Origin of the sequence: Marinobacter sp. DS40M6 (genome assembly GCF_028581595.1) — a bacterium.
Classification (GTDB): domain Bacteria; phylum Pseudomonadota; class Gammaproteobacteria; order Pseudomonadales; family Oleiphilaceae; genus Marinobacter; species Marinobacter salarius.
Genome location: NZ_JAFCAE010000003.1, coordinates 435,159 through 547,020, shown reverse-complemented (window position 1 = coordinate 547,020; position 111,862 = coordinate 435,159). Strand labels below are relative to the sequence as shown.

General features: G+C 57.9%; 114 protein-coding genes (1 of these 114 running past the window's edge). 64 read left to right on the top strand and 50 right to left on the bottom strand.

Features of this window, described 5'->3' with window-relative positions; translation table 11 throughout:
* From JJO78_RS10185 to JJO78_RS10120, 14 genes are all read left to right on the top strand, one after another.
* On the top strand, window positions 1-571 hold the 3' portion of the coding sequence (locus tag JJO78_RS10185; RefSeq protein ID WP_075196258.1) for an SH3 domain-containing protein. Its footprint begins 185 nt before the window's first position; the window shows 571 of its 756 coding nt (coding positions 186-756); its start codon lies beyond the left edge, outside the window; it ends in the stop codon at window positions 569-571.
* Window positions 541-1,188, top strand: coding sequence for an outer membrane beta-barrel domain-containing protein (locus JJO78_RS10180; protein ID WP_075196257.1), 648 nt, complete (start codon window positions 541-543; stop codon window positions 1,186-1,188). Before JJO78_RS10185 ends, JJO78_RS10180 begins: the two co-directional genes overlap by 31 nt.
* A 15-nt stretch (window positions 1,189-1,203) precedes the next feature.
* Window positions 1,204-1,701, top strand: coding sequence for a TlpA family protein disulfide reductase (locus JJO78_RS10175; RefSeq protein WP_273623590.1), 498 nt, complete (start codon window positions 1,204-1,206; stop codon window positions 1,699-1,701).
* Between the two features lie 18 nt (window positions 1,702-1,719).
* Window positions 1,720-1,959 (top strand): DUF4266 domain-containing protein, encoded by a 240-nt coding sequence (locus JJO78_RS10170; RefSeq protein ID WP_127401546.1) that lies wholly within the window; start codon window positions 1,720-1,722, stop codon window positions 1,957-1,959.
* Window positions 1,946-3,112: a DUF3570 domain-containing protein gene (locus tag JJO78_RS10165; protein ID WP_443094028.1), complete on the top strand. Its 1,167-nt coding sequence runs from the start codon at window positions 1,946-1,948 to the stop codon at window positions 3,110-3,112. The genes JJO78_RS10170 and JJO78_RS10165 overlap by 14 nt, the downstream gene beginning before the upstream one ends.
* A gap of 20 nt (window positions 3,113-3,132) precedes the next feature.
* On the top strand, window positions 3,133-3,684 hold the full coding sequence (locus JJO78_RS10160; protein ID WP_036205193.1) for a hypothetical protein: 552 nt from the start codon (window positions 3,133-3,135) through the stop codon (window positions 3,682-3,684).
* Window positions 3,685-3,692: 8 nt separating this feature from the next.
* Entirely contained in the window at window positions 3,693-5,720 is a 2,028-nt protein-coding gene (locus JJO78_RS10155; RefSeq protein WP_273623587.1) for a hypothetical protein, read from the top strand.
* A complete protein-coding gene (locus JJO78_RS10150; RefSeq protein ID WP_273623586.1) occupies window positions 5,713-8,592 on the top strand; it encodes a tetratricopeptide repeat protein in 2,880 nt (959 codons plus the stop codon). Before JJO78_RS10155 ends, JJO78_RS10150 begins: the two co-directional genes overlap by 8 nt.
* Window positions 8,579-9,178 carry a tetratricopeptide repeat protein gene (locus JJO78_RS10145; protein ID WP_228301342.1) on the top strand — a complete coding sequence of 200 codons (600 nt, stop codon included), beginning with the start codon at window positions 8,579-8,581 and terminating at the stop codon, window positions 9,176-9,178. Before JJO78_RS10150 ends, JJO78_RS10145 begins: the two co-directional genes overlap by 14 nt.
* On the top strand, window positions 9,175-9,492 hold the full coding sequence (locus JJO78_RS10140) for a hypothetical protein (protein ID WP_228209746.1): 318 nt from the start codon (window positions 9,175-9,177) through the stop codon (window positions 9,490-9,492). Before JJO78_RS10145 ends, JJO78_RS10140 begins: the two co-directional genes overlap by 4 nt.
* Before the next feature lie 135 nt (window positions 9,493-9,627).
* Window positions 9,628-10,341 (top strand): MotA/TolQ/ExbB proton channel family protein, encoded by a 714-nt coding sequence (locus JJO78_RS10135; RefSeq protein ID WP_041334205.1) that lies wholly within the window; start codon window positions 9,628-9,630, stop codon window positions 10,339-10,341.
* A gap of 24 nt (window positions 10,342-10,365) precedes the next feature.
* A complete protein-coding gene (locus JJO78_RS10130; RefSeq protein ID WP_085680171.1) occupies window positions 10,366-10,863 on the top strand; it encodes an ExbD/TolR family protein in 498 nt (165 codons plus the stop codon).
* The gene (locus JJO78_RS10125; RefSeq protein ID WP_041334208.1) at window positions 10,860-11,360 is read left to right on the top strand and encodes an ExbD/TolR family protein; all 501 of its coding nucleotides are present in this window, start codon (window positions 10,860-10,862) and stop codon (window positions 11,358-11,360) included. Before JJO78_RS10130 ends, JJO78_RS10125 begins: the two co-directional genes overlap by 4 nt.
* A 2-nt stretch (window positions 11,361-11,362) precedes the next feature.
* On the top strand, window positions 11,363-12,358 hold the full coding sequence (locus tag JJO78_RS10120; protein WP_273623581.1) for an AgmX/PglI C-terminal domain-containing protein: 996 nt from the start codon (window positions 11,363-11,365) through the stop codon (window positions 12,356-12,358).
* 60 nt (window positions 12,359-12,418) lie between these two features.
* On the opposite strand, the gene JJO78_RS10115 is transcribed toward JJO78_RS10120, so the two are convergent.
* From JJO78_RS10115 to JJO78_RS10105, 3 genes are all read right to left on the bottom strand, one after another.
* Window positions 12,419-12,796, bottom strand: coding sequence for a GFA family protein (locus tag JJO78_RS10115; protein ID WP_273623579.1), 378 nt, complete (start codon window positions 12,794-12,796; stop codon window positions 12,419-12,421).
* Between the two features lie 63 nt (window positions 12,797-12,859).
* Window positions 12,860-13,357 (bottom strand): AAA family ATPase, encoded by a 498-nt coding sequence (locus JJO78_RS10110; RefSeq protein WP_273623578.1) that lies wholly within the window; start codon window positions 13,355-13,357, stop codon window positions 12,860-12,862.
* Window positions 13,358-13,555: 198 nt separating this feature from the next.
* Entirely contained in the window at window positions 13,556-14,926 is a 1,371-nt protein-coding gene (locus JJO78_RS10105; RefSeq protein WP_273623577.1) for a sodium:solute symporter family transporter, read from the bottom strand.
* A gap of 134 nt (window positions 14,927-15,060) precedes the next feature.
* Between JJO78_RS10105 and JJO78_RS10100 the strand changes: the two genes are divergently transcribed.
* A complete protein-coding gene (locus JJO78_RS10100) occupies window positions 15,061-15,381 on the top strand; it encodes a TraR/DksA family transcriptional regulator (RefSeq protein ID WP_041334219.1) in 321 nt (106 codons plus the stop codon).
* Window positions 15,382-15,388: 7 nt separating this feature from the next.
* Here JJO78_RS10100 and malT read toward each other — a convergent pair whose 3' ends face one another.
* Window positions 15,389-18,154, bottom strand: a complete 2,766-nt coding sequence (gene malT, locus JJO78_RS10095; protein WP_085680179.1) for an HTH-type transcriptional regulator MalT — start codon at window positions 18,152-18,154, stop codon at window positions 15,389-15,391.
* A 252-nt stretch (window positions 18,155-18,406) separates the two neighbouring features.
* Here malT and JJO78_RS10090 point away from each other — a divergent pair, with 252 nt between their 5' ends.
* From JJO78_RS10090 to JJO78_RS10075, 4 genes are all read left to right on the top strand, one after another.
* Window positions 18,407-19,207 (top strand): C39 family peptidase, encoded by an 801-nt coding sequence (locus JJO78_RS10090; RefSeq protein WP_273623575.1) that lies wholly within the window; start codon window positions 18,407-18,409, stop codon window positions 19,205-19,207.
* A 59-nt stretch (window positions 19,208-19,266) separates the two neighbouring features.
* Entirely contained in the window at window positions 19,267-20,277 is a 1,011-nt protein-coding gene (locus JJO78_RS10085) for a transporter (protein WP_273623573.1), read from the top strand.
* Window positions 20,278-20,314: 37 nt separating this feature from the next.
* Window positions 20,315-21,940, top strand: a complete 1,626-nt coding sequence (locus JJO78_RS10080; RefSeq protein WP_273623571.1) for an OmpP1/FadL family transporter — start codon at window positions 20,315-20,317, stop codon at window positions 21,938-21,940.
* A gap of 95 nt (window positions 21,941-22,035) precedes the next feature.
* Window positions 22,036-23,028: a MalM family protein gene (locus tag JJO78_RS10075; RefSeq protein ID WP_273623569.1), complete on the top strand. Its 993-nt coding sequence runs from the start codon at window positions 22,036-22,038 to the stop codon at window positions 23,026-23,028.
* Window positions 23,029-23,031: 3 nt separating this feature from the next.
* Here the strand turns inward: JJO78_RS10075 and JJO78_RS10070 are convergent, their stop codons facing one another.
* From JJO78_RS10070 to JJO78_RS10060, 3 genes are read right to left on the bottom strand one after another with little or no spacing between them, the layout of a single operon-like run.
* Window positions 23,032-24,054: a polysaccharide deacetylase family protein gene (locus tag JJO78_RS10070; RefSeq protein WP_273623657.1), complete on the bottom strand. Its 1,023-nt coding sequence runs from the start codon at window positions 24,052-24,054 to the stop codon at window positions 23,032-23,034.
* A 46-nt stretch (window positions 24,055-24,100) separates the two neighbouring features.
* Window positions 24,101-24,763 carry a DNA-J related domain-containing protein gene (locus tag JJO78_RS10065; protein ID WP_273623568.1) on the bottom strand — a complete coding sequence of 221 codons (663 nt, stop codon included), beginning with the start codon at window positions 24,761-24,763 and terminating at the stop codon, window positions 24,101-24,103.
* 27 nt (window positions 24,764-24,790) lie between these two features.
* Complete coding sequence (locus JJO78_RS10060; RefSeq protein ID WP_273623567.1) at window positions 24,791-25,435, bottom strand: TetR/AcrR family transcriptional regulator; 645 nt, start codon at window positions 25,433-25,435, stop codon at window positions 24,791-24,793.
* A 74-nt stretch (window positions 25,436-25,509) separates the two neighbouring features.
* On the opposite strand from JJO78_RS10060, the gene ttcA reads away from it, so the two are divergent.
* Window positions 25,510-26,421, top strand: coding sequence for a tRNA 2-thiocytidine(32) synthetase TtcA (gene ttcA / locus JJO78_RS10055; RefSeq protein ID WP_075196242.1), 912 nt, complete (start codon window positions 25,510-25,512; stop codon window positions 26,419-26,421).
* Between the two features lie 29 nt (window positions 26,422-26,450).
* Here the strand turns inward: ttcA and JJO78_RS10050 are convergent, their stop codons facing one another.
* The 9 genes from JJO78_RS10050 to ccoN all read right to left on the bottom strand — a co-directional run bounded on the left by JJO78_RS10050 (window position 26,451) and on the right by ccoN (window position 35,121).
* Complete coding sequence (locus JJO78_RS10050; RefSeq protein ID WP_273623566.1) at window positions 26,451-27,149, bottom strand: sulfite exporter TauE/SafE family protein; 699 nt, start codon at window positions 27,147-27,149, stop codon at window positions 26,451-26,453.
* Window positions 27,149-27,376 carry a cbb3-type cytochrome oxidase assembly protein CcoS gene (gene ccoS, locus JJO78_RS10045; protein WP_041334231.1) on the bottom strand — a complete coding sequence of 76 codons (228 nt, stop codon included), beginning with the start codon at window positions 27,374-27,376 and terminating at the stop codon, window positions 27,149-27,151. Before ccoS ends, JJO78_RS10050 begins: the two co-directional genes overlap by 1 nt.
* A 42-nt stretch (window positions 27,377-27,418) precedes the next feature.
* Window positions 27,419-29,866 (bottom strand): heavy metal translocating P-type ATPase, encoded by a 2,448-nt coding sequence (locus tag JJO78_RS10040; RefSeq protein WP_273623565.1) that lies wholly within the window; start codon window positions 29,864-29,866, stop codon window positions 27,419-27,421.
* Window positions 29,863-30,378, bottom strand: a complete 516-nt coding sequence (locus JJO78_RS10035) for a FixH family protein (RefSeq protein ID WP_075196238.1) — start codon at window positions 30,376-30,378, stop codon at window positions 29,863-29,865. Before JJO78_RS10035 ends, JJO78_RS10040 begins: the two co-directional genes overlap by 4 nt.
* Window positions 30,379-30,422: 44 nt before the next feature.
* Window positions 30,423-31,856: a cytochrome c oxidase accessory protein CcoG gene (gene ccoG, locus JJO78_RS10030; RefSeq protein WP_075196237.1), complete on the bottom strand. Its 1,434-nt coding sequence runs from the start codon at window positions 31,854-31,856 to the stop codon at window positions 30,423-30,425.
* Window positions 31,857-31,988: 132 nt separating this feature from the next.
* Window positions 31,989-32,879, bottom strand: a complete 891-nt coding sequence (gene ccoP / locus JJO78_RS10025) for a cytochrome-c oxidase, cbb3-type subunit III (RefSeq protein ID WP_041334233.1) — start codon at window positions 32,877-32,879, stop codon at window positions 31,989-31,991.
* Window positions 32,876-33,061 carry a CcoQ/FixQ family Cbb3-type cytochrome c oxidase assembly chaperone gene (locus JJO78_RS10020; protein ID WP_036205261.1) on the bottom strand — a complete coding sequence of 62 codons (186 nt, stop codon included), beginning with the start codon at window positions 33,059-33,061 and terminating at the stop codon, window positions 32,876-32,878. The genes ccoP and JJO78_RS10020 overlap by 4 nt, the downstream gene beginning before the upstream one ends.
* 5 nt (window positions 33,062-33,066) lie before the next feature.
* The gene (ccoO, locus tag JJO78_RS10015) at window positions 33,067-33,675 is read right to left on the bottom strand and encodes a cytochrome-c oxidase, cbb3-type subunit II (protein WP_007153695.1); all 609 of its coding nucleotides are present in this window, start codon (window positions 33,673-33,675) and stop codon (window positions 33,067-33,069) included.
* Window positions 33,676-33,690: 15 nt separating this feature from the next.
* Window positions 33,691-35,121: a cytochrome-c oxidase, cbb3-type subunit I gene (ccoN, locus tag JJO78_RS10010; protein WP_007153696.1), complete on the bottom strand. Its 1,431-nt coding sequence runs from the start codon at window positions 35,119-35,121 to the stop codon at window positions 33,691-33,693.
* A gap of 228 nt (window positions 35,122-35,349) precedes the next feature.
* On the opposite strand from ccoN, the gene JJO78_RS10005 reads away from it, so the two are divergent.
* Window positions 35,350-36,012, top strand: coding sequence for an alpha/beta family hydrolase (locus tag JJO78_RS10005; RefSeq protein ID WP_052479672.1), 663 nt, complete (start codon window positions 35,350-35,352; stop codon window positions 36,010-36,012).
* Between the two features lies 1 nt (window position 36,013).
* Here the strand turns inward: JJO78_RS10005 and JJO78_RS10000 are convergent, their stop codons facing one another.
* Window positions 36,014-37,855, bottom strand: coding sequence for a sensor domain-containing diguanylate cyclase (locus tag JJO78_RS10000; RefSeq protein ID WP_085680193.1), 1,842 nt, complete (start codon window positions 37,853-37,855; stop codon window positions 36,014-36,016).
* Between the two features lie 112 nt (window positions 37,856-37,967).
* On the opposite strand from JJO78_RS10000, the gene rlmM reads away from it, so the two are divergent.
* Window positions 37,968-39,044 (top strand): 23S rRNA (cytidine(2498)-2'-O)-methyltransferase RlmM, encoded by a 1,077-nt coding sequence (gene rlmM, locus JJO78_RS09995; protein ID WP_273623554.1) that lies wholly within the window; start codon window positions 37,968-37,970, stop codon window positions 39,042-39,044.
* Between the two features lie 20 nt (window positions 39,045-39,064).
* Here the strand turns inward: rlmM and JJO78_RS09990 are convergent, their stop codons facing one another.
* Window positions 39,065-39,349 (bottom strand): antibiotic biosynthesis monooxygenase family protein, encoded by a 285-nt coding sequence (locus JJO78_RS09990; RefSeq protein WP_041334237.1) that lies wholly within the window; start codon window positions 39,347-39,349, stop codon window positions 39,065-39,067.
* A gap of 89 nt (window positions 39,350-39,438) precedes the next feature.
* On the opposite strand from JJO78_RS09990, the gene tusA reads away from it, so the two are divergent.
* Complete coding sequence (gene tusA, locus JJO78_RS09985) at window positions 39,439-39,678, top strand: sulfurtransferase TusA (protein WP_041334240.1); 240 nt, start codon at window positions 39,439-39,441, stop codon at window positions 39,676-39,678.
* Between the two features lie 10 nt (window positions 39,679-39,688).
* Here tusA and dsbD read toward each other — a convergent pair whose 3' ends face one another.
* Window positions 39,689-41,602: a protein-disulfide reductase DsbD gene (dsbD, locus tag JJO78_RS09980; protein WP_273623549.1), complete on the bottom strand. Its 1,914-nt coding sequence runs from the start codon at window positions 41,600-41,602 to the stop codon at window positions 39,689-39,691.
* A 150-nt stretch (window positions 41,603-41,752) separates the two neighbouring features.
* Between dsbD and JJO78_RS09975 the strand changes: the two genes are divergently transcribed.
* The 3 genes from JJO78_RS09975 to pdxB are packed head-to-tail and all read left to right on the top strand — an operon-like array spanning window position 41,753 to window position 44,798.
* A complete protein-coding gene (locus JJO78_RS09975) occupies window positions 41,753-42,331 on the top strand; it encodes an elongation factor P hydroxylase (RefSeq protein ID WP_273623547.1) in 579 nt (192 codons plus the stop codon).
* Window positions 42,332-42,337: 6 nt separating this feature from the next.
* Complete coding sequence (locus JJO78_RS09970; protein ID WP_273623545.1) at window positions 42,338-43,624, top strand: DEAD/DEAH box helicase; 1,287 nt, start codon at window positions 42,338-42,340, stop codon at window positions 43,622-43,624.
* A 19-nt stretch (window positions 43,625-43,643) separates the two neighbouring features.
* Complete coding sequence (gene pdxB, locus JJO78_RS09965; protein ID WP_127401514.1) at window positions 43,644-44,798, top strand: 4-phosphoerythronate dehydrogenase PdxB; 1,155 nt, start codon at window positions 43,644-43,646, stop codon at window positions 44,796-44,798.
* Window positions 44,799-44,828: 30 nt separating this feature from the next.
* On the opposite strand, the gene htpX is transcribed toward pdxB, so the two are convergent.
* From htpX to JJO78_RS09950, 3 genes are all read right to left on the bottom strand, one after another.
* Entirely contained in the window at window positions 44,829-45,710 is an 882-nt protein-coding gene (htpX, locus tag JJO78_RS09960; protein ID WP_091641347.1) for a protease HtpX, read from the bottom strand.
* Window positions 45,711-45,807: 97 nt separating this feature from the next.
* Complete coding sequence (locus tag JJO78_RS09955; protein ID WP_041334247.1) at window positions 45,808-46,269, bottom strand: hypothetical protein; 462 nt, start codon at window positions 46,267-46,269, stop codon at window positions 45,808-45,810.
* Between the two features lie 10 nt (window positions 46,270-46,279).
* Window positions 46,280-47,494 carry a pyridoxal phosphate-dependent aminotransferase gene (locus tag JJO78_RS09950; protein ID WP_273623541.1) on the bottom strand — a complete coding sequence of 405 codons (1,215 nt, stop codon included), beginning with the start codon at window positions 47,492-47,494 and terminating at the stop codon, window positions 46,280-46,282.
* Between the two features lie 240 nt (window positions 47,495-47,734).
* On the opposite strand from JJO78_RS09950, the gene JJO78_RS09945 reads away from it, so the two are divergent.
* Both JJO78_RS09945 and JJO78_RS09940 read left to right on the top strand, forming a co-directional pair.
* Window positions 47,735-48,220 carry a glutathione peroxidase gene (locus tag JJO78_RS09945; RefSeq protein ID WP_273623540.1) on the top strand — a complete coding sequence of 162 codons (486 nt, stop codon included), beginning with the start codon at window positions 47,735-47,737 and terminating at the stop codon, window positions 48,218-48,220.
* Window positions 48,221-48,223: 3 nt separating this feature from the next.
* On the top strand, window positions 48,224-48,694 hold the full coding sequence (locus JJO78_RS09940; protein ID WP_036205291.1) for a MarR family winged helix-turn-helix transcriptional regulator: 471 nt from the start codon (window positions 48,224-48,226) through the stop codon (window positions 48,692-48,694).
* Here JJO78_RS09940 and JJO78_RS09935 read toward each other — a convergent pair.
* Together JJO78_RS09935 and JJO78_RS09930 are read right to left on the bottom strand one after the other, a co-directional pair.
* Window positions 48,654-50,924 carry a hybrid sensor histidine kinase/response regulator gene (locus tag JJO78_RS09935; RefSeq protein ID WP_228209954.1) on the bottom strand — a complete coding sequence of 757 codons (2,271 nt, stop codon included), beginning with the start codon at window positions 50,922-50,924 and terminating at the stop codon, window positions 48,654-48,656. The two genes, JJO78_RS09940 and JJO78_RS09935, sit on opposite strands and share 41 nt — an antisense overlap.
* Before the next feature lie 122 nt (window positions 50,925-51,046).
* Complete coding sequence (locus tag JJO78_RS09930; protein WP_041336667.1) at window positions 51,047-51,820, bottom strand: hypothetical protein; 774 nt, start codon at window positions 51,818-51,820, stop codon at window positions 51,047-51,049.
* A 232-nt stretch (window positions 51,821-52,052) separates the two neighbouring features.
* Here JJO78_RS09930 and JJO78_RS09925 point away from each other — a divergent pair, with 232 nt between their 5' ends.
* Window positions 52,053-53,063: a LysR family transcriptional regulator gene (locus JJO78_RS09925; RefSeq protein ID WP_007153713.1), complete on the top strand. Its 1,011-nt coding sequence runs from the start codon at window positions 52,053-52,055 to the stop codon at window positions 53,061-53,063.
* Here the strand turns inward: JJO78_RS09925 and JJO78_RS09920 are convergent.
* The 8 genes from JJO78_RS09920 to JJO78_RS09885 form a co-directional block, all read right to left on the bottom strand.
* Complete coding sequence (locus JJO78_RS09920; protein WP_127401508.1) at window positions 53,052-54,017, bottom strand: GNAT family N-acetyltransferase; 966 nt, start codon at window positions 54,015-54,017, stop codon at window positions 53,052-53,054. The two genes, JJO78_RS09925 and JJO78_RS09920, sit on opposite strands and share 12 nt — an antisense overlap.
* 29 nt (window positions 54,018-54,046) lie before the next feature.
* Window positions 54,047-55,198, bottom strand: a complete 1,152-nt coding sequence (locus tag JJO78_RS09915; RefSeq protein ID WP_075196226.1) for a cupin domain-containing protein — start codon at window positions 55,196-55,198, stop codon at window positions 54,047-54,049.
* Between the two features lie 3 nt (window positions 55,199-55,201).
* Window positions 55,202-56,569, bottom strand: a complete 1,368-nt coding sequence (purB, locus tag JJO78_RS09910; RefSeq protein ID WP_127401506.1) for an adenylosuccinate lyase — start codon at window positions 56,567-56,569, stop codon at window positions 55,202-55,204.
* A gap of 79 nt (window positions 56,570-56,648) precedes the next feature.
* On the bottom strand, window positions 56,649-57,293 hold the full coding sequence (gene hflD, locus JJO78_RS09905; protein WP_036205300.1) for a high frequency lysogenization protein HflD: 645 nt from the start codon (window positions 57,291-57,293) through the stop codon (window positions 56,649-56,651).
* Window positions 57,290-58,450: a tRNA 2-thiouridine(34) synthase MnmA gene (mnmA, locus tag JJO78_RS09900; protein WP_075196225.1), complete on the bottom strand. Its 1,161-nt coding sequence runs from the start codon at window positions 58,448-58,450 to the stop codon at window positions 57,290-57,292. The genes hflD and mnmA overlap by 4 nt, the downstream gene beginning before the upstream one ends.
* 49 nt (window positions 58,451-58,499) lie before the next feature.
* On the bottom strand, window positions 58,500-58,949 hold the full coding sequence (locus JJO78_RS09895) for an NUDIX hydrolase (protein ID WP_041334261.1): 450 nt from the start codon (window positions 58,947-58,949) through the stop codon (window positions 58,500-58,502).
* Window positions 58,946-59,587 carry a pseudouridine synthase gene (locus tag JJO78_RS09890; RefSeq protein WP_041336668.1) on the bottom strand — a complete coding sequence of 214 codons (642 nt, stop codon included), beginning with the start codon at window positions 59,585-59,587 and terminating at the stop codon, window positions 58,946-58,948. The genes JJO78_RS09895 and JJO78_RS09890 overlap by 4 nt, the downstream gene beginning before the upstream one ends.
* A gap of 186 nt (window positions 59,588-59,773) precedes the next feature.
* Window positions 59,774-60,097: a cold shock domain-containing protein gene (locus JJO78_RS09885; RefSeq protein WP_041336669.1), complete on the bottom strand. Its 324-nt coding sequence runs from the start codon at window positions 60,095-60,097 to the stop codon at window positions 59,774-59,776.
* Window positions 60,098-60,413: 316 nt separating this feature from the next.
* Here JJO78_RS09885 and clpS point away from each other — a divergent pair, with 316 nt between their 5' ends.
* The 3 genes from clpS to JJO78_RS09870 all read left to right on the top strand — a co-directional run bounded on the left by clpS (window position 60,414) and on the right by JJO78_RS09870 (window position 64,325).
* Window positions 60,414-60,773 carry an ATP-dependent Clp protease adapter ClpS gene (gene clpS / locus JJO78_RS09880; RefSeq protein ID WP_036205304.1) on the top strand — a complete coding sequence of 120 codons (360 nt, stop codon included), beginning with the start codon at window positions 60,414-60,416 and terminating at the stop codon, window positions 60,771-60,773.
* Window positions 60,774-60,791: 18 nt separating this feature from the next.
* A complete protein-coding gene (gene clpA, locus JJO78_RS09875; RefSeq protein ID WP_036205311.1) occupies window positions 60,792-63,062 on the top strand; it encodes an ATP-dependent Clp protease ATP-binding subunit ClpA in 2,271 nt (756 codons plus the stop codon).
* Window positions 63,063-63,293: 231 nt separating this feature from the next.
* Complete coding sequence (locus tag JJO78_RS09870; protein WP_051946689.1) at window positions 63,294-64,325, top strand: putative solute-binding protein; 1,032 nt, start codon at window positions 63,294-63,296, stop codon at window positions 64,323-64,325.
* 69 nt (window positions 64,326-64,394) lie between these two features.
* Here JJO78_RS09870 and infA read toward each other — a convergent pair whose 3' ends face one another.
* The 9 genes from infA to JJO78_RS09825 all read right to left on the bottom strand — a co-directional run bounded on the left by infA (window position 64,395) and on the right by JJO78_RS09825 (window position 71,454).
* Window positions 64,395-64,613 (bottom strand): translation initiation factor IF-1, encoded by a 219-nt coding sequence (gene infA / locus JJO78_RS09865; protein WP_007153725.1) that lies wholly within the window; start codon window positions 64,611-64,613, stop codon window positions 64,395-64,397.
* A gap of 78 nt (window positions 64,614-64,691) precedes the next feature.
* Window positions 64,692-65,405 carry an arginyltransferase gene (locus JJO78_RS09860; protein ID WP_126812357.1) on the bottom strand — a complete coding sequence of 238 codons (714 nt, stop codon included), beginning with the start codon at window positions 65,403-65,405 and terminating at the stop codon, window positions 64,692-64,694.
* A complete protein-coding gene (gene aat, locus JJO78_RS09855; RefSeq protein WP_036205314.1) occupies window positions 65,406-66,119 on the bottom strand; it encodes a leucyl/phenylalanyl-tRNA--protein transferase in 714 nt (237 codons plus the stop codon).
* A gap of 201 nt (window positions 66,120-66,320) precedes the next feature.
* On the bottom strand, window positions 66,321-67,271 hold the full coding sequence (gene trxB / locus JJO78_RS09850) for a thioredoxin-disulfide reductase (RefSeq protein ID WP_041334269.1): 951 nt from the start codon (window positions 67,269-67,271) through the stop codon (window positions 66,321-66,323).
* 164 nt (window positions 67,272-67,435) lie between these two features.
* Window positions 67,436-68,347 (bottom strand): AAA family ATPase, encoded by a 912-nt coding sequence (locus JJO78_RS09845; RefSeq protein WP_036205316.1) that lies wholly within the window; start codon window positions 68,345-68,347, stop codon window positions 67,436-67,438.
* Window positions 68,348-68,354: 7 nt separating this feature from the next.
* Window positions 68,355-69,278 (bottom strand): carbon-nitrogen hydrolase, encoded by a 924-nt coding sequence (locus JJO78_RS09840; protein WP_075196223.1) that lies wholly within the window; start codon window positions 69,276-69,278, stop codon window positions 68,355-68,357.
* Window positions 69,275-70,309 carry an agmatine deiminase family protein gene (locus JJO78_RS09835; protein WP_127402394.1) on the bottom strand — a complete coding sequence of 345 codons (1,035 nt, stop codon included), beginning with the start codon at window positions 70,307-70,309 and terminating at the stop codon, window positions 69,275-69,277. The genes JJO78_RS09840 and JJO78_RS09835 overlap by 4 nt, the downstream gene beginning before the upstream one ends.
* A gap of 92 nt (window positions 70,310-70,401) precedes the next feature.
* On the bottom strand, window positions 70,402-70,710 hold the full coding sequence (locus JJO78_RS09830; RefSeq protein ID WP_075196221.1) for a hypothetical protein: 309 nt from the start codon (window positions 70,708-70,710) through the stop codon (window positions 70,402-70,404).
* A gap of 156 nt (window positions 70,711-70,866) precedes the next feature.
* Complete coding sequence (locus JJO78_RS09825; protein WP_036205319.1) at window positions 70,867-71,454, bottom strand: PilZ domain-containing protein; 588 nt, start codon at window positions 71,452-71,454, stop codon at window positions 70,867-70,869.
* Between the two features lie 114 nt (window positions 71,455-71,568).
* Here JJO78_RS09825 and JJO78_RS09820 point away from each other — a divergent pair, with 114 nt between their 5' ends.
* Together JJO78_RS09820 and JJO78_RS09815 are read left to right on the top strand one after the other, a co-directional pair.
* Window positions 71,569-72,810, top strand: a complete 1,242-nt coding sequence (locus tag JJO78_RS09820; protein ID WP_036205320.1) for a lipoprotein-releasing ABC transporter permease subunit — start codon at window positions 71,569-71,571, stop codon at window positions 72,808-72,810.
* Window positions 72,803-73,513, top strand: coding sequence for an ABC transporter ATP-binding protein (locus tag JJO78_RS09815; protein WP_036205321.1), 711 nt, complete (start codon window positions 72,803-72,805; stop codon window positions 73,511-73,513). Before JJO78_RS09820 ends, JJO78_RS09815 begins: the two co-directional genes overlap by 8 nt.
* Here JJO78_RS09815 and JJO78_RS09810 read toward each other — a convergent pair.
* Window positions 73,501-74,073 (bottom strand): DUF2062 domain-containing protein, encoded by a 573-nt coding sequence (locus tag JJO78_RS09810; protein ID WP_151982479.1) that lies wholly within the window; start codon window positions 74,071-74,073, stop codon window positions 73,501-73,503. The genes JJO78_RS09815 and JJO78_RS09810 overlap by 13 nt on opposite strands.
* A gap of 95 nt (window positions 74,074-74,168) precedes the next feature.
* Here JJO78_RS09810 and JJO78_RS09805 point away from each other — a divergent pair, with 95 nt between their 5' ends.
* The 9 genes from JJO78_RS09805 to murB all read left to right on the top strand — a co-directional run bounded on the left by JJO78_RS09805 (window position 74,169) and on the right by murB (window position 82,991).
* Window positions 74,169-76,550: a DNA internalization-related competence protein ComEC/Rec2 gene (locus JJO78_RS09805; protein WP_159265617.1), complete on the top strand. Its 2,382-nt coding sequence runs from the start codon at window positions 74,169-74,171 to the stop codon at window positions 76,548-76,550.
* 92 nt (window positions 76,551-76,642) lie between these two features.
* A complete protein-coding gene (locus JJO78_RS09800; RefSeq protein ID WP_007155358.1) occupies window positions 76,643-77,269 on the top strand; it encodes a MotA/TolQ/ExbB proton channel family protein in 627 nt (208 codons plus the stop codon).
* A gap of 5 nt (window positions 77,270-77,274) precedes the next feature.
* Window positions 77,275-77,700, top strand: a complete 426-nt coding sequence (locus JJO78_RS09795) for an ExbD/TolR family protein (protein ID WP_036205324.1) — start codon at window positions 77,275-77,277, stop codon at window positions 77,698-77,700.
* On the top strand, window positions 77,693-79,468 hold the full coding sequence (gene msbA / locus JJO78_RS09790; protein WP_127401503.1) for a lipid A export permease/ATP-binding protein MsbA: 1,776 nt from the start codon (window positions 77,693-77,695) through the stop codon (window positions 79,466-79,468). The genes JJO78_RS09795 and msbA overlap by 8 nt, the downstream gene beginning before the upstream one ends.
* Window positions 79,465-80,475 (top strand): tetraacyldisaccharide 4'-kinase, encoded by a 1,011-nt coding sequence (lpxK, locus tag JJO78_RS09785; RefSeq protein ID WP_151982475.1) that lies wholly within the window; start codon window positions 79,465-79,467, stop codon window positions 80,473-80,475. Before msbA ends, lpxK begins: the two co-directional genes overlap by 4 nt.
* A 10-nt stretch (window positions 80,476-80,485) precedes the next feature.
* Window positions 80,486-80,674: a Trm112 family protein gene (locus tag JJO78_RS09780; protein ID WP_007155362.1), complete on the top strand. Its 189-nt coding sequence runs from the start codon at window positions 80,486-80,488 to the stop codon at window positions 80,672-80,674.
* A 12-nt stretch (window positions 80,675-80,686) separates the two neighbouring features.
* On the top strand, window positions 80,687-81,484 hold the full coding sequence (gene kdsB, locus JJO78_RS09775) for a 3-deoxy-manno-octulosonate cytidylyltransferase (RefSeq protein ID WP_041334280.1): 798 nt from the start codon (window positions 80,687-80,689) through the stop codon (window positions 81,482-81,484).
* Window positions 81,481-81,960, top strand: a complete 480-nt coding sequence (locus JJO78_RS09770; RefSeq protein ID WP_151982473.1) for a low molecular weight protein-tyrosine-phosphatase — start codon at window positions 81,481-81,483, stop codon at window positions 81,958-81,960. Before kdsB ends, JJO78_RS09770 begins: the two co-directional genes overlap by 4 nt.
* Window positions 81,957-82,991: a UDP-N-acetylmuramate dehydrogenase gene (gene murB / locus JJO78_RS09765; protein ID WP_075196217.1), complete on the top strand. Its 1,035-nt coding sequence runs from the start codon at window positions 81,957-81,959 to the stop codon at window positions 82,989-82,991. Before JJO78_RS09770 ends, murB begins: the two co-directional genes overlap by 4 nt.
* 47 nt (window positions 82,992-83,038) lie before the next feature.
* Here the strand turns inward: murB and JJO78_RS09760 are convergent, their stop codons facing one another.
* Window positions 83,039-84,772: a proline--tRNA ligase gene (locus JJO78_RS09760; protein WP_151982471.1), complete on the bottom strand. Its 1,734-nt coding sequence runs from the start codon at window positions 84,770-84,772 to the stop codon at window positions 83,039-83,041.
* 108 nt (window positions 84,773-84,880) lie between these two features.
* Between JJO78_RS09760 and JJO78_RS09755 the strand changes: the two genes are divergently transcribed.
* Together JJO78_RS09755 and JJO78_RS09750 are read left to right on the top strand one after the other, a co-directional pair.
* Entirely contained in the window at window positions 84,881-85,309 is a 429-nt protein-coding gene (locus tag JJO78_RS09755; protein ID WP_036205331.1) for a PaaI family thioesterase, read from the top strand.
* Window positions 85,310-85,319: 10 nt separating this feature from the next.
* Entirely contained in the window at window positions 85,320-85,934 is a 615-nt protein-coding gene (locus JJO78_RS09750; protein ID WP_036205332.1) for a TetR/AcrR family transcriptional regulator, read from the top strand.
* A 4-nt stretch (window positions 85,935-85,938) separates the two neighbouring features.
* On the opposite strand, the gene JJO78_RS09745 is transcribed toward JJO78_RS09750, so the two are convergent.
* On the bottom strand, window positions 85,939-86,436 hold the full coding sequence (locus tag JJO78_RS09745) for an Lrp/AsnC family transcriptional regulator (RefSeq protein ID WP_036205333.1): 498 nt from the start codon (window positions 86,434-86,436) through the stop codon (window positions 85,939-85,941).
* A gap of 146 nt (window positions 86,437-86,582) precedes the next feature.
* Between JJO78_RS09745 and leuA the strand changes: the two genes are divergently transcribed.
* Window positions 86,583-88,283 (top strand): 2-isopropylmalate synthase, encoded by a 1,701-nt coding sequence (gene leuA, locus JJO78_RS09740; RefSeq protein WP_273623522.1) that lies wholly within the window; start codon window positions 86,583-86,585, stop codon window positions 88,281-88,283.
* 77 nt (window positions 88,284-88,360) lie between these two features.
* On the opposite strand, the gene JJO78_RS09735 is transcribed toward leuA, so the two are convergent.
* The 3 genes from JJO78_RS09735 to xseA form a co-directional block, all read right to left on the bottom strand.
* Window positions 88,361-88,570 (bottom strand): cold-shock protein, encoded by a 210-nt coding sequence (locus JJO78_RS09735; protein WP_008169155.1) that lies wholly within the window; start codon window positions 88,568-88,570, stop codon window positions 88,361-88,363.
* A gap of 319 nt (window positions 88,571-88,889) precedes the next feature.
* Window positions 88,890-90,764, bottom strand: coding sequence for a propionyl-CoA synthetase (locus tag JJO78_RS09730; RefSeq protein ID WP_273623513.1), 1,875 nt, complete (start codon window positions 90,762-90,764; stop codon window positions 88,890-88,892).
* Between the two features lie 111 nt (window positions 90,765-90,875).
* Complete coding sequence (gene xseA / locus JJO78_RS09725; protein WP_091641318.1) at window positions 90,876-92,231, bottom strand: exodeoxyribonuclease VII large subunit; 1,356 nt, start codon at window positions 92,229-92,231, stop codon at window positions 90,876-90,878.
* Window positions 92,232-92,459: 228 nt separating this feature from the next.
* On the opposite strand from xseA, the gene guaB reads away from it, so the two are divergent.
* Window positions 92,460-93,923 carry an IMP dehydrogenase gene (gene guaB, locus JJO78_RS09720; protein ID WP_007152454.1) on the top strand — a complete coding sequence of 488 codons (1,464 nt, stop codon included), beginning with the start codon at window positions 92,460-92,462 and terminating at the stop codon, window positions 93,921-93,923.
* A 65-nt stretch (window positions 93,924-93,988) separates the two neighbouring features.
* Window positions 93,989-95,566 carry a glutamine-hydrolyzing GMP synthase gene (gene guaA / locus JJO78_RS09715; protein WP_036205338.1) on the top strand — a complete coding sequence of 526 codons (1,578 nt, stop codon included), beginning with the start codon at window positions 93,989-93,991 and terminating at the stop codon, window positions 95,564-95,566.
* A 21-nt stretch (window positions 95,567-95,587) separates the two neighbouring features.
* Here guaA and JJO78_RS09710 read toward each other — a convergent pair whose 3' ends face one another.
* A complete protein-coding gene (locus tag JJO78_RS09710; RefSeq protein WP_273623507.1) occupies window positions 95,588-95,995 on the bottom strand; it encodes a Vgb family protein in 408 nt (135 codons plus the stop codon).
* A 24-nt stretch (window positions 95,996-96,019) separates the two neighbouring features.
* Window positions 96,020-96,799: a Vgb family protein gene (locus JJO78_RS09705; protein WP_273623506.1), complete on the bottom strand. Its 780-nt coding sequence runs from the start codon at window positions 96,797-96,799 to the stop codon at window positions 96,020-96,022.
* Window positions 96,800-97,144: 345 nt separating this feature from the next.
* Here JJO78_RS09705 and tadA point away from each other — a divergent pair, with 345 nt between their 5' ends.
* The 4 genes from tadA to JJO78_RS09685 are packed head-to-tail and all read left to right on the top strand — an operon-like array spanning window position 97,145 to window position 100,477.
* Window positions 97,145-97,645 (top strand): tRNA adenosine(34) deaminase TadA, encoded by a 501-nt coding sequence (gene tadA / locus JJO78_RS09700; RefSeq protein WP_075196209.1) that lies wholly within the window; start codon window positions 97,145-97,147, stop codon window positions 97,643-97,645.
* Window positions 97,646-97,654: 9 nt separating this feature from the next.
* Window positions 97,655-98,638 carry a UDP-glucose 4-epimerase GalE gene (galE, locus tag JJO78_RS09695; RefSeq protein ID WP_199480464.1) on the top strand — a complete coding sequence of 328 codons (984 nt, stop codon included), beginning with the start codon at window positions 97,655-97,657 and terminating at the stop codon, window positions 98,636-98,638.
* A gap of 53 nt (window positions 98,639-98,691) precedes the next feature.
* Window positions 98,692-100,035 (top strand): UDP-glucose dehydrogenase family protein, encoded by a 1,344-nt coding sequence (locus JJO78_RS09690; protein ID WP_036205341.1) that lies wholly within the window; start codon window positions 98,692-98,694, stop codon window positions 100,033-100,035.
* Window position 100,036: 1 nt separating this feature from the next.
* Window positions 100,037-100,477: an HIT domain-containing protein gene (locus tag JJO78_RS09685; RefSeq protein WP_041334301.1), complete on the top strand. Its 441-nt coding sequence runs from the start codon at window positions 100,037-100,039 to the stop codon at window positions 100,475-100,477.
* Window positions 100,478-100,504: 27 nt separating this feature from the next.
* On the opposite strand, the gene fabR is transcribed toward JJO78_RS09685, so the two are convergent.
* Window positions 100,505-101,122 carry an HTH-type transcriptional repressor FabR gene (gene fabR / locus JJO78_RS09680; RefSeq protein ID WP_075196207.1) on the bottom strand — a complete coding sequence of 206 codons (618 nt, stop codon included), beginning with the start codon at window positions 101,120-101,122 and terminating at the stop codon, window positions 100,505-100,507.
* Between the two features lie 182 nt (window positions 101,123-101,304).
* Between fabR and aspS the strand changes: the two genes are divergently transcribed.
* From aspS to ybgF, 12 genes are all read left to right on the top strand, one after another.
* Window positions 101,305-103,110: an aspartate--tRNA ligase gene (gene aspS, locus JJO78_RS09675; RefSeq protein ID WP_127401492.1), complete on the top strand. Its 1,806-nt coding sequence runs from the start codon at window positions 101,305-101,307 to the stop codon at window positions 103,108-103,110.
* A gap of 51 nt (window positions 103,111-103,161) precedes the next feature.
* A complete protein-coding gene (locus JJO78_RS09670) occupies window positions 103,162-103,911 on the top strand; it encodes a YebC/PmpR family DNA-binding transcriptional regulator (protein ID WP_075196206.1) in 750 nt (249 codons plus the stop codon).
* Between the two features lie 9 nt (window positions 103,912-103,920).
* Window positions 103,921-104,451 carry a crossover junction endodeoxyribonuclease RuvC gene (ruvC, locus tag JJO78_RS09665; RefSeq protein ID WP_075196205.1) on the top strand — a complete coding sequence of 177 codons (531 nt, stop codon included), beginning with the start codon at window positions 103,921-103,923 and terminating at the stop codon, window positions 104,449-104,451.
* Between the two features lie 31 nt (window positions 104,452-104,482).
* Complete coding sequence (ruvA, locus tag JJO78_RS09660) at window positions 104,483-105,115, top strand: Holliday junction branch migration protein RuvA (RefSeq protein WP_127401490.1); 633 nt, start codon at window positions 104,483-104,485, stop codon at window positions 105,113-105,115.
* A 155-nt stretch (window positions 105,116-105,270) separates the two neighbouring features.
* Window positions 105,271-106,299, top strand: a complete 1,029-nt coding sequence (ruvB, locus tag JJO78_RS09655) for a Holliday junction branch migration DNA helicase RuvB (RefSeq protein WP_036205355.1) — start codon at window positions 105,271-105,273, stop codon at window positions 106,297-106,299.
* Window positions 106,292-106,735, top strand: a complete 444-nt coding sequence (ybgC, locus tag JJO78_RS09650) for a tol-pal system-associated acyl-CoA thioesterase (RefSeq protein ID WP_041334308.1) — start codon at window positions 106,292-106,294, stop codon at window positions 106,733-106,735. Before ruvB ends, ybgC begins: the two co-directional genes overlap by 8 nt.
* A gap of 14 nt (window positions 106,736-106,749) precedes the next feature.
* Complete coding sequence (gene tolQ, locus JJO78_RS09645) at window positions 106,750-107,439, top strand: protein TolQ (protein ID WP_007152467.1); 690 nt, start codon at window positions 106,750-106,752, stop codon at window positions 107,437-107,439.
* A 43-nt stretch (window positions 107,440-107,482) separates the two neighbouring features.
* Window positions 107,483-107,929 (top strand): protein TolR, encoded by a 447-nt coding sequence (tolR, locus tag JJO78_RS09640; protein WP_036205359.1) that lies wholly within the window; start codon window positions 107,483-107,485, stop codon window positions 107,927-107,929.
* A 78-nt stretch (window positions 107,930-108,007) separates the two neighbouring features.
* Complete coding sequence (gene tolA, locus JJO78_RS09635) at window positions 108,008-108,982, top strand: cell envelope integrity protein TolA (protein WP_036205360.1); 975 nt, start codon at window positions 108,008-108,010, stop codon at window positions 108,980-108,982.
* Between the two features lie 62 nt (window positions 108,983-109,044).
* Window positions 109,045-110,328: a Tol-Pal system beta propeller repeat protein TolB gene (tolB, locus tag JJO78_RS09630; RefSeq protein WP_127402392.1), complete on the top strand. Its 1,284-nt coding sequence runs from the start codon at window positions 109,045-109,047 to the stop codon at window positions 110,326-110,328.
* 72 nt (window positions 110,329-110,400) lie between these two features.
* Window positions 110,401-110,979: a peptidoglycan-associated lipoprotein Pal gene (gene pal / locus JJO78_RS09625; RefSeq protein WP_036205364.1), complete on the top strand. Its 579-nt coding sequence runs from the start codon at window positions 110,401-110,403 to the stop codon at window positions 110,977-110,979.
* Window positions 110,980-110,991: 12 nt separating this feature from the next.
* Window positions 110,992-111,777 carry a tol-pal system protein YbgF gene (gene ybgF, locus JJO78_RS09620; RefSeq protein WP_075196202.1) on the top strand — a complete coding sequence of 262 codons (786 nt, stop codon included), beginning with the start codon at window positions 110,992-110,994 and terminating at the stop codon, window positions 111,775-111,777.
* Window positions 111,778-111,862: the final 85 nt, after the last annotated feature.

Sequence of the window (111,862 nt, the reverse complement as noted above, 5' to 3'; positions counted from 1 at the left end):
GACGTTGCGCATGCGCAAGACGTCCTGGCTGAAAGTCACCGACCGTAAGGGCCGTGAAGGTTGGGTGCATGTGGACGATGTGCAACTGACGCTGGATGGCGAGGGTGAGCAGGTCTCACTCAGTAATCCACGGTTTGATGATTTCAGCAGCCGCCGTTGGGAGGCGGGGTTGATGATGGGCGAGTTCGAGGGCGCGGCGGTGACTGCGGTATACGGCGGCTATCTCCTGACCCGCAACCTGTCGGCAGAGCTCTGGGGTTCGCAGGTACTGGGAAGCGCCTCTGAAATTCGCATGGTGAACGCCAACATCGTTCACCAGCCGTTTCCGCACTGGCGTATTTCGCCGTTCTTCACGCTGGGCGTGGGGCATATTTTCATCGAGCCCAAGGCCACCCTGGCGGACCCCGGAGACCGGGATAACAGCATTGGGCACGCCGGCCTGGGCCTGCGCGCCTATGTCACGGACAACTATTTTATCCGTGCCGAGGTCAAGGACTATAAGATTTTTACCAATCGGGCAACCAACGAAGAAGCAACAGAATGGAAAATCGGATTAAGCATATTCTTCTGACCGTCCTGCCGTTTGCGGGCCTGCTGCTGGTGCCAACTGCTGTCAGCGCCCAGGAGGACGACCGGCCATTGATTGAGCCGGATGTGCGGCCCCAGAAGGTCGACGAGGCGTTGATCGACACCGAGAACTTCGAGATCGGTGCGTTTGCCGGCATCATCAATATCGAGGATTTTGAGTCATCATTCCTGTGGGGCGGCAAGCTGACCTACCACCTCAGCGAAACCTTCTTTTTTGAAGCCAATGTGGGCTTTGCCGAAGGCGGAGAAACCAGCTTTGAAAAGCTCGCCGGGGACGTTCAGGTGTTGTCGGACGAAGACCGGGACTACCGCTACTACAACATCAATATTGGCATGAATGTGCTGCCCGGTGAGGCCTTCCTGACCGAGAACTATGCCTTCAATACCAACTTCTACCTGATCGGCGGGGCCGGTGCCACGGACTTTGCCGGTGACACCCGGTTTACCTTCAACGTGGGCGCTGGTTACCAGGTATTGCTGACCGACAGCGTATCGATCCATCTGGGGGTGCGTGAACACTTCTACCGGATTGATGTGCTGGGCGAGGAAAAAACGTCCATGAATACTGAGGTCAGTGGTGGCCTCTCTGTCTTTTTCTGATAACAGGAGTCAATGATGACAACACGGTTTTTGGGATTGGCCCTGACCCTGGCGACGCTGGTTGGCGTTTCATCCGTTCAGGCCGAGGAAATGAACATTCCGGCGCCGGACTTCACTCTTGAAAGCCGTCAGGGCGAGAACCTGCGGCTACAGGATTTCCGTGGCGAAGTGGTAATGCTCAACTTCTGGGCGTCCTGGTGCGGGCCCTGTCGTCAGGAAATGCCATTGATGGATGACCTGTACGCTCAGTACAAGGGTCTCGGATTCACCATCCTGGCGGTCAACGTGGATGAGAACCGAGACGAGGCACACCGTTTCCTGGACAAGGTGCCAGTCAGCTATCCGATCCTTTATGACCCGCAGAGCGATGTCAGCGAACAGTACGAAGTGCAGGCTATGCCGACCACGGTCATGATTGACCGCGATGGCAACGCACGTTTTCTCCATCATGGCTACCAGCCCGGCTATGAAGACGAATACGAAACGCAGATCCGGCAACTGGTGCGGGAATAGCTTGAGGCAGGTGAGTGTATGAACCCTTTCAAAGCAGTGATGGCATCGGCAATCGTGATCCTCATAACGGCGGGGGCGGCCGGTTGCAGTGACATCAAGCCCTGGGTGAAGCCCTATGAGCGGGACAAGCTCGCGGACCCGGTCATGAGCCTGAGCCGGCATGGAAAAGCGGACGCCTATATGCATCACGTGTACCAGGCCCGTGAATCCGCAAGGGGGGCGGAAGGCGGCTCCGGAGGTGGTTGTGGCTGTAACTGATTGCTCCAGGCTGTTCCCTGTGATGGTAAAGGGGCTGGCGTGTGCGATGGCGTTTGTACAGATCGCCACCGCAGCAACCCTGCCACAAGACAACGTGGATGTCCTTTATCACCGCTATGATGGCGGCGGCATGGTCATTGATGGCCCCTCCGTGCTGGTGCGCAAGAGCGTGGGCCCCCAGGTGTCGGTGTCCGGCCAGTATTACGTGGACATGGTATCCGCCGCGTCCGTGGATGTGGTGGCGCTGGCCAGTGAATACACCGAAGAGCGCACGGAATACACCCTCGGGGTGGATTACCTCCATGAGGACTCCATCCTGAGCCTGGGTTACACCAACAGCTCAGAGAACGATTACGAAGCCAACACCGTCTACTTTTCCGTCAGCCAGGAATTCTTCGGCGGCATGTCCACGGTCACCCTGGGTTATGCGCGGGGACAGGACGAGGTGGGTGTCAGGGGGGACGAATCGTTCAGCGAAGACGCTGATCGCCAGAATTACCAACTCGGTCTGAGTCAGGTCATGACCCGCAACAGCCTGCTGGGCGTTGACCTGGAAGTGGTGACGGACGAAGGCTTCCTGGAGAACCCCTATCGCCGAAATCGCTATATCGACCCGAACGACCCCACCAAATTTATTCTTGACCAGCCTGAGCGTTACCCGGAAACCCGCACCAGTTTCTCCGTGGCTACCAGGGCCCTGTATTACCTGCCTTACCGGGCATCGATTCGCGGTGAGTTTCGCTATTTCAGTGACAGCTGGGGCATTGACGCCCAGACCTTTGAGCTCGCTTACGTTCATGCCCTGAATCCGCGCTGGACGCTGGAGGGACGTGCCCGATACTACGTCCAGGATGAGGCGGATTTCTACAGCGACCTCTACGCCTTCGAAAACTCCCAGACCCACCTGGCGCGCGACAAGGAAATGAGTGCGTTTTCCGGCACCACCCTTGGTGGCGGCGTGGTGTACGAGTGGAAACAGACCTCGTTGCCGGGCATCCAGCGCCTGCAGGCGAGCCTCTTGGTGGACTGGCTCGATTTCAGCTATGACAACTTCCGGGATGTCACTGCGTCCGGCGAATTCCTGCCGGGGCAGGAGCCCCTTTATTCGTTCGATGCCTTCGTAACCCGGGCATCGCTGATCCTTGAATACTGACCAGGTCGGGACGATTCAACATGATGACCTTGAAGAACACATTCGCACTGCACATTGTCAGCCTGGCACTGGCGTTCTGGCAGCCGGCAGCCATGGCCCAGGACAATAGCGAAGCCGAAACCGGCGACGGTGCGGTCTCGTTGAGCGTTGAAGAGCTGAAAAAGCAGGTGATCCGCCTGAATCGGGACCTGTTCATTCTGGAAGAGGACCTGCTGTATCCCGCCAGTACCCAGTTTGCGGTGTTTCTCAGCCTCGACACCGGCGAATTCCTCAAGCTGGATTCGGTGAAACTCAAGGTCAATGACGAAACCGTTGCCGCGCACCTGTATACCGAGCGTCAGGCCAAAGCATTGCAGCGTGGCGGTATGCAGCGCCTGCACATCGGTAACCTCAAGACGGGCGAACACGAGGTGACGGTGTTTGTTGAGGGTATTGGCCCGGATAACCGCGCCTATAAGCAGGCCGCGACCTATCAATTGCAGAAGGATACGGATACCGCTGCCCTGGAGGTCCGCATCCGCGACCGCTCATCTGATTACCAGCCCGAAGTGGCGATTGTTGAGTGGGAGTAACGCGGTCCGTGATTGAGTGGCTGAACCGAATGACGACGGGCGCCCCGGCGGGACTGACTCTTGCCGGTACGCTTGCGGCGTTGCTTCATGGTCCGGTGGCTGTGGGTGATGAACTGCCGCAGCGCGCAAGTGATCCTGCCTATGGTGTGGCTCTGTTTGAGTATTATCAGGGCAATGCGTTTGAGGCGCTGACCCGCCTAAACGTGGCCTCCGCCGAAGGCGGCATCGATGGTCATGGTGACCATCCGGCGCTCGTAGAGGGCGGCCTGATGCTGTCCTACGGTATGACCCACGAAGCCGGCGCGCTGTTCCGGGAGTTACTGGACGAGAACGCAGCGGTGGCGCCGGGTACCCGCAACCAGGCCTGGTTCTATCTGGGCAAAGTGTTCTACCTTGAGCAGGATCCGACCGCGGCGCGAGATGCCCTTGAGCGGGTGGATGACGAGCTGTTGCAGGACGAAAGCGACGAGCTTTACCACGAGTGGCTGTACCTTCGGGGCCAGTTGGCCCTGTCCGGAACGGCCGGGACCAGTGGCGAAACCGTTGACGAACTGATCGACTCGCTGCCAGAGAGCTCACCCTGGCGTGCTTACCTGCATTACAACCAGGCTGTTGGCATGCTGTCTGAAGGCCAGACGGAAGAGGCGATGGACGCTTTGGCCAGCCTCGATAGCTTGCTTGGCGAGCTGCCCGAATTCGAGCCGCCGTTAGCCAACGAAATGTCGGCACTTCGGGAGCGGGTAAAGCTCTCCATTGGTCGTCTTCATCTCAGCAGAGGTGATTTCGCCGGCGCCATGGCCAGCCTTGAGCAGATCGCCCTCGACGGCGTGTTTTCCGACCAGGCCCTGTTCGATTATGCAGTTGCAGCCTCTCGCGAAGGTAGGGCGGGCCTGGCGTTGCAAGCGTTGAATACCCTTCAACAACGCCCTCTGTTCACACCCTGGCTACAGCAGGTGCCTTATGCCCGCGGCTTCCTGTTCGAGCAGATGGATCGTCAACAGCAGGCGCTGCAGGCGTACCGTGAGGCTGCCAGTCATTACCAGTCACTGAGTACTCGCCTGTCGGATGAGCGGGAGCAGCTAACCGAAGCGCGATTGATCGAGGCGCTTCGCTTCGTGCGTGAGGGCGATAGTCCCGGGCAGCCCGGATCGATGGACGCGGAGATGGTTCGTCCCGAACCGGGAGAAACAACCGTACTGACCGATGCCTATGGGCGTGTAAAGGTCCGGCCCGGGGATTACAGCCTGGCTGGATTGTTGGCGACGGAGTCCTTTCAGCTGTCCCTGCGTGATCTGCATGAACTCTATCGGTTGCGCGATTCCCTTGGCCAATGGCAAACGCAGTTGGAATCCTTCGATATCATGCTGGAAACCCGTGCCCAACAGCGGGAGCAACGTATCCGCGAGACCCGCGACGCACTTGATGCGCTCAACGCGGATCAATGGCTGGCGCGACAGGCTGAGTACCGCAGCGCTATTGAAGACGCGTTGGCCAGAGAGGATCTGCGCTTCTTCATGACGCAGGAACAGCACGAACTGGCGGACCGACTGGCGCAGGTGGAAAAGACCCTGTCGCAGCTGCCGGAGGACGAATCCACCCGCAAACAGCGTGAAACCTTCCAGCGGATGAACGCCTATTTCAACTGGCGCATTGCCGATGATTACGCGGTCAATCGTTGGGCTGCCGAAAAGCAGCTGCGGGAACTGGACCGGGCCATGGAGGTGTTCGTCGATCAGCGCGCGTTGATTGAACAGGAGATGGCATCGGGTGGAGAAAATCAGGCCCTGGCAGCCCGGGTAGAGGCCCGCCAGGCCGCGCTGCAACGTTTGCAGGGCGAGTTGGACAAGGCACTCTCGGCAGCACGAACGGAACTGCTTACCCTGGTGGATACTGAACTGCAGCAACAGAGCCAGGAGGTGCAGGGGTACCTCAGGGCAACCCGTCATGCAGCGGCAAGATTGGCGGACACGCTTTTCCTTGGTCGCAATGGTGCGGCGGCGAATCCGGCCACCGAAGCGGGAGGTGACCGTGACTAAGCCGATAATCCGCAGGCGCCTGGATACCCTTCTGCCAGTGCTTGTCGCAGGCCTCCTCGGGGGCTGCCAGTCGCTTTCAATGCCGGATGTATTCGGCGGTGGGGATGACAGACAGCCCCAGCCGGGGACTCTGGCCACTCTTCAATCCATCGAGGAAACCATCGAGCCTGCGCCGGATACCCGGGGCGGCACCAGTGAAGTATCTCTGGGGGAGGTGATGGACAGTTACCGCGCCTTGTTGCCTCTGTTGGAAGACCCCGCCAAACAGGTTGCCGTACGTCACCGGCTGGCGGACCTGGAATTCCAGCGTGCGGAAAACAAGATGGTTGAAACCGCAGAGGATGAGATGGCCGGGGCTATTGAAGCCTATGAACAACTGCTGGCTGGGTATCCGGAGCGGCCCGGTAATGATCAGGTTCTTTACCAGTTGGCCCGCGCCTACGATCTGCGCGGCATGAGCGAAGAACACCTTGCCACACTGACAACGCTGGTGAATGAGCATCCGGATTCGCAATTCTGGGTCGAGGCGCAGTTCCGGCGCGGTGACTTGCTGTTCAGTAATCGCCGGTACACCGAGGCTGAACAGGCGTTCCGCACGGTGATCGACGCCGACCCGGCCAGAAGGGACGACGCCTCGTTCCTGGTCAACGCCCACTACATGCTGGGCTGGAGCCAGTTCAAGCAGGGGAGTTATCGGGAAGCCCTGTTCAGCTACATCAATGTGCTGGACCTGGTCATGCCGGAAGAGCAGGACGTGGAATCCGTCGGGCAGGAATACCGCACCATGATGGAAGACCTGTTCCGCGTATTTGGCCTGTCACTGTCTTACCTGGACGGTGCGGACACCCTGCAGGCCATCTTCCGTGAGACCGGCGAGAAACCCTACGAAATCCTCGTGTATGACCGCTACAGTGACCTTTTGCTGGAGCGGGAACAGTACACAGACGCCATTGATGTATTCGAGCGCTACATCGATGCGCGGCCACTGAGCCCATGGGCGCCCCGGTACCACATGCGTATCATCGACACCCTGGCACAGGCCGGCTTTACCGCTGACATACCGGATCGCAAGGCGGCGTTTGTTCGGGACTACGGCATTCACAGTGCCTACCTGCAACAGGCGGATGACGAGACAGCGTTCTATATCGGGCAGCAGCTGGAAGAGCTGATCCCGGAGCTTGCCAATCGCCACTATGTACTGGCGGGCGAGACAGAAGGTTTGGAATCGGATGAGCATTATCGTCAGGCGGCGGTGTATTACGAGGCCTTCGCGGATACCTTCCCGGCCCACCCCCGCACACCGGAGATGCTGTTCCTGCTGGGTGAAACCCATGTAGAACTGGCTCAGTGGCCGGAAGCTATCGAAGCCTTTGAACGTGTGGCCTATGACTTCCCATGGGAGGGAGAACCACCCGAACGCGCCGCTGAGGCAGGCTATGCGTCGGTACTGGCCTTCCGCGAATATGCCAAAACCTGGCCCCGTGAGCCCGCTGAAACCTACAATGATTACACCGAGTTCCAGCAGCTGAATCGTCAACGATTCGTGAACGCCTTTCCCGACGACCCTCGCTCGGAAGAAGTGCTCTACATTGCCATGCAGCACGAATTCGAGCGCTATCGCTATGGGCAGGTGGTTGAAATGGCGGATCGCATGATTGCCCGAGTTCCCGCGCCCGGGGCGGATATCCTCACGGAAACCTGGTTGCTGAAAGCCCACAGCCTGTTTGAGCTGGCCCGATACGCCGAGGCGGAAACCACCTATCAACAGGCCTTGCGCGTCATGGCAGAGGCCGATGAGCGGCGGCCGGATGTCATTGAAAGCCTGGCCGCGTCCGTTTTCCGTCAGGCGGAAGCGCTGGCGGATGCCGGTGATACCGCCGGAGCGGTTAGTGAATTCCTGCGTGTGGGCGTGGTTGCGCCCACCTCGGCTCTGAGGGCCAACGCTGAATACGATGCTGCCACCCTGCTGATTGAGCTTAGCCACTGGCAGGATGCCATCGATGTGATGGTGGCGTTTCGGACCCGCTACCCCGAACACGAACAAATCGATACCCTGCCAGCGCGCCTGGCACTGGCCTACCGCGAGACAGAGCAGTGGGAGAAAGCCGGGGATGAGCTGAACAACCTGATTGCGATGGCCACCACGGACGAGGAGAAGCGCGAGAACCTGCTGATCGCCGCGGATCTGTACGAACGTGCGGGAAATACTGGCAAGGCCATCGACACCTGGCGGCGGTATGCCAATACCTATCCTGAACCACTGGACGTTTACATGGAGGCCGCCAACAGCCTGGCCGGCCTGTACGACGGGATTGGCGACGACAGCAGCCGCCGTTTCTGGCTGCGCAAGCAGATGGAGACCGTGGACGACAATCCCGACGAGGCGGACGACCGCATGCGTTACCTGGCGGCCGAAGCTTCGGCGATCCTGGCCCGGGAAGCTCTGGCCTATTACGACAGCATTCGCCTGACCTTGCCGCTGAATCAGAGCATGGCAGCCAAGACCGAGGCACTGGAAGAGGCCGTTACCGCCTACCAGAAAACCGCGAGTTACGGCGTGTCGTCCTTCTCCACCGAAGCCGGCTATCAGATTGCACACATCTACGCGCGCCTCGGTCGTGACCTGATGGAGTCGGAGCGACCAGAAGGATTGTCGGAGCTGGAGTTATCTCAGTACGAGCTTTTGCTGGAAGAGCAGGCCTACCCGTTTGAGGACAACGCCATCGACATTCATGAACAGAACGCCAGCCGCGCCCGCAACGGCATTTTCGATGAATGGGTTCAGCGCAGTTACGAAGCCCTGAAAACCCTGCTTCCGGGCCGCTACAACAAACCTGAAATCACCGTAGAGGTTGTCGATGAGCTGGGTTAGGTCATTCCAGGGGTGGACGCGAGTGGGCCTGCTGCTGGCTGTCGTGCTGGTGGCCGGTTGTGCGTCCTCGCCCAAAACCGACCCGGCAGATGTGGCGGAGGCAGAGCGCCAGGCCCGGGAGGCCGAGTTAACGCAGGACTTCAGCGAGGCGGTTGCCTTGCTCAGGGGAGGGGATACCGATAACGCGCGGAACCTGTTTGAACAGATCCATCAGGCCGACCCAGAGCGAACCGGACCCTTGGCCAATCTCGGCATTATTGCACTGCAAGAGGGCAACCCCGAAGCCGCTGAAGGGTATTTCCAACAGGTGCTTGAGCGCGACCCGCAACACAGCGCAGCGTTGACCCATCTCGGAGTCATGGCCCGGGAGCAGGGCGAGTTCGAGCACGCTGAAACGCTTTACCGGCAAGCCCTGGAAGCCGATCCGAATCACCTGCCGGCCATGCTGAATTTGGCCATCCTGCTGGATATCTACCTCGGCCGGCTCGAGGAGGCTTTGCCTCTCTACGAGCAGTATCAGTCGCTGGCGGAAGAGCCGAATCCGCGCCTCAAGGACTGGATATTCGATGTCAGGAACCGCTTATGACCGCTAGAAAACACCTACTCAGTCTATTGCTGTTGATCATCGCATTTCCCTGCGTCGCCCAGGACGGTGTTGTGACGATCGAAGGCACGCGAATTCGCGGTGACCAGGAAGTGCCGACGGTGCTTTACCTGGTGCCCTGGCAGCCTCCCGCCGTGCAGTCGCTGGCCCGGCCGGACGAGCAGTTGATGCTACAGCGCCCTATTGCGCCGCTGGAGCGCCAGGAATTTCAGCGCCTGGTGTCCTATCATCAGTATTTCCGCACCTCAGCGGAGGATTCGACGGTGTCCGGACGTCCTGACTCAACGTCAGAGTGAGACGCGTGTCACACATTGTCTGTGCACATACGCATGTAAAAACAAACCGCTACAAAGACTTGCGTGAACTTACCCCCACCGGGGCCGTTGCCGCATACACTAGCCAGCAAATACGGACTATGGAGTGCCCTGAAAATGATTGAAACTGCCGTTCGCTTCTTCCAGGAAGGTGGCTTTTTCATGTATCCGATCGCCATCGTGCTGATTATCGGACTCATCGTTGCCGCTGAACGTTACATATACCTGTCTGCCCAGAAGATCACTAATCGTCGTGATTTCAACCGGTTGCACCACATGATTGGTGGTAAGGATCTTAAGGGCGCGCTGAACTACGCTACTGAGTCTGGCAGTGCCATGGCCTCCATGATCGGTTTCGGCCTCCAGCGCCTGGCCCGTCGCCAGTCCCGGGAAGAGATCGAGTACGCGATGGAAGAGGGGCTTCTGGAAGTCATGCCCCGCCTCGAGAAGCGTACCCAGTATCTGTCTACGCTGGCCAACATTTCCACGCTGATGGGCCTGCTCGGCACCATCATCGGCCTGATCGCGGCCTTTACCGCGGTTGCCGCGGCGGACCCGTCTCAAAAGGCGAGCCTGCTGTCCCAGAGTATCTCCGTAGCGATGAACACGACGGCCTTCGGCCTGATGTCTGCGATCCCGCTGCTGTTGATCCACTCAGTGCTCCAGACCAAGACCAACGAAATCATCGACAGCTTCGAGATGGCCGGCATCAAGGTGCTGAACCTGATCACCGACGGAACAGGCGCAAGGCCGCAGGCACCGGCTGCCGCCGCTGCCCGCCCAGCAGAGCCTGCTTCCCGTGCGGCCAACCCCGCCGGGTCAGTGGCGTAACGGTTCAATCAGGGAGCTAAAGCCATGAGGCGTAAGCATCGTCGGCTTCGCAGCGAAGCGGACCTGGATATCACACCGTTCATGAACCTGATGATCGTGCTGGTTCCGGTCCTGCTGCTGAATATGGTGTTTGCACACACCAGCGTGCTGGAGCTGAACTTCCCAGATGTGGATAGCAGTTCCGTTGAAGAACAGAAAGAACTCCAGTTACAGGTCGTCATTTTTGAAGACCAGCTTGTGGTGTCCGACAACCAGGGCGGCGTGATCAAGACCATTGCCAACCGCGAAGCGGCCCACGATTTCGAGATGCTCGGTAAGGTCATGAAGGAGCTTAAGGGCAGGCTCCCGGACAAACGCAACATCATCATTATGCCGTCCAGCGACACCTCATATCAGACGCTGGTGTCGGTCATGGACAAGGTGCGCTCTTACGAAGCGGTTGTCGCAGGTGATGTCGTTGAGGCCGAGCTGTTCCCCGAGATCTCACTGGGCGACGCACCGAAGAGGGCTGAACAGTCATGAAAGAGTCTGCGAAAGCCAAACGCCTGAAGCGCCATCATCGGCGGGGCAAACAACAGAGCAAGCTGAACCTGGTGTCGTTGATGGACATCTTTACCATCCTGGTGTTCTTCCTGATGGTGAATTCATCCTCCGATGTGCAGGTGCTGAACCAGGACAACGCCATCAAGCTGCCGGACTCCAGTGCCCAGCAGCCCCCGGGTGATGTGCTCGCGCTGACGGTCACGGACAACGATATCCTGGTGAACGGCCGTGTTGTGATGAAGCGGGACGTGCTCCAGGCCTTTAGTGGTCAGGTAGAGCCCGCCCTGAAGGAAGAGCTGGACTACCAGGCCAGCCGCTCCAGTGCTCCGGCACCGGATGCAGGGCGCCCCATCACCATCCTTGCCGATCGCGAACTGCCCTATGAACTGTTGAAGAAAATCATGTCCACCTGCGTGGACGCGGGCTACGCCAGTATTTCACTGGCTGTAAACCAGAAAACAGAGCAGGGAGCCTAGCTGTGGCAGAGTATCGTCAGGGATTGCCCTGGAATCAGGAGGCCGGAGAACGCAAGCGCTTGTTTGCGGTTGCTACCCTCGTGGTCCCGTTGTTCCTTGTGGCAGCCGCGTACATCACCTGGGTTGAGTTGCCAGAGCAGGATCGCAAAGAGCGTGAAGCCCTGCCGCCGCAATTGGCGAAGCTGATTGTTGAGAAACAGGAACCGCCACCACCCCCGGAACTGAAAACGCCAGAACCAGAGCCTGAACCCGAAAAGCCGGAACCGGAAGAGCAACCCGTTGCGGAACCCGAGCCAGTGCCCCAGCCGCCGGCACCAGAGCCTGAACCCGAGCCTGAGCCGGAACCCCAGGTGGCTGAAAAGCCGGAGCCCACACAGCAGGATGTCGAAAAAGCCCGGGAAAAGGCAAAAAACACCGGTATCCTCGCCATGGGCGATGAGCTCTCCAAGCTGAGTGCCCTGGGCAAATCCGTCAAACTGGATACCCCGGCGACGGTGACAACAGCGGAACCAATCGCCCGCAAGACGGGCGATACCCTGGCCCAGAGGGCCAACACCGGTCGCAGCTCCGGTGTGGATGAATCCAACCTGACCCGCGAAACCCGCGAGGTCGCCCTGGCTGAACGGCAACGGGCACAGGTGGAGGAAGCGGAAGAAGTGGTCGCCCAGGCAAAAGCCGCCGAGCGCGAGCAACAGGCCGCTGCCAGCAAGCGCAGCCGCGAAGAGCTACGCCGCACCATGGACGCCAACAAGTCGGCCATCTACAGCATCTACAACCGCGAACTGCGCCGCAAACCCTCCCTGCAGGGCAGCGTAACGCCGGAACTGGTGATTGAAGAGAGTGGGGCGGTCTCAAGCTGTTCGGTGGTGGAATCCACCCTGAACGAACCAGCCCTTGAAAAGAAAATCTGCAACCGCCTGCGGCTGGTGGACTTCGGCGCCCGCCCGGGTGTCGACAGGACGACTATCCGCTATCCGATCGAACTGCTCTCTGGTTGAGCGGACGCTATTGGCTATCGAGTCCCGGCCGTTAGGCCGGGACTAATCTGCAACCAGCGATTAGCGGCGATCAGACGAGTGGTTGATGCCATCCGTGGTAGGAATATCGCCCAGCTCGAATGGATTTACCCCCTCTATACACGCCACGTTCACCCCAAACTGATTCGGGTTTGAGCGCCGTCTATGGTGTGTATAGATCCCGCAGGTAGCGCAGAAGTAGTGTTCAGCCGTTTTGGTATTGAACTGATAGAGCGTCAAATTCTCTGCTCCCTGCAGGATCCTGAAAGCATCTAACGGAACCGAGGTCACGACAGCGCCACGACGTGCGCACATTGAGCAATTGCAACGGCTCAAGTCCTCAAAGCCACCGGGAAGATCAACTTCGAATTGGACACTGCCGCAATGGCAGGCGCCGCGATTTAAACCTTTTACATCCATGCCGGGAGACCTCCTTTAGGGGGAATCCATCCCCTCACGAATAGACTCACCCCGTACCTGCGATTATTGTGCATGTGCCGTAATTATGATTGTGTTGAATCCTTCATCAGGTGTGGGGGCAACAAAGTACTTTGTAACGAGCTCAAACATCTCTTCCGTATCAGTTGCCGCTCTCTGTGGCTGCTCTATTCGCCTTTTTGCGATTTGCCCCAAGCAAATCTCATTTGGCTGATCGATGTAAATCAGCTCGTGAGGGGCCTGGATCTCAGAGAAAATGCTTTTAAACCACTCTCGTTGCGAAATTGTATTTGCAGGAAAGTCCATTACTACGTTAGTTCCCGTCGCCAAGATCGATTGAGTCAGCTTCTTCATTTGAGGCTTGAGCCGACCAGCATATTTTACGTAATCTTCCAGTGTCTTGATGCTATCCGGATAGACTGACGCAAGCCACTCGTCTTCAGAAAGCAGCACGGCGTTTCGCTCATGGGCAACTTCAAGAGACTTTGTCGTTTTACCTGCCCCCATTTTTCCACAGAAAAATGTCAATACTCCTTTGTTCATTTCTTGCCTCGTATTGTATAACGCTTATTTTCAGCGGCAGTCTTGTCAGAACGAAGCGGCGACAAGACTCTCCGTTGGAGGCACGCCTGGGCCGGAACAAACTGAAACTACTTTCACAGGCTCGCCTTAAATGTCACCTTCCCTCCCTGCATAACGCCCCCATTGCCTTGGTGTGTTAGACATTTCCTACCGGAATACTCAGTGCCTGTTCCGCCCCCAAACCAGCGTTATCACCACGCTAACCACAGCGGAGGCGGACAGGGCACCCAGGAAGGGGGCCAGGGTAGGGATGCCACCGGGGAAGCTGGCGGCCAGGAGGCCCGCCGTCAGACTGCCACCAGTCACCCAGCCAGGAATGATCGCCCCCGCCAGGCCGGCCAGGCCGCCAAATACGGCTGCGGTAGTGGTCATTCGCTTCCATAGCCCCATCAATACCGGTATCACCGCCGTCGCGCAGAGCAGGTCGGCGATCAGGAACAATCTCAGTACCGAGACGCCCTGGAGTGCGACTATCACCACGGGAATCATCAGGAGGACGGTCACCCATCGTGCCGATATGATGGAGAGCCCTTGTTTTTCAGTTACTGCCAGGGAGGCCAGGGCGTTCTGGAGTGTGTCCACGGATGAGGCGACTAGTGTGAGGGCCAGTACCAGGGCGGGAATGGTCAGCCATGCGGGGGCGCCGGATAGTAGTGCAAAGAACGGAATGGGTGGAGATCCGAGATCTGCACCGCTCATGGCGGCGGCAATGCCCAGGCCGCCGACTACGGCAACCACGATAATAGTCACCAGGCCGCCCAACAGGGCGCCGCTGCGCAGCGCCGAAGTATCGCGGGCGGACCACAGGCGCTGCCAGTAGCCCTGGTGAAACAGATTAGCGGCGGTTACGGCGATCACCAGTGTCAGGGCAACGCCCAGGGCACTGCCTACTGGCGCGGAGGGGGCGTCAGCCATTTGCAGTTCCGGTAGCCGGTCCATTGCCACGAATCCGACAATGGCCAGTAGCCCGATCAGCAGGAACGCCTGCCACTGGTCCGTGACGATGCTGGCTCGCAGGCCACCCCAGGTGGTGTATATAAGTGTGGCAACGGCCACGCCAAGCACCGCAAGGTTCCCATTCACGCCCGACAGCAATGAGGTGATGGCGCCGATGGCGGTGAGTTCGGCGGTGAGGAAGCACAGCATGTAGAGCACGGAGATCAGCGACACGTAGCGGCGAACCGATGAGCCATAACAGGCCTGGGCAAACTCGCCAATGCTGCGGCCCTGTGGCAGGTAGCGCCGGATGGCCGGGCCACAGAAGGCAAACACGATAAAGGGCAGGGCGGCGCCAAGGGCGTAACCGGCCAATGCCACCGGCCCCACCAGGGCGCCAACTTCCGGGGGCGCGAAGAGTATCCAGCCTCCCATACCCGACGCCAGGAAGGATAGCCCGAGTGCCCGGGCGCCCTGACTGTTGCGGGCCGTCACGAAATCATCCAGGCCGCCATCGGCCAGGCGAGCCCGCAGCCCGAGCCAGGTGAACAGAACGAGTGCAGCCGCCAGGGCAGCTACCGTGGTGTAGAGCATGGTGTGTTTCTCCGTTAATCATAAAGCCGGGAATAGTGACATATTCCACGCGGTGCTGCGATTGACTGTCTGTCTTATGCTTTACTGTATTAAGTCACCATTCGGAATTGAACCGACGGGGGAGGCCCCACCCAATGAGTAATCGCAAATCGGAACTGGAAACCCTGCGTGCCGACCTTAAGGCACGCCTGTCAAAGTATGAAGCCCACCAGCATCGCCAGGGTGGCGCGCTGGAGAAAGACTTCGAAGAGCAGGCCGTACAGACCCAGAACGACGAAGTGGTCGATTCACTGGAGACGGAAACCCGCAACGAGCTGGCCCAGATCGAACACGCCCTTGAACGCCTTGCTGAAGGGCTCGGGGACGAATGTGAGGGGTGCGGCGAAGACATTGATCCACGGCGCCTGCAGGTTCTGCCCTACACCACAGTCTGCGTGAAGTGCGCCGAAGACTGAACCCCTATCACTCCCCCTGAATCTTGCTGAGCAGGTCTTTGGCCAGTTCAATGGCCTCTGACCGGTGGCTGATGTTCTGCTTCTGGTAGAGGCTGCGAATGTGCGTCTTCACCGTCGTGGAGGCGACTTTCAGGTGTTCGGCGATCTGGTCATTCGACAGGCCGGCGTGGATCAGACTGAGTATCTGCCATTCCCGGCGGGTAAGGGGAGATGTGCGGATCAGTTCGGGTACATCAGGCCGGTCGATAATATCCTGAATGATGGCTTCGTCCAGTGAAATCCGGATGGCGCGGCTGAAATCCCGTTGTTGCTGAGCCAGCTGGATCAGGCGTTCGGCGCGCTGCAGTTCCATTCCGTCAATCGCTTCGTCATTGATCAGCGCTTTCAGGATCACGATCAGCACCTTGCCCATACGCAGGAAGCTGCCGACGGCCCCGGTGGTGCTGGCCAGTTGGAGCGCGGCGACCATGTGCTTCAGGGCGTTCTCACGGTCTTCAGTGTCCCAGTAAAGCAGCGCCAGCGCGATATGGTTGCGGTTGAGGTCGGTTTTAAGACCCACCTGTTCCGCGACGGCTTGCAGTCCTGTCAGCAGAGGCTGCGCTTTGCTGTACAGGCCCAGGCTCATGTACGCCCGAGCCCGGTTGCGACCGTTGCATTGATTGAAGTGGTTGGTCGCTGTGGTGGGGTCGACGGGCGGTGCGATGGTCAGCCAGCGTTGTATGGCTTCCCGGTCCCGAACCGCATCCCAGTAGGCGAGCATGGTGGCGTGGGCATTGGCGACCCAGTCCAGATGATAGTCGCCGGAGGCGAGCATTTTCTGCATCTTGGCGATGTAGTCCGCGCACAGGCTTTGCCGGCCCCTGGCATGGGCCACCTTGGCCAGCGATGTATAGCTTTGCACGTACCAGCGCTCGCCCTGGGCTTCCAGGATTTCGATGCCCTGGAGCGCACACCGCTCAGCATTTTCCAGATGGTGCCATTCCCACATGATCTGACTGCGGATGCGGAACAGGAATTCCAGTATTGGCAGGTGGTTGAGGTGGTTTTCCTCGGCGTACTGGAAACCCCGTTCCTGGATGTTGTAGGCCTTCTGCAACAAGCCCATCGCAACGCTGATTTCAGACTGCTGACACAGTGCCCAGAGCACGTTCTGGTGGGCCTGGTGCGCCCGGGCGAGGTGTTCGGTTTCCTGCATACGGGCGAGGGCTTCTTCCAGTTCGCCCTGGACAAACAGAGCTTCCCCAATGACAGAGGCCGCCGCCACCCGGGAGGTGGGCAAGTAGCGGGCTTCCTGGTCGATGGCCTCGCGGGCGAGGGCCAGGGCTCGTTCTCCATCCCCATAATTCATGGCGACCTGGGCACGAATGGCACTGAACTCACCATGCACGGCGCGCTGGGTGTCTTCCGTCATGGATGCTTCCAGACGGGTTTCCGCAGCCGACAACCAGTTTTCAACTTCGTCAAACTTGTACTGGCCCTGGGCCACCCAGGCCCTGAGCAGTGTCAGCGTCGGATCCTGGGCAATCACATCCTGGGGCAGGGCGTCGAGGCAACGCTGCAGCAGGATAAACTGGCCCTCGGTGAAAAACTTGCGGCCGTGAATGGTCAGTACGCGGGTGATACGGTCCGCGTCGTCGGCGGCGATGGCGTGGCGGGCGGCCTCTTCGGCGTGGTCCAGTTCCAGCCAGGCGTCACTGGCCCGTTGGTGCAGCTGTTGGCGGTTTTCTTCGGTGGTGCAGCTCAACAGGTGCTGGAGATAGACGGAAAACAGCGGATGGTAGCGGAACCACAGGGCGGAATTGTCCACGGGCGTGATAAACAGCCCCATGGACAGAAGGCCACTGAGCAGGGCCTGGCCATTGCTGTCGTCCATCACCCGCATGACCATCCGCGCGTTGAAGCGGTCCAGTATGCTGGTGCGTAGCAGGAATGTTCGCTGCTGTTCCGTCAGCCCCTGCCCAACCAGTTCGTCAAAGTAGTCAAAGATGTGCTGGTTGCCGTACTCCAGCTGATCCACAAAATCGTTGAATTCGATGCTGGTCAGTGCGGATGCGGACAGAAGCTGGAGTGCCGACACCCAGCCTTCAACCCGCCTGACAGCTCGCTCGATGCTTTCCCGCGAAATCTCGAACGGCAATCGGCTGTCAAAGTAGCTCTGTGCTTCGTCTGCACCAAAGGCCAGATCCCGTGAGGTGATCTCGGTCATCCGTCCCTGCATCCTCAGTTGCGCGACGCCAATGGGGGGCACCGTCCGGGTGATCAGGACGAGCGTCAGACAGGCAGGTTGATGCCGCAGCAGGAAGCGCAGCGCGTTGTGGATGACCTCGTTGTCAATCAGGTGATAGTCGTCCAGCACCAGATACAGCGGGTCCCCGTCCAGCCCGTCCAAAGGAAGCTCGGCCAGGAGGTCGGTGAGAAAACTCTCCAGATCGTCGTACCCTTTCTCCTGCAATTTCCGCAGCGTGGCCTTGCAGCTGCCGGGAGCTGCAACCTCAAGTGACTTGGCCAGGTAGCCTGCAAATCGGGCCGGGTCGTTGTCGCCGACCTCCAGGCGATACCAGGCGCTGGTGGCCTCCAGTGCCTCAAGACGGTCCGCCACCGTGGTGGTTTTGCCATAGCCCGCGGGCGCATGCACCAGCAGCAGGCTTACCGGTTCCAGGCCGTGGAGAAGATCGTTGAATTTTTCCCGGTGTAAAAGGGCGGGTGGTGGTTGTGGACTCTGGTTTTTGGCAGCGATGAACGTCAGTTGTCCCGGATTCAGTGTTGTTGTCATCAGGATCTTCAGTAATTGGTGTCAGACAGTGGCAAAGAATGTGATACCGGCTTTGTGGCTCTGCGTCAACTTCCCGTTGTCGCTATTTGAGGGGCATGAACCAGTTCTCAAAACCGGCAGGGAGGGCCCCTTCTGCAGCGGCAGATTTGAGGCACAGTTATCTTTAAGGCGTTAGCGATTTCGGTATCTTACCGTAACAAGATGTAACTCGGAAAACGTGATGTCTAATAATAACAGGGACTTCGTCTGACCATGCTGCTGGTACTCGCCGGATCCATCCTCACTTTCACTATGGCCCAGGAGGCGGTCGTCGTGGAGCCTTATGAACAGGGCACCATTGTGATTGAGCAGGATTTCGACACCAGCCCCATTGAGTTGAGAACCGACGCCCGGGTGGAACCTCTGGTGGAGCAGAAGTTCCGGAATATCGTGCGTCAGGCTTACGACTATAGCTGCGGTAGCGCCGCCTTGACCACGGTTCTGAATTTCTACCTCGGTAGAAACCTTGGTGAGCGGCAAGTCATGGAGGGGCTGCTTCACTATGGCGAAAGTGAACGGATTGTGCAGCGCCGCGCCTTTTCCATGCTCGACATGAAACGTCTCGTTACTGCCCTTGGTTATCCCTCTGGCGGGTTCCGCGCCACGATTGATGACCTGATTGACCTCGATCACCCGGCCATCGTTCCCATCCAGCACGCCGGTTTCAAGCACTTCGTGGTGCTGCGCACCATCCGCGACGGCCGGGTGTATCTCGCCGATCCGGCAGTGGGCAATATCTCCTTCACGCTCGCCCAGTTTGAAGAGAGCTGGGACGACAACGTGCTCTTCATTGTGTTCCCCGGCAGTGACAAGCCGCTGGATTACCTGGAGTTGAAAGAGGAGGACCTCCGGTTTGTGGACGACCAGACATTGACGTTGCTGGCGTTGCAGAAGTTACCCGAATTCCATGAATCCACGGAACGCCGGATCAGAAACATGCTGGAACGCCGGAAGAATAATCCGGACGGCAGCGTTGAGAATACCCGGAAGCAGCTGTTCTACCGGCGCCATTAACGTGCCGGGCGCAAAGCCGGCACACAGGAAACAATACAATTAGAAATAAGGGAGTCAGGATGAATCGTTGGTTAGTGCGAGGTTTTATCCTTTTTTCCGTGACTGGCCTTTTACCAATCATGGCATTGTCGCAGGAAGGAAACGTAGACGAGGCGAGGGAGGCACTTGCCAGGCAGGAGGGTGACGAGGATTCATCCAAACAGTTGGAAGAGGTGTTCCAGGCAGCCGAGACCAGCTACTCGTTGCAGAAGAAGGGTACCCATTCCCTGAACTACTCGTTCGATTACTCCTACACCGGTGACCAGCGTCTCGACCTGGCGATCACCGACGGTTCAGTTCGCAACCTCGATGTGGTGCCGTCCGCGACCCACAACTTCACCAATGCGTTTTCCTACGATTATGGCCTGCTGGATAACCTGACTGTCGGTGCGCGGATACCCCTGGTGGTTAAGTACGATACCCAGGATGAACTGAACATCTACGATTTTGGCGATATCTCCGCGACCGCTCGCTGGCAGCCTTTTGCCTACGTGCCGGGCAAGATGTCCACGACGGTCTTCGGCACTTTCACAACCAAGACGGGTGTCAGTCCCTATGAGATTGATATAGACGAGCAACTGTCCACCGGCAGCGGCTACTATTCGGTTGCCGGCGGCGTAAGTTTCTCAAAGGTGTTGGACCCGGTGGTTGTGTTCGGGTCTACCAGCGCCACCTACAACCTTCCTGAGAGGGACCTCCAACAAGTCCGGGGCGCCAGGGTGTTACAGGAACTGGAACCCGGCTTCGGGCTTTCCGGCTCCGCCGGTTTCGCCTATTCGCTGTCCTACGACATTTCCCTCAGCATCTCCGCCCAGTTGAGTTACAGCGACCAGACCATCCTGTCCTTTAGTGATGGCACTCAGGCCGTTGCTCAGGACCAGATGAGTGGCTTCCTCAGTATGTCGCTGGGTACCCGCGTGAGTGATACCACCATCGTGAACACCAGCCTTGGTATTGGCCTTACCGAAGACGCACCTGATTTCTCGCTGGGCGTGTCCCTGCCCATCAGATTTTCAGGTCTCAAAGAGTGAGTTCAGCCTCTGACGTTTTACGGGAAGGGAAGATTTCATGGGAATAACCAGCCACAAGAGACAGATTGCCGCTGCCATTATGGCAGCCTCGGTGACCTGTGGTGTCGAGGCGCAGCTGGCACAGAACCTGACCATTCATCCCAAGGCATTGGCCCTGGGTAACGCCGTGACGGCCGATCCGCCCGGTATTATGGCGATCCATTACAACCCGGCGGGGCTGACCAAGCTGGATGGGCGTCAGCTTGAAGTTAACCTGATGAGCGTTTACCTGGACATTGACGCCGATTTCCATGCCCCGGATGGCTACGAGATTTTCGGCATTGATGGCCTGGGAACAGATCCTCTCACTGGCAAACAGCGGGACCCGGTCGCAAACAAACACAGCCATACCAACAATGTTGCCCTGTATCTCCCGGGGTTTGGCATATTGCGGGCGCCGCCTGGCCCCGCCGTCGCCCCGTCTGCCGGTATCAGCATCAACCCGCCCGGGTCGAAACTGACCTTTGGCAACGCCTTCTACCTGCCCCTGGCCGCCGGCTTCTATCGCGACAAGGACGACCCGGGGCGCTATATGCCACAGGCAACGGCCTTGCAGCGGACAACTTATCTGTCGCCAACCGTTGGTTACAAGATCAACGACGAGTGGTCCGTGGGTGCCGGAATCCATCTGTCGCATATGGGGGTTGCCGCAGATCAGTACATGCGCGCCCCCAACATGCTATTGGGCGTTGCGGAGGTTCTTCAGGATGCCTTCAACTGCGAAAGTGGGGATGAGCCTCTGCAGCCATGGCTGGCCCTTTGCGGGGGTAATGTCGGGCCCTGGGACGACATTGGTGCCTTGAGTATCAACGTGCAGGAAACCCTGTCACCCACCTACGCGCTGGGTGTGATGTGGGAACCCAATGAGTGGTTCGCCTGGGGGGCGAGTTATACCTCCGAAGCCGACATGAATATGAAGGGTACTTTCGAGATAGAGTACACCGACGACTGGTCCGGCTTCTGGCAGAGCGTCAACGGCTCGGTGCTGGGTGCCATCACCTCGGCTATCCTGAGCTTGCCGTCCGGTGCCCCAAGGGAAGCGGGCAACGTCTCCATGGACCTGACCTATCCCCAGCATTTCCAGACCGGCATCAGCTTGGATGTCCATCCCAAGCTGACGGTCAATGTGGACGTTGGCTGGACGGACTACAAGCAGTGGGACGCGTTTGTGTTTCGCTTCGATCGTAACCTGGAGTTCCTGAACGCCGCGCGGATTCTGTCACCGCAGAACGCCACTCCCAACACACTGAGGTTGCCTCTCGGTTTTACCGATCAGTGGAACTGGGGTTTTGGGCTGGAGTTCCATGCGTCGTCCCGTCTGGACCTTCGCGCGGGTATGGAAATCCGGGATTCGGTAATTCCCGATGACCAGCGCCAGATTATGGCGCCGTTCGGCGGTGCAAACCTCTACAGTATTGGTATGGGGTATCGGTGGGATAAGGATACTGAGATCGACATGAACCTGAGCTATCTGCAATCCATAGAAACGGTTCCTGCCAACGGCAGTTGTAACCTAAACTGTGACAATATTACCAATATCATCTACAACCCCTATGCGGGGCTGGATGTGAAAACCTCGCTACGGGTTGTCACGGCAGGTCTCAGTTTCCGTACCAAATTCTGACGCAAACGCGTTAACGAACAGGGTGTTTTGCCCCGATGTCCAAATGCCATTTTATGGTTATCGCTTGTCTGGCTGTCGTTATAAGTGGCTGCCAGTTGTCTGGCCCCGACGCCTCTGGCAGCCGCGAGGGTTATTTTACCTGGGTGGACGAGCAGGGGCGGGTAAGACAGTCGCCAATACCGCAGAGCACCGGTGAGAGAGATAAGGGCGAGGGCAAGGAGGCAAACGCTGAGGATGCTCCCCGAACTGGCTCTGCGGACTCGTCGGCTTCCGGGGATGATTCTTCCAGCGGGTACCACGAAGAATTCAATCTCGAAAATTATCCCGATGCCAATCAGCTCGAAAAAGACGGCTATGTTCGTCCGGGCGAACCCAAGCCTTATTTCACCTGGCGTGATGCCCAGGGCAATATTCGTGTCAGCTATTACCAGCCGGATACCCGGACCGCTGTCGAGAAGGGGCGCATCAAGCCGCCGATTCAACTGACGGAGGCCAGTATCCATCAACCGGGAGAAACGGTCGGGCTGCCGGGCCTGCCGGAAGATGCTGACCCCGAAGCCATGGCTGTCCTGGGAATCGATCCCGGAGAGGATCGTTTTTTCCAGCAGTGGGCAGGGCAATGCTGTCAGGCGCTGGAACGGTCGGAGCCTGAGCAATGGCAGGAAGGTCGTGAATTCGGGGTGTCCATGGGTGACGAGGCCCCCCGCCATTCATTCAGCACGGGTGAAAGCCATTACCGTCTGGTCAGGCTGCCGCCGGCGGAGCAAATTACCGATTTCATCCTCCACCTCAGGTCGTTCAACCACGAAGGAATGTTTGTGGCCTCGGTGGCGTTTCTTGATGCCTCGTTCGCCCCGGTTCGAATCGTGACTGACCTGGTTGCCAGCTATGTTCCTGAATCCTGGTACCAGTACGGCTACCTTCACGCTTACATTCCGGTGTTCCCGAGCCGGGGTGAGCGTTGGATGGTGATCTTCACGCGCGAGGCGGATCTGGCGGGGCAGACGGTTATCGAGGACAAGTACGGGCCCAAGGCCATCCCGCACACCCGTACCGGTGAACTCAGTCTCTCCCGGGCTGGCGAGTGACGTTCAGTCTTCAGGCTGGCTCAGGTCAAGCCATTGCTGTGACAGCCAATAATAGCTGCCATCGGGGGCCGGATGGGTGCAGTTGTAGCGAAAACGACGGCTGTTAAAGCTTCTAGGAGCCTTGAGAATGACTTTATCTCCACTCGATACCTGGAAGTCTACGCGCCCCTGGCCGGAGGCAAAACAACTCAACCGGTCGACGCTGATGGTGTTCGGTACGGTAAAAGCGAGGGTGGGCGGGTTCTCAGAGATAACGCCGTCCGGCAGCTTGTTGGCATCGACTGGCAGCGCCTTGCTACGTAGTTTGTCTTCAAGGCTGTTGAGTTGTCCGTAGGCGTTCGCCACCGGGAATCGAGGCAGACGTGTGGCGGCGGAAGTCTCCCCGATGGCGCCGGATTGCTGTCCAAAGCCGAGCCAGCCACGTGCCGCAATCTTGCGTAATAACGCGTCGTCAAACTCGCCGTAGGGATAGGCAAACATCGGAATGTTGGTCCCCAGTTTTTCGGAGAGTGTTTCCTGGGCCTCATCCAGGCTGCGATTGACACGTGCCTCCCAATCGTTATCGGATTCACCTGGGCGTTTTGCGAGGTGGCCGTGGTCTTTGCTGTGGTTGGCGATGGTCACGCCGTCGCGGTCTCTGACTTCCTGCAACTGATCCCAGGTCATATAGCCATGGCTGCCCACGGCCTCGGTATTGACGAATATGGTGTACTCATACCCCCGCTCTTGCAGGGCTGGCGCTGCCTGTGAGTAGACGGATTCGTAGGCATCATCAAAGGTGATGGCAACCTGGGACCTGTCGTTCAGCTCACCCGCCAGTGCTGCGCGGGTTCCTGATTCAAGCGGAACGACCTCCAGCCCCAGATCCTCAATCATATCCAGTTGTCCCTGGAACAGGGACACTGACGTACTGGTGGAGGACGGCGTCGAGTCACTGACATGGTGGTACTGAAGCACTACCAGATCGGCATTGGCAGTCAGCGCGAACGCCGTGATGGGCAGGAGAAGGAGAGATCGGGTCATCATTCTTGGTGCCATTGGTGTGTCCTTGAAATCGGGAATTCCGGTGCAATCAGGTCTGAAAGTGAGCCTTGAGCACGGCGAAGGCCTGGTTTAGGTCCTGGATGGTTTCGGTTTCGCCACCCCGGTCCGGATGCGCATGCATAACAGCCCGCCGGAAGCGTTGTTTGACGTCGTCAAAGCCAGGGGGAATGGCATCAAAACCGAGGACGGCTGCGGCTTCACTCGCTTCTGTGGCGGCGGGTCGGTTGCCGCTGCGCCCGGCCCAGAAATCGTCCATCATCCGGTTTATGGCGTCTTCCGGCAGCTCGTACTTGGACAGGTCCAGGTAAAAATTCCGCAGTTCGTCCATGCGGTCGGGCACACCTGCGCCTGCCACCACAGAACTTTTGCGAAGTTGAATCACCAGTGGCGAAATGGTCAGGGTTTCTCCGCCGGTGGCGAGCTGATCCCGTAGCCGGTACAGCACATGGAACAGCAGGAAATGAACCGGATAGAGCTTGTCCGGTTCGCCAAAGTTGACCTCGCCAATCAGCTCCCAGGGCGGCTCTTGCAGGGTTTTGATAAGGCCCAGCTCGTTGATTCCGGCTGGGTGCCGACGAAGAATATGCTCGGTGGCAACCAGCAGGTGCTGAATCTGAAAATTCAGCGTCTCATTGGGCGCGTCACCATCCAGCGCCTTGGCGCCCTGTGTTGCGGTATCGGGTTGATTCATGCCCCAATGGTAGGCGACAGGGCGCCGTTACGGAAGAGGCATGTCCCGCTCCAACCCCTTCAGGAACAGGTTGGTCGCGAACCGGGTGGCATTCCTGGCCTCGGCCTCGGCCTCGGCGGGCCGATTGTGGGCACGGTAGGCCAGGCGCAAGCTGAGTTCGTAGCCTACCCCGAAGAAAGCGGCGCACAGGTACTCTTCGTCCATCTCCGGCAACAGGCCACGCTCAACGGCGTTCCTGACATCGTCCTCCAGGGAGAGCATGGCAAGCCCGAGAATGTCCGAGCCGAACAGTTCACGGATGGCACGATCGTTACGATGCGCCAGCTCGTAAACCAGTGGGTCGCTGGCGGTGGCCCGGAACAGCGAAAGGTATGCAAAGTAGATGAAGTCTTCAGCGGAATTGGCGGACTTTCGGCACTCGGTAAGGTTGTGATTGAGGCCGCTTAGAAAGTCTGTCAGCAGGGCTGCAAAAATGTCCTGTTTGCTGGAAAAGTAATTGTAGAAGGTGCCTGCCGCCAGGCCGGTACGGCGTACGATATCGCGGATGGTGGTGTTGTCGTACCCCCGTTCCCGGAAGCACTCCCGCGCCGCGTCAAGAATGGCACTGCGGTTGCGAATACGGTTGAATTCCCGTTTACCGGTGGCTTCCGGTTTTGTGTCTAACATATCCATGTCTGTATCCTGTCCCTGGAACTTTTGCACGCGTATAATCCGACGCTCACTGACCTTATGAACGACGTTTTCCTATGCCCGAAGCAATAACTGCCAACTCCGAAACCGCCCAGGCTCCTGAAGCGGAGCGCAAGCAGAAACTGGAACTGAACAAGCTGCAGAAGCGCCTGCGCCGGGAAATGGGGCAGGCGATTGCTGATTTCTCGATGATCGAGGCTGGTGACAAAGTCATGTGCTGCCTGTCTGGCGGCAAGGACTCCTACGCCATGCTCGATATCCTGCTGAATCTCCAGAAAAGCGCGCCGGTGCGCTTTGAGCTGATTGCTGTGAACCTGGATCAGAAGCAGCCCGGCTTCCCGGAAGAAGTGCTGCCTGAGTACCTTTCGGCTCTCGATATTGAGTATCACATCATCGAGAAGGACACCTACAGTATTGTTAAGGAAAAAGTACCGGAAGGGAAGACCACCTGCGGACTTTGTTCCCGCCTACGTCGCGGAATTCTCTATAATTTTGCGGAAGAACACGGCGTTACCAAGATTGCTTTGGGGCACCATCGGGATGACCTGCTGGAAACACTGTTCCTGAACATGTTCTATGGCGGCAAGCTGAAATCCATGCCGCCGGTTCTGCACAGCGACGACGGCCGGAACACGGTGATTCGCCCGTTGGCATACAGCCGGGAGAAAGACATTGCGCGCTATGCCAGCTTGCGCGAGTTCCCGATCATTCCCTGCAACCTCTGCGGTTCCCAGGAAAACCTGCAGCGTCAGGTGATCAAGGACATGTTCCAGACCTGGGACAAGCAGCACCCGGGGCGCCTGGAAACCATGTTTCGGGCCATGTGTAACGTTGAGCCGTCACACCTCGCCGATACCTCCCTGTACAACTTCCGTGAGGGTCACCGCCATTCCGAGCCGGGCCAAAGTGCCGGGACGGTCGAGCCCCAAACACCCGATTTCGGACGGTTGGACGTGCTTAATATCTGATCAGTTCGAGCCGGTAGTCCAGCCCTTGTCTATCCGTGACCGGTATGCAAAAAGGCAGTGACAGGAAGGGTCCAGATACCGAAACCAATCAGCAGCAGTCCGGCGATCTGCCGAAAGCGTTGGTGTTCCCGCAGTTTTCGGATCCAGGTGGCGGCGTAACCGGTGGCCAGCATGGATGGCAGGGTACCGAGGCCGAAGAACAACATGGTGGTGGCCGCGCTGCCCACCGAGGGTTGCAGGGCAGCCCAGCCCAGGGTGCTGTAGACCAGCCCGCAGGGCAACCAGCCCCAGAGTGCGCCAAGGATGAGCGCCTGGTGGAAATAATGCACCGGGAGCACTCGGGCGGTGAGCGGTGACAGACGTTTCCAGACCGGGGCACCGATGCGTTCCACGTAGCGGATGCCTTGCCACCACTGCCCCATGGACAGTCCCATCAGGATCAGCAGTATCCCTGCCATTGTTCGAAGTATCGGGCCAAGTTGCGTCCAATAGGCCGAGGCGCTGGTGCTCAGCAGCGCGATCAGGGCCGCAATCGCTGCATAGCTGCCAATCCGCCCGCCATTGAAGGCGAGCAGCATGGCGGTCTGGCGAACACGGAAGCCCCGGCCAACAGGCAGTGCCATGGACAGTGACGCGCTGATCCCTCCGCACATACTCAGGCAATGGGTGCTGCCGAGCAGGCCAATCAGGAAGGCGCTGGAATAACTCAGGTAAAGTTCTTCGCCCATCAGGATTTGTGGCTGTCGCCCGGCTCCTCGGCAGAGTTGGAGTTGGCATCCTGCTTGGGTTGTTTGGCGTCGTCCGGGATCATGTCTTTGTCATCGTCATAAAGGATGCGATGGGCAGGTCCATCAAGGTCATCGTATTGGCCGTTCTTGACGGCCCAGGAGAACAGCAGGATGCCTAGTGCCACCAGGATCAGCATGACCGGAACCAGGATCATTACGATTTGCACAGGGCTACCTCAAACGTGTTGGGTGATTCAGTGTTCACGGTATCAGGACGTTGCTTCGGCGCCAACCGCCGGGGCGTGGGATACCGGGTTGCCTCGCTGCCTACCTAGCCGCATGGCATTGAGTACCACCACCAGTGAGCTGAGGGACATGCCGATGGCCGCCAGCCAGGGTGGAACCAGACCCGCTGCCGCCAGGGGCAGGGCGCAGACGTTGTAGGCCAGTGCCCAGGCCATGTTCTGGCGGATGACGCGGCGTGTGTCCTGGCTGGCTTTCAGGGCTTCGGACAGTTGCGTTAACTGCCCGCTCAACAGCACTGCATCGGCCTTGAGTTGGGTCAGATCGGCAGCGCTTCCCATGGCCACGGACACACCAGCACCGGCCATGGAGGGCAGGTCGTTGAGGCCATCACCCACCATCATGATCTGGTGGCCCTGGTCGCGGAGGTTCTCCAGTACGCGGAGTTTCTCTTCCGGTGAGGCCTGGCCGATCGCTTCATCAATGCCGAGTCTGCCTGCTATCTGCTCAACGTGTCCTGAGCGGTCGCCGCTGAGCAGAATGGTGCGCAGTCCTGCATTTTGCAGGGCCTGGACGGCTTCTCTTGCATCCGGTCTGGGCTCGTCGTCCAGTGTGAACCTGGCCATCCAGCCACGGTCCGTGGCCAGCCATATCTCCATGCCTTTGGAGGTGTCGGCTTCCGGCGCCGGGCTACCCACCTTCTCTTCCACAAAATCCCGGTGGCCAATGTAGAGGGGTGCCCCGTCTACCTGTCCCGAGAGACCACCGCCCAAGTGGTTTTGTACCTGCCTGGCGGCGTAACCGGGTATCTGGTGGAATACCCTGGCGATCGGGTGTTCCGAATGTTTCTCCAGGCTGGCTGCCAGTTGCCGGCATCGATCCGCATCAAGGTTGCCGAAGGTTCGGGTATCCACCAGGCTGAGCTCACCGCGGGTCAGGGTGCCGGTTTTATCGAAAATCACCGTGTCGATGGTGTTCAGGGATTCCAGAGTGTGTCCGCGTGTTGGAAGGAAGCCCAGCTTGCGAAGTCTCATGGTTGCCGACGTTATTGCCGTTGGAGTGGCGAGCGACAGGGCGCAGGGGCAAGTCACTACCAGTACCGAGAGCGTAATGTCGAAGGCATTATCGGCGCCGGCCATCCACCAGCCAATCCAGATGAGTGGGGCCAGGATCAGCACACGGCTGACAAACACGCCGGCAATTCGATCGGCCGCCAGCGCAACGGGTGGCTTCTCAGCCTGCACCCGATCCAGCACCCGCAAAATGCCGGACAGTCTGGTCTGTGTGCCGGCGCGGCGAACCTCAACCTCCAACGGGTTCTCGCCGTTGATGCTGCCAGCATGGACGGGGTCACCCTCGCTACGGGTTTCCGGCAGATATTCACCGGTCAAAGCCGCTTCGTTAAGGGTGGAGTGGCCGCTGACGATGACGCCGTCTGCGGGCAATGTTTCGCCAGGCCGGATGCGAATAACGTCGCCGGCAGCCAGGTCATGGGTGGCGACGATATCACTGCCGTTCCCCTGGATGCGGTTGGCGACCATGGGCTGGAAGCCGGCCAGCGCGTTGCCTGTCAGCCCGGCGCGGTAACGGGCCTGCATCTCAATGTAGCGGCCAAGCTGCAGGAAAAAGGTAAACATACAGACGGACTCGAAATAGACTTCCTCGCCGCCGAATACCGTCACCCATGCGCTGGCGACATAGGCCAGGCCAATCGCGGTGGCCACCGGTACGTCCATGGTCAGGTGACGGCTGCGAAGATCCCTGAATGCGTTTGTGAAGAACGGACGCGCGCTGTAAAGGACTACGGGGGTGGCGACCAGAAGACTGAACCAGCGGAAAAAACTGACAAACTCTGGCGACAGGTCATTCACCAGTTCGAAATAAAGCGGAAAGGCCAGCATCATGCTCTGGAACGAGCCTATCCCAGCGACAGCCAGGCGGATCAGTGCAGAGCGATGTTCGGCTTTCAGGGCTTTCTCGGCCTCATCGGCCTGATAGGGGCGGGCTCGATAGCCCAGTTCATGGACGGCAATCAGTAGCTGGCTGAGTTTTGAGTGCTCCGGGTTCCAGACCAGTCGCGCGCGCTGGGTGCTGTGATTGACGGAAAATGACACCACGCCCGGTTGCCTGGCCATGTGGTTTTCCAGCAACCATATGCAAGCGGCGCAGGTGATGCCGCTTACAAGCAGTGTGGCTTCCTGGCCAGCGGTAACGGGAGATACAAACGACTTCTGAACCAGGGGATGGTCCACTTCGAGGATACGGTTCCGTTCGGAATCGCTGAGTGCCTTCGGGGTGACGGCCGGCTCGGTGCGGAACTGGTAGAACCCGGTGAGGCCTTCGGCGCGAATGGTCTCACAGACCGCCTTGCACCCAACGCAGCAGAAGTGTCGCAACGCTCCTTCAAGTTCCAGGGTGATGGGTGGCGTTCCAGTGGCCGGCTCACCACAATGATAACAATCCAAGGGGATCACCCGCGGTCTTCTGTGACCGCACCGAGGCTCAGGGAGCGTTGCGATGGCAGGCTGGACTCACCTTTCAGTCGCCATTGGTTGTCCGGGCCACGCAGGTCAAAGTACCAGCGGCCTTCAATCGGCTGATTCAGGGTGGCGCTGTATAGTCCCTCGCCGATTGCCCGGAATTGTATGGTGCGGTCGTACTCCGACATGGTCGGGTGATACAGGCTCAGTATCAGGTAAGGGTAGTTCGCAGGGCCGTCGGCAGTATCCATGGAGAGGGTGATTTCCCGTTCGCCAAATGTCATATCTGCCGTCAGGCCCAGGTCTTGGGCTTTCTGGTCGCGTGCAATTGCCATGTTGATCCCGCGACCCTCCTTGGAATAGTCGTCGGTTACCATGGAGTTGTCGGTGTTTATCGCGACCGTAATGGCGATGGAGCACCAGATAATGGCGGCGCCGGGAAATATCAGCAGGAACCAGAGCCAGGGTTGCCGGTACCAGGGAACGACGGGTGCGTTTTCATTCATAGTGCTGTCTCTCAAGGCTGGTCTCACTGGTTGGTGTCAGGGGATCAGCGATTTGGACCGACAAACCGGCTTTCGGTTTCAAGAACGAGCGATTCGTCGGATTGTGATTCAAGCGTGAAGACAATGGCATTGTTGCTTTCCGAGAGTTTCTCGGGCGCGACATCCACCACCGTCGGCAGTGCCCGGTTCTCACTGCTCGCCACCGTCAGGGTATTCTCGGTCAGCAACCGGATGCCTTCCAGGCCTGAAACCGAGATCGTAAAGGTCTGGGGCACTTCCGACATATTGGCGACTTTGAGAGTGTAGGTATTCTCTACCCGGCCTTCACCATTGAAGCTGAAGAGGGCGCCTCGATCCCTCAGGACATCAAGCTGTGCCGGAACCCGGGTGGCAATTGTGAATACAATCGCGCCAACCATCAGCAGCAATACCAGCCCGTAACCAAAGGTGCGCGGTCTCATCAGCTTCGAGGTTTTGCCTTCCAGTTCGTTTTCAGTGGTATAGCGAATCAGGCCGCGCGGATATTCCATCTTGTCCATGACTTCGTCACACGCATCAATGCACAGCGCGCAGCCAATACACTCGTACTGCAGCCCGTCTCGAATGTCGATGCCGGTAGGGCATACCTGAACACACTGGCCACAGTCGATGCAGTCACCAAGGCCCAGTTCCGAGGGTTCAATGCCTTTCTTGCGCCCGCCGCGGGGCTCCCCCCGGTTGGGATCATAGGACACCACGCGGGTATCGGGGTCGAACATGACGGACTGGAAGCGGGCGTAGGGGCACATATACAGACATACCTGCTCACGCAGCCAGCCGGCGTTCAGGTAGGTGGCGGCGGTAAAGAATGCGACCCAGAAATAGGCCCAACCGTTGGCCTGCAGGGTGAACAGGTCGGTGATGAGTTCACGGATGGGGTAGAAGTAACCAACAAAGGTCAGGCCGGTGGCGAGCGCAATCAGTAGCCACGCGGAGTGCTTTGCGGATTTTTTGGCGATTTTCTCAGCGGAACGGGGCGCCTTGTCCAGCTTCATCCGCTTATTGCGGCTGCCCTCTATACGCTCCTCCACCCACATGAAGATAAATGTCCAAACGGTTTGGGGGCATGTGTAGCCACACCACACCCGGCCGAACAGCGTGGTGATAAAAAACAGACCAAAAGCGGCGATGATCAGCATACCCGACAGCAGGATAAAATCCTGGGGATAGAACGTGGTTCCGTAGAGGTGGAATTCCCGCGCCGGGAGATCGAAATGAATCAGCGGCTGACCATCCACGGTAAACCAGACGAACAGGAAGTACATGCCCATCAGAGCTGTCAGGCTGACATTCCGGATACGCTGAAAGAAGCCCTTCTTGACCCCTTTGACGTAGATCTTTTTGCGGCTGGCGTATAGCTCGACAGTTCCGGTGTTTTTATTGTTGTCGGAGGTGTCAGAGGATGGGTCAATCTGTTTGACCGGAATCTCACTGCTCATCGTTACCTCCCGATGATGTGGCGCCCTGATTCACAGTGGACTGTGGGGCAGTCGATCTTCTCAAGCCTTGGTCCGCAGGTGGCAGGCCAAGGGTTGAGCAGACCGGGCCGGGACAGAATCCCGGCCGGGTACTCAGTTGGACAGGCTGTAGACGTACGCAGCCAGGATCTGGATCTGATCGTCGGAGAGCCGGTCACCCTGTGCGGGCATCTGGTTCGCACGACCGTTTACCACGGTTTCCTTGATCCACTCGTAGGTGGAGCCGTACAGCCAGGTATTGTCGGTGAGGTTCGGGGCGCCCATAGCCTGGTTGCCCTTGCCGTCCTGACCGTGACAGGCCACGCAGGCCTGTGCAAACACCTGCTCGCCCTTGGCAGCGGCTTCTTCGTCTTTTGCCCGGTCGCTGAAACTGAGCACGTAGTTTACAACCTGATCGACCTGCTCAGAGGTCATGCCCGGCATGGTGCCCTTTGCGGGCATGTTGCCGTTACGCCCCTGGTGCAGGGTGGTCAGGATGGTGTCCGGGTCGCCGCCATACAGCCAGTCGTCATCCGTCAGGTTGGGAAACCCGAGGGAGCCGCGCCCAGCGGAACCGTGGCAGACGGCACAGTTGTTGGCGAACAGCCGCTGGCCCATTTTCATGGCGTCGTCGTTCTCTGCCAGCTCGGCCACCGGTGTGTCACCAAACTTGGCGTAGAGCTCGCCGTAACGGGCATCGGCCTGCTGCATTTCGGCCTGCCACTGGTTCTCAGCGGTCCATCCCAGCAGCCCCTTGTAGTTACCCAGGCCCGGGTACAGGGCAAGATAGCCCAGTGCGAAAACACAGGTCGCGATAAAGAGGTAGTACCACCACTTTGGCAGCGGGTTGTCGTATTCTTCAATGCCATCGAACGAATGACCAACGGTTTTGTTGGTTTCAGTATCGGTGGTCTGGCCCTTGCGGGTGGCATACAGAAGCCACCAACAGCCAAACACGGTACCGAGCACGATCACGCTGATCCAGATGCTCCAGAAGGTACTCATTGCTTTTTCTCCGTTTGTTCCTGTTCAAGAGTACGCTTTTCCACGTCGTCATCCTCGAAGGGCAGGTGGGCCGCCTCGTCGTTGGGCTTCTTCCGGTGGGCGCTGTAGGCCCACCAGATGATGCCAAGGAACATGGCCATAATGACCAGTGAGTGAATGCCGCGTAACTCGTTAATATCCATGGGGATCACCGTTTATCTGAAATCACGGTACCAAGCTGCTGCAGGTACGCCACCAAGGCTTCGATTTCGAATTTGCCCCTGACTTCGTCGGCCGCTCCGGCAACCTGCTCGTCGGTATAGGGCACGCCCAGGGTCTGGAGCGTTTCCAGCTTGGACTCGGTGCTGGTGTGATCGATGCGATTCTCGAACAGCCACGGGAAAGCGGGCATGTTGGATTCAGGCACAACGCTGCGGGGATCGTACAGGTGCTGGCGCTGCCAGGCGTCGGAGTAGCGACCACCGACACGCGCCAGGTCAGGACCGGTACGCTTGGAGCCCCACAGGAACGGACGATCGTAGACAAACTCGCCCGCAACGGAGTAGTGGCCGTAGCGCTCGGTTTCAGCGCGGAACGGGCGGATCTGCTGGGTGTGGCAGACGTGACAGCCTTCACGGATATAGATGTCCCGGCCTTCCAGTTCCAGTGCTGACAGGGGCTCAAGGCCTTCAACCGGCTCGTTGGTCTCGTCCAGGAAGAACAGCGGAACCACTTCTGCCAGGAAACCACCACTGATGGTGAAGATGATCAGTACGATCATCAGCCCCAGGTTCTTTTCAACAATTTCGTGTTTCATTGATTCTGTCTCCCGTTACGCCGCTTGCGCTGCTGTATTGTCCTGAGCAACGGCTTCCTTCTGACGCACGGTCATGTATACGTTGTATGCCATCACCAGCATACCGGTCAGGAAAATCACACCGCCAAGGAATCGCACGAAATAGCCTGATTCGGACGCTTCAAGGGCTTCGACAAAACTGTAGGTCAGGGTTCCGTCTTCGTTGACGGCGCGCCACATAAGCCCCTGCATAATACCGTTCACCCACATGGCAACGATGTAGAGTACGGTGCCCACGGTGGCCAGCCAGAAGTGGACGTTGATCAGGCTGACGCTGTACATGGCCTGAAGGCCCCACAGTTTGGGAATCAGGTGATAGATGGCGCCGATACTGATCATGGCAACCCAGCCCAGTGCACCGGAGTGTACGTGGCCAATGGTCCAGTCCGTGTTGTGCGAGAGCGCGTTAACCGTCTTGATGGCCATCATCGGGCCTTCAAACGTAGACATGCCATAGAACGACAGAGACACCACGAGGAAGCGGAGGATCGGGTCGGTACGCAGTTTGTGCCAGGCACCCGACAGCGTCATCATACCGTTGATCATGCCGCCCCAGGAGGGTGCAAGCAGGATCAGTGACATTACCATGCCCGCGGTTTGGGCCCAGTCCGGTAGCGCCGAGTAGTGCAGGTGGTGGCCACCCGCCCATACGTAGGTCGCAATCAGCGCCCAGAAGTGAACGATGGACAGGCGATAAGAGTAGATAGGGCGGTTGGCCTGTTTGGGAACAAAGTAATACATCATCCCCAGAAAGCCTGCAGTTAGGAAGAAACCGACCGCGTTGTGGCCCCACCACCACTGCATCATCGCGTCAGTCACGCCCGCGTAGGCGGAGTAGGATTTGAAGGCGCCCGCCGGTAAGGCCAGGTTGTTACCAATGTGCAGAATGGCCACGGTCAGGATGAAACCGCCGTAGAACCAGTTGGCCACATAGATGTGGGCAGTGGCGCGCCGCATGATTGTGCCAAAGAAAACCAGTGCGTAGGACACCCAGACAATGGCGATAAGGATATCAATTGGCCACTCGAGTTCTGCGTATTCCTTGGAAGAGGTGAGGCCCATTGGCAGGGTAATGATCGCCGCAACCATCACGGCTTGCCAGCCCCAGAAGGTGAACGCCGCGAGCCCATCGGAGATCAGTCGCGCCTGACAGGTACGCTGAACAACGTAATAGGAGGTGGCAAACAGTGCCGAACCACCAAACCCGAAGATGACGAGGTTTGTGTGGAGCGGCCGTAAACGACCGAAGTGAGTCCAGGAGAAATCCAGGTTCATCGAGGGCCAAACAAGCTGGGATGCGATCAGCACACCCATGCCCATGCCAACAATGCCCCAGACCAACGTCATGATGGCAAACTGTCTCACCACCTTGTAGTTGTATGTCAGGTTAGCATTTACTGTGCTCATAGCCTTACCAATGGGTTTAGAGTGGGGAAAATATGCGGGCGCAAGTATGGAGAAACGATTAGCTGTTTGCAATGACGTAGATCAACTCTGAAACTCTGTCAACTGGGTCTAAATCAGTAACATGGCGAATCTACAAGGGTAATCACGAATGCTCCAAAAGCGGTTTTTGATGTTCGGTTGATGCATTGCTTCCCGGAACACTAATGATAGTCATAATTCGGAGGTTTGGTGAATTCTGTAACCGTATTCAAAACCAGGGCGAAAAGTAGTGTGGCAGCGCCGGTGCTTGTCCTTGCACATGGCGCAGGTGCACCCGCCGATTCGCCGTTCATGGAGCTCCTGGCGGCAGCGCTTTCAGCGCAGGGCGTGACGACCGTCAGGTTTGAGTTCCCCTATATGGAGAAGCGGCGGGAGGATGGCAAAAAGCGGCCACCAGACCGCCAGCCAACACTACTTGGGCATTTCCGCACGGTCATTGCAGAAACTTGCGCCGGCATCGACGGGCAGGCCGGCGTTTTTGTCGGAGGCAAGTCCATGGGGGGAAGAATGGCCAGCATTCTGGCTGCTGAGCCCGGCATTGACGACGCGGTGCGTGGTGCTGTGTGTTTCGGCTATCCCTTTCATCCTCCTGGCAAAAATGATCGGTGGCGGACGGATCATTTCCAGTCATTGTGCCGGCCAATACAGATCATTCAGGGAACGCGTGATCCTTTCGGCAAACAGGCAGAGGTTGAGGCGCGTGCACTGGACACCCTGGATAACGTAAATTTGGCGTGGCTGGAAGGTGGAGACCACGATTATCGGCCCCTGGCGCGACAGAGTGAGAGCCGGGAAGACCTGATTCAGCAGGCGGCGGCAGCAGCTGCGAGGTTTATGATCGGGCAGGAATGAGTCAGGAGACCTCGGGCGTCGCTTGCTCAGTCCGGTTTCGACCGCACGCTTTGGCACGATAGAGCGCCTCATCGGCACGCCGGAACAGATCTCGCTCATCATCCCCCTGGGATAACGTGGCGGTACCGGCGCTCATGGTCAGCGTAACCGGTGTGCCATCGTCCGCAGGCACGCGTATCGCAGCGATATCCTCAAGAATCCCTTCACAGACACCCAGAGCGCCATTCGCGTCGGTGCCGGGTAACAGGATGGCGAATTCCTCTCCGCCAAAGCGGATAGCAACATCACGGGGTCGTTTGACGTGGCGCCTGAGAATGTCGGCAATGTGTTGCAGGCAACGATCACCAAACTCGTGCCCCCAGGAGTCGTTGACAGTCTTGAAGTGGTCGGCATCCAATAGAGCAATGGTCAGGGGTTGACCAGTACGTCGGGCTTCGGCACAGAGTTCCGGCAGCAGGTTGTCCATATGACGGCGATTATGGAGCCCGGTCAGAGCGTCATTGAGGCTTAGGGTTGCCAGCTGCCGGTTTGCCTTTTCCAGCTCTCTCATGGCGCTGCGAAGCTGCGCGGTGCGTTCATGCACCTTTAACTCGAGCTCGGTTCTGGCGTTATGCTCTACGTCCAGAAGCTTTTTATTCAATAGCCGCCAACGCTGCACCATGGCGTAATTGAGCAGAATAACCTGCGCTCCAACGGCGGCCTGCATAAAGATTTCCCGCGCCAGGAAGTCAGCCAGGTAACCAAAGGCAGCCATTGAATAGATCAGGGCGCCTGCCAACATGCCAGACCATGCCACTACGTACCACTTGGCGGGAGAATATCCCTGGCGCCAGCGGATGATGCCAATGATAAACAGGCAGGCAATGATCAGCAGTGCAATCCCGGTATTCAATACGATGGATCTGTTGTAGGGCAACAGGAATGCCATGATGAACAGGCCTGCGCTGGTCAGGGCAAGCCCCGTCAACACCTTGTTCGCAATCGTGTTGGTGGGGATTTCGAGGAATGAGCGCCCGAACAGGGTCATGGCCAGCGAACTGATCGACATCAGCATGGGAATCGATGTATTGGCGAAACCGGTACTGTCGGGCCAGAAATACTGGTTGGCGAAACCGCCCATGGCGAACAGGAACAGCCCAAGGGATGCCATGTAAAAGGCGTTGTAGAAGTAGTAGCCGGTGCCGGAACTGAAAAAGAGCAGCAGGTTGAATACCGCAAAGACCAGCAACGCCCCATAGAAGAAGCCGTGCAGGAGGGTAAGGTGGTTACTTTCCGCGATCGTCGTTTCCGGCGTTTTCAGCGACAGCGGAACGTTCAATGCCCCGCTGCTCTGAATCCGCAAGGTGATGGTTTGGGTTTCGCCAGCGCCGAGCGTGACGGGGAGCAGGAAATACCGGTAATCTATGCCCCGCGAGAGAAAGGGGTGCTGGTCCCCCGTGGTCAAGGCTGGTTCAACGAGTTCGCTGGAGCGCCAGAACGTTACTTCATCCAGCAGTGGGTAATTGAGCTTCAGGTACCAGAGCTTCTGGCTATCGCCGGAATTCCGAACATTGAGGCGAACCCAGTACACCGAATCGGTGTGGCTGAATACCAGATCGTGTCCCCTGGCGGATGTCCATTGAATATCCGCCGGCAGTTCACGGGGGGATTCGGCCCGATGTGCGGGCGTGTCGGGTGCTGCGCTCAGGAAGCAGACATGGTTCATCAGCGCTTCCCGTTGCACCGGATCGATGGCGTCCAGCGCCGGGCAATGAGGTGTCGTTCCCGGATGGGTCGCCAGTGCCAGGTCCGTGACCAGTAATAGCCCGATCAGTGGGAACAGAAAGCGCAGGTACAGCGGCATTAAGGTATTCCTGCCAGCGGAAAGCCCAATAGTGTAGACAAATGCGGGCTGTGTATATGTTAAACAGATTCAAATTTGGGGTTTCTGGTGAGAAGCCCTGTCCAGGTGCCTAATGGAACAACTGATTGCAATTTGTCGTCCCGGGTTCGAGACGGAAGCGGGGCGGGAGTTAACCGACTCGGCTGCCAGCGGCGGGGTCTATGGTTACTTCGAGCCCTCTGTAAACCAGGGATTTCTGACCTTTCACTGCCCGGGGTCCGGGCAGGTGGAGATACTGGTCCAGCGGCTGTCCATCGACCAGCTGGTGTTTGTCAGGGACTGGTTTGTGGTTTTAGCGGACATAGCCCTGCCCACGTCGGATCGCGTCGGCGCCGTTATTGACGCATTGCGGTCCGTTGATGGGGCGATTCCTGTCTGTGCCCGTATTGAAATTCGTCTTCCCGAAAACAACGCTGACGCAGACCTCGGCAACTTCGCCCGCAAATGGGTTTCCCCACTGTCGAAAGCGCTCAGGGGCGCCGGGTTACTGGAGAAGGATTCGAAAGCTGAGTCGCCGGCACGGCTTGAAGTGTTGCTGACGGGGTTTGAACGCGCCATCGTCGGGTTCAGCCTGGCCGGCAATCGTGCGCGTTACGTCAGTGGTATACCAAGGCTTCGACTGCCCGCGTCCGCCCCCAGCCGATCGGCGCTGAAACTGGAAGAAGCGTGGAAGGTGTTCCTGCCCCCGGGCCAGGAACTGGACTACCTGGGAAGCGGCAAGCAGGCTGTGGATCTGGGCGCTGCTCCCGGTGGCTGGACCTGGCAACTGGTCCGGCAGGGTATGATGGTGACCGCCGTTGATAATGGGCCCATGAATGTTGAGTTGATGGCTTCCGGACACGTAGAGCATGTTGAGGCAGATGGTTATCAATGGAGGCCCCGGCGCGGTGTGGACTGGATGGTGTGCGATATCGCCGACCATCCACGCCGAACCTCGGAGATGGTCGTGCATTGGCTGTCTGCCAAGCTTTGTCGCTATACCGTTTTCAATCTGAAACTACCGATGAAAAAACGATACGACGAGTGGTTGGTGTGCAAGGACATCCTGGAAGAAGGCCTTGCACAGACGGAAATGAACTTCCTGCTGAGGGCCCGTCACCTCTACCACGATCGTGAGGAGATCACCTGCTTCATAGAACGCAGGGACTGAGCGCCTGTAAATAGCGTGCTTTAGCTATGCTGCCACACGGTGATAATCTCGTCCCGGTCCATCATTGGAATCAGCTCCGCCATCAGTTCCCGGCGTTCCTCTGAGAGGAACCAGCGCTGCCAGTCGGCTTCGGAGCGCCAGTTGGAGAGGGTAAGGCGATGGTTGGAGTCGTGGGTATCGACCAGCGTTTCACCGGAAACGAAGCCGGGGGCGCTTACGGCGTTCTGAAGGACCTTGCGGGATCTGTCCTCGTAGGCGGATTCGAGTGTTTCAGCAATATGACGTTCAATCAGCACCCGGATCATTGTTTACCTCGTTTTGTTTTTTGACATCTATAAACAATAATTTAGCACGTATTTTCCAAAATTCAGGTGGAATCGCAGGAGGAAGAACATTGGGACAACCGGAACACGATGCAGAGCTGGACGCCCGGGGACTGTTTTGCCCCGAACCCGTCATGCTGCTGCATAATAGAATCGTGGATATCAGTATAGGGGGCGTCTTGAAGGTGGTTGCCACGGACCCGTCAACAACCCGGGATATACCGAGGTTCTGCCAGTTCCTGAATCACGAGCTGGTGTACAGCGCCGAGGATGACCAGGAATTTGTTTACTTCATCCGACGAGGGGAGTGACTGAAGGCTGTCAGGAGCCGCCCGACATGTCCAGTGCGTTCAGATGGCCGAGGAACTGTTCGCGGTCCATTTCGCCCAGTATCCGGGCGGTTTCCAGCTCAGCCCCATCGTTGCCATAGAACAGAATGGCTGGCGGGCCGAACAGCCCCAGTTCCTCAAGCAGTGCCTGCTGGGCGGGCGTGTTGTCCGTCATGTCCAGTTGCAGCAGTGTGTAGGGTGACAGCGCCTGGATCACAGAGTCATTGCTGAAAACGTTCCGCTCCATAACCTTGCAGGAGATACACCAGTCGGCGTAGAAGTCCAGCATGACCGGGGTGCCGTTTCGTTTGGCCTGGGCCAGTTGATTGCGAATATCGGCGGGCGATTCCAGGCGGAGGAACTGGGCGTGGGCCATCTGGGAGGCAGAGCCACCCGCAACCGCCGGGTTGGCTGCCGTGAACGGCGCTAATGGCTTCATTGGATCATTGGCGCCAGACACCGCGCCGGCCAAGAGCGCAATACCGTAGGCAAACATCACCAGGCCGAGGCCTTTGCGAGTGCGCTCCCAGCCAGCCTTTGCGGCATCGAAGGCTCCGAGCTGCACGCCAGTCACGGCAATCAGTAACCCCCAGAGTGTCAGCGCCAGCCAGGCTGGTACCAGCCGTTCCACCAACCAGATTGCAACCGCCAGCAGCATGACGCCGTAGAAGGCCTTAACCACGTTCATCCAGGGACCGGTGGAAGGCAACAGTTTGCGGCCACCCACCGCCACGAGTATTAGGGGAATGCCCATGCCGAGCCCAAGGGCGAACAGGGCAACGCCTCCAATGACGGCATCCTGGGTGGTACTGATGTAAAGCAGGCTGCCAGCAAGCGGTGCCGACACGCAGGGTGAAACGATCAGTGCTGACAGCGCGCCGATGCCGAAGATGCTGACCACGCGGCTGCCGGTCAGGCGATGGCTGGCATCGTTGAGCGGTTCCCGGATAAACCGGGGAAGCTGGATCTCAAACAGGTTGAACATGGAGAGGGCAAATACCACGAACAGTGCCGCGAAAACGCTCAGCACCCACGGCGACTGCAGGTGTGCCTGAAGGTTGAAACTGGCACCCAGTAACCCGGTAATCACACCCGCTGCGGCATAAGTCAGTGCCATACCCAGGACATAGCTGCCGGAAAGCAGCAGCGCGTGGGCGGTGGTGCTGGTGTTGCGACTGGACACCAGTGAGGAAATGATTGGCACCATGGGTAGGACGCAGGGTGTAAAGGTCAGCCCCAGCCCAAGTAGCAGAAACAGGGCCGCGATGACCAGGACAGACTGGTTGGCCAAAAAGCCGGCGAGCCCGGTCGCCGAGGATGTATCCGTGGGTGCATTTGTTGACGATGACTGGACATTGCCTGATGACCCCGAAGAGCCGGACATGCCGGCAGGAACGGGGGCGTCGTTGCTTCCGGCGCTGGCGTAGTACAGCGCGTCACGGGTTTGCGGCGGGTAGCACAGGCCTGCCTTGGCACAGCCCTGGTAGGTAACCTGAAGCTCCGCCTCGCGGACGCCTTCCGGAAGATTGACCGGGACGCGTGCCTGAACCGGGTCGTAGAAGACCGTGACCTTGCCGAAGAACTCATCCTCCGTATCGGTACCGGTGTAGGAGAAATCAGGTTCACCCAGGGTGACGCCGTCTGTTTTGCTGCTTACCTGGATGCGGCCTTTATAGAGGTAGTGTTCAGGGGTGACGTCCCAGGACAGCACAATAGCGCCGGTATCGACGGTGTAATTGAACGGCAGGGCTTCGTCCACCGGCAGGAAATCGTTGCTGCCGCCGAACAGCGAATTGCCTGCCGCGGACGCGAACAGCGATACGGCGGACAGTGCCAGAAACACTAAAAAGCGGCTCAGCACCCGATGGAGAGCACTACTGCGTGAGGCTGTGTTGTTGCCGGTCATAGTCAATGGATTACCGTAGCTGGTTCTGGAAATATCTGCGTGGTCTCAGTGTCTGTTGAAACCCTGCATCCCAAGGTTGCAATGGACTCATTTGTCAGGCAAAAGTTCCCTCTGGTATTGAACGGTCTAAAGTCGCACAATAGCCGTCCCATGAAACACGATCCTGATGATCTTATCATGCTGTTCAGTGACCTGTTCCGGGAGGATTACCGGACCGTTCTGGTCAAGGGCAGCGATGAGCCTGAATACCTGCCCGCAACGGCGTCTGGCAGTTACGCACAGATTATCTTTGCTCACGGTTATTATGCCAGTGCTCTGCATGAAATCAGTCATTGGTGTATCGCCGGTGAGCACCGGCGCACACTTCGGGACTTTGGCTACTGGTACTGTCCCGATGGCCGCGACGAGGCGCAGCAGCAAGCCTTTGAAAAGGCTGAAATCAAGCCGCAGGCCCTGGAATGGCTGTTCTCTGCCGCATCGGGCACACGTTTCCACATCAGCGTCGACAATCTCTCCGGTTGCGGGGCATGGGATGAGAACGCCTTTCGCAGGAATGTGCGGGCGCAGGCAAATTATTACCTTGAGCACGGCATGCCGGCCCGCGCGGGCCTGTTTTTCGAGACGCTCAAGACATTTTACGGAACCGGGGCTGATTTTAACGAAGTCTGGAAGAAAGAGACCAGGCGCCTGATGCCCGACGATTCCGCCACAGACACTGAGGTAGATTGAAGCAACATGACATCTGACGCACCCGAAGCCGGCAAAACCTTCTTCAAGGATCTCAACCTTGACCAGCGAGTGCTCGATGCCATCACCGATATCGGTTTTGAGCATTGCACACCCATCCAGGCAGAGACTCTTCCGTTCACCCTGGCGTGCCAGGACCTGATCGGCCAGGCTCAAACCGGCACCGGTAAAACCGCCGCATTCCTGATCACTGCTATCCAGAGCATGCTGGAAACGCCGATTCCGAAAGAGGACCGGTTCGCCTCGGAACCCCGGGTTCTGGCCCTGGCGCCAACCCGTGAACTGGCCATGCAGATCGCCAAGGACGCCGAGCAACTATGCGGCTACACGGGCCATAATGTGGTCACCGTGGTGGGTGGTATGAACTACGATAAACAGCGCGATCAGCTCCAGAACGAGATCGTTGACATACTGGTGGCAACCCCGGGCCGGCTGATTGATTTCCTGGGCTCTCAGGACGTTTTTCTCGACCAGCTCGACATCCTGATTCTGGATGAAGCGGATCGGATGCTGGACATGGGCTTTATTCCTGATGTGAAGCGCATTATCCGCAAGTGCACGCCAAAGGAAGATCGTCAGACCTTGCTGTTCAGCGCCACCTTTAACCAGGACGTCCTCAACCTCGCCTCGATGTGGACCAAAAGTGCGGAATTCGTCGAGATCGAACCGGAACAGAAGACCGCCGAGCGAGTTAAGCAGACTGTCTACTTGGTGGGCGAGGATGAAAAACTGCCGGTACTGGTCAACTATCTTCAGCGCCCCGAGGTGGAAAAAGCCATCGTCTTTGCGAACCGTCGTGACCAGTGTCGTGACCTGGATGAGGACCTTCGCAACCAGGGCGTAAAGGTCGCGCTGATGTCAGGGGAAATCGCCCAGAACAAGCGGCTGAAGACATTGGAACAGTTCAAGAATGGCAGCATTCAGGTGCTGGTTGCCACGGATGTCGCCGGTCGTGGTATCCACGTTGACGGTGTAACCCACGTATTCAACTATAATCTGCCGGACAACGCTGAGGATTACGTTCACCGTATCGGACGCACCGGTCGGGCAGGGAAGCACGGTGTCTCTGTCAGCTTTGCCAGTGAGGACGATGCCTTTTCACTGCCGGCTATCGAGTCCTACATCAGCCAGAAACTGACCACGGCGGTGCCGGATGAAGCGCTGATGACCGAACTCGCCAAACCGCCGATCACTCGCAAGCGTGGTGGCCGGCGTCCCCAAGGCAACCGCAGCCAGGGTGGACGTGGCGGAAACCAGCGTCAACGCAGGAACTAACAGGTTGGGAAGCAGGATCATGCGGATAGTAGCGGACGAGAACATACCCTTACTGGAATCGTTTTTTGGCGATATCGGAGAGATACGACCAGTGTCCGGGCGCACGATGTCTGCTGCGGATGTTCAGAATGCGGATATCCTGCTGGTGCGTTCAGTCACTCGGGTCAATCAGGCGTTGCTTGAAGGAAGCCGGGTCCGCTTCGTTGGAACCTGTACCATCGGTACCGACCATGTTGATCAGAAATGGCTTGAATCCAGTGGGATCGCGTTTTCGGCGGCGCCCGGCTGCAACGCCAACAGTGTGGTTGAGTACGTGCTGTCAGTGATCTCACTGCACGCGGAAAAGCGTGGCGTGGCGGATTGGTCAAAACTCAGTGTTGGTATCGTGGGTGCCGGCAATGTAGGTGGAGAGCTTGCACACAAGCTGGACAGGCTCGGTTTCAATGTGCGCCTTTGTGACCCGCCACGGGCCGAAAGGGAAGGCGACGAAGGCGAGAAATTTGTCAGTCTTGACGAGGCCATGGCGTGCGACGTGGTAACACTGCACACGCCACTGACCCGCGAGGGAGAGCACGCAACGCTTCATATGTTCGGGCAGGAACGATTGTCTTCGTTGACTGAAGACCAGTTGCTGATCAATACCAGCCGGGGCGAAGTTATTGAAACCTCCTCCTTGCTGGCGCGTCTGGAAGCGCCAAACGCGCCTACAGTGGTACTGGATGTCTTTGAGCATGAGCCCCGGGTTAACGCTGAACTGGTGGAAAAAGTATGGCTTGTCACTCCCCATATCGCAGGCTATAGCCTGGAGGGCAAGGTGCAGGGTAGTGAGGTGGTGTACCAGGCGCTGAGTCGCTATATGGGACTGCCCGCCCGCAAGAAGGCTGGTCAGTTCCTGCCAGAACCAGCGTTGAGCAAACTCTCCTTTACCAGTGCTGCAGAAGAAATGGCGTCAGCCAATATTGCCATACGGTCCTGCTACGATCCGCGCCAGGATGACGCTCGCATGCGGCTGGCAATGGCGTTGCCGCCGGAGGATCGGGCGCAGGCCTTTGACCGGTTGCGCCGGGATTATCCGGTCCGGCGGGAGTTTTCCAGTTTGAAGATCCAGCTCAAGGGCACCAGTAAATCCATGCAGGATACTTTCCGGGCCCTTGGCTTCAAGCTGAAGCTCTGACGTTCCTTCGAACGCGCCTGTTCGCGCCGATTACAGCTGCGCGCTCTTCAGAGCCTCGATCCGGCTGTCCAGCGGCGGGTGTGTCATGAACAGGGCGCTGATGCCCGCCCTTGCACCTCGATTGATGCCAAACGCCTGCAGGCTGTCGGGCATTTGATCAGGCACTTCGCTTTCCTGTTTCAGCCGCGCCAGGGCGTTGATCATGGCGCCACGGCCTGCCAGTTGCGCGCCAGCGATGTCGGCACGGTATTCCCGGCGACGCGAGAACCAGAACACAATGGTACTGGCAAGAATGCCCAGCACGATTTCCGCCACGATACTGACCACGAAGAAGCCGATACCATGCCCGCTTTCGTTCTTGAACACCACGCGGTCAACAAACGAGCCGATCACGCGGGACGCAAAAATCACGAACGTGTTCACCACACCCTGAATCAGCGCGAGGGTTACCATGTCGCCGTTGGCCACGTGGCCTATTTCGTGGCCCAGGACCGCACGAATTTCCTCCTTGTTAAAGCGGTGCAGCAGCCCCTCGCTGACGGCTACCAGCGAGTTGTTCTTGTTCCAGCCGGTGGCAAAAGCATTGGATTGTGAAGCCGGGAAAATGGCGACTTCCGGCATACCGATGCCGGCATTTTCTGAAAGCTCGCGAACGGTGTCTACCAGCCAGCGCTCAGCCGGCGTACGCGGCGACTCGATCACCTTTGCCTTGGTGCTCCACTTAGCCACGGGCTTGGAAATCAGCAGCGATACAATGGCGCCGGCAAAGCCGAAGACCGCAGCGAAGGCAAGCAGCGAACCGTACTGGATACCGTTCTGGGCGAGATAGCTGTCAACACCCAGAAGTTTCAGGGTAAAACTGGCGACAAGAATGACGGCCAGGTTGGTGGCAAGAAACAGCAGAATACGCATCTTGAATCCCTTGTTGAATCGTCGGCCGCAGACCGCGGTTTGTGTCTGGGTATTTATATGTGGCCAGTGTGGCCATGTTCAACAGGTTTACGCCAATTTAATGATCGGACCGGTCGCGAAAGAACGTCGCCTGCATTACGCGGCTGATTTTTGCGGAGCTACCGCTTCGGAGGGCGTTGCGAAGCATGTGTATGTGCGTGGAAAAATCCTCGCGGATAGCCGGTGGCAGGTCCTGGCTGCTGTCAGCGTTGTTTTCTTCATGCAGATCTGGGCTGGCAGGCGAACTCAGGCGCACGAACGCCCGCTGGGTCAGCACGGCCTGGTCCAGGGCTTCCTGGCGGATGGTATCCACGTAGCGGAGCAGGCCTTCCTCAGCTAACCAGAGCAGGGTGCCGAAGCAGGCCATGTGCCGCTTGCTGTGGAGCCCGAACTCGTCTGGTTCGTCGGGGCCAGCAATGTCTTCCACAAACAGGTTGACCCGGCGGGGAAAGGCATTGTAGAGCTGAACCAGGGCGATTGCGGCGTCCTTGTAGAACTCTTCGATATGAATGTCCGCCATCAAGCCCCCTTCACAACTGGTAAGACGACAGGAAGTGTGCCAAACGCTTCATGGCATCCTCAAGGGCGTCCTCGCGGGGTAGGAAGACCACGCGCAGGTGTTGCTTGTCGTCGATGTTGAAGGCGGAACCCTGAACCAGGAGGATGCGCTCCTGCAGCAGCAGGTCCAGTACCAGCTTTTCGTCATTGACGATGGGGAAGCGCTTCGGGTCCAGCTTTGGAAACAGATATAGAGCGCCTTTGGGCTTCACACAGCTGACGCCTGGAATATCATTGAGCAGGTTCCAGGCGGTTTCCCGTTGTTCGAACAGGCGACCGCCCGGTGCCACCAGGTCTTCGATTGACTGGTAGCCCCCAAGTGCGGTCTGGATGGCCAGCTGTGCCGGTACGTTGGCACACAGGCGCATGTTGGAGAGCATTTCGATGCCCTCGACCAGGTCCCGCGCGCGGTGTTTGGCGCCGCTGATAATCATCCAGCCGGAACGGTAACCGGCGGCACGATAGTTCTTGGACAGGCCGTTATAGGTAAAGAACAGCACGTCATCCGCCAGTGACGCGGTGGGGACGTGTTCAGTGCCGTCGTACAGGATTTTGTCGTAGATCTCATCTGACAGCACGATCAGGTTGTGCTGCCGCGCCAGTTCCACCACCTGTTCCAGCAATTCGCGGGAGTACACGGCGCCGGTGGGGTTGTTGGGGTTGATAAGCACGATAGCCCGGGTGCGGCGGGTGATTTTCTTGCGGATATCGTCGATATCCGGGAACCAGTCCTGTTGCTCGTCGCATCGGTAGTGAACCGGCTTGCCACTGGACAGGGTCACGGCGGCCGTCCAGAGCGGATAGTCAGGGGCCGGGATCAGAACCTCGTCGCCGGTATTGAGCATGGCCTGCATGGACATCACGATCATTTCGCTGACGCCGTTGCCCAGGTAGATATCGTCGATATCCACCTTGTCGATGCCACGTTGCTGGCAATAGTGCATCACCGCCTTACGCGCAGAGAACAACCCCTTTGATTCCACATACCCCTGGGCCAGGGGCATGTTGTGAATAACGTCCTGCTGGATTTCCTCGGGAACGTCCAGTTCGAAAGCCGCTGGGTTGCCGATATTGAGCTTGAGAACCCGGTGGCCCTCTTCCTCCAGCCGACGGGCTTCACGCAGAACCACGCCACGTATCTCGTAACACACGTTATCCAGCTTGGCGGATTTGAGATAGTTCTGCATAAGCCCGGTATTTCCTTAGATCGGTAAGATGACAAGTGCCATGTTTCAAAGACAAGCCTGTATTCTAGCGGAGCAACGGCCGGCGGCAACAGGCCAATTGTGATGAATTGTGGCACAAATGCGGAGATTTAACGCCCAAAGCTCACAGATTCCATGAACTGAGCGTGACAACCGTGACGGAATCAGTTGTAAATAGGGTTGTGCAAAATATAATAGCGAAAAATACAAGGGAGGAATGTAATGAGCACCCAAAGCATCTACGACTTTAACGCGGCCGATATTCGCGGTGAGGAGCATTCCCTGGATGAGTTCCGTGGCAAAGTTCTGTTGATCGTAAACACGGCCAGCAAATGCGGTTTCACTCCCCAGTTCGAGGGTTTGCAGTCCCTGTACGTCGAGCTGAAAGAAAAAGGCCTCGAAGTGCTCGGTTTCCCCTGCAACCAGTTCCGGAATCAGGACCCGGCGGACGACAAGGCCATCAGCGAATTCTGTAGCCTTAACTACGGCGTGGAGTTTCCCATGTTCGCAAAGATTGACGTCAACGGCCCTAATGCCCACCCGCTGTTTGAGTACCTGAAGCACAGTGCCAAGGGGCTGTTGGGATCAGAAGCTGTAAAATGGAACTTCACCAAGTTCCTGGTGAATCGTGAGGGTGAAGTGGTGCGTCGTTACCCGCCGACCACCAAGCCGTCTGCCATTCGCGCCGACATTGAAGCGTTACTGTGAACCATGACTGACGAAGACGACGTCCTGGCGCTGGATAATCAGCTCTGTTTTGCCCTCTACGCCGCCAACCGGGCAATAACCGCCCGCTATCGTCCGCTGCTGGCGGAACTGAATCTGACCTATCCGCAGTATCTGGTCATGTTGGTGTTGTGGGAAGCCGGGGAGAATGGACAGACGGTCAGGGTGTCTGACCTGGGTAAACGACTGCGCCTGGATTCCGGAACCCTGACGCCGCTGCTCAAACGTCTGGCTGAGCGTGATCTGGTCACCCGTTTGCGGGATACCACCGATGAGCGAGTGGTTACGGTCGCCCCCACTGAGAAGGGCAGTGCCATGCGCCAGCAGGCTCGGGACATTCCCGGCCGCCTGCTGTGTGGTACGGGCATTGATCAGGAGCGCATTGTGGAATTGAGGGAAGAGCTGCGATCTGTCCTCAGTCTTCTGGAGGCTGGGGAGGCGCCCAGCGGTCAATAATGGATTTCAGGTCGGCACGATTGTAAGGTTTGGTGATGTAGTCATTCATGCCGGACTCGAGGCAGTCGTCCCGGTCTCCCTGCATGACGTTGGCGGTGACCGCGATCACTGGCAGATCCTGCCACTCAGGGTTTTCACGAATGTTACGGGTGGCCTCATAGCCGTCCATCACCGGCATTTGGCAATCCATCAGTACAATATCGAATCTCCTTTCGCCTTGCTGCAAGGCTTCCAGTGCCTGTTTGCCGTTTTCGGCCAGGGTGACGGTGTGGCCCAGCTTTTTCAGCATGCTGCTGGCGACCACCTGATTTACCTGGTTGTCTTCGACCAGAAGAAGATTCAGCGTGCGTGACACGCCAGCCGGGGTTGCGATGATTCTTGCCCTGTCCCCGGTGTCCAGCCCAGCGGCCCTGCACAGTGTTCGGTACAACTGCTCACGTCTGAGTGGCATCGACAGTATCTGACGATCTTTGGTGGGATGGGCGGAGCCGTCCCGGTCCACCAGAATAATGCCGGTGCCGGACCAGGACGATGCCAGTTGTGCCGCGGTCTCGTCGCTTTCGTTGGCGGCGATCATCAGAATTCCCTCTCCGTCGGGTGCCGCCTCGCGCAGTGGAATGCCCCAGGCTCTCAGTTGATGCTCGATGGGCGTGCGGTGCGGATAGTCCCGGGGCATCCCGATATCGACACCTACCTGCTGAAGTAGGCTTGGAATAGCCGGCATCGACGGTTGGCTTTCCTGCTCATCGTGAACCGGCAGGGGCAGGTTCACAGTGAAGTGTGTGCCTTCGTGCTCCTCGGAATCTACCAGGATCTGGCCATGCATCCGCTCCACCAGTTGACGACACAGTGTCAGGCCCAGGCCAGTGCCGCCATAGAGCCGGGTAGTGTCACTGTCAGCCTGTGAGAAGGGTGAGAATATCCTGTGCAGCCCTTCCTTGGACATGCCGATACCGGTGTCGACAACGTCAATGCGTACGTTGCCGTTGTAGCGGGTGGCGTGGATGCGGACGAAGCCTTGCTCGGTGAATTTAATAGCGTTACTGAGCAGATTGTTCAGGATCTGCCGAGTTCGGGTGGGATCGCCAAGAAAGCTTTCGGGCAGGTCACAGTCGATGTCCGCCACAACGTCAATATTCTTGCGCCTGGCTTGTTGGGCATGCAGTGTCGCACATTCTTCCACCAGGTTGCGGAGTGAAAACGGGATGTTCTCCAGGCTCAATTTCCCGGCTTCGACCTTGGAGATGTCCAGGATGTCGTTTAACAGACCGAGCAAACTCTGGCCGGCATTGAGCGCAATTTCCAACCGGTTTCGTTGTGCCTGTTCCATGTCGCCTTCCAGCGCCAGGCCCAACATCCCCAGAACACCGTTGAGTGGTGTGCGTATCTCATGGCTCATGCTGGCCAGGAAATTGGCACGGGCTCTGGCACGGCGTACAGCGTCCTCTTTGGCGCGAACCAGGGCGCGGTTGCCTCGCTGCAAGGCATCGTTCTTCTCGGAAATTTCCCGAGTGCGGTCTTCCACCTCCTGTTCCAGCTGGCTGGAGTAGTTCTTCATCGCACTTTCGGCCATCCTGAGCTGTGCGAGGCTGGAATCGATGGTTTCCAGATGCTGGTTGATGACACCCACCATCAGCCCGATCTCATCTTCACGATGATTCTCCGGCACAGGAAGCCGGACCTTCTCAGGCGTTTCAGCCTTGACCCGGCTCAGAGCACCGATGACGTTCAGCATGGGCCGGGTCAGCACAAAGAAGAAAATGAACAGCAGTGCAGCAGTCAGCACCAGGCTTTTCAGCAGGCCGCTGATGACGGTATAGCCCGCGCGTTGGAGGAACAGCAGGCCGTAGTGGTAGGTATCGATGGTGACCGTGAGGCTCCCGAGGGAGAGGTCGCTCAGCTGCGGTACCACCAGTTCCTGACTGAATACGCGGCTGTCACCAAAGAGCAGGTCGCTGATCCACCGATAGCGCGAATCCGGGCTGCTTTGGCTCGCCGCAGCCATGGTTTGGCCATTGTTATCGATAATACGGGCGTCGATGGTTGCGGGATGGCGAAGCAAGCCATCAAGAAGCTCTTCCGCAAGCCGGATGTCGATGTTGTAGGCGATCTGCGAAGCGGGGCTGTGACTGATTTCGATGAGCGCACGGATCTCCTGCTCCATGGAGTCCCTGGCGCTGAAATAATCGAGAGTGACCTGGACAATGTTGAGCACAAGGCCCAATACCATTGCGATTAAAACGGTGTCACGGGTCAGGCGATAGGATAGCCGCTTTTGGAATGCAGTTGTCACGGCGTTTCACGGTCCCTGTTGTAACGTTTCGGTGGTTTTCGCGGGGCGCCAGTTGGCGCCTAGTCGTCGTAGTCGGCTTTCTTGCGCCACTCATCGTCGTGGAGGAACGTATCCCATTCCTTGTCCAGGCTTGACTGGCCCGCGGCCGCGGCACTGTGTTCTTCGTCCCCCTTGATGGCTTCCAGTTCCTTGATGCGGGTACGGAAACTTTTCACGGCTTTCATGGCCATCGGGTTGTCCCTGGACTTGCCCATTTCGGTACTGGCCAGATGATAGGCGTGAATGGCCTTTCGAATCTGGTTCTGCTTCACATAATCGCGTGCCTGGAACACATGCAGGTCGGCGTGGGTCTTGTGCACCAGGAACAACACGAACTTCAGGTTTTTCTTGGCGGTGGCGCTATCAATCTTGCCGGCCTTGTGCATGCCCTCGATCATCTTGAACAGATTTTGCAGCAGCTCCTGGACATAGGTGGACTTTTCGGGGGAGTCGATCTTGATCGGAGTGCGCTTGTCTTCGCCGTCCATTACGGACTTTTTCAGCTGTTGTACAGCACTCAGTCGTTCTTCAACGGGCTGATCAGATTTCAGGGCCTGGAGGTCTTTGCAAGACTCCTCCATCCGCTTGATCAATAGCAGTTTCAAATCTGCAGTGAAATACTGGCCCGGGATTTCGGAGAGCAGGCGGCCGGCTCTTTTGTAGCTGTCTTCCAGAGCCGTTGTTTTACGAATACGCTCGATACGTGCGCGCTCTCGCATCTGACTGGCCACAATAATAATGATCGAAACGGTAACGACAGCCGCCAGTAGCAGCACAATCATTGTGGTATCCATCTTGTTGCAAACACTCCGGCTGAATGGACAGGCCACTGGCAGCTCCGGCCACAGAAAAAATCCGGAGAAATCCAGCAAGTATACGGAAGATTAGCAGAAAACCCCGGATGATTCCGTTCTGAAATGTGAAAGATTGCAGCTTCATATCAATCCGATGAATTGATACCCTGTTGAGCATTATTCTAGTGAATAAAAGCCGTTTTTACGTGTTACTTCCGATAGGGGCCACGTCATGGACATTTCCCGGGTAGACCTCAATCTGCTTGTTTATCTCGATGTACTGTTGAGGGAGCGGAACGTCACCAAAGCCGCCAATCATCTTGGGATTACCCAGCCCGCGATGAGCAACGGTCTGCGCCGACTGCGGGACCTGTTCGGAGACCCGCTGCTGGTTCGTACCAGTGAGGGGATGACCGCAACCGAGCGTGCCACTGAGCTACAGCCACTGGTGCGGAGCATTCTGTCCGATATTGAGCAGGCGGTTCATGAGAAAACCGCGTTCGCGGCTATGGAAAGTCAGCGCGTGTTTCGGATCATGGCCAGTGACTACGCGGAATCCTGCCTGATGCCACGGGTACTTCGCCGGATTCGTCAGGAAGCGCCTCATGTGACTCTGGATGTTCTTACCCCCAGTGACGTGAGCTTCCTCGACGTGGAGCAGGGGCGCCTCGATATGGCGATCAACCGTTTTGACAAGATCCCCCAGTCGTTCCACCAGAAAACTTTGTGGACGGAGTACTTTGCCTGCCTGATGAACGCACGTAACCCGATACTCAAGGAGCCGTTTACCCTCGATACCTACCTGGACGCCAGTCATATCTGGGTCAGCAAGACCGGGTTTGGTGTCGGGGTGGGGGTGAACCCGAAAGACGTCCAGCGCCTGGGGTGGGTGGACGAGGCCTTGTCACTGATGGGCCGAAAACGCCAGATTTCCGTGTTTACGCGGCATTACCAGGTGGCGATGCTGCTGGCGGAGCAGCACGACCTGATCGCCACGCTGCCATGCCGGGCGGCCTGGTTGCAGAAAGACAACGCCAACCTGGTGGTTAAAGTGCCACCGTTCGAGATACCACCGTTCGAGCTCAAAATGGCCTGGAGCCCGCTGTTGCAACACAACACGGATCACCAGTGGTTACGTAAGCTGATTGCCGAAGTGGCGGAAGAGGTAGACGCGGAATTTGCCCCGTTCGGAGCACAGTTTGAATCCACCGGGGTGCCCGGTATCCGCCACTCAGAGCGGTAGTTCTCGCAGTTCCAGAGAACTCCTTCCTGCATCCCACATGCGCTGGAACGACTCAGCGAGTAGTTTTACCCGGCCGCTGTTGGCAAACGTTGCAAAGCCTTCCGGCTTGTAGAAGTCATGCCGGTAAACCACGCCCTCGCGGTCCGCGAGCAGGAAGGGCTGGTCGTCCACCGGGTAATCCTCGTTCACCAGCCTCAGTTCAATCCGGCTGGGCAGGCGGCGCATCAGTTCAACAATCTGGTGACGGCGCTGGACCAGCGGCTTGTCATCGTGAATCAGAAGCCGCACGTCACTGAGCCGATGTCGACGGGCCAGGCCGGATATCAGCTCCCGGAAGCGCAGGCGGTCATAGAGATCATGGTCCAGCACCCGGTCATACAGCCAGAGCCGCTGACGCGCCTGGCCAGTCAGGGAGTCGATCAGATCTACCATGGTGCTCTCGCGGTCAAACAGCCAGGCGTCCCGATCTTCGCCCAACAACATGGGGTTCTCGCGGGTTGAATAGGCGTCGTTCACCAGCTTCGGAGCGAGGCAGCGCATGTCGACATGGGGGATTCCGGCGTCGTCGTAGAGGTCGGAGCACACGTGAAAGCCCGAGCGTTGGTAGAAGGGGATGGCGTGTTCCTGGGCGGAAAGTTGCAGCTCGGTGAAACGCTCTGCGGCTTCGGAGACAAGATGGCGTAGCAGGACTTCACCCAGACCCTTGCCCCGGTGTGCCGGAAGAATAGCCATGCGGCCGATGTGTGCCGTTTCCTCCAACGTGGAGAACAGGCGGGCGACGCCAACGGGGGTGTTGTCGGGTAATACCATCAGGTAGTGGTCGGCAATTTCGTCGGTGTCGTCCCACTCCAGTTCCGGTGGGACTTTTTGCTCGTCCACGAATACGGACTGGCGGATGTTCCGGACATCGGCCGGCGCCAGTTGCCAGCTGTATTTTCGAACCCGTACGTTCATGCTGCCTTCACCCAGGTTTCAGTCAGATGTCAGTCAAAGTACAGAGAGCCCTGGTTGACGAGTGTGCTCAGAAGACCCTGTATGGCATCGTCACCGGCAAAGCTGGCCAGTGCGCCCATGTCCGGGCGAGCGCTGGCACAAAGAAGGGGTGCCAGGGGCCGTGCGTCGCCCCGAAGCAGGAACTGCTCACCGTCCACGAACAGGGCGGTTTCGTCCTCGAAGTCATGGTAGGCGAAACGTGAGCCCTCGTTCCAGCGCAATGGGTTGCCGGCCGCAATCAACTCGCCCAGCAACTCTGGTGTGACCGGTTCTTCCGCGGGCACAACGATTTCCAGACTCTTGGGTGCCGTTGAGTACTGGCCGAACCAGAGTGCCAACTGGCGTTGATCACTGAGTTGGTCGCGGATGAGGCGGTCAAGCCGATGGATAACGTCGGGCTTGATGGCGCCGGGGTTGTCCTGGACCTTCAGGTCCGGATCATCCAGGTGTTCAGAGGCATCGGAGCGGCTGCACAGGAAGTCGGTGAAGCCTGTCAGTACATCGTCGACCGTAGGCGCGCGGAACCCGATAGACAGGGTGATGCAGTCGTCCTCGGCGACCCCGTGGTGGCCAACGCCCGGCGGCAGGTACAGCATGTCTCCCGGTGCCAGGGTTACCGTTTCCTCGCCGTCCCAGCTGCTCAGGATTCGTAGCGGCGTACCGTCCACGCGCGGCGAGGTGTGGTCACAATGGCCGCCAAAGGTCCAGCGACGGTGCCCCTCGGCTTGCAGAAGGAAGACATCGTACTGATCGTAGTGGGGGCCTACGCTGCCACCTTTTGGCGCGTAGCTGGCCATAATGTCATCCAGCCGCCAGTTGGGTACGAAGCGGAATTCGTCCAGCAGGTCCGCAAAGTCAGGAACCCAGTGGTCAAGACCCTGAACCAGCAGTGTCCAGTGGCTGTCTGGCAGTTTGCTGAAACGCTCGGGCTCGAAAGGGCCGTTGTGCAACTGCCAGGGCTTGCCGTTGTCGTCCTCGATCACAATCCGCGATTCAACAGCGTCCTCACAGGCCAGTCCTGCCAACTCGTCGGCCGAGACAGGGCACTCAAAGCCCGCAAAGGCCTGGCGGATGACCAGTGGTTTTTTTTGCCAGTAGTCCCGCAGGAATTCCTGGGCGGGCATTCCGCCGGGCAGTTGCATGGTTCAGATATCCCGTGCCTGTTGCGTGGCGTTGCCAATGTAAGAGCCGGGAGTGAGTTCCATCAGTTCCGCCTTGGCGGCATCGGGAATGTCCAGTGACTCCACAAAGGCCTTGATCACATCCGGTGTCATGGCTTTGCCACGGGTCAGCGCCTTCAACTTTTCGTAGGGCTTCTCGATGTTGTACCGGCGCATAACGGTCTGGATCGGCTCCGCCAGGACTTCCCAGGCGTGATCCAGGTCTTCGTCCAGGCGTGCCGGGTTGATTTCCAGCTTGCCCAGGCCTTTCAGGGAGGCCTCGTAGGCAATCAGGCTATGGGCGAAACCCACGCCGAGGTTGCGCAGAACGGTTGAGTCGGTCAGGTCACGCTGCCAGCGGGAAATCGGCAGCTTGGCAGACAGGTGGCTGAACAGGGCGTTGGCGATGCCCAGGTTGCCTTCAGAATTCTCGAAATCAATTGGATTGACCTTATGGGGCATGGTGGACGAGCCTACTTCGCCTTCCACGGTTTTCTGCTTGAAGTAGCCCAGGGAAATATAACCCCAGATATCCCGGTCCAGATCAATCAGAATGGTGTTGAATCGAGCAATGGCGTCGTAGAGCTCGGCGATGTAATCGTGGGGTTCAATCTGGGTGGTGTACGGGTTCCAGTCCAGGCCCAGGCTTTCAATGAATTCCTTGGCGTTCTGGGCCCAGTCGATGGATGGGTAGGCAGACAGGTGGGCATTGTAGTTGCCTACGGCCCCGTTGATCTTGCCCATCAGCTCCACGGCGCGAATCTGTTTCACCTGCCGGCGTAAGCGGTGAACCACGTTGGCCAGTTCCTTGCCGACGGTGGAGGGCGAGGCCGTCTGGCCATGGGTGCGCGACAGCATGGGTTGTTCCGCGTGCTCATGGGCCAGCTCCGCCAGCCTGTCAACGATGCGCTCCATGGCCGGGAGCAGGCCGTGGTCCAGACCTTCGCGCAACATCAGGGCATGGGAGAGGTTGTTGATGTCCTCGGAGGTACAGGCAAAATGCACGAATTCAGTAACGGCGTGCAGTTCCGGAACCTCGGAGATCTTTTCCTTGATGAAGTATTCCACCGCCTTTACGTCATGGTTGGTGGTGCGTTCAATGCCCTTGATCCGTTCCGCGTCTGCCAGATTGAACTCCGAAATCATTCGATCCAGAAACTGGTTGGCGTCGGCAGAGAAGGCAGGCACCTCGGTGATGCCGGGATGGGCCGCCAGTTTCTGCAGCCAGCGGAGCTCAACGGTCACGCGGTTCCTGATCAGGCCATATTCACTGAAAATGTCACGAAAAACGCTGACTTTACTGCCATAGCGTCCATCGACCGGGGAAATGGCGGTCAGGGCGTTGAGTTCCATCGAAAACCTCTCAAGTCATCAAAGATACGGTCAAAAGAAAAACTGGGGGCGCATATGATACACCAGTGGTGGCCGGGATTCAGTCGTAAACCGAGCGGTTTGCCTTCTCCGCCAATTCCCGGGCGGTCATGATGACCTTGCGACGAGTGAAGATAAGCTGCCAGCGGCGGCCGCCGGTCTGGTGCCAAAGGACGGCGGAGCGAATACCAGCCAGTAACAGGGCACGTACTTTGGCCGCATTCTCCTCGCGTTGAAGAATCGTGGGCTCACCGCTGACCTGGATACGCTGGCGGAAGGTGCTGATGGTGTCCGTGTAAATCGACGCCACGTTGGCAATCAGGTTGCTGTGGCTGTAGCCGAAATGGCTTGCGGTGTGCCGGGCCTGGTCGATCCGGCTGCCGATTACATCCAGCATGTCGCTGTTTTGACGAAGCTTGGAAGAGAGGTTGATCAGGTTCAGGGCGTAACGCAGTACTTCAATGTCCTGCTGTTTGCTCTGTTGGCTCATTACGCTGGCGAGGGTGGAAAGGCCTTCACGCAGGTCCTTCAGTTCACCGCCGAACACATCCAGGGTCGTTTCAGGTTGCGTGGCGAACAGTGAGCGCAGGCAGGTTTCAAAGCTGGACTCCGCGCACTGGCCGGAATGGGCTATTTGCTGGACCAGAGCAGAGGCCTGGAAGACGCCCGCCAGAGCCAGGGTCTGGTCGTGTATCGATCGGCTCATGCGCCGGCTCCTTCCGCCTTGTTGTCAGTTCCTGTGGGCGTCTGCTCACCGTCCCGCCAGGTTTGTTCGATAACGCCGCCACCAAGGCAGACCTCGTCGCGGTAAAACACGACAGACTGACCCGGAGTGACGGCGCGCTGTGCGTCGTCAAAGACAACCCTGAACCCGTTGTCCAGGGCTGTTACCGTGCAGTCCTGGTCCGGTTGGCGGTAGCGCGTCTTGGCTTTGCAGCGGAACTCCGCAGCCGGAGCTTCGCCGGCAATCCAATCCACCGGTCCGCTGATCAGTCCGCGAGAAAACAGCAGGGGGTGATGCTTGCCCTGAACGGCAACCAGTACGTTGCGGGACAGGTCTTTTTCCGCGACGTACCAGGGCTCGTCGCCAAACTCACTCAAGCCACCAATGCCGAGGCCCTGACGCTGGCCAATGGTGTGGTACATCAGGCCCTGATGGCGGCCGATCACCTGGCCATCGGGGGTCTCGATATTTCCGGGCTGCGCGGGAATGTACTGTTTGAGGAAGTCCCGGAATTTGCGTTCCCCGATAAAGCAGATACCGGTGGAGTCTTTCTTGTCGTGGGTGATAAAGCCCTGTTCGGCGGCAATGCGCCGTACTTCCGGTTTTTCAAGCTCGCCCACCGGAAAGAGCGTACGGGCAATACGTTCGCCAGAGACGGCGTGCAGGAAGTAGCTCTGGTCCTTGTTGGGGTCAAGGCCCTTGAGCAGTTCGGCTCCGCCACTGCCGTCGTTCAGAGGGCGCTGGCGGGTGTAGTGGCCGGTGGCAATGTAGTCAGCGCCCAGGGTAATGGCGTAATCGAGAAACGCCCGGAACTTCACTTCCTTGTTGCAGAGGATATCGGGATTCGGGGTCCGGCCAGCCTTGTATTCCGACAGGAAGTGCTCGAATACCCGATCCCAGTATTCCGCCGCAAAGCTGGCGGTGTGCAGCGTAATACCGATGGTTTCCGCCACCGCCTGAGCGTCCGCCAGGTCGGTCATGGCGGTGCAGTATTCGGTGCCGTCATCCTCGTCCCAGTTTTTCATGAACAGGCCTTCCACCTGGTAACCCTGGTCCTTCAGGAGCCAGGCTGCCACGGAAGAGTCTACGCCGCCGGACATGCCGACAATCACTCGGGTATTTTCAGGTGCTTTAGTCATGTCTGGGTCTGTCGGGGTCAAAGGGGCGGATTCTAGCATTTAAGCCAGGTTACGTCTGCGGCTCGACAATGACATCCAGGGGAAAGCGGCGTCCGTTTCGGTAATCTTCTATGCATTGCATGACCAGAGGGCTCCGAAGTTTGTCGGCCTGTGAGCGGATTTCACCGGGTGTTAACCAGTGGGCAGCGATAATGCCGTCGTCCAGCTCATCGGTCACGCGGCCCAGGGCCCTGGCTGAGAAGCAAAACCGGTAGTAGGTAACGCCGTTGGCGGGGGCCTTGTAGGTATAGACGCCAAGAAAGTGTTCAGGGACCACCTCCCAGCCAGTCTCCTCCAGGGTTTCCCGCTGCGCTGCGTCAAGGATCCTTTCGCCTTCCTCTACGTGGCCCGCGGGCTGGTTGAGCACCACCTGACCATGGCTGAGTTCCTCAACCAGCAAAAAACGGCCATGGTCATCTTCAACAATAACGGCAACTGTGGCGTGGGGTGTCCAGGTCATGGGCGGGGTCGCCTCCGGGGTGCGTGTTTGCGGGGTTTCGCCGCCTTCCGCGCCGCGGTTCCAGGCGGGGGCGAAGGCGCATGTACGGATGTTGCCCTGTATTCGCCGGGCGAAAGCCCGTCCAGGGTCCAGTCTCCAATACCATAGCGAACCAATCGTAGGGTAGGGAAGCCGACTGCCGCCGTCATGCGACGGACCTGCCGATTTTTACCTTCGGTGATGGTGATCTTCACCCAGCTCGTGGGGATCGATGCTCTGTAGCGTACTGGCGGGTTTCTGGGCCAGATCTCCGGCGGAGCCATCGTCGTAACTTCGGCTGGGCGAGTCTTACCGTCTTTGAGTTCCACGCCTTCGCGCAGTTTCTTCAGTGCCGTTTCGCTGATCTCGCCTTCAACCTGAACCCAATATGTCTTTGGCATTTTCAGCCGGGGAGAGGCAATTTGATGCTGCAGTTGCCCGTTGTCCGTTAGCAGCAAGAGACCTTCCGAATCATAGTCAAGCCGCCCGGCAGGGTAGACAGCGGGGATCTTGAGCCAGTCGGCAAGGGTGGCGCGGAGGGTGCCATCCGTGCCGCCTTTCTCGTCGGTGAACTGGCAAAGCACCCGGAACGGTTTGTTGAACAGAATCAGCGTTGCCATGGTGGCAAATGAACCTTGATTTAGGGAATCGAATTTGAACAGGCGCATTATGCCAGAAGTAGGGAGAGAGGGGGTTGGGGAGGAGGGCCCGGTCGCCCCATCTGGTTGCGGAACGACCGAACACAGGCTAACTGGCCGGTCATTGTGGGCCGGTGTTATCTGCCTGGGCAGTGGTGGCGTCAGCCGTCAAGCGTTTGCCGCGCGGGGCTGATCCTGGTATCCACTGTCCTGATTCTGTTCCACGTCGTCGTCACTGCCGGACGTTTTCTCAGAAGCGTTCTCTTGGGAACTCTGCTTCTGTGGCTGCTCCTCCGGAACGATGTTGACCGCGTGGATCCCCTTGTCGCTGGGCTTTTTATCGAAGGTGACGGCCTGGCCGGCCTTTAAGGTTTTGTAACCTTCCATTTGCACTGAAGAGAAGTGAGCAAACAGATCGTCACTGCAGCCTTCCTCGATAATGAAGCCATAACCCTTGGCATTGTTAAACCACTTTACTTTGCCTCTTGGCATGATGAACTCCCCTGTTCTTTCACTGTCAGTGTCTTTGTTATTGATGTTATTGCCGAGCGTTTTGCCTTGCACGGATTGCAGCCTGTTATAGGCTTCTTACGCCAATTTACAATATTTTACATTGCTATCGTACTGTTGACCAATATTCGCTCAGAGTCAATAGCAGTTATAGCCGGAATGTATGGTTGAACCGGGGCCGGAGCCTGTATCATGGCGAGATTGATAACCAGCGCACGTCCGGTTACCGGAGGTACCTTGAAAACCGGGCGGCAGACAACCATCTTTAAGCAGAGGCACCGATTTCCGGTAAAGAATCATGCGGACTATCCAGAATTCTCTACTAGTATTAAATCAGGGGGAGGACGAACAGCCAGGACGTCAGGACGATGTCAGTGTTGCTCCCGAGAAGCCCGCCCTCAAGCGCCCCGCGCGCTTCAGGGTTCTGCTTCTGAACGATGACTACACACCCATGGACTTTGTAGTGGATGTGTTGATGAAGTTCTTCGGAATGAACGAAGAAAAGGCGACGCAGGTGATGCTGCTCGTCCATACGCAGGGAAAGGCTGTATGCGGGGTATATACCCGGGACATCGCGGAAACAAAGGCGGCACAGGTGAACCAGTATTCCTCGGAATGCGAACATCCGCTCCTTTGCGAGATTGAACGTGCGGACTGATAGACCTTGGGGTGGCCCATGCTGAGCAAAGATCTTGAAATTACATTGAATGCGGCTTTCAAAAGTGCCCGCGACAAGCGTCATGAATTCATGACCGTCGAGCACCTTTTGCTGGCCTTGCTCGACAACGAATCGGCAGTGGGCGTCCTGAAAGCATGCGGTGCAGACCTGGCCCGGCTTCAGGAAGAACTCGTAGAGTTTGTGGATTCAACCACACCACTGATCCCCAGCAACGACAGCGAGCGGGAAACACAACCCACGCTCGGATTCCAGCGCGTGCTACAACGTGCTGTATTTCACGTACAATCCTCTGGCAAGAAGGAGGTAACCGGTGCCAATGTGCTGGTGGCCATCTTCAGTGAGCAGGAGAGCCAGGCGGTGTATGTGCTCAAGAAACAGAGCATCGCCCGCATTGACGTGGTGAATTTTGTTTCCCATGGCATCTCTCGCGTTCAGGGTGCCGAAGATCAGGAGGGTCACGATCAGGCGTCTCATGATGAAGCCGCAGAAGAAGGCGGTGCATCACGTCCGCTGGAAAGCTACGCAACCAACCTGAATGACCAGGCCCGCCAGGGCCGCATTGACCCGCTGATCGGACGTGAACACGAAGTCGAGCGGGTGGTTCAGATACTGGTTCGCCGTCGCAAGAACAATCCGCTGCTGGTGGGCGAAGCGGGTGTGGGCAAGACAGCGATTGCCGAAGGCCTTGCCAAGCGCATTGTGGATAGCCAGGTGCCGGAGATCATTTCTGACGCGGTGGTCTATTCACTTGATCTCGGTGCCCTGCTGGCTGGCACCAAGTACCGGGGTGATTTCGAGAAGCGGCTGAAGGGGCTGCTTGCAGAATTGAAGAAAGAGAAGCATGCGATTCTGTTCATCGATGAAATCCATACCATCATCGGTGCCGGTTCCGCGTCCGGCGGTGTGATGGATGCCTCCAACCTGCTCAAGCCCATGCTGAGCTCAGGGGAAATCCGGTGCATTGGCTCCACCACCTTCCAGGAATTCCGTGGCATTTTCGAGAAGGACAGCGCGCTGGCTCGCCGCTTCCAGAAGATTGATGTGAACGAACCCAGCGTTGAGGATACCTACCAGATCCTCAAGGGGCTGAAGTCCCATTTCGAGAAGCACCATGACCTGAAGTACACCGATCAGGCACTGCGTGTGGCGGCGGAGCTGTCTGAACGCTACATCACCGATCGCCACCTGCCGGACAAGGCGATTGACGTAATCGACGAAGCCGGTGCCCATCAGCGTCTGCTGGCGGTGGCCAAACGCAAGAAGACAATCGACGTGTCGGAAATCGAGGATGTGGTGGCCAATATCGCCCGCATCCCGCCGAAGAACGTATCCACCAGCGACAAGGACCTGCTGCGCAATCTGGAGCGGGATCTCAAGATGGTGGTCTTCGGGCAGGATCCGGCTATCGAGTCATTGTCCACCGCCATCAAGCTGGCCCGTGCCGGCCTGAAGGCGCCGGAGAAGCCGGAAGGTGCCTTCCTGTTTGCCGGCCCCACGGGTGTGGGCAAGACCGAAGTCACCAAGCAACTGGCCAAGGTGTTGGGTATCGAGCTGGTGCGCTTCGACATGTCCGAGTACATGGAGCGGCATACCGTGTCCAGGTTGATCGGTGCGCCTCCGGGCTATGTCGGGTATGACCAGGGTGGTCTGCTGACGGAATCCGTGAGCAAGCATCCGCATTGTGTGCTGTTGCTGGATGAGATCGAGAAGGCTCATCCGGAGGTCTTTAACCTGCTTCTGCAGGTGATGGATCACGGTACGCTCACGGATAATAACGGTCGTAAGGCGGATTTCCGTCATGTGATCCTGGTGATGACCACCAACGCCGGTGCTGAAAGCATGGCCCGCCGTTCCATTGGCTTCAGCGAGCAGGACCACAGCACGGATGGTATGGAAATCATATCCAAGACCTTTACGCCGGAGTTCCGCAACCGCCTGGATGGCATTATCCAGTTCGGTGATCTCCAGCCGGCCACCATCACCCACGTGGTGGACAAGTTCCTCACGGAATTGCAGGCGCAGTTGGACGAGAAGCACGTGGTGCTCCACGTTGACGACGCCGCGAAGGAATGGCTGGCCGAGAAGGGCTACGATGTCACCATGGGGGCACGCCCGATGGCTCGCCTGATCCAGGACAAGATCAAGCGGCCCCTGGCGGAACAGATCCTGTTCGGCCGGCTGTCGGAGCATGGTGGTGATGTCCACATTCACCTCAAGGATGGTGAACTGGAGTTCGAGTATGAGGACGAACCGGCTGAGGCTGTGTAAGCAGCCCTGAGCGATTCTTCTCCTCCTGGAAAGGCCATGCTGGAAACAGCATGGCCTTTTTTGTCACTGGCCGACCATCAATTGACTCTGTTGAAGGGCCAGCCCTGACATTGTCGTCAATCCAATTGCTCCGCTTCTCTGTCAAATTGTTGTCTGACAGTCAGATTACCTGACGCGTACGCGCCGTGGTCTGTGTTTCCGTGAAACAACAATGATAAGGAGAACCGGGAAATGAAAGCGTTATCCATGCTTTTGCTGGTTGTGCTCGGGCTTTCCGGCTGGAGCAATGCCGGCGCGAGTGAGCGCCGTGAGTTCTGTGTATTTGATGTCGCCGGAGCAAGTGGATTTGTCTACCGTACGTTGCAGGATTACCACCGCAAGGCCGCATTGGCCGGCGTAGGCCTTAACATGCGTCCCTACACCGATGAAGATCAGGCCGTCGCAGATTTAAGAGCCGGGCGTTGCGACATTGTCGCGGTGACCGATATGGGCGCCCGTAAATTCAACGATTTTTCAGGCTCCATCAGTGCCATCGGGGCGATTCCCTATTATGAAGACCTGAAAGTGCTGCTCCATATTCTGGCCAGCCCCAGGGTTGACCGTCATCTTGAGCAGAATGGCTACGAGGTGTTGGGTGTGACGCCGATGGGAGCGGCTTACCTGTTCGTGAACGACCGGGCGATTGACCACGTGGAGGCTCTGGAGGGAAAGCGCATCACGGTGTTCGAGGGGCACCACGATGCCCGTCATATGGTTGAGTATGTTGGCGCGGTGCCGGTTGCGGCGAAAATTTCCGACTTTGCCAGCCTGTTCAATTCCGGCGAGGCTGATATCAGTTATGCGCCGGCGGCTGCCTACGAGGTGCTGGAGATGTTCCGGGGCATGGGCAGCAAAGGTGGTATTGTCGATTATCCGGTAGGGCAGGTAACCGTTCAGTTGATCGCCCGGGCGGATGAGTTCGACGACGCTTTTGTCAGGAAGTCACGGCGGATCATGTCCAGGCTCTACCCGGAGGCCATGCGCATTGTGAGGCAGTACGAACGGTCGATTCCCGAGGAGCGCTGGGTCAAGATTTCACCCGAAGCCGTCCGGGGTTACCAGGAAATGTTGCGCAGCGTGAGGATTGATATGCAGCAGTCCACGGAAGACTCGGGCATGCTGGCTGCGGGTGTGTACCATGACGACATGATGACGATACTGCGGAAGGTGCGGTGTTATACCAATCCAGGCGCGATGGAATGCTCGGCGGACAATCGGGAGTAGCGGCCTGGCATGGAAGGGCCTGAAAATAAAAAGCCCCGATATTCGGGGCTTTCAAGTCTCATACAGCTATCAGCGGGCGCGGTACACGATGCGTCCTTTGCTCAGGTCGTAGGGGGTCAGTTCTACCTTGACCTTGTCGCCTGTCAGAATACGGATATAGTTCTTGCGCATCTTGCCAGAAATGTGAGCGGTCACAATATGGCCGTTTTCGAGTTCAACCCGGAACATGGTGTTTGGAAGCGTATCAACAATAACGCCTTCCATTTCAATAGCATCGGACTTCGCCATTCAGTAAAAACCTCGTAAATTGGCTTGCTGTGATTTTAAATTGCGCAATTCTGCCTGATTTACCGCCATTTGGCAAAATCAGTTCACTTCCATGGTGTGCCATTGCCCGTCCCGAAGCGCTTCGATCGGGCGGAATCGTGTTTTATAGTTCATTTTCCGACATTCTTCGATCCAATACCCCAGATACAGGTGCGGAAGCCCCAGCCGTTTTGCTTCCTCTATCTGCCAAAGCACCGCAAAGGTGCCCAGGCTTCGGCTTTCGTAGGCAGGATCAAATACGGTATAGATGGCGGACAGGCCTTCGTCCAGCATGTCCACGGCGGCCAGGCCCACCAGGTTGTCTCCGTCCATGATTTCGACAAACCAGGAATCGGTGGCGCCTTCCACCAGGAACGACATGAACTGTTCACGGGAGGGTGGGTACATGTCGCCGTCAGAGTGCCGTTGTTCAATGTAATGGGCGTAGAGGCTGTAATACAGTTCCGAAAAGGTTGCCTTGACCATGCGGCAACTAAGATCGGCGTTCTTTTTCATAACCCTGCGTTGGCTGCGGTCAGGCTGGAACTCTTCCACCTTGAGCCTGACAGGAACACAGGCATTGCAGCTTTCGCAGTGGGGGCGATAGTAATGAGAGCCACTTCGACGGAAGCCCAGGGCGGTCAGTTGGCTGTACAGCCGCTTGTCCACATGGGCCCTCGGGTCGACGAACATGGTGGTTGCTTCGCGATCTGGCAGGTAACTGCAGTCGTGGGCCGGCGTGGCAAAAAACACCAGGGTCCTGAGATTGCTCATTCACACCTCCGGGCCGGGCCACTGCCACCGGAAGCCCCAGTCGCTGTGGTCCGGACTACTGTCGACGCATGTCCTGAGTATAGATAAAAATTCGCTGCGTGGGATACTTCGCGCACCCATTCGCAACAGATGGCCGCTTTCCACCTGGCAATCCATAATCTGATAGCCCCAATCCCGGAGTTGATTGGCCAGATGGACCATCAATACTTTCGAGGCGTTGGTTTCCAGTGAAAACATGGACTCACCAAAAAAGCAGCGGCCAATGGCCAGGCCGTACATTCCCCCGGCCAGTTCTCCCTTTGGATTCCATACTTCTATGGAGTGGGCTACCCCCTGTTTGTGAAGCTGGCCATAACTGTCAATCATATCCTGGGTGATCCAGGTGCCTTCGGCACGGGTGTTGGCGCAGAGGCGGATGATGCGGGGGAAAGCCTGGTCGGCGGTGATGGTGAAATAGCCGCGGTTGAGGGTGCGCCGGAGGCTTCTGGAGATGTGGATCTCTTCCGGGAAAAGGACGCATCTGGGGCTGGGGGACCACCAGAGTATGGGCTGGTCGTCGCTGAACCAGGGGAAGATGCCGTTGCGGTAGGCGAGTTTGAGCCGCTCGGTGGATAGGTCACCGCCCAGTGCCAGCAATCCGTCGGGGTCGTCCAGGGCCTGTTCGGCGGGGGGGAACCAGAGTTGGTCGGGGTCTAGCCAGGGTAGTGACGTCATCTCGGTCCGGAGTTAGTACTCGAGTGTTGGTGGAGTCGGCGAGTGGTCACGGATGTTTGAAACACGCTCGAGCACGTCCGTGTGGCGCTTGGGCTCCGCCATCCATGGCTCCGCACAGTTTCAGACATCCGTAACCACTCGCCTTTCAGGCCTCGGAGGTGCCTGCCCTGAACCACTTCCGAATAAGTTTCTCGGTTAAACTCAGTCTTGGTCCAGAAACTTTTCGGCGTCAAGTGCTGCCATGCAGCCGAAGCCTGCAGATGTCACGGCCTGGCGGTAGACGTGGTCGGCTACGTCGCCGGCGGCGAAGACGCCGGGGATGCTGCTCTGAGTGGCCATGCCTTCCAGGCCGGAGCGGATTTTGATGTAGCCGTTTTCCATATCCAGTTGGCCCTGGAACAGGTCGGTGTTGGGTTTGTGGCCGATGGCGATGAAGACGCCGGCCAGGTCCATTTCCTGGGTGGATTCGCCCTTGGTGCTTTTGATGCGCATGCCGGTGACGCCGGTGCCGTCGCCGAGGACTTCGTCCAGGGTGTGATCCCAGATGATGTTGACGTTGCCGTTTTCGGCTTTTTCGAACAGTTTGTCCTGCAGGATTTTTTCAGCACGCAGGCTGTCGCGGCGGTGTACCAGGGTGACTTCGTCGGCGATGTTGGAGAGGTACAGCGCTTCTTCGACGGCGGTGTTGCCGCCGCCGATGACGGCGACTTTCTGTTTTTTGTAGAAGAAACCGTCGCAGGTGGCGCAGGCGGAGACGCCCTGGCCCTTGAATTTTTCTTCCGAGTCCAGGCCCAGGTACATGGCGGAGGCGCCAGTGGCGATGATCAATGCATCGCAGGTGTATTCGCCGCTGTCACCCTTGAGGCGGAAGGGACGGTTACGCAGGTCGGCTTCGTTGATGGTGTCGTAGACCACCTGGGTCTCGAAGCGCTCCGCGTGTTTGAGCATACGTTGCATCAGCTCAGGGCCCTGTACGCCATCGTTGTCGCCCGGCCAGTTGTCCACGTCGGTGGTGGTGGTCAGCTGTCCGCCCACTTCGATACCGGTGATCAGCGTGGGTTTCAGGTTGGCACGGGCGGCATAGACGGCAGCGGTGTAGCCGGCGGGGCCGGAGCCTAGGATGATCAGTCTGGAGTGCTTGGTTTCGCTCATTGTGGTTCTCTCGCTAACGAATCTGGACGTGTTGCGCTGGCCGCGTTTTCACGTAATCGGTACGTTGGTCCGGGGGCTGGCCCGGAGGAAAAGGGCAAAAGGCTAACATGAACAGGATTGGTTTCCAGTTGTTTTGCCCAATTCATTCCATTAAGTGATGCTATCTATTCAATGACAGAGACGGAGGTCAGAAGTTGCCTTACTCTCTCCGCGCTCTTTCCGGACTCGCCCTGTTCCAGGCGGTGTTCGGCGACCGCCGGAAAGACCGCCTGGATGTCGTCCGGTAAGACATGGTGGCGCCCATCCATCAGGGCCCATGCCCGTGCGGCGCGGACCAGGCCGAGACCCGCCCGGGGCGATAGTCCGTACAGCAGGCCGGGCATGCGCCGGCTCTGTTCCAGCAGGCGTTGTACGTAGTCCAGCAGTGCGGGGCTGGTGGACACCCGGTTGACGGCGTCCTGGAGGGTTTGCAGGTTTTCCGAAGAAAGCAGTGATTGCAGTCTGTCGGTCATGACCCGGCGGTCTTCACCTTCCAGCAGTTCCCGTTCGGCGCGCGGGTCGGGGTAGCCCAGCCGTATGCGCATCAGAAACCGGTCAAGCTGGGATTCCGGTAACGGGTAGGTGCCTCCCTGCTCGATGGGGTTCTGTGTGGCGATAACGAAGAACGGGTGGGGCAGGGGGCGGGTTTCGCCTTCGATCGAAACCTGCCGTTCCTCCATGGCTTCCAGCAATGCACTCTGGGTTCTGGGAGACGCGCGGTTGATTTCATCAGCCAGCACAACCTGCGCGAAGATCGGTCCGGGATGGAACACCAGGCTGCCCGCCTGTTTGTCGTACATGGAGAAGCCAAGCACGTCAGCCGGTAACAGATCATTGGTAAACTGGATGCGCTGGTAGGTCAGGCCCATGACCTTGGCCAGTGCGTGGGACAGGGTGGTTTTGCCCATTCCCGGAATGTCTTCAATCAGCAGGTGGCCCTTGGCCAGCAAGCCGCAGAGTGAAAGCCGTACCTGGTGATCCTTGCCCAGCAGTATGCTGTTTAACTCGCGGATAACCGTGTCGGTCAGTTTTTTCATGAAGTGTTTAGTCCCTTACCCGCTTGAGAATGTCACCGTAGGCGTCGATGCGCCGATCCCTGAAATACGGCCAGATGCGACGAATCGATTCACTGCGAGAGCGATTAATGGTGGCGGACAGTAGGGTTTCCGACTTGTCGTCGGCACGGGCCAGGAATTCTCCCTGGGGTCCGCAGATGAAGCTGTTGCCCCAGAAACGAATGCCGTCAGAGTTGCCTGAAGGGTCTGGTTCCGTGCCGACTCGGTTTGGCGCGATGACCGGAAGGTTGTTCGCAACCGCATGGCCGCGTTGAACGGTTACCCAGGCATCCAACTGGCGCGCTTGTTCCTCCGGGTCGTCGGTGACGTCCCAGCCAATGGCCGTGGGATAGATCAATACCTCTGCGCCGGCCAGGGCCATTAGGCGAGCGGCTTCTGGATACCACTGGTCCCAACACACCAGCACACCCAGCCGACCCACGGAGGTGTCAATGGGGGTGAAGCCGTTGCGGCCGTCGTTGAAGCTGGCGTCGCCCGGGGTGAAATAAAACTTTTCGTAGAAGCCGGGATCGTCGGGAATATGCATCTTGCGGTAGAGGCCGGCGATGTTTCCATCCCGCTCAAAAACGACGGCTGTGTTGTGGTAGACGCCGTTCATTCTCCGTTCAAAGATAGACCCGACGAGAACGATGCCAAGTTCCGCCGCCAGAGCGGATAGCCGACGACTGGTCGGGCCGGGAATCGGCTCGGCGAGTTCGAATACCGAGGTGTCTTCGGTCTGGCAAAAGTAGAGCGTGGCGTGCAATTCCTGCAGGACGACGAGCTGGGCGCCGTCCGTAGCCGCCTGGCGGATCAGACGTTCGCTGGTTGCCAGGCTGGTATCCTTGTCAGCGCTGCATTGCTGCTGAATGGCGGCAATGGCCAGATCGGCGGATTGAGGAATCTGAGTCATGCGCCTACAACCCCTGCCGGTATCTGCATGGTGACGCAATGCAGGCTGCCTCCCTGTGTGATCAGTGGTCGACAGTTCACCGGAATCACTTCCCGCTCAGGGAAAACGTTCGACAAGGTGGCGACAGCGTCTTCATCCTGAGGCACCCCGTAAACCGGTACCAGCACGGCGCCGTTGATGACCAGGAAATTGGCATAGGTTGCGGGAAGGCGCTCGCTGTCTTCGTCATGGATGGCATCGGGCCAGGGCAGCGGGGTCAGGCGGTAGGGGTGGCCGTCAGCCTGGTGGAATTGCTGCAGCTCCTCCTCCATGGCCGCCAGGGCGCTGTAGTGCTCGTCGCTGACGTCCGGGCAGGCCACGTAACAGATATGGTCGGGGGCGCAAAAGCGCGCCAGGGTGTCGATATGGCTGTCAGTGTCGTCACCGGCAAGGTAGCCGTGGTTCAGCCAGAGGATGCGCTCGGCGCCCAGTGTTTCCGACAACAGGTGTTCAATACCGGCTCGATCCATGGACGGATTGCGGGAAGGCGTCAACAGGCATTCGCTGGTGGTCAGCAAGGTGCCTTTACCATCGGATTCGATAGAGCCTCCCTCGAGAACGAAGTCGACCGGTATCAGCGGTGTCGTGCCAAAGCTGCCAAAATTCGACAGGTGGCTGTTCAGGGCATTGTCCTTTTCCCAGGGGAATTTTCCGCCCCAGGCATTGAACCTGAAATCCAGTAATTCGTGGCCCTCGCCACGGCTAATGGCTAGGGGGCCGTGGTCGCGTGCCCAGGTATCGTTGGCCGGGGCAGGAACGGCCGCAACGCGGCCGGGCAAACCGTTATCCTGAGCGAACTGATTAAGGTCCCTTTCCAGCTCCTGCAAACGGACAACATGCTCACAGCTGAGTAATACGTGCTGAAAGCGCAAGACGGTCTGCGCGATCTCCATAAACACCGGCTCGACATCGGCAAGGATGTCGCTCCAGTCCGTTCCGGGGTGGGGCCAGGTAAGCATGATGGCACTTTGGGGTGCCCACTCGGCGGGCATCACAGGTCTGGAAGTCAAGTTGTGAACACCTTATCCAAAAGCCGCCATTCTAACGAACGAGCGGGGTTGCGTCAGGATGTGCAGAGGATTTTTTAGCGGCTGGGCTTCAGTACCGCATGGATCACCCGATCGGCTTCAAAGTACACGACAAAATCCGCGTAGTGCCATTGCGATATGGGTGGGTTGCCCACAGGCCCGGAGGTGCGGATCGGGTTGCCCCAGCCGTTGCGAACGCTGGACTGACTCATGCCAGTACGTGGAAGGTTTTCCTGTGCGCCGCGCTCAGCCTGCGACATCACTGGAACCCGAACCTCTTCCGCCACCGCGGTGGCAAGCGGGGCTACCGCCAGTCCTGAGAAGGCTGCGGCGGCGCAAACGGCTTTTATGGTGCGGTTTTTCATCAGTGACTTACTCCCTGGGATCGTCGTATCCGATTGAACGGGGTTGCCTGGAAAATCTGAAAAGTGCCGTGGATGGTACTCGCCAGACATTGATAAAACGTAATATCCACCAAAGACTAACAAAAGTCAGCCCGAATTCGATGATTTGTGGACCGTTTACTCTTTCTGTCGCTGGCGGATCTGCCATCGCATCACGTGGCGGGCGATTTGCTGTCGGTCGCTGTCCTGAATGTCGGTAAATTCCGTATGAACCCTGCCACCGCCGCTTTTGTCAGGTACAACGTCGATGACTCTGGCAGTCGCCACTGGCTGAAACAGCTCCGGTGGCAGCGTCATTCTCAGGGCCAGTTGGTCACCGGCGGAAAAACGGTTGGTGGAGCTGTGGAACGACAGCCCGCCTTCACTGAGTGTGACGTCCTGCCAGTCCCCAGGTTGCAACGGATTTTGCTCAAAGGCCATAATGCGCGCCAACGTATCCAGCTTCCCGTTCAGAGACTTGATCAGCGAGGTCAGCAGGCGGTCACGTTCTGCCAGGTTGGCGAGCTGCGCCCTGACATCCTGGTCCAGGCGTCTGAATTCCGAGCGCAGGCTCTCCATGTGATTGCCGTTAAAGGGGTTTTCCCGATTAGCTTCACCAGGACCCAGCGTTCGGATTTCCAGGCCAATATGGTCACTGATGCGAAAGTAGTCCCTGCGATCAGAAGGATTATTCGCCGGGTTATTGTCGGGTGTCGTTTCAGACATCTGGGCTCCATAACGCGGTATTATTGTTTCCTGATAGCAGTTTAGCAGCTTCCTGACGGTCCGTATCGCCGCAGGATTTTCGACAGACCAGAAGGCAGCGACAGGCTCCTCCCAATGTTCAGACCCTTATCACTGTATGTCGGCTTGCGGTACACCGCGGCCAAACGACGTAATCACTTCATTTCGTTCATTTCCCTGACCTCCATGATTGGCCTGATGCTGGGCGTGGCTGTCCTCATCATCGTGTTGTCGGTGATGAATGGCTTTGACCGTGAGCTCAAGCAGCGGATTCTGGGCATGGTGCCTCACGCTGTGATCCAGGGTAACCCTGATCTTGATGACTGGCAGGAAGTGGACCGGAAAGTAGAGCAACACCCATCGGTGATCGCTGCAGCGCCCTTTATTCAGGGGCAGGGCATGGTCACGGGTGGCGGTGACGTTCGCGGCGTCATGCTCAATGGTGTACTGCCAGAGCAGGAGCGGAGCGTTTCCATCATTGAAAACCATATGATCGAAGGCGGGCTGGACGATCTGAAGTCCGGAGAGTTTGGCATCATTATTGGCCGGCAGATGGCCGCCAGCCTGCGCCTGCAATTGGGTGATCGGGTCACCGTGGTGTTGCCGGAAGCATCGGTAACTCCAGCCGGGGTATTGCCGCGACTGAAGCGATTCACGGTCAAGGGCGTATTCAGCGTCGGGGCGGAACTGGATGGCAACTACACCCTGATTCATATGGATGATGCATCAAAGCTCATACGCACCGACGGCAAAGCCCAGGGCGTGCGCCTTCTGGTGGACGATCTGTTTCAGGCTCCGAAAGTGGCAGAAGAAGTTGCGCGCCAGCTGAGCGGTCGCCACTTCATATCTGACTGGACCCGAACCCATGGCAATCTGTTCCAGGCCATCCGCATGGAGAAGACCATGATCGGCCTGCTGCTGATGTTCATCGTCGCGGTGGCCGCGTTCAACATTGTGTCGACACTGGTGATGGTGGTTACCGACAAGACAGCTGATATCGCTATCCTGCGCACGATGGGCGCAACACCCGGGCGAGTGATGCGGATCTTCATGGTTCAGGGCGCGGTGATTGGCATTACCGGCACCCTGGTGGGCACAGCGCTGGGCATTCTGGGTGCCTACAACATCAGCGGGTTTATTGCCTGGCTGGAGGCCTTTATGGGGCATCAGTTCCTGAGTGCTGACGTCTATTTCATCAGTTATCTGCCGTCCCAGCTGCAATGGCAGGACGTGTGGATCATCAGTGGTGCTGGCCTCGCCATGAGTCTGTTGGCAACGATCTATCCAGCGTGGAGAGCATCCCGCGTCGACCCGGCGGAGGCCCTGCGATATGAGTGATTCAGCAACCATGAACGATGACAGGTCATTGGTGATCAACTGCGAAAAAGTAACCAGAACCTATAACGAAGGGCCGGGAAAGCTGACGATTTTCTCGGACATTTCGCTTCAGGTATCGGCCGGCGAATCGGTAGGCATTGTTGGCAGCAGTGGTGCTGGCAAAACCACGCTGCTAAACCTGCTCGGGGGGCTGGATAAACCTTCTTCGGGTCATATTGATATCTGCGGGCAGGATATTCACCGGATGAGCGAATCCGGCCGGGCGCGTTTTCGCAATCGTCACTTGGGGTTTGTTTACCAGTTCCATCATCTGTTGCCGGAATTTTCGGCCCTGGAAAACGTCATGATGCCGGGTGCGTTGGGTGGCCGTGGCGTTCGCCAGGCCTCGGAACAGGCAACCGCCATTCTCGAACGTGTCGGGTTAGGAGCGCGGCTGGGGCATAAACCCGGAGAACTGTCTGGTGGTGAGCGTCAGCGGGTGGCGATTGCCCGCGCCCTGGTGAACGAGCCCGAGTGCGTCTTGATGGATGAGCCCACTGGCAATCTGGATGAGCAGACCGGGGAAAGCGTCCGCGAGCTTATCGAGTCGCTCAGGGACCAGATTGGCATAGCGTTCGTGTTGGTCACCCACGATATGGCCATGGCCAGGAGCCTGGGGCGGGTGCTTCGGCTGGAGCAGGGTGAACTGTTTCAGGAGCTTTGATGGGCGTCAGCGCCCGGCTTGGACTTGCGGGCGGCCCGGCGGTGGCGTATTCGAAGTAGCTGGCGCTCCCGCCAGTCGCTGCGGACCTTGCGCCGCCACAGGAATTGAATGACCAGATAGGCAAGGCAGGCCGAGCAGGTGGCCACCAGTACCGAGCCCAGGTAGAGAGGGATGCCGATATCCATCAGGCGGCCGCTGAGCCACGACCAAGACAACTGGATCTCGAAGTTCAGTACCGGTCTGTCCAGTATCCAGGCTCCAATCTTGTAATTGAAGTAGAACATCGGTGGCATGGTCACCGGATTGCTGATCCAGACGAGCACTACCGAAAGCGGCAGGTTGGCGTTGAACCAGATGGCGAAGAAGGCAGCGGCAACCATCTGGAACGGCATCGGTATAAATGTCAGGAAAATACCGACCAGGAACGCCCTGGCGACGCTGTGGCGATTGATGTGCCACAAGTTGGGTTCATGAAGGATATCTCCGAGGAAGTGCAGCGACTCGATCGAGCGCACCCGTTCCGGCGTTGGTAGATAGCGTTTCATGAACTTCTTTGGCATTGGGAAGTTCTGCCTGCTCGGGATAATGGTTCCGGGGTATGGCGGCTCCCGGAATTGACCAACTATCAGGAGGACAAGGATTGTCCGGAAGTTTTATGGCCAGGGTCGGCCTCGTGGGCTTCGCCTGCGGCGTTATCTTACTGTATAGCTTGGCGGTCTTGCCACCTTTGCACTGGCTGATTTCCGCGACACCTATCCCGTTTGTCGCGATACTTCTCGCCAGGTCTCCGCTGTTCAGGGCGGTCGCAGTCCTGCTTGCTGGTGGGATTGTTGGCCTGGCCTGGGCGGCGCTGCAAGCGGACGGCCGGCAGCAGTCGGTGCTACCGACGACACTGGAAGGCCTGGAACTGGACGTCTCGGGGTATCTTTGTGATGTCCCATCCGAAGGCAGCTTCGGTAGCGTCCGTTTCGCCTTTTGCGTGACTCAATGGCATCTGCCCGAAGGCGACAGTACCTTTTCCGATGAGGATTTGCCGGATCGGTTGCGACTCGCCTGGTACGGCGATGAGGCCACGACCAGGCCCGGTCATCGGCTGATACTCACGGTTGCGCTCAAGCGCCCCCACGGTGCCGTGAATCCGGAGGGGTTCCGCTACGAATCCTGGCTGTATCGGAAGGGGTTTGGTGCCACCGGCACAGTCCGCGAGCTTTCCCGCTCAGACCACCTTGAGTGCCCGTTTCGTTGCCGGTATCACCGCTGGCGGGGAGAGCTGGTGGACGCTGTCTCGGGCAGGCTGTCTGATGCGCGCCATTTCCCATTAATAACGTCCCTGATGATGGGCTACCGCGGGCATATGCAGCCCGAACACTGGGACGTTCTGAAAGCTACCGGAACCATTCACCTGGTTGCTATTTCGGGTCTGCATCTGGGGTTGATTGCCGCTGGGGCAGGCTTCCTGTGCCGCCGCCTGCTGCTTTGTCTTCCTGAACGTCGAGTATCGCCTGCGGCACTAAGAATCCTGGTTTTCCTTGTGGTCGCCAGTGCGAGCATCGGGTATGCGCTTGTGGCCGGGTTCTCCGTGCCCACCAGGCGGGCGCTTATTATGGTCATCATCGCCGGGTGGGTTCTCGTTGGCGCTCGGCAAACCGGGGTTTTTACGGGGCTGCTGACCGCGCTGGCCCTGGTGTTGTTAAGTGATTCGTTTTCGCCCCTGGACCAGGGGTTCTGGCTGTCTTTCGGCGCCGTGATGGTTCTGGTGTTGCTGTTTGCCCTCCGTGTTGGCAGGACTGGTTGGCTCACGGGGCTATTGCTGGCCCAAGTGGCCGTCTTTGCCGGGCTCTGGCCGATATTATCCACCCTGGGGCAGCCTCAGCCTGTGCTCGGTCTGGTAGCCAACCTGTTTGCCATTCCCTGGGTATCGCTGGTGGTCATGCCGTTATTGGTCGTGGGAGCTTTTGTACTGGTATTGCTCCCCTCTGCGGATGCCCTGGTGATTGGCGTGCTGGATGCCGTTTTTGGGGTTCTGTGGCAGGGGCTTTCCTGGCTCGCGAACGTTGATCTTGTGCTGACGGTGCCCGCCCCATTGCAGGTTGCGGGGTTTTCCTTGGTGGTTCTGATGGCCCTGCTGGCCCCTTTCAACGGGTTTCGGAAGGCGGCTGCCTGTGTCACGTCGTTATGGATTGCCATGATCGTGTTTCGGGGCGAAGGGATGGAGGGGGCGAACGAGACGGTCGCCCACCCTGAAATCTGGGTATGGGATGTCGGCCAGGGGCTATCCGTCCTGCTTCGCGAGCGGGACCGGGTGCTGCTCTACGACACTGGCCCGGCACTGGAGGGAGTCTACTCGTCGGTGGAGTCGGTTCTGATTCCCAATCTGAATGCTCTGGGCGTACGCCGCATTGATACCCTGGTAATCAGCCACGGCGATGGTGATCACGCCGGAGGGCTGCCGTTGCTGTTCGACCGATTCAAAGTCGGGCGGATTGTTACCGGCGAACCCGGGAGAGTTGCCGACAAGTTGCCCGTAGGCGTAAAGGTTGAGCCCTGTTCTGGCCAGGTGGATGTCAAGATGGGCGATCTGGAACTGGAACTCTGGCAAAGCCGGGGCAGGGTTGAGGGTAATGACGCGTCCTGTGTGCTGACAGTATCGTCGGTTGTCCCGCCCGTTGAGGTGGTGTTGCCTGGCGACATAACCCGCCGGGTGGAAGAGGAGTTTATGGCCCGGGCCGACCATTATCGGAATGATACCGACCGCTATCGGGTTGTGCTGGCACCCCACCATGGCAGCAAAACGTCCTCATCGGAACCTTGGGTCGCCTGGATGGCTCCGAATCTCGCCGTAGTCAGTGCTGGCTACCGGCACCGTTTCGGTCATCCCCATGCAGACGTGGTTGAACGGTATCAGTCCGTTGGCAGCGATATCGCCAATACCGCTACCTCCGGCGCGATCAGGCTGGTTCTGGAGCCGGGTGGAGTGATAACCACAAAGGCAAGGGCCGCGACCCCGTTCTGGATTCGTAAACCCGAAACTCCCTGAACAGAGTGTAAAAACCGTGACATTCCGGGTGTGGCCTACACCGGCAGCTATGCTAAAGTAGCGCGGCTTGTAAACAATCAGGGAGACCAAGCGTGTTCGAGCTTTTGAAAGCCGGTGGCATCCTCATGGTGCCGATTCTTGCCTGTTCCATTCTTGCCCTTGCCATCATTCTAGAGCGCTTCTGGACGCTCAGACCGTCCAGGGTAACGCCTCAGCACACCATCAACGAACTGTGGCGGTGGATCAAGAAAAAGGAGCTTAACGGGCGCAAGCTCAAGGCACTGCAGGGGTCGTCTCCCCTGGGGCGGATCCTGGCCGGCGGGTTGATGAATGCCAAACATGGTCGCGAGATCATGAAGGAAAGCATTGAGCACGAGGCGAGTCAGGTCATTCATGAACTGGAACGTTTCCTGAACCCCCTCGGGACCGTTGCGACCATTACGCCTCTCCTGGGCCTGCTCGGGACCGTGATCGGCATGATCAAGGTGTTTGCAGAGATCCAGCTCGCCGGTGTAGGCGATGCCGGTAATCTGGCCGGGGGTATTTCGGAAGCACTGATTACGACGGCTTCGGGCCTGAGCGTGGCCATACCAGCACTGATCTGCCACCGTTACTTTATTCGACGTGTCGATGAGTTGGTTGTCGGCATGGAGCAGGAAGCCATCAAGCTTGTGGAAGTGGTGCATGGCGACCGCGAAATTGACGTGGAAGGAGCCTGAACACTGTGAAGTTCAAGCGTCAGAGAAGTCAGGAAGTCGGGGTAGACCTGACGCCACTGATCGATGTGGTCTTCCTGCTGCTGATATTCTTTATGGTGTCCACCACGTTTACCCGTGAGAGCCACCTCAATATCGAATTGCCGGAAGCCAACGGTGAGAGGTCGGAATCCGAGGCGGAGTTGATTGATGTGGTCATCAACGCCGAGGGCCAGTACATCCTCAACGACCGAACCCTGGTGAATAATCGTCGGGAAACCCTGGAAAGGGCGGTTAGTGAACTGGCACAGGACAACACGTCTCTGCCGTTCATCATCACCGCGGATGCCCGTACCCCTCACGAGTTCGTCGTGCGTGCCATGGATGTGGCGGGTCGTCTTGGTTTTGCCAAACTCAGCATCACCACCGAACGAGAGGCGGAAGGCAGTGAGTGACGCCACGTCGACAGCCGAAGAGTCACACCAGCCGGCATCCAACTGGGGAACCTACAAACGCCTGTTGGCTTACGTAAAGCCTTTCTGGCTGGCGTTCTCGCTCGCCGTGGTTGGCAATATCATCTACGCAGCGGCCTCCACCGGTATGGCTGCGGCGATGGAATACGTCATCACGGCACTGGAAAACCCCACCGACAAGAACCGGATTCTGCTGACGTTGCTGATTGTCGGTGTGTTTGCCTTTCGCGGTGTCGGCACCTTCATGAGCCAGTATTTCATCAGTTACGTTGGGCGGCAGGTTATTAACGCTCTGCGCCAGCAAGTCTTCGACCGTTTGCTGAGCCTGCCGTCCCGCTATTTCGATGAGAACGCTTCCGGCCGTCTGGTTTCGAAGATCACATACAATGTTGAGCAGGTGGCAGATGCCACGACCAACGCCGTGACCATCACCCTCAGGGAAGGGCTTACCATCCTGGGTCTGCTGGGCTTTATGATTTACACCAACTGGAAGTTGACCCTCGTATTCCTGGCCGTGGGGCCGTTGATTGCCCTGGTGGTCAGCTACGCGAGTAAGCGCTTCCGCAAAATCAGCAAACGTATCCAGGGGTCGATGGGCGATATTACCCATGCGGCTTCCGAGTCCATCAGTGGCTATCGGGTGGTCCGTACCTTTGGCGGCGAGCACTATGAGCGCGACCGCTTCCGCAAGGTCAGTGAGAAAAACCTGGAGCAGAGCCTGAAGATGGCTTCCACCCAGGCCATCAGCATCCCGGTTATCCAGGTGCTGGTGGCGATTGCCATCGCGGCACTGGTGTGGACCATGCTGGCGCCGGAGATCCGTGGCGAAATGAGTACCGGCCAGCTTGTGGCCTTCATTACCGCCGCAACAACCATGGCCAAGCCCATTCGCCAGGTAACGTCCGTACATGCCAAGATCCAGCGTGGCGTTGCCGCTGCCCACGACGTCTTCGGAACCATGGACGAGGAACCGGAACACGATCCGGGCACCTACGCGCCGGAACGGGTTAACGGCAACATTGAATTTGAAAGCGTGTCCTTCCGCTATCGTGACCAGTTGGACGACGTTCTCAAGGATATTTCCCTGAACATACCCGCCGGTCAGAGTGTTGCCCTGGTCGGGCGTTCGGGCAGTGGCAAGTCGACACTGGTCAGTCTTTTGCCTCGTTTCTACGAGTACACCGGTGGGGATGTCCGTCTGGACGGCCACTCCCTGAAAGAATTCAGCCTGGAAGCCCTGCGTTCACAGATTGCGCTGGTGACCCAGAACGTGGTTCTTTTCAACGACACCATTGCGGCCAACATTGCCTATGGCGCACTCCGCCACTGCAGTCGCGAGCAAATCACTGATGCAGCGGCCAAGGCCCATGCGCTGGAGTTCATCGAGCGTATGCCGGAAGGTCTGGATACCATGATTGGTGACAACGGCGTGATGCTTTCCGGCGGCCAGCGCCAGCGACTGGCCATTGCAAGGGCCCTGCTGAAAAACGCACCGGTGCTGATCCTGGACGAGGCAACATCGGCCCTCGATACGGAATCGGAACGGCACATACAGGATGCACTGGAAACCGTCATGCAGGGTCGTACAACGTTGGTCATTGCCCACCGGCTATCAACCATTGAAAAGGCGGATCGCATCCTGGTGATGGATGGCGGCAGAATTGTCGAGTCCGGTCGCCATGATGAATTGCTGGCCGAGGGCGGCGCCTACGCCCAGCTCCACCAGATGCAGTTCAGCGAGCAGGCATGACCACGCTGGTGGAACGGGTATGGTACAGCGGTAGGCGCCCCCTGTGGCCGTTGTATCCGCTGGTCTGGCTCTACCGCACCATTTCTGAAAACCGTCGCCGCCGGGCCTGGCAGGCGATGAACGAACGCATTCCGGTTCCCGTGGTGGTGGTGGGCAATATCACCGCCGGGGGCACAGGAAAATCCCCGCTGACGGCCGCTCTCACCAGCCTGCTGAAGGACCAGGGGTGGCAGCCAGTGATCCTGAGCCGTGGCTACGGTGGCAAGTCTGATCGCTATCCGCTGTTGGTCAACGCTGACACCGACGCCAGGATCGCCGGTGACGAGCCGGTAATGCTGGCCGCGCAATCGGGATGCCCGGTTGTGGTGGACCCGGATCGCAGACGGGGTGCCTTATGGGCACTGGAGCAAGGGCTGGGTACCATTCTGGTGTGCGACGACGGGCTCCAGCATTATCGGCTTCCCCGGGATATTGAACTTGCCGTCTTCGATGCGGCCCGTGGTGTCGGCAACGGCGCCCTGATTCCCGTGGGGCCGTTGCGTGAACCTCTGGCGCGGCTCGAATCCGTCGACTTCGTGATCACCAATGGCGGCCATCTCGACGAGCTCGAGCATGAGCGCCAGTTCACCATGACCCTGGCCCCTACTGAGCTGCGCAACCTTGTGACCGGGGAAGTGCTGTCTCCGGAATGCCTGGAAGGCCGGCGCGTGAGGGCAGTGGCAGGGATCGGTAATCCCAGCCGGTTTTTCGATACACTGATGGCGCTGGGGGCTCAGGTCAGGCCTCTTGCCTTGCCGGACCATCATCCTTTTACGCCCGCCGACCTGCACTCCGAAGACGGTGAATGGCTGGTGATGACCGCCAAGGATGCGGTCAAGTGCCGCGGGATCGCCCCTGACAACACCTGGGTCCTGTCTGTCACGGCCAGCCTCCCCGAGGTGTTTTCCGAGGCGTTCGTGGCCCGCGTCAATGACTGCAACCAATCGCTGGATACAATGACATTGTGAGAACCGCACCATGGATAAAAAACTGATGGCCCTGCTGGCCTGTCCGGTATGCAAAGGTGACCTGAAGCTGAACGACGCCAAAACCGAGCTTGTCTGCTATCAGGATGCGATGGCCTTTCCGATTCGCGAGGGGATACCGGTGATGCTCGCCACCGAAGCCCGGACTCTGACGACCGACGAGCGACTCCACAAACGCTGACAGGAAGCCCGTATGTCCTACACCGTCGTTATCCCGGCACGTTATGCCTCTACTCGGCTGCCTGGCAAGCCATTGGCAGACATTGCCGGCAAGCCGATGATTGAGCACGTCTATGAGCGGGCGTGTGAAAGTCAGGCTGGTCGTGTGGTGATCGCCACGGATGACGAACGCATCAAGGCCGCCTGTGCCGCCTTCGGCGCGGAAGTAGTGATGACCTCCGCCAACCACGCCAGTGGTACGGACCGTCTTGAAGAGGTAGCCCGAAAACTGGGGTTTGGTTCGGACAACCGGGTTGTCAACGTTCAGGGTGATGAACCCTTGATCCCACCGGAACTGATTGACCAGGTGGCCGCAAACCTCGAAGCTCACCCTGACGCAGCCATCGCCACCCTCTGCGAGCGGATTCCTGACGCCACCAGTGTGTTCAATCCCAATGTTGTCAAAGTGGTTTTCGATAACCGGGGCATGGCCCACTACTTCAGCCGGGCGCCGATTCCCTGGGCCCGGGATGCGTGGCAGGACGGTGGCGACACCGCCGCGGCGCGGCCGCTACCGGAAGACAGCAATTACTATCGTCACATTGGCATCTACGGCTACCGCGTCAGCCTCCTGCGGAATTTCGTGACTTGGGCGCCAGCCCCGACCGAAGTCACTGAATCCCTGGAACAGCTGCGGGCACTCTACAATGGCGCCCGCATTCACGTCGAAGAAGCGTGCCGGATGCCACCTGCGGGCGTGGATACCGCCGAGGATCTAGAGCGTCTGCGGCAAATCATGATTACCAGACAAAAGGGGGCAGGACACCCATGAAGCCGGAAGTAAACGTACTGTTTGTCTGTCTTGGCAACATCTGCCGTTCGCCCAGCGCAGAAGGTGTCTTTCGCCAGGTGGTTCAGCAGTCCGGGTTCGAAAGTCGCATTGCCATCGATTCCTGCGGAACCGGCGACTGGCATGTGGGTAAGGCCCCGGACGGACGCGCCATGGCCGCTGCCGGCAAGCGCGGAATCGATATCAGTGATCTCCGGGCCCGCCAGTTCCAGGCGCCGGATCTGGACCGGTTCGATTACGTACTGGTGATGGACCGTCAGAATTTCGCGGACGTCAGGGATATCTGGCAGCAACATGGCGGGACCGAGCCGGCATTGTTTCTGGGGTTTGGTCGTTCTGATGAAGAGGAAGTGCCGGACCCATACTACGGTGGCGACCAGGGCTTCGAGCACGTACTTGACCTGATTACCGAGGCCAGTGAAGGTCTTCTTGAGCATATCCGGGAGCGGCTGGTGTGACCCGTTCCGGGGAGATCAGGGAGAACGTGTCCCTGGGGACGATGAACAGTCTTGGTATCGAGGCGAGGGCGCGGTATTTTGTGTCAGTCACCACTGTCGAGGCGCTCCGGAGAGCGCTGGCGTGGGCATCGGAAGCATCGGTTGAGCCGCTCCTGCTCGGAGGTGGCAGCAACCTGGTATTTGCAGGGGATTATCCAGGGCTGGTGATTCGCATCGCCATCGCACGCCGGTGCTGGGAGCAGGTTAGTGGCGACGAGGCGACACTGGTACTGGGCGCTGGTGAAAACTGGCACGAAAGTGTGTTGTACGCGGCTTCCTCCGGCTACAGAGGGATTGAAAACCTTGCGCTGATTCCTGGCACCGTCGGGGCGGCACCGGTTCAGAACATCGGAGCTTATGGCACGGAGTTGCAGGACACCCTGGTGGATATCCGGGCCCTGGATCGGCAGACCGGCAACGAAGTGGTGCTGACCAACAGTCTGTGCCATTTCAGCTATCGTGACAGCGTGTTCAAACACGAACCCGGGCGCTACGTCATCACAGAGGTTCGTCTGAGATTGTCCCGCAGCCGACCATTCTCACTGGATTATCGTGACCTCTGCGACTATTTCGACGGGCAGGACCTGCGCGATCTCACTCCGCTTGATGTCGCCAGTGCCGTGATGGCTGTTCGTCGACGCAAATTGCCTGATCCGGAACAGCTTCCCAATGCCGGCAGCTTCTTCAAGAACCCAGTTGTGCCATTGGCAACCTGGGAGTCATTGAAGGAGCAACACCCAGAGATCGCCGGCTACCCCGGTGATGATAATGCCAAGGTGGCGGCCGCATGGCTGATCGACCAGTGTGGCTGGAAGGGATATCGCAATAGCCGCGTTGGCGTCCATAACCGTCAGGCACTGGTGTTGGTGAACCATTCGAATGGCAGCGGTCAGGACGTGTTGGCATTGGCCAACCGTATCCGGGAGGATGTTGAAGCCCGCTTTGGTATTGCGCTGGAAATGGAACCGGGCGTAATCGGTTCATGCCCATAGGGCAGGCCTGAACCGATTACGCTCGTTGCACGGTGCCTTAAAGGCCGTTAAAGGCCGTTGCGGGGGGAGGCGCTAATCAGGAAGGGGAGTGCCTCAGCGAGTGGAATATCCTGCTTGTCTTCGTCACGGCGGCCCTTGTATTCCAGGGTTTCTGCCGTCAGGCCCCGCTCGGATACCACGAACCGGTGAGGAATGCCGATCAGTTCCATATCCGCGAACTTCACGCCCGGACGTTCGTTCCGGTCATCCAGAAGGACATCAAAACCAGCCTGGCGAAGCTGCTCATAGAGCTTTTCCCCGGCAGCCATGACCGAAGGGGATTTGTGGCCGTTCAGTGTCACGATAGCCACCTCAAACGGAGCAATGGCGTCGGGCCAGATGATGCCCTTGTCGTCATGGTTCTGCTCAATGGACGAGGCGACAATCCGGGAGACACCGATACCGTAGCAGCCCATTTCCAGGATGGCGCTCTTGCCGTTTTCATCCAGTACGGTGGCGTTCATGGCCTTGCTGTATTTATTGCCCAGCTTGAAAATGTGGCCAACTTCAATACCGCGCCGGATTTCCAGGGTGCCCTTGCCGTCTGGGCTGGGATCGCCCTCGACCACATCGCGCAGGTCTTCCACGCGGCTCAGGGCTACATCGCGTTCCCAGTTTACGCCGGTCAGGTGGTGGCCTTCCTTGTTGGCGCCGCAGACAAAGTCCACCATGTGTGCTGCACTGCGATCGACAATGACCGGCACTGGCAGGTTCACGGGGCCGATGGAGCCGGCCTTGCAACCGACAACCTGTTCGATTTCCTCATCGGTGGCCATGGTCAGCGGTTCAGCGACATCGGGCAGGTTTTCCGCCTTGATTTCATTAAGGGTGTGATCCCCCCGAAGAATCAGGGCAATCAGGCCACTGTGGCCTTTGTCGTCTTCTTCGGCCTTGACCAGCAAGGTCTTGGCGCAGCGACTGGCGTCTACGTTCAGGAATGTGGCAACGGCCTCTATGGTCCGTTGCTCTGGTGTGGCCACCTCCGCCATTTCTTCGGAAGGCGATGAGCGGTCTCCGGCAGGCGCAACGGCTTCGGCTTTCTCAATGTTGGCGGCATAGTCGCTGTCGGTGCTGAACACAATGGCGTCTTCACCGGATGAGGCCAGTACATGGAACTCGTGGGACGCGCTTCCGCCGATAGCGCCTGAATCCGCCTCGACGGGGCGGTAATCCAGGCCCAGTCGATCAAAGATGGCGCAGTAGGTGCGATGCATGACCTGATACGTGTCGTTCAATGATTCCGCATTCACATGGAACGAGTAAGCGTCCTTCATGATGAATTCCCGCGCACGCATCACGCCGAACCGGGGACGTCGTTCATCGCGGAACTTGGTCTGGATCTGGTAGAAGTTCGCGGGCAATTCCTTGTAGCTTTTCAGCTCGTTGCGGATCAGATCGGTGATGACCTCCTCGTGGGTGGGCCCGAAGCAGAAGTCGCGACCATGGCGGTCGTTCATCCGCAGTAGTTCACCGCCATACTGTTCCCAGCGCCCGGATTCCTGCCACAGCTCCGCCGGCTGTACCGCGGGCATCAGCACTTCCTGTGCGCCACTCTTGTCCATTTCCTCGCGCACGATGCGTTCAACCTTGCGAAGCACCCTCAATCCCATTGGCAGCCAGGAGTAGAGGCCGGAGGCCAGTTTTCGGATCATTCCTGCCCGGAGCATCATTTGATGGCTGATGATCTCGGCATCGGCAGGCGTTTCTTTTTGGGTGGCAATCAGGTAGCGGCTTGCTCGCATTGTGTTATCCGTAAGCAGTTGAGAAGGGGTTCTTTATTTATCCTGTCGTGCTCGCTATTGTACGGAGCGATTACCACGAGGTACAGATGGACATTGGGAGAGCTGCGAATGACACTGACCGCAACTGAAGTCGAGGCCGTTATCAGGGCCGGTGTGCCTATGGCCGAGGATATCGGATTTACCGTCGACGAAGCGCGGGAAGATGGGTTCGCCCGCACCCGCCTGGTGTTTTCCGAACGCCTGATTCGCCCCGGCGGCACACTGTCTGGCCCGGTGCAGATGGCCCTGGCGGATGCGTCCATGTACGCGGCAGTGATGGCCGCCATTGGTCAGGTTGAGATGGCGGTGACCAGCAACCTGTCGATCAATTTCCTGCATAAGCCGGCACCGGACGACCTGATAGGGGAGGCGAGGGTTCTGCGGATGGGGCGCCGACTTGCTTTTTGCGAGGTGCGGTTGCTATCCGGGCAGGGAAACGAGGAGAAACTGGTCGCCCATGTAACGGGCAGCTATGCTTTACCGTATAACCGCGACTGAAGCAGGAGATATGACCGAAGAAACCGTAGATATCACGCCTCGCCGTCAGCCTGTTCAGGCCAGAAGCCGCGAGCGCGTGAATAGCATTCTCAGCCATGCGGCAGCGATTTTCCACGAGGTGGGTGTCGATGCCACCAGTATGTCTGCCATTGCCCGTCAGTCCGGCATGTCACTCGCCTCCCTCTATCGTTACTTTCCCAACAAGGCGGCCATCGTAAAGGCGATTGCTGAAGGGCATGTTGAGCGCATGGAGACGGCGTTGCGGGAGCGGCTCCAGACTCTGGAGCTGGTGGATGCCGTAGACGTTCTGATTGACCTGTTCTATGAGTTTTATCGGACCGAACCTGCCTATTCCGTGATCTGGAGCGGGGTGGAATCGATGCCCGAATTGCGGGACCTGGATATCCGTGAGCTCTACAGCCATGCCCGCGACCTGGATAACCGCTTGCGGGACGTCTGCCCCCGCATTCCGGAAGACCGTCGGTGGACGGCGAGCCTGATGTTGCCCCGCTCGGCCGGAACCGTTCTCAGGCTTGCGGCGACCCTGCCGGACGATCAGGCCCGTTCGATGGTGAGTGAGCTCAAATGCATGGCCCGGGCCTATCTGGCTGAGCTCATTCGCTAGCGAGTCAGGACAGATACCCCAGAGGCAGGGCCGTGCTGTCAATAACCCGCCTCAGCACAAAGCTGGAATGCACACCACTGACGCCCTGGATGCGGGTGATGCGATTTAGCAGAAAGTGGTGATAATGATCCATGTCGGGCACTACCACCTTGAGCATGTAATCGGCGTCCTGGCCGGTAATCAGGTAGCATTCCTGAACTTCGGGGTATTCACCCACCTGCCGCTCGAACGTGGCAAAGCGTTCGGGGGTGTGCCGGTCCATGCCGATGAGTATGATCGCCGTAAGGGACAGTCCCAGCTTTTTGTGATCAAGGATTGTTACCTGCCGAACTATGATCCCGGCGTCCTCCAGTGCGCGGACCCGTCGCAGGCAAGGGGAGGGTGAAAGACCGACTTTGTCTGCCAGCTCCTGGTTTGTCAGCGAGCCATTCTGTTGCAACTGTTCGAGGATATGACGGTCAATCCTGTCGATTTTAACAAGCGACTTGTCGGAAGTTGACATAAAATTGCACCTTCAGTGAGTATCCTGGAATATTGTGTCTATTCTGGGTTTCTTAAGGGAGAAAAAGCAATCATTTTCCCCGTGTGACGCGTTATCCTGATACACAATCAATGAATTCCCCGTGAGAACAGCAAGGAATCACCCCAATGGCATTTGATCATCGTAAATACGTTGCGTTTACGCCGGTGGCGAAAACCGTTCGTCGCTGGCCTGACAAAGTCATCACCACCGCTCCCCGTTTTTGTGCGGTGGATCTGCGGGATGGCAACCAGGCACTGGTAAAGCCGATGTCGGTAGCGCAGAAGCAGCGGATGTTTGATTTGCTGGTAAAGCTGGGGTTCAAGGAAATCGAGATTGGCTTTCCTGCAGCGAGCCAACCGGATTTTGATTTTTGTCGCAAACTTATTGAAGAAGATCGCATTCCCGATGATGTGCACATTCAGGTGCTGACCCAGGCGCGGCCGGAGCTGATTGAGCGCACCTACGATGCCCTTAAGGGGGCTCGCAAGGCTATCGTACATGTGTACAACTCGACGTCGACGGTTCAGCGGGAGCAGGTCTTCGGCATGGACCGCGAAGGCGTGAAAGATATTGCGGTCAATGGTGCCCGCATCGTCAAGGCCAACGCCGCCAAGTACCCGGAGACCGAATGGACTTTCCAGTATTCGCCGGAGAGCTTTACCGGAACGGAACTGGAATACGCCGCGGACGTGATCGATGCAGTAAACGACGTCTGGCGCCCGGATCAGGGCCAGCCGGTGGTGATCAACCTGCCAGCCACCGTGGAAATGGCGACCCCCAATGTATTTGCCGATCAGATCGAGTGGATCTGCGATCACGTTCGGTATCGCGAGCACATCAGTATCAGCGTCCACACCCACAACGACCGTGGCTGTGCCGTAGCGGCGGCGGAGCTGGCGGTGATGGCCGGCGCTGACCGGGTGGAAGGCACGCTGATGGGCAATGGTGAGCGTACCGGCAACATGGACCTGGTCACCATGGCGATGAATCTTTACTCACAGGGCGTGGATCCGACGCTGGACCTGTCTGGAATGGCTGAGATTACCGATGTGGTTGAAGCCTGTACCGAGATTTCCACCCATCCCCGCCACCCCTATGCCGGTGAGCTTGTGTTTACAGCCTTCTCGGGTAGCCACCAGGATGCCATCCGTAAATGCCTGGCCCGCCGCACCGAAGGCGAAAGCTGGCATGTGGCGTATCTGCCCATCGATCCTCACGACCTCGGTCGCCGTTATGAGGAAGTGGTTCGCATCAACAGCCAGTCTGGCAAAGGTGGTGTGGCTTATGTCCTGGAGCGTGATTACAACATCAGCCTGCCACGGTGGTTGCAGATCGAGTTCAGTAAGCTGGTGCAGCGAGAGGCCGAAACCAACGGCGGAGAGATTGACTCACTGACGATTCATCGGTTGTTCGAAGATCGTTACCTGAAGGTGGCCCAAGCCTGGGAGTTGAGATCCTATGACCTTCACCGGGATGATGAAGGCGTGAATGCCGTTGTGAGTATTGGCGCTGAAAGCGACCCGATCATACTCAAAGGTCATGGCCTCGGAGCGGTCGAGGCAGTGTCAGCGGCGTTGGAGGCGGAATACGGCGTAACCCTGGCGGTAGAAGCCTACGATGAATTTGCATTGGGTGAGGGCACCAACGCCAATGCACTGGCCTGTATCCGTGTGACGGTGGATGGACATCACTGCAGTGCGGCCGCTCTGGCCGAGGATACCACGTCGGCTACCTTGCAGGCGCTGTTTTCAGCGGTTTCCCAGGTGGTCGAAGCTGGTCGTCGGGATGGGGTCACCAATAAGGCGTCGGCGGAAGCGGATGCCTGAAAAAGAAAAAGCCGGCGAATGCCGGCTTTTTCGGATTCCCTGTGCCCGTGAGGGGCATAGGGCGGGGTCGCGTAACCTCAGACTGGGGTTACGTTTTCCGCCTGGGGACCTTTCGGACCCTGAGTCACGGTAAACTGCACCTGTTGACCTTCGGTCAGGGTGCGGAAACCGCTCGCGTTGATTGCACTATAGTGAACGAAAACGTCACTGCCACCGTCCTGGGCGATAAAGCCGAAGCCCTTGGACTCGTTAAACCACTTTACGTGGCCTGTTTTTGTATCTGACATTGATCTTTCCTGTATTTCTGAAATTTTGCCCTCACGGGACCATCGGTATCCAGTCGGAATACCGGCGCTGTAAAAATTCAGAAAGTACTGAGGAAAGGGGCAACGAAGAGCACTGCGGCAGGACGTTGAAACGCATTCACCAAATACCGCTGTATTTTCACAGCAATTTCAGTATAGACCGAGATGGGAGGGCGTCAACGCTTTTTTTAGCACTTTATTTAAGTTTTTTAATCCGCAAAAACAACAAGTTGTCATAAAATCGTCACCAAACGGATGCACCGTTGTGGCGCAGATTCCGATTGGTGACAGCGTCTCGTGGTCAGCTTTTGAACTGCTCGCTGATTTCTTCCAGTATGGCGGGGTCGTCAATCGTGCTTGGCACTGCGTAGTCCTCACCATCGGCGATTTGTCGGATTACCCGGCGCAGGATCTTGCCGGACCGGGTTTTGGGGAGTCGTTCCACGACCAGCGCCTTGCGGAAGCAGGCAATAGCGCCGATTTTTTCGCGCACCATCTCAACCAGCTCTTCTTCAAGTTCGTCGTGGTCGATGGTTGCGCCGTCCTTGATCAGTACGAGCCCCACGGGCACCTGGCCTCTCATGTCGTCGTGAGCACCGACCACGCAGCATTCCGCGATGGCCGGGTGGGCCGCCACCACTTCCTCCATCTCTCCGGTGGACAACCGGTGGCCCGCGACGTTGATAACGTCGTCCGTTCTCCCCATCACGAACACATAGCCGTCTTCATCAACAAATCCTCCATCACCGGAACTGTAGAAACCTTCGATGGGGGCAAGATAAGTGTTACGGAATCGGGCGTCGTCACCCCAGACCGTGGACATGCAGCCCGGAGGCAATGGCAGCTTAACGGCAATCTGGCCCTGTTCGCCGGCGGGCACCTGATGGCCCTCCATGTCCACCACCTGAACGTTGAATCCGGGGGACGGAAGCGTGGCGGAGCCGGGTTTCGTCGTCATCATCTCGATGCCCACCGGGTTGCAGCAGATTGCCCAGCCGGTTTCGGTTTGCCACCAATGGTCCAGTATTGGCAGGCGGGTATGTTCCTTCAGCCATTCGTAGGTGGGTGGGTCCAGTCGTTCGCCGGCCAGGAAGAGGCGCTTCAGGGAACTGATGTCGTAGCGGGACAGCTGATCAGCCTCAGGGTCTTCCTTGCGGACCGCCCGGAAGGCGGTCGGTGCCGTGAACAGCAGATTCACGCCGTGGTCCTGGACCACGCGCCAGAAGGCGCCGGCATCCGGAGTTTTGACCGGCTTGCCCTCGTAAAGGATGGTGGTGCAGCCTGCAAACAAGGGGGCATAGACGATATAGCTGTGCCCGACCACCCAGCCAACGTCCGATGCGGCCCAGTAGACATCTCCCGGGCTGGCGTCGTAAACCAGGTGCATGCTGTAGCGAAGAGCGACGGCATGGCCGCCGTTGTCGCGCACAACGCCCTTGGGTTTACCGGTGGTTCCGGACGTGTAGAGGATATAAAGCGGGTCGGTGGCCCTGACAGGCACCGGGTCTACCGCCCGGGCCCGGCTAACCATTTCACCCCAGTCGAAATCGCGACCTTCCTGAAGCGTGGCCTGAGCCTGCGGGCGCTGAAACACAATGCAACACTCGGGCTTGTGGTCCGCCTGATCGATGGCTTTGTCCACCAAGGGCTTGTATTCGATGACCTTGCTGACTTCGATGCCGCAGGAGGCTGTGATGACGGCCTTGGGCTTGGCATCATCGATGCGCACCGCCAGTTCATTGGATGCGAAACCGCCAAAGACCAGGGAATGAATGGCGCCAATCCGGGCGCATCCCAGCATGGCAATGACGGCTTCCGGAATCATGGGCATGTAGAGAATCACCCGGTCACCCTTGGTGATGCCTCTGTCCTGGAGGGCACCGGCGAAGGTTGCCACCTCACGGGTGAGCTCATTGTAGGTGTATGAGCGGGTGGTGCCGGTGACCGGAGAATCGTAAATCAGGGCTTTCTGTTCGCCGCGCCCGGCCCGGATGTTGGCATCCAGTGCTATGTCGGAGGTGTTAAGGACGCCATCGGGAAACCACTCCCCATGTCCGTTATCGGTGGGCTGCCAGATGGTTTTCGGGGGCTCCATCCAGTCAATGGCAGACGCTTTCTCGCGCCAGAAGGCGTCAGGCTGGTCGATTGATTGCCTGAACTCGGAGTGGTAGTCCATAACATCCACCTCGCATCACTGTTGTTGTTGTGTTTTGTAATACCCACAACTTTAGGCGCTTTGAGGTATAGGACTACTAGACCATAGGCTAAGTTTCTGTCTTTTTGAAAGTTATTGGTTTCCTGAATTGACCGCGGTCACGTTCGCTTCAACGTGGCCGCTGGCAACACGGGCGGTGATCCTGTCGCCGGGCGCGAGTTCACTGGCCTGGCGAACTATATCCCCGTTTTCCTGCTGGACGATGGCGTACCCCCGCCCCAGCGTCGCCAGCGGGCTGACCACATTCAGTGTTTGAGCCAGATGCTCAAGGCGCTCCTGGCGTTGGACGACGGACTGGCGAGCCAAGCGGGTCAGTCGTTCGGACAGCTGGCTGACGCTCCTGCGGTTGTCGTCGAGCCGTTTTGCGGGAGACTGCATTCTCAGGCGCTGGCCAAGGTGCTCAGCGCGTACCTTTTCCCGCTCCATGCGTTGACGCATGGCCTTGCCCAGCCGCAGGTCGAGGTCGTCCATGCGCTGGGCTTTTTCCATCAGTTCACGCCGGGGATCCCTGAGCCTGGCGGAAAGATGCGCCAGCTGAGTCCCCATGCGTTTGAGGGCTCGGCTGGCGGCGCCGGCGAGTCGATGTTCCCGTTCCTTGAGCTGTCGCAGCCAGTCCTGCTGATCGGGTGATATTTTTTCCGCAGCGGCGGACGGTGTGGGTGCCCGCAGGTCGGCGACAAAGTCGGCAATGGTTACGTCCACTTCGTGGCCAACCGCACTGACCGTTGGCAGGGGGCATGCTGCTATGGCGCGGGCGACGGCTTCCTCGTTGAAACACCAAAGATCTTCCAGTGAGCCACCACCGCGACCAATAATCAGCACATCGGCGAGTCCGTGTCGGGCTGCCCGGTCAATGGCACGGACAATGTCAGCTGTTGCTGCCTGCCCCTGGACAGCGGTGGGGTAAAGGGTGACGGGAATGGCCGGGCATCGTCTGGCAAGTACGGTCAGGATATCGTGAATGGCGGCGCCGGTGGGCGATGTCACAACCCCAATGTGGCGAGGGGTTGATGGCAGCGGTTTTTTGCGGGCTGCATCGAACAGACCCTCCATCTGCAGCTTGCGTTTGAGCTCCTCATAGGCCTGCTGCAACGCGCCGAGTCCCGCTGGCTCGACATGCTCGACAATGATCTGGAAATCGCCCCGGTTCTCGTAAAGCGTTACCTTGCCGCGGATGCGAACCTGCTCGCCTTCCTTCGGAATTTCTTTCACCCGCTGGTTGAAGCCCCGGAACATGGCGCAGCGGATCTGGCATTTGCGATCTTTCAGGGAAAAATACCAATGGCCAGAAGAGGGGCGGGAGAATCCGGACAATTCACCCTCAACCCAAACCTGCATGAAGCTGGCTTCCAGCAGGTGGCGGGCCTGGTGATTGAGCTCGCTGACACTCAGTGCTCGGGGCCGGGAATCCTGGAAACCGCTGTCCAAAGGGGGTGCTCCTTCGTTTCTGTGGGGTTGCTGTATACGCAAAAGCCGAAAATTGGAGAGTAAAAATAGCGAAAATTCAAAAAGATGCAACCCAATAGGTAGTCAGCCCCGGTTTACTGTCAACCAAGGCCCATTTATAATAGGTCGATTAAGAATTTTGTACTGCCACAGCCTGCGGGGTGTGGTGTCAGAATTCTCCAATCTAGCATGTTCAAAAGGCGGATCCCAATGCTGCGAATTGCCGAAGAAGCCCTCACCTTTGACGATGTACTGCTCGTTCCAGGACGCTCAGAGGTTCTTCCTCACCAGGTCAGCCTGCAAACCCAGCTGACCAAAGGTATCACCCTGAATATTCCGCTGGTATCAGCGGCTATGGATACCGTGACCGAAGCTGATCTGGCCATTTCCATGGCTCAGGAAGGTGGCATCGGCATCATGCACAAGAGCATGTCTGTTGAGCAGCAGGCCGCGGCCGTCCGCAAGGTCAAGAAGTTCGAAAGTGGCGTCGTTAAGGATCCTATCACGGTGACGCCGGACACTACGGTTCGCGAACTCGTGGACATCACCATGGCCAACAACATTTCGGGGCTGCCGGTGGTGGACGGTGTCGATCTCGTTGGTATCGTCACCGGTCGTGATATTCGCTTTGAAAGCCGCCTGGACACGCCTGTCTCGGAAATCATGACCGCCAAGGACAAGTTGGTGACGGTGAAAGAGGGTGCCAACCTGGACGACGTGAAAGAGCTGTTGCATCGTCACCGCATTGAAAAAGTCCTGGTCGTGAATGACGACTTTGAATTGCGCGGGCTGATTACCGTCAAGGATATCCAGAAGGCGAAGGACTATCCGCTCGCTTGCAAGGACGAGCAGGGCCGTCTTCGAGCTGGCGCTGCCGTTGGCACCGGTGCAGATACAGATGCACGTGTAGCCGCGCTGGTTGAGGCCGGAGTTGACGTGATCGTAGTGGATACGGCCCATGGCCATTCCAAGGGCGTGCTCGACCGGGTTCGCTGGATTAAAGAACATTTCCCGGAAGTTCAGGTGATCGGCGGCAACATTGCTACGTCTGATGCCGCAATCGATCTGGCCGACGCTGGTGCAGACGCGGTCAAGGTAGGTATCGGTCCCGGTTCCATCTGCACGACCCGTATTGTGGCCGGCATTGGCGTGCCACAGATCACAGCAGTGTCCAATGTGGCCGCCGCCTTGAAAGACCGTGGTGTGCCCGTGATCGCGGATGGTGGCGTTCGCTTCTCTGGCGATATTTCCAAGGCCATTGCAGCCGGAGCCTACAGTGTCATGATCGGCAGCCTGCTGGCCGGTACTGACGAAGCCCCGGGCGAGGTTGAGCTGTATCAGGGCCGTAGCTATAAAGCCTACCGCGGCATGGGTTCCATTGGAGCCATGGGGCAGGGGTCCAGTGACCGTTACTTCCAGGACGCCAGTAAAGGCATTGAGAAGCTGGTGCCGGAAGGCATTGAAGGCCGCGTTGCCTGCAAGGGCCCGATGCGGAACATTGTGCACCAGTTGATGGGCGGCCTGCGGGCTTCCATGGGTTATACCGGCAGTGCCACCATGGAAGAAATGCGCACCAAGCCTGAGTTCGTCCGCATCACCAATGCGGGCATGCGTGAGAGTCACGTCCACGACGTGACCATCACCAAAGAAGCCCCTAACTACCGTATCGGCTGACCACTGTCGATTCGGGCGCGGCTCACCCAGTGAGCCGCGTTTTTTCTTTCTGCTCCGAGGATTTCATGGCCCATAACATCCACGACCACCGTATTCTGATTCTCGATTTCGGTTCCCAGTACACCCAGCTCATCGCGCGCCGCGTTCGGGAAATTGGGGTCTATTGTGAGATCAAGGCCTTTGATATTACCGATGAGGAACTGAAAGAGTTCAATCCCAAAGGTATCATTCTCGCGGGCGGCCCCGAGTCCGTGACTCAACTGGGTGGCCCTCGTGCGCCGGAAGGCCTGTTCGAAAAAGGGATTCCGGTTCTGGGCATTTGTTATGGCATGCAGACCATGGCCGAGCAGCTGGGCGGTCGTGTTGCCAGTTCCGAGAAGCGGGAATTTGGCTATGCCCAGGTCAAAGTGCGGGCCAAGGGGCCTTTGCTGAAAGATATTACAGACCATCTCACGGCAACCGGCGAATCTTTGCTGGACGTGTGGATGAGCCATGGCGACAAGGTTGTGGTGATGCCGGAGGGCTTCGAACTGCTGGCATCAACGGAGAGTGCGCCGATTTCGGCCATGCAGGATACGTCGCGTAACCTCTACGGCGTCCAGTTCCACCCGGAAGTGACCCATACCCTGCAGGGCAAGCGCATCCTGGAGCACTTCATTCTCAACATCTGCCAGTGCGAGGCTCTGTGGACGCCAGCCAAGATTGTTGACGATGCGGTGGAACAGATCCGTAACCAGGTGGGCAGTGGCAAGGTGCTTCTGGGTCTGTCTGGTGGTGTGGATTCTTCCGTTACCGCTGCGCTGCTTCACAAAGCCATCGGCGACCAGTTGACCTGTGTGTTCGTGGACAACGGCCTGTTACGCCTGAACGAAGGCGATCAGGTGATGGATATGTTCGCCAGCAACATGGGTGTGAAGGTTATTCGCGTTGATGCCGAAGACCTGTTCCTGTCCAAGCTCAAGGGTGTTGATGATCCTGAGCAGAAGCGCAAGATCATTGGCAACACCTTCATTGATGTGTTCGACGAAGAAGCCGCCAACATCCGCGATGTGAACTGGCTGGCCCAAGGCACCATCTACCCGGATGTCATTGAATCCGCAGCCTCCAAGACCGGTAAAGCCCATGTTATTAAATCCCACCATAATGTGGGTGGTCTGCCGGAAACCATGAAAATGAAGCTGGTGGAGCCGCTGCGGGAACTGTTCAAGGACGAGGTTCGCCGTATTGGCCTGGAGCTTGGACTGCCTTACGACATGGTGTATCGCCACCCATTCCCCGGGCCCGGCCTGGGCGTGCGGATTCTGGGTGAAGTGAAGAAGGAATACGCCGAAATCCTCCGTCGGGCTGATGCTATTTTCCTGGAAGAGTTGCACCGTGCTGACTTTTACCACAAAACCAGCCAGGCATTTGCGGTCTTCCTGCCCGTCAAATCGGTTGGAGTGGTAGGTGATGCCCGACGCTATGAATACGTGGTGGCATTGCGCGCAGTGGAAACCATCGATTTCATGACCGCCCGTTGGGCACACCTGCCGTACGATCTGCTGGAAACGGTATCCAATCGCATCATCAATGAAATTGAAGGTGTCTCCCGGGTAACCTACGACGTTTCCTCCAAGCCGCCGGCAACCATCGAGTGGGAGTGACCGGTATGCTGGTCGGGTTGGTCAGTTAATTCTGACCAACCCGACCTGATTGGTGCTGCTTTGATGGATTAGCAGGTTTTCTTCTTCAGTCACCCAAACATTGCGAATGATCCCAACTCCCGAGGGAATGGCCCAGCTTTGAAAGGTCTCGGCTTTCGGGTCGAATCTGACGATTGCATCAGGTCGCATGCCCGATTCGTTGTACCAGATAATGTCGTCGATGACGGCCAATGCGTAAGGATGAGAGTCCGTGCCGCTGGGGGAATCCCATTCGGTGATTGCGCCGGTATCCGGGTTCAGTCGGCCGATTTTTCCCCTCGTTGAATTGACGTACCAAACGTTGCCTTGGCTATCCAGGTCAAGTCGACGTACTCGGGTTCGTTTATCCGGCAGGTTGTAATAACGAACCTCCATAGTGTTCGGGTTCATGGCGCCAATCTTGTTCGTGCCAATCTAGGCAATCCAAACGGTGCCGTTGGAATCTACCTTGATTCCATAGGGCCTGGCTTCAGTGTTAACTTCCTTCAATACACCGGTTTCAGGATCCAGTCGGCCCAGCATGGCCGCGTGCTGAGCCGTGAAATACAGGTTGCCGTTGGGATGAAACACGGCAGAGTGAGGGTCTTTGGCCTGCGTTTCATATTCAGTGATATTGCCGGTGTCCGGATTCAGCTTCCCGATAGTGGCGTTGCTGTTTCCGGTGTACCAGATGTTGCCATCCTCATCAGGGACAATGGAGTGTGGCCGGGCTGATGGCGGTAAATTGTATTCTTTCATTTCGCCAGTATTCGGGTTCAGTTTTCCAACCAGGCTCGCCCACATACCTGTCCACCAGATAGAGCCGTCTGGTGCTTCAATCGGGTCCCGAGTGCGTTGCCCAAGGGTAGGTGTTGTCCATTCAGTAATCTCAATGTCGACATTTCCCGGAACCAGAGTTGGTCGCCTGCCGGGGTCTTCCGGAAAGTGTTGGGCCAGATAATTGGCGACCCTGGTGGCCTGCTCATCTTGCAGGTCAATCATGGTGGAGAAAACCCGTCGCCACTCTTCAGGTGAGCTGTAACCAGCTGAGCGTTTGATGGTGGAGACGCCATGGCAGGCTGTGCAGGCGTTCTCGACCAATGCTTTGCCGGCACCTTCGGGTAGTGAAGATTGCGAATTGTTTTGCGCAAGGGAGGCTTGCGTGGTGCCGAGTAGAACGACGACTGCAGCTGTCAGGGATGCAGGTAGGCTCATGAGAACGACTCCTGTCATTCGGGAAGACCTTTATTGTAATCGTACGTCACGATGCTGTGGACATTGTGAGGTAATGAAAGTTCCGGGTTGGCGTGCTTTTACTCTAAACTGAATGCCAGGCAATGATGAAATCTGCTGAATAGACGCGAATTCAGGTATTCGCGCACTCGTTTCCAACTTTGGTAATATGTCGCCTGGTTGATGATGGTACAAATTATGCCGCCTCAGATATTGTTGCTGCACCCTTTAATCATCCCTCAATAAATCTTTTGTTTTAATAGGTTGCATACCCCGTTTTGTCGAGCGCTGACGTGACGAACAGAGGGGTGTGACCGGGCAGGCATTATGGCTGGCACTGATGATGATTATTCCTGGATGAAGCGTGCGCTGCAGCTGGCCCGTCAGGCCGGAGCCGCTGGTGAGGTGCCAGTTGGTGCAGTGGTCGTGCTGGATGGACGGGAAATCGGAGCTGGCTATAATGCACCGATCAGTGGATGCGACCCCACCGCTCATGCTGAAATACGCGCCCTGCGGGACGCGGCAAGACGTGCGGGCAATTACCGGTTGCCGGGTGCCACGCTTTACGTCACCCTTGAGCCGTGCACTATGTGTGTGGGCGCCATTGTGCACAGCCGCATCAGTCGTTTGGTGTACGGTGCGGCGGAACCGAAGGCGGGTGCCGTGGTGTCGGCTCGGCAAACACTGAACGAGCCACATCTCAACTGGCGTGTTGAGTCTGTCGGAGGTGTTCTGGTGGATCAGTGCAGCCATGTTATCAGCGAATTCTTCACGCGTCGGCGGGCCGACATCCGCCGCCGGAGGCAACTGTTTTCAGGGAAGGAGTGACGATCGATCATGAAAGTTCTGGTAACCGGCGGAGCCGGGTATATAGGTAGTCATGTCGTAAGGCAACTGGGCGAAGCCGGACACGACATTGTTGTTTTCGATAACCTGTCCACCGGATACCGTTGGGCGGTCACCTGTGGTGAGCTTGTGATCGGAGACCTCTCCGATGAACAGGCCATTGCGGACCTTTTCAGCCAGCACCGCTTTGAAGCCGTGCTGCATTTCGCCGCCAATATCGTGGTGCCGGAATCGGTCGAGAACCCCCTCAAGTACTACAGCAACAATACCCGTAACACGCTGAATTTGCTGAAGGCAGTAGAAGAACACCAGGTACCTTACATGGTGTTTTCGTCGACGGCTGCCGTTTATGGCATGCCAGAGGAAACCGTACTGACGGAAGATCTTCCGCTGGCGCCGATCAATCCCTATGGCGCCTCAAAGATGATGAGCGAGCGGATGATCATGGATCTGGCTGCCGCGTCATCCCTCAATTACGTGATCCTGCGTTACTTCAACGTAGCTGGGGCCAATCCGGACGGTTTGCTGGGTCAGGCAACGCCTGAAGCTACGCACCTGATCAAGGTTGCGTGTGAGTGTGTGACGGGCAAGCGCGATGGCATGAGCGTGTTTGGCACCGACTACGACACCCGTGACGGTACCTGCATCCGCGACTACATCCACGTGGAAGACCTGGCCAAGGCTCATGTGATGGCGTTGGAGTATATGGCCGGTGGAGGTGAGTCACGGGTGCTGAACTGTGGCTACGGGCGTGGGTTTACCGTCCGCGAAGTTATTGATGTGGTCAAGCGCCAGTCAGGCAACGACTTTCCGGTGCAGGAAACCGGCCGTCGGGCAGGGGACCCAGCCGCGCTGATGGCTGACAACTCGCGAATCAAAAAGGTACTGGGCTGGCAGCCGGATTACGACGACCTGGATACCATCGTCGGCACAGCCCTGGCCTGGGAGAGGATCTGGCAGGATAAGCAGGGCTGAGAGGCCGCACATCGAATACCAACCATAAATTGCAGACATCAGGGTTTTAAAGGATGAAAATTACTATTTTTGGCACAGGTTACGTTGGTCTTGTCACGGGTGCCTGTCTGGCCGATGTGGGTCATCACGTTCTGTGTATGGATGTGGATCAGGGCAAGATTGATAAGCTTAGGAACGGCCATATACCGATTTATGAGCCTGGCCTCGAGTCCATCGTAAAGCATACGGTTGAAGCAGGCCGCCTGGCGTTCACCACCGATACTCAAGAAGCCGTGGCCCATGGTTCTCTGCAGTTCATCGCAGTGGGTACACCGCCTGATGAAGACGGTTCCGCCGATCTGCAGTATGTGACCGCCGTGGCGCGCTCCATTGGCCAGTATATGGATGACTACAAGGTGGTGGTGGACAAGTCCACCGTGCCGGTTGGTACTGGCGACAGGGTTAAGGCTGCGGTGCGCTCCGAGCTGGACAAACGCGGGCTGGAGCTGGACTTCGATGTCGTGTCCAACCCTGAGTTTCTTAAGGAAGGCGCGGCCATCACCGATTTCATGAAGCCCGACCGCATCATCGTTGGCACCGACAGTGAGCGGGCCAAAGAGTTGCTGCATGAGGTCTACTACCCGTTCAATCGTAGCCACGACCGCATGATTTTCATGGACATCCGGTCTGCGGAACTGACCAAGTACGCAGCCAACTCCATGCTGGCCACCAAGATCAGTTTCATGAATGAAATAGCCAACCTGGCGGAGCGTTTGGGGGCCGATATAGAAAATGTGCGTCGTGGCATTGGTTCCGACCCCCGCATCGGCTACCACTTTATTTACCCCGGTTGCGGTTACGGCGGCTCCTGTTTCCCGAAAGATGTCCAGGCATTGACCCGCACAGCCAGGGATTGTGACTACGACTCCCGCCTGTTGAACGCCGTGGAAGCCGTGAACAATGCCCAGAAGCACGTGTTGTTCGACAAGATCAGTCATTACTTCGGTGGCAACCTGAAGGGCAAGGTCGTCGCGATCTGGGGGTTGGCATTCAAGCCCAACACCGACGATATGCGTGAAGCATCGTCCCGAGCCCTGATGCAGGACCTCTGGAAGGCCGGAGCGAGCGTGCAGGCCTTTGACCCGGAAGCCATGGAAGAGACCCAGCGTATCTTTGGCGATCAGCCAGGGTTAACCCTGTGCGGCACCAAGGAGCAGGCGCTGAAAGGGGCCGATGTGCTGGCCATCTGTACCGAGTGGAAGGAGTTCCGCTCTCCGGATTTCGAAGCCATAGCCGCAAACCTGAAGGAGCCTGTCGTGTTTGACGGGCGCAACCTGTACGAACCTGAAATGCTTGAGCGCCACGGTATGATCTACTACGCCATTGGCCGTGGCCGGAACCAGTTCCACGGAGGTTAATATGAGTGGGGCGGAGTCGCCGTTTGTTCTGCACGAGCGTCTGGAAGCTGACACAGTCAGCCTCGGACAGAGCAAGCTGTGTGAAATTCGGCTGATGAACGACAGCAACTGGCCCTGGATCCTTCTGGTACCAAGGGTTGGCAGTGTGCGGGAGATCTATCAGCTGGCTCCGGAGCAACAGCGGCAGCTGCTGGCGGAATCGTCCCTTCTTGGGGAGGGCATGATGGAATTGTTCGGTGGGGATAAGCTCAATGTTGCGGCGTTGGGTAACATGGTGCCGCAACTTCACCTTCATCATATCGTGCGTTTTGACGGCGACTCTGCCTGGCCGGGCCCGGTCTGGGGCAAACTTCCGCCGAAGCCCTACAGTGTCAGCGATCTGGCCAGAATAAGCGAACAACTGAAGCCGTTGCTGGGTCGGCTCTCGCAAATAGTGGCGTAGCAATCTCTTCCGGCAAAGCCGGGTAGCTTAGCGTTTGTGCCGGGCGATGGTGCGTGATCCAACGAGGATCATCCTGAGCTCGGTTTTCAGTTTGTCCTTCAAGGCTTCCTTTTCCGGTGGTGTTGCGTCAAGCGCCTCGGCGCCTTGGTTAAACACCAGTGTCACCATGGCGTCTGCCACCAGTTTGGAGTCGGATAGGGGGCGATTCTCTTCATCCGCGATGCGCGCCAGATCTGCAGCCAGTTCGGTCACAAAGTGGTCGATTTCAGCTTTGATGGCGGTGCGGAAGGGTTTTGATACCCCGGTGCTTTCCCTCAGCATCAGACGAAACAGATTGGAGTTGTTGCCAAGATACTCCATGAAGGTGTCCACCGAGGTGCTGATGGCGCTGCCGTTTCGTGCAATTCGCTTGCGTGCCTGGCGCATGAGTTGTCGCAGGGCGACACCGCCTTCGTCCACCAGGGCAAGCCCCAGCTCGTCGAGCTCGGAAAAGTGCCGGTAGAACGATGTCGGCGCAATGCCAGCTTCCCTTGCCACTTCCCGCAGGCTCAGGCTGCCAAAGCCCCGGTCCGCACTGAGCTGAGCAAGGGCGGCGTCCATCAGGGCACGGCGAGTGCGGAGTTTCTGTTCGGCTCGGGCTGACAAGGGCGGCTCCATAGGGCGGTAAATCGGCCCATTCTAGCGGCCAAATGTTTTACCGTCACCCACGGTGATGGAAGCCTGATTTTCCCGTTCATTGTGTTTATAATGGGCCGCTTTTGCAGTAGGGTCCGCCAGAACCATTTTTGCAAACTTTTACGCACACATCAGATACAACGGGAACCGGTATGCGCAGTCATTATTGCGGTGGAATCAACGAATCTCACATCGATCAGGAAGTTACTCTTTGCGGTTGGGTTCATCGTCGCCGCGATCACGGTGGGGTGATCTTTCTGGACCTTCGCGATCGGGACGGTATTTCCCAGGTCGTGTTCGATCCGGATACCCCAGAGAGCTTCAATCTGGCGGAGAAGGTCCGCAGTGAATTCGTTATTCAGGTGACCGGCCGTGTGCGCCGTCGTCCCGCTGGTACCGAAAACGCCAACATGCCGACGGGGCAGGTTGAGCTGCTGGGTAAGCAGTTATCCATCCTGAATGCCGCTGCAACGCCTCCGTTCCCGCTGGATGAGCATGTGGATGTCGGTGAAGACGTTCGCCTGAAGTATCGCTTTGTGGACCTGCGTCGCCCGGAAATGCTGAACCGACTGCGTTTCCGTTCCAGGGTGACCAGCTATATTCGCAACTTTCTGGATAGCAACGGCTTTATGGATGTGGAGACGCCTATCCTGACCCGCGCCACTCCGGAAGGCGCACGTGACTACCTGGTGCCAAGCCGCACCCATGAAGGCTCCTTCTTTGCACTTCCCCAGTCCCCGCAGCTTTTCAAGCAATTGCTGATGGTGTCCGGTGTGGATCGCTATTACCAGATCGCCAAGTGTTTCCGCGACGAAGACCTGCGTGCCGACCGTCAGCCGGAATTTACGCAGATTGACATCGAGGCCTCGTTCATCGATGAGGAGACCTTGATGACCCTGAACGAGAACATGATTCGTTCGCTGTTCAAGGATGTTCTGGAAGTGGATCTGCCTGAATTCCCGCGCATGCCGTACGCCGAGGCAATGCAGCGTTATGGCAGCGACAAGCCGGACCTGCGTATCCCGCTTGAGCTGGTTGACGTGGGTGATCTGGTTGCGGGCGTTGACTTCAAGGTGTTTGCCGGTCCGGCTAATGACCCCAAGGGCCGCGTAGCAGCACTACGTGTTCCGAAGGGCAGCGAGCTGACCCGAAAACAGATCGACGACTACACCAAGTACGTGGGTATTTACGGTGCCAAGGGGCTGGCCTACATCAAGGTCAATGATACGTCCAAGGGCGTTGAAGGCCTGCAGTCGCCGATCATCAAATTCCTGGGTGACGATGTTGCGCAGGCTGTCATCGAGCGCTCCGGTGCGGAAGATGGCGATATCGTGTTCTTCGGCGCCGATAAGATCAACGTGGTCAACGAAGCCTTGGGCGCGCTTCGCATCAAGGTCGGCCACGACCTGAACATGCTGACGTCCGAGTGGGCGCCGATGTGGGTGGTGGACTTCCCGATGTTCGAGGAAACATCTGACGGAAGCCTGACTGCGATTCACCATCCGTTCACGGCGCCATCCTGTTCTGGTGACGAGCTGGAAGCGTCACCGGCGACGGCATTGTCCCGCGCCTACGACATGGTGCTCAATGGCACCGAGCTCGGTGGCGGTTCCATCCGTATTCACGACGAAAAAATGCAGGAAAGCGTGTTCCGTACCCTGGGTATTGAGCACGAAGAAGCACGAGCCAAGTTCGGGTTCCTGCTGGATGCGCTGAAATACGGTTGCCCTCCCCATGGTGGCCTGGCGTTTGGTCTGGACCGGTTGATCATGCTGATGACAGGCGCCAGTTCTATCCGTGATGTGATTGCGTTCCCGAAAACCCAGAGCGCCACCTGTCTGATGACACAGGCTCCCGGAGAAGTGGACGACAAGCAGTTGCGTGAGCTTCATATCCGCCGCCGCAAGCCCGTGGCCAAGGCCGGCGAAAGTAAGGAAGACACCCAGGCAGGCGAGTAACGCAATGCCGGAGCACACCCTCGTGTGCTCCGCGACTGAACGGAGTTGATTATGGCTGGACACAGTAAATGGGCCAACATCAAGCACCGTAAAGCGGCTCAGGACGCCAAACGCGGTAAGATTTTCACCAAGATCATTCGCGAGTTGACGGTGGCGGCCCGTCAGGGCGGGGGAAACCCGGATGACAATCCGCGATTGCGGGGCGTCATCGACAAGGCCCTGACCGCCAACATGAAGAAGGACACCATCGAGCGCGCCGTTGAGCGGGGTGCCGGGGATGGTGACGACAGCAATTACGAGGAACTGACCTACGAAGGGTACGGTCCCGGTGGCGTTGCTATCTTTGTGGAAGTCATGACGGATAACCGCAACCGCACTGTGGCCGACATTCGTCACGCCCTGAACAAGATGGGCGGCAACCTCGGCACTGACGGTTCGGTAGCGTATCTGTTCAGTAAGCAGGGTATTATCAGCTACAGTCCGGAGATGGACGAAGACCGGCTGATGGAAGCGGCCCTGGTTGCCGGTGCCGAGGATCTGGCAACGCTCGGCGACGGCTCTTTCGAGATAGTCACCGTGCCAGATCAGTTCCTCGACGTTAAACAGTCCCTGGTGGAGTCCGGCCTGATACCCGATAACGCAGAAGTCACTATGGTGCCCTCAACCACTGTAGAGCTGGATGAGGAGGGCGCAGAGCCCATCCTCAAGCTGATCGATATGCTGGAAGACCTGGACGATGTGCAGAATGTCTATCACAACGCCGATATACCGGCGGACGTGATGGAGGCACTCCATCAATAAGGGCGCAACGTGTCGATAATCATGGGGGTGGACCCAGGGTCACGCATTACCGGTTACGGCATTGTCCGGGCCGAGGGCCGGGTGATCGAATATATTGACAGTGGATGCATCCGGGTCGGCGAGAAGCCCATGGCGGAGCGCCTGCAAACCATCTTCCATAGTCTGGCAACGCTCATTGGCGAATACCGCCCCGAAGAATTCGCCATCGAGCAGGTATTCATGGCCCGTAACCCGGATTCAGCGCTGAAGTTGGGGCAGGCCAGGGGAGCGGCGATTGTAGCGGCCGCCAACAGCGGTTTGCCGGTTCACGAGTATTCCGCCCGCCAGGTCAAGCAGGCGGTGGTGGGTAAAGGCGGCGCTGACAAGTCCCAGGTCCAGCATATGGTCCAGGTGTTGCTGGCGCTGTCCCGCAAGCCGCAGGCCGACGCCGCAGACGCCCTGGCGATTGCGCTGTGCCACGCCCACATGAGCCAGAGCGTTGCCCGGCTGGCGTCCGGAGGTGGCGGGAAAGTGCGAAGTGGCCGGGTCCGAAGACAATAACCAGACTCATTGAAGTCCAGGGAGAAACCCGTTGATTGGTCGTATCCGAGGCATCCTGATTGAAAAATCCCCCGCCCAGGCATTGGTGGAATGCGCCGGCCTGGGGTATGAAGTCGATATTCCCTACACCACCTTCTTTAACCTTCCTGAAACCGGCGACGAGCTGGTTCTTCACACCCACTTTGTTGTTCGCGAGGACGCCCAGAGCCTCTACGGCTTCTCTTCACGGCTGGATCGGGACCTGTTCCGGTTGCTGATCAAGGTTAATGGTGTTGGTCCCAAGCTTGCCGCGGGGATTCTGTCGGGGCTGGATGCGAATCAGTTTATCCGCTGCGTTGAGGCTCGCGATGCCAATGCCCTGGTTAAGCTTCCCGGTGTTGGCAAGAAAACCGCCGAACGCCTGCTTATTGAAATGACAGATCGTATAGGGCAACTTGAAGGGCAGTTCACGCCAGCGTCGCCAAATGCGACGGTTATCTCCGGCTCAGCCAACGCGGGCATTGCCGCAGGTCATGACCCCAGGGAAGAGGCGGAAGCCGCACTGATTGCTCTGGGTTACAAGCCACAGGAGGCGTCCAAGGCGATCAGCAAGGTTGCGGAGGAGGGCATGTCGAGCCAGGAATTGATTCGGTTGGCGCTACGGGCAATGATTCCTGCCAGCTAATGGGCTGATTAAAAGAGTGTCATTAATCGCATCCTGGCCCCATATGTGTAGAGAGCGTAACGTGACAGCAAAAGCGCCGTTTGTACAATTGGGGCATAATGAACCCGATACGAGTGTACAGGCATGTTGTTGATTTCCTCTGAGCGGGTAGTTCAATGATTGAATCGGATCGCCTGATTACAGCCCAGGCCGGACAATACGAGGAAGTGCAGGATCGAGCGATCCGTCCCGGTGTGCTTGCGGACTATGTGGGTCAGCCGGCTGTGCGGGAGCAGATGGAAATCTTCATTTCCGCCGCGCGAGGTCGCCAGGAGGCATTGGATCATGTGCTGATCTTTGGTCCGCCGGGGCTAGGCAAGACCACGCTCGCCAACATCATTGCCAATGAAATGGGTGTGTCCATTAAGACCACATCCGGCCCGGTGTTGGAAAAAGCCGGTGATCTGGCCGCCATGCTGACCAACCTCGAAGAGGGTGATGTCCTCTTCATTGATGAAATTCATCGTCTCAGCGCCGCCGTGGAAGAAGTGCTCTACCCGGCGATGGAAGACTACCAACTGGATATCATGATTGGAGAGGGCCCGGCGGCCCGCTCCATCAAACTGGACCTGCCCCCCTTTACCCTGGTGGGTGCCACGACACGCGCCGGGCTTCTGACGTCGCCGCTGCGGGATCGTTTCGGCATCGTCCAGCGCCTTGAGTTCTATAACACCAAGGATCTGACGGATATTATTCTCCGTTCCGCGCGATTGTCATCGGTCGCTATCGACAACGGCGGTGCTTACGAAATTGCCCGTCGTTCCCGGGGAACACCCCGTATTGCCAATCGCCTGCTACGCAGAGTGCGTGACTTTGCTGAGGTAAAAGCGGATGGCAGCATTAGTGAGTCCATTGCGGACCAGGCACTGAACATGCTGAAAGTGGACGCCCAGGGGTTTGATCACATGGACCGGCGCCTGCTTTTGGCGATGATTGAAAAGTTTGATGGTGGCCCGGTCGGTGTCGAAAGTCTGGCAGCGGCGATCAGTGAAGAACGAGGCACTATCGAAGACGTTCTTGAGCCGTTCCTGATTCAGCAGGGTTTCATGGTACGTACGCCCCGTGGGCGTATGGTGACGTCCAATGCCTACCAGCATTTTGGTGTCGTGCCATCCGGTCCGGAACGGGAGGACCTGTTTGACTGAGCGTTATGATTCATCGGTCGGGTTGGCGGTTCGCGTGTACATCGAGGATACCGACGCCGGCGGTATCGTATACCACGCGAAGTACCTGCACTATATGGAGCGTGCCCGTACGGAGTGGGTTCGTCACAAGGGTGTCGGGCTTCGCGCCGGCCTGGCGGATAACATCAGTTACGTTGTCCAGCGCCTGTCGATTCACTACGGTGCTCCGGCCAGGCTCGACGATGAGTTGCGAGTGACCGCGGAGCCAGTGGCGTTTGGCCGTGTATGGATGGATTTTCGTCAACGGGTTGTTCGCCGCTCCGATGACAAGGTACTGGCCTCGGCGGATGTGCGTGTGGCCTGTATCGCACTGGATTCCGGCCGGCCAAGACGCCTTCCGGTAAACATGCTGGAGTTGCTGGAAAGCAGCCTGAAAACCAATTCACAAGTGGAATAATCCAGGAGTAAAAGGTGGAGTCAGAAGTTTCTGTTTGGTATCTCATCGCCAACGCCGGCGTGCTGGTTCAGCTGGTTATGCTGTTGCTTGCCCTGGCGTCCATTATCTCCTGGGCACTGATCTTCCAGCGCCTGAAGGTGTTCCGCAAGGCCAAGCAGGCCCAGTATGCGTTCGAGGAACGGTTCTGGTCCGGAATGGACCTGGGTCAGCTCTACCGGGAAGTGAACAGTAATCCGACGCCGTTCTCCGGTATGGAATCGTTATTCCGCGCCGGTTTCAAGGAATTTTCCCGTCTGCGCCAGCAAAGCCGGGATGCCGATGCCGTCATGGAAGGCACCCAGCGTGCGATGCGAGTGGCGTTTTCCCGTGAGCAGGAGCGGTTGGAGATGCACTTGCCGTTTCTTGCAACCGTCGGCTCCACCAGCCCCTATGTCGGTCTGTTTGGCACGGTCTGGGGCATCATGAATTCATTTCGGGGACTGGCTCAGGTTCAGCAGGCGACCCTCGCCACGGTAGCCCCCGGTATTTCCGAGGCATTGATAGCAACGGCAATGGGCCTGTTTGCGGCCATCCCCGCCGTGATTGCCTATAACCGTTTCTCCGCTATTTCCGATGCGCTGCTGAAGAACTATGAAACCTTTGCCGATGAGTTTTCGAGCATCCTCCATCGCCGTGTGCATAACAGCGAGCAGTCAGCCGCATGAGGAAGGCAGCCAGTAACGGACAGCCAGTCGGGAGAGCAGAAACATGAAAGGCATGGGAATGATGCCGGCGAGAAGTCGCAAGCCGATGTCTGAAATCAACGTCGTACCCTACATCGACGTCATGCTGGTGCTGCTGATCATCTTTATGGTGACGGCGCCGATGCTGACGCAAGGCGTAAAAGTGGATCTGCCGGAAACCACATCGCAGCCGATCCAGTCCGACAAGAACGTGGAATCTATCGTGGTGTCCGTCGACAGCAATGGTGCGTATTTCATGGATATCGGGGATGAAAGCAGTGACCCGATGTCACTCGCGGACATTCGCGACCGGATCGCCAAAATCCTGTCCCAGCGTACGGACCGCGAAGTGCTTGTTCGGGGTGATGAGCATGTTGAGTACGGTACCGTTGTTCGACTGATGGCTCAGTTACAGGCCGCAGGGGCGTCTAATGTCGGATTGATCACCGAAGCGCCATCCATTGATGAGTAGGTACAGAGCAGGCAGGTTTTTGTGAGAGGTCATGAGCGTGATGTAACCAACACGGGCCAGCCGCCCTGGAAGTCGCCCGTGGCTCTGTCAATCCTGCTGCATGGGTTGATCCTGGGCGTGGCCTTGGCCGGATGGACGTGGACCAATCCCTCGGAGGATCCGCCGCCGCCCAGTATTTCTGCGCGCCTGATCACTCCGAACGAGCCCGAACCCAGTCCGGTGACGGAACCGGTTGATGAACCGGATCGTGATGAAGAACGCAGGCAGGAGGAAGAGCGGAAGCGTAAGGAAGAAGCCGAACGTCGAAAGGCCGAAGAGGAACGCGAACGGGAAGAGGCTCGCCGCATCCAGCAGGAGAAAGAGCGCAAGCAGGAACAGCAGCGCCAGGAAGAGGCGGCGAAGCGCGAACGTGAACAGCAGCGCAAAGCGGAAGAGGCTGCCCGCCAGAAGGCTGCTGCTGAAGCCAAGGAGCGTGAACGTCAAAAGGCCGAGGAAGAAAAGCGTCGCCAAGAAGAGGCTGCCCGGAAGGCCGCCGAGGAAAAACGCCGTGCGGAGGAGCAGCGCCGCAAGGAAGAAGCTGAGCGCAAGGCGAGGGAAGAGCGAGAGCGCCAGGAAGCTGAACGCAAACGCAAGGAGCGTGAGCGGCGTCTGAAAGAACAGCAACTGGAAGCCCTGGCGGAAGAAGCCCAGCAGGAACGCGAGGCGGAGGAGCGCCGTAAGAGGGAGGCGGCCGCGGCCAAGGCGCGCGAAGCGCAGATGCTGACGGAAAGCCAGAAATATCAGGCGCTGATTCGTGAACGATTGAGCCAGGCCTGGTATCCGCCATCATCGGCAACCGAGGAGATGACTGCGCGGCTTCAGATCACTTTGCTACCGACTGGTGAACTTGCCTCGGTAAAGCTTGTCTCCACCAGTGGTAACACGGCATTCGACAATTCGGCGCTGGGCGCGGTTAAGTCGTTGAATCGTTATCCGATTCCCGATGATCGGGACACGTTTGAAAAGTATTTTCGCCAGTTTACGATTGAGTTCAATCCTCGGCGGTTGAGATAAGGACAATGGGAAATCAAATGACGAACCGGAGTACTAAAGGCACAACCCCAACCGGCATGGTAATGACATGGTTGCTGATGCTGGCGGTGATGATAGGGAGCAGTCCGGCGGCCCACGCAGAGCTGTTGATCCGAATCACGGAGGGTGCGGATTCGGCCATCCCGGTCGCCGTGGTCCCATTCGCTGAATCCGGCACCATGCCGTCCGGCGATAAGATCAGCAGTATCATCCGCGACGACCTCACCATGAGCGGTGAATTCAAGCCACTGCCACCAGAGAAAATGCTCAGCCTGCCGTCAAAGGGTGATGAGGTCTATTTTCGCGACTGGCGACTTCTGGGGCAGCGTTACGTTCTGGTCGGTCAGTTGACACGTACCGGCGACAAGATTGAAGCCCGGTATGAGTTGTACGATGTGAACCGCGAGGAGCGGATCCTTGGGGCAACGGCGTCCTCATCGGTGAACAGCACACGGAGCCTTGCCCACCACATCAGTGACAAGGTCTATGAGGCTATCACCGGGGTGCCGGGCGCATTTTCTACCAAGCTGGCCTACGTCACGCTTCAGCGATCCGGTGGCAAAGCCCTGTATCGGCTGCAGGTCAGTGACGTGGATGGCAAAAGGGCCAAGGTCAGGCTGGAAAGCGATGAACCCATTTTGTCACCAGCCTGGTCGCCCGACGGTAAGAGGCTTGCCTATGTGTCGTTTGAAACTGGCAAGCCCGCGATTTACAGCCATGAGCTTTCATCGGGCAACCGCACGCGGATCGCGGACTTCCGGGGTTTGAATTCAGCGCCCGCATGGGGCCCGGATGGTCGGTCGTTGCTTATGACCCTGTCGAAGGACGGCAATGCCGAAGTCTACAAGATGGATATTCAGAGTCGCTCGCTCAAGCGGCTGACCAATCACTGGTCTATTGATACTGAGCCCACCTGGGATCATACGGGTGAAGGTTTCTTCTTTACGTCTGATCGTTCCGGGGGGCCGCAGATCTACCACAAGTCCAGTGAGAGTGCGGAACCCCGCAGGATTACCTTCGGTAGCCGCTACAATGCCCGCCCGCGGCCAGACAACGACGGCAAGTACGTCTACTATGTGCATCAGAGAGACAAGGCGTTTCATATAGCACGGACTAACTTGCAGACGGAGGAAGAAACGATTCTCACTCGAACTGAGTCCGATGAGTCGCCCAGTGTTTCGCCCAATGGCCGGATGTTGATCTATGCAACCAAGCAGGGCGGCGACAGTGTACTAACTGTAATTGCCGCGGATGGCGGAGCGGCCTATAGTCTGCCGGCCTCGGAGGGTGATGTGCGTGAACCGGCATGGTCACCGATCGTCAAGTAAACCGGAACTCCGAACAGAACAGGTTCGTTTGCATTAACGTACAACAGACTCTCAAAAAGGAAGGAAGTGATTATGAACGTATCAGCTCACCACAAATTATTCGCCATGGTAATGTCTCTTGGTCTGATCGCCGGTTGCAGCAGCACCGGTGAGACCACTGAAGACGGTGCGTACGGTTCCGATGTCTCTGCTGTCGACCAGGAAGGTGGCAGCACTGTTTATGGCGGCGATGATGACGGCGGTGTGTCTTCATCCGAGATGAGCGAAGAGCAGCGTCGTGAAGCGGAAGCTCGTGCTGCGCGGGCGGAAGAAGCCGCCATGCGCGAAATCACCACCTTCTACTTTGATTTTGATACCTCCGAAATCAAAACCGAAGCCCGCGATGTGCTGGTGGCCCACGCCCGGTTCCTGCAAGCCAATCCGGGGCAGAATGTCCGTATTGAAGGGCATGCTGATGAGCGCGGCACCAAAGAATACAACCTCGCATTGGGCGAGCGTCGTGCCAACGCCATCGAGCGTTTCCTGATCGTGAACGGTGCTTCCCGCGGCCAGACGGAAACCATCAGCTACGGTGAAGAAAAGCCGGCAGTGATGGGTTCCAGTGAGAGCGCGTGGGCCCAGAACCGTCGCGTTGAACTCGTTTTCCAGTAACAGGCGAACCCCATGAGACATCTGCTCATGGCGACAGTGATGCTCCCGCTTGCCTTCGGGCATGCGGGCGGCGCGCTGGCGCAATCCGTTTCTCCAGCGTTCCAGGACAATGCGTCCGAGGCAGAACGCAAGGCTGGCAACAGTCAGGCCAATGCGGAACTGTTCTACATGATTCAGCAACTGCAGGGCGAGGTTCGTCGATTGCAGGGGCGGGTCGAAGAGCAGCGCAACCTCATTGATCGGCTTACCAAGCAGTCACGGGACCGCTACATTGACCTTGACCAGCGAATTCTGAAACTCTCTGAAAAGGTCTCGGAAGCACCAGCGACGAGCTCAGCGAGCTCAGAGGGTGCGGCCGATTCGGCTGAGGCAGCAGGAGATTCGGGGGTGAAAACCAGAATCTACCGGCAGCCTTCCGACAAGGAGCGAACGGAATACCAGAAAATCCAGACTCTGATCCATCAGGAAAAGAACTACGACCAGGCGATCAATGGGTTGTACGACTTCATTGATGAGTATGAGGAAGGGGACCTGACGGTCAACGCCTATTATTGGCTGGGCGAAGTGTACCTCGTTGAGGAACAGCTCGAACAGGCGCGGCAGGCGTTCACCATCGTTGCAACCCGTTATGGGGATCATCGCAAGGCGCCGGACGCTGTTTACAAGCTTGGTGTGACCCTGGACCGGCTAGGCGATAAGGAGCAGGCTCGCGGGCGTATGGAAACCGTGGTCCGCGACTATCCGAATACCAGCGCTGCTGAGTTGGCCAAGAAGTACCTCGACTCCAGTAACGGCTGATCGTGCTTGCCACGAAGAATGTTGAGAAACCTGGGAATTAGGGGTTGATCGGCGCTGAAAAATCATTACTATATGCGCCTCGTTT

What these genes read in the sequence shown, in the direction of transcription:
- JJO78_RS09825 (WP_036205319.1), bottom strand. Translation starts at nt 71,454, where the DNA reads ATGTCTGAAACGACACCCGACAATAACCCGGCGAATAATCCTTCTGAT.
- guaB (WP_007152454.1), top strand. Translation starts at nt 92,460, where the DNA reads ATGCTGCGAATTGCCGAAGAAGCCCTCACCTTTGACGATGTACTGCTC.
- JJO78_RS09915 (WP_075196226.1), bottom strand. Translation starts at nt 55,198, where the DNA reads ATGCAACTGCCCGGCGGAATGCCCGCCCAGGAATTCCTGCGGGACTAC.
- JJO78_RS10110 (WP_273623578.1), bottom strand. Translation starts at nt 13,357, where the DNA reads ATGAACAAAGGAGTATTGACATTTTTCTGTGGAAAAATGGGGGCAGGT.
- JJO78_RS09810 (WP_151982479.1), bottom strand. Translation starts at nt 74,073, where the DNA reads ATGCCAAAGAAGTTCATGAAACGCTATCTACCAACGCCGGAACGGGTG.
- JJO78_RS09770 (WP_151982473.1), top strand. Translation starts at nt 81,481, where the DNA reads ATGAAGCCGGAAGTAAACGTACTGTTTGTCTGTCTTGGCAACATCTGC.
- ybgF (WP_075196202.1), top strand. Translation starts at nt 110,992, where the DNA reads ATGAGACATCTGCTCATGGCGACAGTGATGCTCCCGCTTGCCTTCGGG.
- pdxB (WP_127401514.1), top strand. Translation starts at nt 43,644, where the DNA reads ATGCGGATAGTAGCGGACGAGAACATACCCTTACTGGAATCGTTTTTT.
- mnmA (WP_075196225.1), bottom strand. Translation starts at nt 58,450, where the DNA reads ATGACTAAAGCACCTGAAAATACCCGAGTGATTGTCGGCATGTCCGGC.
- JJO78_RS09670 (WP_075196206.1), top strand. Translation starts at nt 103,162, where the DNA reads ATGGCTGGACACAGTAAATGGGCCAACATCAAGCACCGTAAAGCGGCT.
- JJO78_RS10000 (WP_085680193.1), bottom strand. Translation starts at nt 37,855, where the DNA reads ATGCCGCTGTACCTGCGCTTTCTGTTCCCACTGATCGGGCTATTACTG.
- JJO78_RS09760 (WP_151982471.1), bottom strand. Translation starts at nt 84,772, where the DNA reads ATGCGAGCAAGCCGCTACCTGATTGCCACCCAAAAAGAAACGCCTGCC.
- JJO78_RS10145 (WP_228301342.1), top strand. Translation starts at nt 8,579, where the DNA reads ATGAGCTGGGTTAGGTCATTCCAGGGGTGGACGCGAGTGGGCCTGCTG.
- aat (WP_036205314.1), bottom strand. Translation starts at nt 66,119, where the DNA reads ATGACGTCACTACCCTGGCTAGACCCCGACCAACTCTGGTTCCCCCCC.
- JJO78_RS09950 (WP_273623541.1), bottom strand. Translation starts at nt 47,494, where the DNA reads ATGCAGAACTATCTCAAATCCGCCAAGCTGGATAACGTGTGTTACGAG.
- clpS (WP_036205304.1), top strand. Translation starts at nt 60,414, where the DNA reads ATGCGGACTATCCAGAATTCTCTACTAGTATTAAATCAGGGGGAGGAC.
- JJO78_RS10080 (WP_273623571.1), top strand. Translation starts at nt 20,315, where the DNA reads ATGGGAATAACCAGCCACAAGAGACAGATTGCCGCTGCCATTATGGCA.
- guaA (WP_036205338.1), top strand. Translation starts at nt 93,989, where the DNA reads ATGGCCCATAACATCCACGACCACCGTATTCTGATTCTCGATTTCGGT.
- clpA (WP_036205311.1), top strand. Translation starts at nt 60,792, where the DNA reads ATGCTGAGCAAAGATCTTGAAATTACATTGAATGCGGCTTTCAAAAGT.
- JJO78_RS09750 (WP_036205332.1), top strand. Translation starts at nt 85,320, where the DNA reads ATGACCGAAGAAACCGTAGATATCACGCCTCGCCGTCAGCCTGTTCAG.
- JJO78_RS10170 (WP_127401546.1), top strand. Translation starts at nt 1,720, where the DNA reads ATGAACCCTTTCAAAGCAGTGATGGCATCGGCAATCGTGATCCTCATA.
- JJO78_RS09920 (WP_127401508.1), bottom strand. Translation starts at nt 54,017, where the DNA reads ATGAACGTACGGGTTCGAAAATACAGCTGGCAACTGGCGCCGGCCGAT.
- JJO78_RS09890 (WP_041336668.1), bottom strand. Translation starts at nt 59,587, where the DNA reads ATGGCAACGCTGATTCTGTTCAACAAACCGTTCCGGGTGCTTTGCCAG.
- ccoG (WP_075196237.1), bottom strand. Translation starts at nt 31,856, where the DNA reads ATGAGCAGTGAGATTCCGGTCAAACAGATTGACCCATCCTCTGACACC.
- JJO78_RS10115 (WP_273623579.1), bottom strand. Translation starts at nt 12,796, where the DNA reads ATGGATGTAAAAGGTTTAAATCGCGGCGCCTGCCATTGCGGCAGTGTC.
- JJO78_RS10070 (WP_273623657.1), bottom strand. Translation starts at nt 24,054, where the DNA reads ATGATGACCCGATCTCTCCTTCTCCTGCCCATCACGGCGTTCGCGCTG.
- JJO78_RS09820 (WP_036205320.1), top strand. Translation starts at nt 71,569, where the DNA reads ATGTTCAGACCCTTATCACTGTATGTCGGCTTGCGGTACACCGCGGCC.
- JJO78_RS09945 (WP_273623540.1), top strand. Translation starts at nt 47,735, where the DNA reads ATGAGCACCCAAAGCATCTACGACTTTAACGCGGCCGATATTCGCGGT.
- JJO78_RS09860 (WP_126812357.1), bottom strand. Translation starts at nt 65,405, where the DNA reads ATGAGCAATCTCAGGACCCTGGTGTTTTTTGCCACGCCGGCCCACGAC.
- dsbD (WP_273623549.1), bottom strand. Translation starts at nt 41,602, where the DNA reads ATGACCGGCAACAACACAGCCTCACGCAGTAGTGCTCTCCATCGGGTG.
- JJO78_RS09840 (WP_075196223.1), bottom strand. Translation starts at nt 69,278, where the DNA reads ATGACTCAGATTCCTCAATCCGCCGATCTGGCCATTGCCGCCATTCAG.
- JJO78_RS10105 (WP_273623577.1), bottom strand. Translation starts at nt 14,926, where the DNA reads ATGCTCTACACCACGGTAGCTGCCCTGGCGGCTGCACTCGTTCTGTTC.
- ccoO (WP_007153695.1), bottom strand. Translation starts at nt 33,675, where the DNA reads ATGAAACACGAAATTGTTGAAAAGAACCTGGGGCTGATGATCGTACTG.
- JJO78_RS09930 (WP_041336667.1), bottom strand. Translation starts at nt 51,820, where the DNA reads ATGGATACCACAATGATTGTGCTGCTACTGGCGGCTGTCGTTACCGTT.
- tolB (WP_127402392.1), top strand. Translation starts at nt 109,045, where the DNA reads ATGACATGGTTGCTGATGCTGGCGGTGATGATAGGGAGCAGTCCGGCG.
- JJO78_RS09780 (WP_007155362.1), top strand. Translation starts at nt 80,486, where the DNA reads ATGGATAAAAAACTGATGGCCCTGCTGGCCTGTCCGGTATGCAAAGGT.
- malT (WP_085680179.1), bottom strand. Translation starts at nt 18,154, where the DNA reads ATGACAACAACACTGAATCCGGGACAACTGACGTTCATCGCTGCCAAA.
- purB (WP_127401506.1), bottom strand. Translation starts at nt 56,569, where the DNA reads ATGGAACTCAACGCCCTGACCGCCATTTCCCCGGTCGATGGACGCTAT.
- JJO78_RS09690 (WP_036205341.1), top strand. Translation starts at nt 98,692, where the DNA reads ATGAAAATTACTATTTTTGGCACAGGTTACGTTGGTCTTGTCACGGGT.
- JJO78_RS09835 (WP_127402394.1), bottom strand. Translation starts at nt 70,309, where the DNA reads ATGCCCGCCGAGTGGGCACCCCAAAGTGCCATCATGCTTACCTGGCCC.
- JJO78_RS09845 (WP_036205316.1), bottom strand. Translation starts at nt 68,347, where the DNA reads ATGAAAAAACTGACCGACACGGTTATCCGCGAGTTAAACAGCATACTG.
- JJO78_RS09745 (WP_036205333.1), bottom strand. Translation starts at nt 86,436, where the DNA reads ATGTCAACTTCCGACAAGTCGCTTGTTAAAATCGACAGGATTGACCGT.
- JJO78_RS10125 (WP_041334208.1), top strand. Translation starts at nt 10,860, where the DNA reads ATGAAAGAGTCTGCGAAAGCCAAACGCCTGAAGCGCCATCATCGGCGG.
- lpxK (WP_151982475.1), top strand. Translation starts at nt 79,465, where the DNA reads ATGACCACGCTGGTGGAACGGGTATGGTACAGCGGTAGGCGCCCCCTG.
- JJO78_RS09955 (WP_041334247.1), bottom strand. Translation starts at nt 46,269, where the DNA reads ATGGCGGACATTCATATCGAAGAGTTCTACAAGGACGCCGCAATCGCC.
- JJO78_RS10090 (WP_273623575.1), top strand. Translation starts at nt 18,407, where the DNA reads ATGCTGCTGGTACTCGCCGGATCCATCCTCACTTTCACTATGGCCCAG.
- kdsB (WP_041334280.1), top strand. Translation starts at nt 80,687, where the DNA reads ATGTCCTACACCGTCGTTATCCCGGCACGTTATGCCTCTACTCGGCTG.
- ccoN (WP_007153696.1), bottom strand. Translation starts at nt 35,121, where the DNA reads ATGAGCACAGTAAATGCTAACCTGACATACAACTACAAGGTGGTGAGA.
- JJO78_RS10140 (WP_228209746.1), top strand. Translation starts at nt 9,175, where the DNA reads ATGACCGCTAGAAAACACCTACTCAGTCTATTGCTGTTGATCATCGCA.
- JJO78_RS09895 (WP_041334261.1), bottom strand. Translation starts at nt 58,949, where the DNA reads ATGACCTGGACACCCCACGCCACAGTTGCCGTTATTGTTGAAGATGAC.
- tolR (WP_036205359.1), top strand. Translation starts at nt 107,483, where the DNA reads ATGAAAGGCATGGGAATGATGCCGGCGAGAAGTCGCAAGCCGATGTCT.
- ruvB (WP_036205355.1), top strand. Translation starts at nt 105,271, where the DNA reads ATGATTGAATCGGATCGCCTGATTACAGCCCAGGCCGGACAATACGAG.
- pal (WP_036205364.1), top strand. Translation starts at nt 110,401, where the DNA reads ATGAACGTATCAGCTCACCACAAATTATTCGCCATGGTAATGTCTCTT.
- JJO78_RS10035 (WP_075196238.1), bottom strand. Translation starts at nt 30,378, where the DNA reads ATGAATGAAAACGCACCCGTCGTTCCCTGGTACCGGCAACCCTGGCTC.
- JJO78_RS10065 (WP_273623568.1), bottom strand. Translation starts at nt 24,763, where the DNA reads ATGAATCAACCCGATACCGCAACACAGGGCGCCAAGGCGCTGGATGGT.
- JJO78_RS09710 (WP_273623507.1), bottom strand. Translation starts at nt 95,995, where the DNA reads ATGAACCCGAACACTATGGAGGTTCGTTATTACAACCTGCCGGATAAA.
- htpX (WP_091641347.1), bottom strand. Translation starts at nt 45,710, where the DNA reads ATGCGTATTCTGCTGTTTCTTGCCACCAACCTGGCCGTCATTCTTGTC.
- JJO78_RS10160 (WP_036205193.1), top strand. Translation starts at nt 3,133, where the DNA reads ATGATGACCTTGAAGAACACATTCGCACTGCACATTGTCAGCCTGGCA.
- JJO78_RS10085 (WP_273623573.1), top strand. Translation starts at nt 19,267, where the DNA reads ATGAATCGTTGGTTAGTGCGAGGTTTTATCCTTTTTTCCGTGACTGGC.
- aspS (WP_127401492.1), top strand. Translation starts at nt 101,305, where the DNA reads ATGCGCAGTCATTATTGCGGTGGAATCAACGAATCTCACATCGATCAG.
- JJO78_RS09730 (WP_273623513.1), bottom strand. Translation starts at nt 90,764, where the DNA reads ATGGACTACCACTCCGAGTTCAGGCAATCAATCGACCAGCCTGACGCC.
- JJO78_RS10020 (WP_036205261.1), bottom strand. Translation starts at nt 33,061, where the DNA reads ATGGATATTAACGAGTTACGCGGCATTCACTCACTGGTCATTATGGCC.
- rlmM (WP_273623554.1), top strand. Translation starts at nt 37,968, where the DNA reads ATGGAACAACTGATTGCAATTTGTCGTCCCGGGTTCGAGACGGAAGCG.
- ttcA (WP_075196242.1), top strand. Translation starts at nt 25,510, where the DNA reads ATGCCCGAAGCAATAACTGCCAACTCCGAAACCGCCCAGGCTCCTGAA.
- JJO78_RS10060 (WP_273623567.1), bottom strand. Translation starts at nt 25,435, where the DNA reads ATGGATATGTTAGACACAAAACCGGAAGCCACCGGTAAACGGGAATTC.
- JJO78_RS09815 (WP_036205321.1), top strand. Translation starts at nt 72,803, where the DNA reads ATGAGTGATTCAGCAACCATGAACGATGACAGGTCATTGGTGATCAAC.
- JJO78_RS09830 (WP_075196221.1), bottom strand. Translation starts at nt 70,710, where the DNA reads ATGAAAAACCGCACCATAAAAGCCGTTTGCGCCGCCGCAGCCTTCTCA.
- JJO78_RS10180 (WP_075196257.1), top strand. Translation starts at nt 541, where the DNA reads ATGGAAAATCGGATTAAGCATATTCTTCTGACCGTCCTGCCGTTTGCG.
- JJO78_RS09935 (WP_228209954.1), bottom strand. Translation starts at nt 50,924, where the DNA reads ATGGTATTGGGCCTTGTGCTCAACATTGTCCAGGTCACTCTCGATTAT.
- JJO78_RS09925 (WP_007153713.1), top strand. Translation starts at nt 52,053, where the DNA reads ATGGACATTTCCCGGGTAGACCTCAATCTGCTTGTTTATCTCGATGTA.
- JJO78_RS10135 (WP_041334205.1), top strand. Translation starts at nt 9,628, where the DNA reads ATGATTGAAACTGCCGTTCGCTTCTTCCAGGAAGGTGGCTTTTTCATG.
- leuA (WP_273623522.1), top strand. Translation starts at nt 86,583, where the DNA reads ATGGCATTTGATCATCGTAAATACGTTGCGTTTACGCCGGTGGCGAAA.
- JJO78_RS09975 (WP_273623547.1), top strand. Translation starts at nt 41,753, where the DNA reads ATGAAACACGATCCTGATGATCTTATCATGCTGTTCAGTGACCTGTTC.
- JJO78_RS09970 (WP_273623545.1), top strand. Translation starts at nt 42,338, where the DNA reads ATGACATCTGACGCACCCGAAGCCGGCAAAACCTTCTTCAAGGATCTC.
- JJO78_RS09885 (WP_041336669.1), bottom strand. Translation starts at nt 60,097, where the DNA reads ATGCCAAGAGGCAAAGTAAAGTGGTTTAACAATGCCAAGGGTTATGGC.
- JJO78_RS10130 (WP_085680171.1), top strand. Translation starts at nt 10,366, where the DNA reads ATGAGGCGTAAGCATCGTCGGCTTCGCAGCGAAGCGGACCTGGATATC.
- hflD (WP_036205300.1), bottom strand. Translation starts at nt 57,293, where the DNA reads ATGAGCCGATCGATACACGACCAGACCCTGGCTCTGGCGGGCGTCTTC.
- JJO78_RS10100 (WP_041334219.1), top strand. Translation starts at nt 15,061, where the DNA reads ATGAGTAATCGCAAATCGGAACTGGAAACCCTGCGTGCCGACCTTAAG.
- tadA (WP_075196209.1), top strand. Translation starts at nt 97,145, where the DNA reads ATGGCTGGCACTGATGATGATTATTCCTGGATGAAGCGTGCGCTGCAG.
- JJO78_RS09755 (WP_036205331.1), top strand. Translation starts at nt 84,881, where the DNA reads ATGACACTGACCGCAACTGAAGTCGAGGCCGTTATCAGGGCCGGTGTG.
- JJO78_RS09990 (WP_041334237.1), bottom strand. Translation starts at nt 39,349, where the DNA reads ATGATCCGGGTGCTGATTGAACGTCATATTGCTGAAACACTCGAATCC.
- JJO78_RS10050 (WP_273623566.1), bottom strand. Translation starts at nt 27,149, where the DNA reads ATGGGCGAAGAACTTTACCTGAGTTATTCCAGCGCCTTCCTGATTGGC.
- JJO78_RS09805 (WP_159265617.1), top strand. Translation starts at nt 74,169, where the DNA reads ATGGCCAGGGTCGGCCTCGTGGGCTTCGCCTGCGGCGTTATCTTACTG.
- JJO78_RS09870 (WP_051946689.1), top strand. Translation starts at nt 63,294, where the DNA reads ATGAAAGCGTTATCCATGCTTTTGCTGGTTGTGCTCGGGCTTTCCGGC.
- galE (WP_199480464.1), top strand. Translation starts at nt 97,655, where the DNA reads ATGAAAGTTCTGGTAACCGGCGGAGCCGGGTATATAGGTAGTCATGTC.
- JJO78_RS09735 (WP_008169155.1), bottom strand. Translation starts at nt 88,570, where the DNA reads ATGTCAGATACAAAAACAGGCCACGTAAAGTGGTTTAACGAGTCCAAG.
- trxB (WP_041334269.1), bottom strand. Translation starts at nt 67,271, where the DNA reads ATGAGCGAAACCAAGCACTCCAGACTGATCATCCTAGGCTCCGGCCCC.
- infA (WP_007153725.1), bottom strand. Translation starts at nt 64,613, where the DNA reads ATGGCGAAGTCCGATGCTATTGAAATGGAAGGCGTTATTGTTGATACG.
- JJO78_RS10175 (WP_273623590.1), top strand. Translation starts at nt 1,204, where the DNA reads ATGACAACACGGTTTTTGGGATTGGCCCTGACCCTGGCGACGCTGGTT.
- ccoP (WP_041334233.1), bottom strand. Translation starts at nt 32,879, where the DNA reads ATGAGTACCTTCTGGAGCATCTGGATCAGCGTGATCGTGCTCGGTACC.
- JJO78_RS09685 (WP_041334301.1), top strand. Translation starts at nt 100,037, where the DNA reads ATGAGTGGGGCGGAGTCGCCGTTTGTTCTGCACGAGCGTCTGGAAGCT.
- JJO78_RS09705 (WP_273623506.1), bottom strand. Translation starts at nt 96,799, where the DNA reads ATGAGCCTACCTGCATCCCTGACAGCTGCAGTCGTCGTTCTACTCGGC.
- JJO78_RS09940 (WP_036205291.1), top strand. Translation starts at nt 48,224, where the DNA reads ATGACTGACGAAGACGACGTCCTGGCGCTGGATAATCAGCTCTGTTTT.